At 51.9% G+C, this 115,343-nt stretch carries 116 protein-coding genes, 1 other RNA gene, 3 pseudogenes and 1 riboswitch (1 of these 121 only partly in view); of the genes and pseudogenes, 55 read left to right on the top strand and 65 right to left on the bottom strand.

Annotation, left to right across the window (positions count from 1 at the left end; genetic code table 11):
- From EC843_RS19835 to EC843_RS19800, 8 genes and pseudogenes are all read left to right on the top strand, one after another.
- On the top strand, positions 1-2,503 hold the 3' end of the coding sequence (locus EC843_RS19835; RefSeq protein ID WP_133522928.1) for a BapA/Bap/LapF family large adhesin. It extends 8,708 nt beyond the left edge of the window; 2,503 of the gene's 11,211 nt are visible here — the last part of the coding sequence; its start codon lies beyond the left edge, outside the window; the stop codon is at positions 2,501-2,503.
- Between the two features lie 150 nt (positions 2,504-2,653).
- Positions 2,654-4,060 carry a TolC family outer membrane protein gene (locus EC843_RS19830; RefSeq protein WP_121815071.1) on the top strand — a complete coding sequence of 469 codons (1,407 nt, stop codon included), beginning with the start codon at positions 2,654-2,656 and terminating at the stop codon, positions 4,058-4,060.
- Complete coding sequence (locus EC843_RS19825; protein ID WP_133522927.1) at positions 4,057-6,243, top strand: type I secretion system permease/ATPase; 2,187 nt, start codon at positions 4,057-4,059, stop codon at positions 6,241-6,243. The genes EC843_RS19830 and EC843_RS19825 overlap by 4 nt, the downstream gene beginning before the upstream one ends.
- Before the next feature lie 7 nt (positions 6,244-6,250).
- The gene (locus EC843_RS19820) at positions 6,251-7,414 is read left to right on the top strand and encodes an HlyD family type I secretion periplasmic adaptor subunit (RefSeq protein ID WP_133522939.1); all 1,164 of its coding nucleotides are present in this window, start codon (positions 6,251-6,253) and stop codon (positions 7,412-7,414) included.
- A gap of 57 nt (positions 7,415-7,471) precedes the next feature.
- Positions 7,472-7,835: a transfer-messenger RNA gene (gene ssrA, locus EC843_RS19815) on the top strand.
- Between the two features lie 412 nt (positions 7,836-8,247).
- Positions 8,248-8,319, top strand: coding sequence for an ash family protein (locus EC843_RS25020; protein WP_121815748.1), 72 nt, complete (start codon positions 8,248-8,250; stop codon positions 8,317-8,319).
- Positions 8,320-8,384: 65 nt separating this feature from the next.
- Positions 8,385-8,675 (top strand): helix-turn-helix transcriptional regulator, encoded by a 291-nt coding sequence (locus EC843_RS19805; protein WP_133522926.1) that lies wholly within the window; start codon positions 8,385-8,387, stop codon positions 8,673-8,675.
- Between the two features lie 55 nt (positions 8,676-8,730).
- Positions 8,731-9,024: pseudogene (locus tag EC843_RS19800) on the top strand (tyrosine-type recombinase/integrase); the annotation flags it as partial.
- Between the two features lie 58 nt (positions 9,025-9,082).
- Here EC843_RS19800 and EC843_RS19795 read toward each other — a convergent pair.
- Positions 9,083-11,425, bottom strand: a complete 2,343-nt coding sequence (locus EC843_RS19795) for an AAA family ATPase (RefSeq protein WP_133522925.1) — start codon at positions 11,423-11,425, stop codon at positions 9,083-9,085.
- A 489-nt stretch (positions 11,426-11,914) separates the two neighbouring features.
- Positions 11,915-12,136 (bottom strand): annotated as a pseudogene (locus EC843_RS19790) (phage polarity suppression protein); the annotation flags it as partial.
- 245 nt (positions 12,137-12,381) lie between these two features.
- On the opposite strand from EC843_RS19790, the gene EC843_RS19785 reads away from it, so the two are divergent.
- Entirely contained in the window at positions 12,382-12,783 is a 402-nt protein-coding gene (locus EC843_RS19785) for a hypothetical protein (protein ID WP_133522923.1), read from the top strand.
- A gap of 505 nt (positions 12,784-13,288) precedes the next feature.
- Here EC843_RS19785 and EC843_RS19780 read toward each other — a convergent pair.
- From EC843_RS19780 to EC843_RS19740, 9 genes and pseudogenes are all read right to left on the bottom strand, one after another.
- Positions 13,289-13,402 (bottom strand): annotated as a pseudogene (locus EC843_RS19780) (IS630 family transposase); the annotation flags it as partial.
- A gap of 195 nt (positions 13,403-13,597) precedes the next feature.
- Positions 13,598-14,296 (bottom strand): acylneuraminate cytidylyltransferase family protein, encoded by a 699-nt coding sequence (locus EC843_RS19775; protein ID WP_133522922.1) that lies wholly within the window; start codon positions 14,294-14,296, stop codon positions 13,598-13,600.
- Positions 14,297-15,352 carry a nucleotidyltransferase family protein gene (locus tag EC843_RS19770; protein ID WP_064544208.1) on the bottom strand — a complete coding sequence of 352 codons (1,056 nt, stop codon included), beginning with the start codon at positions 15,350-15,352 and terminating at the stop codon, positions 14,297-14,299. It abuts the gene before it with no gap.
- Between the two features lie 7 nt (positions 15,353-15,359).
- Positions 15,360-16,010 (bottom strand): acetyltransferase, encoded by a 651-nt coding sequence (locus EC843_RS19765; RefSeq protein WP_064544206.1) that lies wholly within the window; start codon positions 16,008-16,010, stop codon positions 15,360-15,362.
- Complete coding sequence (neuB, locus tag EC843_RS19760) at positions 16,003-17,076, bottom strand: N-acetylneuraminate synthase (RefSeq protein ID WP_133522921.1); 1,074 nt, start codon at positions 17,074-17,076, stop codon at positions 16,003-16,005. The genes EC843_RS19765 and neuB overlap by 8 nt, the downstream gene beginning before the upstream one ends.
- A complete protein-coding gene (gene neuC / locus EC843_RS19755; protein ID WP_133522920.1) occupies positions 17,073-18,230 on the bottom strand; it encodes a UDP-N-acetylglucosamine 2-epimerase in 1,158 nt (385 codons plus the stop codon). Before neuC ends, neuB begins: the two co-directional genes overlap by 4 nt.
- A 4-nt stretch (positions 18,231-18,234) precedes the next feature.
- Positions 18,235-19,380: a LegC family aminotransferase gene (locus EC843_RS19750; RefSeq protein ID WP_133522919.1), complete on the bottom strand. Its 1,146-nt coding sequence runs from the start codon at positions 19,378-19,380 to the stop codon at positions 18,235-18,237.
- Between the two features lie 10 nt (positions 19,381-19,390).
- Positions 19,391-20,587 (bottom strand): UDP-N-acetylglucosamine 4,6-dehydratase, encoded by a 1,197-nt coding sequence (locus tag EC843_RS19745; RefSeq protein WP_064544199.1) that lies wholly within the window; start codon positions 20,585-20,587, stop codon positions 19,391-19,393.
- Positions 20,588-20,600: 13 nt separating this feature from the next.
- A complete protein-coding gene (locus tag EC843_RS19740; protein ID WP_133522918.1) occupies positions 20,601-22,460 on the bottom strand; it encodes a hypothetical protein in 1,860 nt (619 codons plus the stop codon).
- An 85-nt stretch (positions 22,461-22,545) separates the two neighbouring features.
- Between EC843_RS19740 and EC843_RS19735 the strand changes: the two genes are divergently transcribed.
- The 9 genes from EC843_RS19735 to EC843_RS19695 all read left to right on the top strand — a co-directional run bounded on the left by EC843_RS19735 (position 22,546) and on the right by EC843_RS19695 (position 29,732).
- The gene (locus tag EC843_RS19735; RefSeq protein WP_064544194.1) at positions 22,546-23,382 is read left to right on the top strand and encodes a flagellin; all 837 of its coding nucleotides are present in this window, start codon (positions 22,546-22,548) and stop codon (positions 23,380-23,382) included.
- Positions 23,383-23,529: 147 nt separating this feature from the next.
- Positions 23,530-24,792 carry a flagellar filament capping protein FliD gene (gene fliD / locus EC843_RS19730; RefSeq protein ID WP_064544192.1) on the top strand — a complete coding sequence of 421 codons (1,263 nt, stop codon included), beginning with the start codon at positions 23,530-23,532 and terminating at the stop codon, positions 24,790-24,792.
- 16 nt (positions 24,793-24,808) lie between these two features.
- Complete coding sequence (gene fliS / locus EC843_RS19725) at positions 24,809-25,189, top strand: flagellar export chaperone FliS (protein ID WP_064544190.1); 381 nt, start codon at positions 24,809-24,811, stop codon at positions 25,187-25,189.
- On the top strand, positions 25,186-25,497 hold the full coding sequence (locus EC843_RS19720; RefSeq protein ID WP_064544188.1) for a hypothetical protein: 312 nt from the start codon (positions 25,186-25,188) through the stop codon (positions 25,495-25,497). Before fliS ends, EC843_RS19720 begins: the two co-directional genes overlap by 4 nt.
- The gene (locus EC843_RS19715; RefSeq protein ID WP_133522917.1) at positions 25,494-26,690 is read left to right on the top strand and encodes a flagellar hook-length control protein FliK; all 1,197 of its coding nucleotides are present in this window, start codon (positions 25,494-25,496) and stop codon (positions 26,688-26,690) included. Before EC843_RS19720 ends, EC843_RS19715 begins: the two co-directional genes overlap by 4 nt.
- A 28-nt stretch (positions 26,691-26,718) precedes the next feature.
- On the top strand, positions 26,719-27,174 hold the full coding sequence (locus EC843_RS19710) for a flagellar basal body-associated FliL family protein (RefSeq protein WP_064544185.1): 456 nt from the start codon (positions 26,719-26,721) through the stop codon (positions 27,172-27,174).
- Between the two features lie 13 nt (positions 27,175-27,187).
- Positions 27,188-27,919, top strand: coding sequence for an RNA polymerase sigma factor FliA (gene fliA / locus EC843_RS19705; protein ID WP_133522916.1), 732 nt, complete (start codon positions 27,188-27,190; stop codon positions 27,917-27,919).
- Entirely contained in the window at positions 27,919-28,776 is an 858-nt protein-coding gene (motA, locus tag EC843_RS19700; protein WP_064544183.1) for a flagellar motor stator protein MotA, read from the top strand. The genes fliA and motA overlap by 1 nt, the downstream gene beginning before the upstream one ends.
- Entirely contained in the window at positions 28,773-29,732 is a 960-nt protein-coding gene (locus EC843_RS19695; protein WP_064544181.1) for a flagellar motor protein MotB, read from the top strand. The genes motA and EC843_RS19695 overlap by 4 nt, the downstream gene beginning before the upstream one ends.
- Positions 29,733-29,843: 111 nt before the next feature.
- On the opposite strand, the gene EC843_RS19690 is transcribed toward EC843_RS19695, so the two are convergent.
- Genes EC843_RS19690 through flgB form a run of 12 tightly spaced genes read right to left on the bottom strand, consistent with a single transcriptional unit; the run spans position 29,844 to position 40,028 of the window.
- Positions 29,844-30,923: a hypothetical protein gene (locus EC843_RS19690; protein WP_133522915.1), complete on the bottom strand. Its 1,080-nt coding sequence runs from the start codon at positions 30,921-30,923 to the stop codon at positions 29,844-29,846.
- A gap of 4 nt (positions 30,924-30,927) precedes the next feature.
- Positions 30,928-31,851, bottom strand: a complete 924-nt coding sequence (gene flgL, locus EC843_RS19685) for a flagellar hook-associated protein FlgL (protein WP_064544177.1) — start codon at positions 31,849-31,851, stop codon at positions 30,928-30,930.
- Positions 31,852-31,911: 60 nt separating this feature from the next.
- Positions 31,912-33,273 (bottom strand): flagellar hook-associated protein FlgK, encoded by a 1,362-nt coding sequence (gene flgK / locus EC843_RS19680; RefSeq protein WP_064544175.1) that lies wholly within the window; start codon positions 33,271-33,273, stop codon positions 31,912-31,914.
- Between the two features lie 14 nt (positions 33,274-33,287).
- A complete protein-coding gene (locus tag EC843_RS19675) occupies positions 33,288-33,734 on the bottom strand; it encodes a rod-binding protein (RefSeq protein ID WP_133522914.1) in 447 nt (148 codons plus the stop codon).
- Between the two features lie 11 nt (positions 33,735-33,745).
- Positions 33,746-34,837: a flagellar basal body P-ring protein FlgI gene (locus EC843_RS19670; protein WP_337927075.1), complete on the bottom strand. Its 1,092-nt coding sequence runs from the start codon at positions 34,835-34,837 to the stop codon at positions 33,746-33,748.
- 14 nt (positions 34,838-34,851) lie between these two features.
- The gene (flgH, locus tag EC843_RS19665; RefSeq protein ID WP_133522913.1) at positions 34,852-35,535 is read right to left on the bottom strand and encodes a flagellar basal body L-ring protein FlgH; all 684 of its coding nucleotides are present in this window, start codon (positions 35,533-35,535) and stop codon (positions 34,852-34,854) included.
- A gap of 8 nt (positions 35,536-35,543) precedes the next feature.
- Positions 35,544-36,329 (bottom strand): flagellar basal-body rod protein FlgG, encoded by a 786-nt coding sequence (gene flgG, locus EC843_RS19660; RefSeq protein ID WP_064544168.1) that lies wholly within the window; start codon positions 36,327-36,329, stop codon positions 35,544-35,546.
- A 22-nt stretch (positions 36,330-36,351) separates the two neighbouring features.
- Positions 36,352-37,089: a flagellar basal-body rod protein FlgF gene (flgF, locus tag EC843_RS19655; RefSeq protein WP_064544166.1), complete on the bottom strand. Its 738-nt coding sequence runs from the start codon at positions 37,087-37,089 to the stop codon at positions 36,352-36,354.
- On the bottom strand, positions 37,089-38,312 hold the full coding sequence (flgE, locus tag EC843_RS19650) for a flagellar hook protein FlgE (RefSeq protein WP_064544163.1): 1,224 nt from the start codon (positions 38,310-38,312) through the stop codon (positions 37,089-37,091). The genes flgF and flgE overlap by 1 nt, the downstream gene beginning before the upstream one ends.
- A complete protein-coding gene (locus EC843_RS19645) occupies positions 38,309-39,169 on the bottom strand; it encodes a flagellar hook capping FlgD N-terminal domain-containing protein (RefSeq protein WP_064544161.1) in 861 nt (286 codons plus the stop codon). Before EC843_RS19645 ends, flgE begins: the two co-directional genes overlap by 4 nt.
- A complete protein-coding gene (flgC, locus tag EC843_RS19640; protein ID WP_133522912.1) occupies positions 39,169-39,600 on the bottom strand; it encodes a flagellar basal body rod protein FlgC in 432 nt (143 codons plus the stop codon). Before flgC ends, EC843_RS19645 begins: the two co-directional genes overlap by 1 nt.
- A gap of 41 nt (positions 39,601-39,641) precedes the next feature.
- Positions 39,642-40,028: a flagellar basal body rod protein FlgB gene (flgB, locus tag EC843_RS19635; RefSeq protein ID WP_064544156.1), complete on the bottom strand. Its 387-nt coding sequence runs from the start codon at positions 40,026-40,028 to the stop codon at positions 39,642-39,644.
- A gap of 103 nt (positions 40,029-40,131) precedes the next feature.
- Between flgB and flgA the strand changes: the two genes are divergently transcribed.
- The 15 genes from flgA to EC843_RS19560 all read left to right on the top strand — a co-directional run bounded on the left by flgA (position 40,132) and on the right by EC843_RS19560 (position 53,668).
- Positions 40,132-40,923 (top strand): flagellar basal body P-ring formation chaperone FlgA, encoded by a 792-nt coding sequence (gene flgA, locus EC843_RS19630; protein WP_166642081.1) that lies wholly within the window; start codon positions 40,132-40,134, stop codon positions 40,921-40,923.
- Positions 40,924-41,064: 141 nt separating this feature from the next.
- Positions 41,065-42,345 (top strand): 6-hydroxymethylpterin diphosphokinase MptE-like protein, encoded by a 1,281-nt coding sequence (locus EC843_RS19625; RefSeq protein ID WP_133522910.1) that lies wholly within the window; start codon positions 41,065-41,067, stop codon positions 42,343-42,345.
- Positions 42,342-42,593 (top strand): hypothetical protein, encoded by a 252-nt coding sequence (locus EC843_RS19620; protein ID WP_133522909.1) that lies wholly within the window; start codon positions 42,342-42,344, stop codon positions 42,591-42,593. Before EC843_RS19625 ends, EC843_RS19620 begins: the two co-directional genes overlap by 4 nt.
- 161 nt (positions 42,594-42,754) lie before the next feature.
- Positions 42,755-43,153 carry a flagellar biosynthesis anti-sigma factor FlgM gene (locus EC843_RS19615; protein ID WP_064544150.1) on the top strand — a complete coding sequence of 133 codons (399 nt, stop codon included), beginning with the start codon at positions 42,755-42,757 and terminating at the stop codon, positions 43,151-43,153.
- A gap of 6 nt (positions 43,154-43,159) precedes the next feature.
- Positions 43,160-43,591: a flagellar protein FlgN gene (locus EC843_RS19610; RefSeq protein WP_064544147.1), complete on the top strand. Its 432-nt coding sequence runs from the start codon at positions 43,160-43,162 to the stop codon at positions 43,589-43,591.
- 293 nt (positions 43,592-43,884) lie between these two features.
- Positions 43,885-44,559 carry a response regulator gene (locus EC843_RS19605; RefSeq protein ID WP_064544146.1) on the top strand — a complete coding sequence of 225 codons (675 nt, stop codon included), beginning with the start codon at positions 43,885-43,887 and terminating at the stop codon, positions 44,557-44,559.
- A 109-nt stretch (positions 44,560-44,668) separates the two neighbouring features.
- On the top strand, positions 44,669-45,967 hold the full coding sequence (locus tag EC843_RS19600) for an ATP-binding protein (protein ID WP_208111327.1): 1,299 nt from the start codon (positions 44,669-44,671) through the stop codon (positions 45,965-45,967).
- Positions 45,968-46,240: 273 nt separating this feature from the next.
- Positions 46,241-47,125, top strand: a complete 885-nt coding sequence (locus EC843_RS19595; protein ID WP_133522908.1) for a FliM/FliN family flagellar motor switch protein — start codon at positions 46,241-46,243, stop codon at positions 47,123-47,125.
- A 38-nt stretch (positions 47,126-47,163) separates the two neighbouring features.
- On the top strand, positions 47,164-47,526 hold the full coding sequence (locus EC843_RS19590) for a FliM/FliN family flagellar motor switch protein (RefSeq protein ID WP_208111326.1): 363 nt from the start codon (positions 47,164-47,166) through the stop codon (positions 47,524-47,526).
- A 4-nt stretch (positions 47,527-47,530) separates the two neighbouring features.
- Positions 47,531-48,268 (top strand): flagellar type III secretion system pore protein FliP, encoded by a 738-nt coding sequence (gene fliP / locus EC843_RS19585; protein WP_064544138.1) that lies wholly within the window; start codon positions 47,531-47,533, stop codon positions 48,266-48,268.
- The gene (locus tag EC843_RS19580) at positions 48,265-48,534 is read left to right on the top strand and encodes a flagellar biosynthetic protein FliQ (protein ID WP_064544136.1); all 270 of its coding nucleotides are present in this window, start codon (positions 48,265-48,267) and stop codon (positions 48,532-48,534) included. Before fliP ends, EC843_RS19580 begins: the two co-directional genes overlap by 4 nt.
- A 1-nt stretch (position 48,535) precedes the next feature.
- Positions 48,536-49,315 carry a flagellar biosynthetic protein FliR gene (fliR, locus tag EC843_RS19575; protein ID WP_064544134.1) on the top strand — a complete coding sequence of 260 codons (780 nt, stop codon included), beginning with the start codon at positions 48,536-48,538 and terminating at the stop codon, positions 49,313-49,315.
- Positions 49,312-50,427: a flagellar biosynthesis protein FlhB gene (gene flhB / locus EC843_RS19570; RefSeq protein WP_133522907.1), complete on the top strand. Its 1,116-nt coding sequence runs from the start codon at positions 49,312-49,314 to the stop codon at positions 50,425-50,427. Before fliR ends, flhB begins: the two co-directional genes overlap by 4 nt.
- A gap of 9 nt (positions 50,428-50,436) precedes the next feature.
- Entirely contained in the window at positions 50,437-52,527 is a 2,091-nt protein-coding gene (locus tag EC843_RS19565) for a flagellar biosynthesis protein FlhA (RefSeq protein ID WP_064544130.1), read from the top strand.
- Positions 52,490-53,668 carry a transglycosylase SLT domain-containing protein gene (locus EC843_RS19560; RefSeq protein WP_064544127.1) on the top strand — a complete coding sequence of 393 codons (1,179 nt, stop codon included), beginning with the start codon at positions 52,490-52,492 and terminating at the stop codon, positions 53,666-53,668. The genes EC843_RS19565 and EC843_RS19560 overlap by 38 nt, the downstream gene beginning before the upstream one ends.
- Positions 53,669-53,679: 11 nt before the next feature.
- Here the strand turns inward: EC843_RS19560 and EC843_RS19555 are convergent, their stop codons facing one another.
- The 10 genes from EC843_RS19555 to EC843_RS19510 all read right to left on the bottom strand — a co-directional run bounded on the left by EC843_RS19555 (position 53,680) and on the right by EC843_RS19510 (position 63,018).
- Positions 53,680-54,081: a flagellar biosynthetic protein FliO gene (locus EC843_RS19555; protein WP_064544125.1), complete on the bottom strand. Its 402-nt coding sequence runs from the start codon at positions 54,079-54,081 to the stop codon at positions 53,680-53,682.
- A 43-nt stretch (positions 54,082-54,124) separates the two neighbouring features.
- Positions 54,125-54,844, bottom strand: coding sequence for a hypothetical protein (locus tag EC843_RS19550; RefSeq protein WP_064544123.1), 720 nt, complete (start codon positions 54,842-54,844; stop codon positions 54,125-54,127).
- Positions 54,837-55,880, bottom strand: coding sequence for a plasmid segregation protein ParM domain-containing protein (gene parM, locus EC843_RS19545; protein WP_064544121.1), 1,044 nt, complete (start codon positions 55,878-55,880; stop codon positions 54,837-54,839). Before parM ends, EC843_RS19550 begins: the two co-directional genes overlap by 8 nt.
- Before the next feature lie 81 nt (positions 55,881-55,961).
- Complete coding sequence (locus EC843_RS19540; protein ID WP_064544120.1) at positions 55,962-56,390, bottom strand: flagellar export protein FliJ; 429 nt, start codon at positions 56,388-56,390, stop codon at positions 55,962-55,964.
- Entirely contained in the window at positions 56,387-57,718 is a 1,332-nt protein-coding gene (locus tag EC843_RS19535; RefSeq protein ID WP_064544117.1) for a FliI/YscN family ATPase, read from the bottom strand. The genes EC843_RS19540 and EC843_RS19535 overlap by 4 nt, the downstream gene beginning before the upstream one ends.
- 4 nt (positions 57,719-57,722) lie before the next feature.
- Positions 57,723-58,484, bottom strand: a complete 762-nt coding sequence (locus tag EC843_RS19530; RefSeq protein ID WP_166642080.1) for a FliH/SctL family protein — start codon at positions 58,482-58,484, stop codon at positions 57,723-57,725.
- A 102-nt stretch (positions 58,485-58,586) separates the two neighbouring features.
- Positions 58,587-59,621 carry a FliG C-terminal domain-containing protein gene (locus EC843_RS19525; RefSeq protein ID WP_064544113.1) on the bottom strand — a complete coding sequence of 345 codons (1,035 nt, stop codon included), beginning with the start codon at positions 59,619-59,621 and terminating at the stop codon, positions 58,587-58,589.
- A 9-nt stretch (positions 59,622-59,630) separates the two neighbouring features.
- Entirely contained in the window at positions 59,631-61,301 is a 1,671-nt protein-coding gene (gene fliF, locus EC843_RS19520) for a flagellar basal-body MS-ring/collar protein FliF (protein ID WP_074388531.1), read from the bottom strand.
- 22 nt (positions 61,302-61,323) lie between these two features.
- A complete protein-coding gene (gene fliE / locus EC843_RS24985) occupies positions 61,324-61,653 on the bottom strand; it encodes a flagellar hook-basal body complex protein FliE (protein ID WP_064544111.1) in 330 nt (109 codons plus the stop codon).
- A gap of 27 nt (positions 61,654-61,680) precedes the next feature.
- Complete coding sequence (locus tag EC843_RS19510) at positions 61,681-63,018, bottom strand: sigma-54 dependent transcriptional regulator (protein WP_064544109.1); 1,338 nt, start codon at positions 63,016-63,018, stop codon at positions 61,681-61,683.
- 273 nt (positions 63,019-63,291) lie between these two features.
- On the opposite strand from EC843_RS19510, the gene EC843_RS19505 reads away from it, so the two are divergent.
- Both EC843_RS19505 and EC843_RS19495 read left to right on the top strand, forming a co-directional pair.
- Positions 63,292-64,326: an IS110 family transposase gene (locus tag EC843_RS19505; protein WP_133522905.1), complete on the top strand. Its 1,035-nt coding sequence runs from the start codon at positions 63,292-63,294 to the stop codon at positions 64,324-64,326.
- Between the two features lie 498 nt (positions 64,327-64,824).
- Positions 64,825-65,043: a helix-turn-helix domain-containing protein gene (locus tag EC843_RS19495; protein ID WP_243739169.1), complete on the top strand. Its 219-nt coding sequence runs from the start codon at positions 64,825-64,827 to the stop codon at positions 65,041-65,043.
- A 113-nt stretch (positions 65,044-65,156) separates the two neighbouring features.
- Here the strand turns inward: EC843_RS19495 and EC843_RS19490 are convergent, their stop codons facing one another.
- Both EC843_RS19490 and EC843_RS19485 read right to left on the bottom strand, forming a co-directional pair.
- Entirely contained in the window at positions 65,157-65,966 is an 810-nt protein-coding gene (locus EC843_RS19490) for a nucleotidyl transferase AbiEii/AbiGii toxin family protein (RefSeq protein ID WP_133522904.1), read from the bottom strand.
- On the bottom strand, positions 65,920-66,915 hold the full coding sequence (locus tag EC843_RS19485) for a type IV toxin-antitoxin system AbiEi family antitoxin (protein ID WP_064544101.1): 996 nt from the start codon (positions 66,913-66,915) through the stop codon (positions 65,920-65,922). Before EC843_RS19485 ends, EC843_RS19490 begins: the two co-directional genes overlap by 47 nt.
- A gap of 202 nt (positions 66,916-67,117) precedes the next feature.
- Between EC843_RS19485 and EC843_RS19480 the strand changes: the two genes are divergently transcribed.
- Positions 67,118-67,522: a dTDP-glucose pyrophosphorylase gene (locus EC843_RS19480; protein WP_121815056.1), complete on the top strand. Its 405-nt coding sequence runs from the start codon at positions 67,118-67,120 to the stop codon at positions 67,520-67,522.
- 6 nt (positions 67,523-67,528) lie between these two features.
- On the opposite strand, the gene EC843_RS19475 is transcribed toward EC843_RS19480, so the two are convergent.
- Positions 67,529-69,139 (bottom strand): FAD-NAD(P)-binding protein, encoded by a 1,611-nt coding sequence (locus EC843_RS19475; protein ID WP_133522903.1) that lies wholly within the window; start codon positions 69,137-69,139, stop codon positions 67,529-67,531.
- Positions 69,140-69,339: 200 nt separating this feature from the next.
- On the opposite strand from EC843_RS19475, the gene EC843_RS19470 reads away from it, so the two are divergent.
- On the top strand, positions 69,340-69,984 hold the full coding sequence (locus tag EC843_RS19470; protein WP_064544096.1) for a Qnr family pentapeptide repeat protein: 645 nt from the start codon (positions 69,340-69,342) through the stop codon (positions 69,982-69,984).
- 49 nt (positions 69,985-70,033) lie between these two features.
- On the opposite strand, the gene cobT is transcribed toward EC843_RS19470, so the two are convergent.
- The 18 genes from cobT to EC843_RS19380 form a co-directional block, all read right to left on the bottom strand.
- On the bottom strand, positions 70,034-71,092 hold the full coding sequence (cobT, locus tag EC843_RS19465; protein ID WP_064544094.1) for a nicotinate-nucleotide--dimethylbenzimidazole phosphoribosyltransferase: 1,059 nt from the start codon (positions 71,090-71,092) through the stop codon (positions 70,034-70,036).
- Positions 71,093-71,123: 31 nt separating this feature from the next.
- Complete coding sequence (gene cobS, locus EC843_RS19460) at positions 71,124-71,882, bottom strand: adenosylcobinamide-GDP ribazoletransferase (protein ID WP_133522902.1); 759 nt, start codon at positions 71,880-71,882, stop codon at positions 71,124-71,126.
- Positions 71,873-72,424, bottom strand: a complete 552-nt coding sequence (gene cobU, locus EC843_RS19455; RefSeq protein ID WP_064544089.1) for a bifunctional adenosylcobinamide kinase/adenosylcobinamide-phosphate guanylyltransferase — start codon at positions 72,422-72,424, stop codon at positions 71,873-71,875. The genes cobS and cobU overlap by 10 nt, the downstream gene beginning before the upstream one ends.
- A complete protein-coding gene (locus EC843_RS19450; protein ID WP_133522901.1) occupies positions 72,421-73,944 on the bottom strand; it encodes a cobyric acid synthase in 1,524 nt (507 codons plus the stop codon). Before EC843_RS19450 ends, cobU begins: the two co-directional genes overlap by 4 nt.
- Positions 73,941-74,756, bottom strand: a complete 816-nt coding sequence (locus EC843_RS19445; protein ID WP_133522900.1) for an energy-coupling factor ABC transporter ATP-binding protein — start codon at positions 74,754-74,756, stop codon at positions 73,941-73,943. The genes EC843_RS19450 and EC843_RS19445 overlap by 4 nt, the downstream gene beginning before the upstream one ends.
- A gap of 8 nt (positions 74,757-74,764) precedes the next feature.
- On the bottom strand, positions 74,765-75,442 hold the full coding sequence (locus EC843_RS19440) for an energy-coupling factor ABC transporter transmembrane protein (RefSeq protein ID WP_133522936.1): 678 nt from the start codon (positions 75,440-75,442) through the stop codon (positions 74,765-74,767).
- On the bottom strand, positions 75,429-75,710 hold the full coding sequence (locus EC843_RS19435; RefSeq protein ID WP_064544084.1) for an energy-coupling factor ABC transporter substrate-binding protein: 282 nt from the start codon (positions 75,708-75,710) through the stop codon (positions 75,429-75,431). Before EC843_RS19435 ends, EC843_RS19440 begins: the two co-directional genes overlap by 14 nt.
- A gap of 2 nt (positions 75,711-75,712) precedes the next feature.
- Complete coding sequence (cbiM, locus tag EC843_RS19430; protein WP_064544082.1) at positions 75,713-76,444, bottom strand: cobalt ECF transporter S component CbiM; 732 nt, start codon at positions 76,442-76,444, stop codon at positions 75,713-75,715.
- A 113-nt stretch (positions 76,445-76,557) separates the two neighbouring features.
- The gene (locus EC843_RS19425; RefSeq protein WP_064544079.1) at positions 76,558-77,265 is read right to left on the bottom strand and encodes a cobalt-factor II C(20)-methyltransferase; all 708 of its coding nucleotides are present in this window, start codon (positions 77,263-77,265) and stop codon (positions 76,558-76,560) included.
- Positions 77,262-78,056, bottom strand: a complete 795-nt coding sequence (locus EC843_RS19420) for a sirohydrochlorin cobaltochelatase (protein WP_064544077.1) — start codon at positions 78,054-78,056, stop codon at positions 77,262-77,264. The genes EC843_RS19425 and EC843_RS19420 overlap by 4 nt, the downstream gene beginning before the upstream one ends.
- Positions 78,057-78,084: 28 nt before the next feature.
- The gene (locus EC843_RS19415) at positions 78,085-78,810 is read right to left on the bottom strand and encodes a precorrin-3B C(17)-methyltransferase (RefSeq protein WP_133522899.1); all 726 of its coding nucleotides are present in this window, start codon (positions 78,808-78,810) and stop codon (positions 78,085-78,087) included.
- 27 nt (positions 78,811-78,837) lie between these two features.
- Positions 78,838-79,611 (bottom strand): cobalt-precorrin-4 methyltransferase, encoded by a 774-nt coding sequence (locus EC843_RS19410; RefSeq protein WP_064544073.1) that lies wholly within the window; start codon positions 79,609-79,611, stop codon positions 78,838-78,840.
- Positions 79,604-80,173 (bottom strand): decarboxylating cobalt-precorrin-6B (C(15))-methyltransferase, encoded by a 570-nt coding sequence (locus EC843_RS19405; protein WP_064544071.1) that lies wholly within the window; start codon positions 80,171-80,173, stop codon positions 79,604-79,606. Before EC843_RS19405 ends, EC843_RS19410 begins: the two co-directional genes overlap by 8 nt.
- Positions 80,163-80,768, bottom strand: coding sequence for a precorrin-6y C5,15-methyltransferase (decarboxylating) subunit CbiE (gene cbiE / locus EC843_RS19400; protein WP_133522898.1), 606 nt, complete (start codon positions 80,766-80,768; stop codon positions 80,163-80,165). The genes EC843_RS19405 and cbiE overlap by 11 nt, the downstream gene beginning before the upstream one ends.
- A complete protein-coding gene (gene cbiD / locus EC843_RS19395) occupies positions 80,762-81,898 on the bottom strand; it encodes a cobalt-precorrin-5B (C(1))-methyltransferase CbiD (RefSeq protein WP_064544066.1) in 1,137 nt (378 codons plus the stop codon). Before cbiD ends, cbiE begins: the two co-directional genes overlap by 7 nt.
- Positions 81,898-82,527 carry a cobalt-precorrin-8 methylmutase gene (locus EC843_RS19390; RefSeq protein ID WP_064544105.1) on the bottom strand — a complete coding sequence of 210 codons (630 nt, stop codon included), beginning with the start codon at positions 82,525-82,527 and terminating at the stop codon, positions 81,898-81,900. Before EC843_RS19390 ends, cbiD begins: the two co-directional genes overlap by 1 nt.
- A 10-nt stretch (positions 82,528-82,537) precedes the next feature.
- Positions 82,538-83,497 carry an adenosylcobinamide-phosphate synthase CbiB gene (gene cbiB, locus EC843_RS19385; RefSeq protein ID WP_064544065.1) on the bottom strand — a complete coding sequence of 320 codons (960 nt, stop codon included), beginning with the start codon at positions 83,495-83,497 and terminating at the stop codon, positions 82,538-82,540.
- Positions 83,494-84,873 (bottom strand): cobyrinate a,c-diamide synthase, encoded by a 1,380-nt coding sequence (locus EC843_RS19380; RefSeq protein ID WP_133522897.1) that lies wholly within the window; start codon positions 84,871-84,873, stop codon positions 83,494-83,496. Before EC843_RS19380 ends, cbiB begins: the two co-directional genes overlap by 4 nt.
- A gap of 95 nt (positions 84,874-84,968) precedes the next feature.
- Positions 84,969-85,144, bottom strand: a riboswitch (cobalamin riboswitch).
- Positions 85,145-85,578: 434 nt separating this feature from the next.
- On the opposite strand from EC843_RS19380, the gene EC843_RS19375 reads away from it, so the two are divergent.
- A complete protein-coding gene (locus tag EC843_RS19375; protein ID WP_064544060.1) occupies positions 85,579-86,445 on the top strand; it encodes a GHMP kinase in 867 nt (288 codons plus the stop codon).
- An 847-nt stretch (positions 86,446-87,292) separates the two neighbouring features.
- Here the strand turns inward: EC843_RS19375 and cobD are convergent.
- Positions 87,293-88,369, bottom strand: coding sequence for a threonine-phosphate decarboxylase CobD (cobD, locus tag EC843_RS19370; RefSeq protein ID WP_133522896.1), 1,077 nt, complete (start codon positions 88,367-88,369; stop codon positions 87,293-87,295).
- A 14-nt stretch (positions 88,370-88,383) separates the two neighbouring features.
- Positions 88,384-89,154: a uroporphyrinogen-III C-methyltransferase gene (gene cobA / locus EC843_RS19365; RefSeq protein ID WP_133522895.1), complete on the bottom strand. Its 771-nt coding sequence runs from the start codon at positions 89,152-89,154 to the stop codon at positions 88,384-88,386.
- A 676-nt stretch (positions 89,155-89,830) separates the two neighbouring features.
- Between cobA and glmS the strand changes: the two genes are divergently transcribed.
- The 10 genes from glmS (at position 89,831) to cobO (ending at position 100,894) form a co-directional block, all read left to right on the top strand.
- A complete protein-coding gene (gene glmS, locus EC843_RS19360) occupies positions 89,831-90,262 on the top strand; it encodes a methylaspartate mutase subunit S (RefSeq protein ID WP_064544048.1) in 432 nt (143 codons plus the stop codon).
- The gene (gene glmL / locus EC843_RS19355) at positions 90,262-91,650 is read left to right on the top strand and encodes a methylaspartate mutase accessory protein GlmL (protein ID WP_064544046.1); all 1,389 of its coding nucleotides are present in this window, start codon (positions 90,262-90,264) and stop codon (positions 91,648-91,650) included. Before glmS ends, glmL begins: the two co-directional genes overlap by 1 nt.
- A 15-nt stretch (positions 91,651-91,665) precedes the next feature.
- Positions 91,666-93,111: a methylaspartate mutase subunit E gene (locus EC843_RS19350; RefSeq protein WP_064544044.1), complete on the top strand. Its 1,446-nt coding sequence runs from the start codon at positions 91,666-91,668 to the stop codon at positions 93,109-93,111.
- On the top strand, positions 93,111-94,352 hold the full coding sequence (locus tag EC843_RS19345) for a methylaspartate ammonia-lyase (RefSeq protein ID WP_064544043.1): 1,242 nt from the start codon (positions 93,111-93,113) through the stop codon (positions 94,350-94,352). The genes EC843_RS19350 and EC843_RS19345 overlap by 1 nt, the downstream gene beginning before the upstream one ends.
- A gap of 3 nt (positions 94,353-94,355) precedes the next feature.
- A complete protein-coding gene (locus tag EC843_RS19340) occupies positions 94,356-95,726 on the top strand; it encodes an acyclic terpene utilization AtuA family protein (protein WP_064544041.1) in 1,371 nt (456 codons plus the stop codon).
- Entirely contained in the window at positions 95,723-96,040 is a 318-nt protein-coding gene (locus tag EC843_RS19335) for a DUF4387 domain-containing protein (RefSeq protein WP_064544039.1), read from the top strand. The genes EC843_RS19340 and EC843_RS19335 overlap by 4 nt, the downstream gene beginning before the upstream one ends.
- A gap of 161 nt (positions 96,041-96,201) precedes the next feature.
- On the top strand, positions 96,202-97,509 hold the full coding sequence (locus tag EC843_RS19330; protein ID WP_064544037.1) for a dicarboxylate/amino acid:cation symporter: 1,308 nt from the start codon (positions 96,202-96,204) through the stop codon (positions 97,507-97,509).
- A 55-nt stretch (positions 97,510-97,564) separates the two neighbouring features.
- Positions 97,565-98,566: a glutaminase A gene (gene glsA, locus EC843_RS19325; RefSeq protein ID WP_064544035.1), complete on the top strand. Its 1,002-nt coding sequence runs from the start codon at positions 97,565-97,567 to the stop codon at positions 98,564-98,566.
- A 63-nt stretch (positions 98,567-98,629) separates the two neighbouring features.
- Positions 98,630-100,282, top strand: coding sequence for a class I fumarate hydratase (locus tag EC843_RS19320; RefSeq protein ID WP_064544033.1), 1,653 nt, complete (start codon positions 98,630-98,632; stop codon positions 100,280-100,282).
- A 9-nt stretch (positions 100,283-100,291) separates the two neighbouring features.
- Positions 100,292-100,894 carry a cob(I)yrinic acid a,c-diamide adenosyltransferase gene (gene cobO / locus EC843_RS19315; RefSeq protein WP_133522894.1) on the top strand — a complete coding sequence of 201 codons (603 nt, stop codon included), beginning with the start codon at positions 100,292-100,294 and terminating at the stop codon, positions 100,892-100,894.
- A 37-nt stretch (positions 100,895-100,931) separates the two neighbouring features.
- On the opposite strand, the gene EC843_RS19310 is transcribed toward cobO, so the two are convergent.
- Entirely contained in the window at positions 100,932-101,837 is a 906-nt protein-coding gene (locus EC843_RS19310) for a LysR family transcriptional regulator (protein ID WP_064544029.1), read from the bottom strand.
- Positions 101,838-102,388: 551 nt separating this feature from the next.
- Positions 102,389-102,835 (bottom strand): DUF3828 domain-containing protein, encoded by a 447-nt coding sequence (locus EC843_RS19305; RefSeq protein WP_064544027.1) that lies wholly within the window; start codon positions 102,833-102,835, stop codon positions 102,389-102,391.
- Between the two features lie 236 nt (positions 102,836-103,071).
- Here EC843_RS19305 and EC843_RS19300 point away from each other — a divergent pair, with 236 nt between their 5' ends.
- On the top strand, positions 103,072-103,932 hold the full coding sequence (locus EC843_RS19300; RefSeq protein ID WP_064544026.1) for a PA4780 family RIO1-like protein kinase: 861 nt from the start codon (positions 103,072-103,074) through the stop codon (positions 103,930-103,932).
- A 360-nt stretch (positions 103,933-104,292) separates the two neighbouring features.
- Here the strand turns inward: EC843_RS19300 and EC843_RS19295 are convergent, their stop codons facing one another.
- The 6 genes from EC843_RS19295 to EC843_RS19270 all read right to left on the bottom strand — a co-directional run bounded on the left by EC843_RS19295 (position 104,293) and on the right by EC843_RS19270 (position 110,887).
- Complete coding sequence (locus tag EC843_RS19295) at positions 104,293-104,541, bottom strand: DUF4282 domain-containing protein (RefSeq protein ID WP_064544024.1); 249 nt, start codon at positions 104,539-104,541, stop codon at positions 104,293-104,295.
- Positions 104,542-104,719: 178 nt separating this feature from the next.
- On the bottom strand, positions 104,720-106,450 hold the full coding sequence (locus tag EC843_RS19290; RefSeq protein ID WP_243739167.1) for a biotin carboxylase N-terminal domain-containing protein: 1,731 nt from the start codon (positions 106,448-106,450) through the stop codon (positions 104,720-104,722).
- Entirely contained in the window at positions 106,431-108,038 is a 1,608-nt protein-coding gene (locus EC843_RS19285) for a 5-oxoprolinase/urea amidolyase family protein (protein ID WP_133522892.1), read from the bottom strand. The genes EC843_RS19290 and EC843_RS19285 overlap by 20 nt, the downstream gene beginning before the upstream one ends.
- 1 nt (position 108,039) lies before the next feature.
- Complete coding sequence (locus EC843_RS19280; protein ID WP_232887281.1) at positions 108,040-108,852, bottom strand: putative hydro-lyase; 813 nt, start codon at positions 108,850-108,852, stop codon at positions 108,040-108,042.
- A 12-nt stretch (positions 108,853-108,864) separates the two neighbouring features.
- Positions 108,865-109,635, bottom strand: a complete 771-nt coding sequence (locus EC843_RS19275) for a 5-oxoprolinase subunit PxpA (protein WP_064544016.1) — start codon at positions 109,633-109,635, stop codon at positions 108,865-108,867.
- Positions 109,636-109,645: 10 nt separating this feature from the next.
- Positions 109,646-110,887 carry an NRAMP family divalent metal transporter gene (locus tag EC843_RS19270; RefSeq protein WP_064544015.1) on the bottom strand — a complete coding sequence of 414 codons (1,242 nt, stop codon included), beginning with the start codon at positions 110,885-110,887 and terminating at the stop codon, positions 109,646-109,648.
- A 356-nt stretch (positions 110,888-111,243) separates the two neighbouring features.
- Here EC843_RS19270 and EC843_RS19265 point away from each other — a divergent pair, with 356 nt between their 5' ends.
- The 5 genes from EC843_RS19265 (at position 111,244) to alaE (ending at position 114,045) form a co-directional block, all read left to right on the top strand.
- Positions 111,244-111,906, top strand: a complete 663-nt coding sequence (locus tag EC843_RS19265) for a GntR family transcriptional regulator (protein WP_064544012.1) — start codon at positions 111,244-111,246, stop codon at positions 111,904-111,906.
- Positions 111,907-111,985: 79 nt separating this feature from the next.
- Positions 111,986-112,288, top strand: coding sequence for a metalloregulator ArsR/SmtB family transcription factor (locus EC843_RS19260; protein ID WP_064544010.1), 303 nt, complete (start codon positions 111,986-111,988; stop codon positions 112,286-112,288).
- Positions 112,289-112,296: 8 nt separating this feature from the next.
- A complete protein-coding gene (locus EC843_RS19255) occupies positions 112,297-112,821 on the top strand; it encodes a rhodanese family protein (protein ID WP_133522891.1) in 525 nt (174 codons plus the stop codon).
- A gap of 209 nt (positions 112,822-113,030) precedes the next feature.
- Positions 113,031-113,210 (top strand): hypothetical protein, encoded by a 180-nt coding sequence (locus EC843_RS19250; RefSeq protein WP_064544059.1) that lies wholly within the window; start codon positions 113,031-113,033, stop codon positions 113,208-113,210.
- A gap of 379 nt (positions 113,211-113,589) precedes the next feature.
- The gene (gene alaE, locus EC843_RS19245; RefSeq protein ID WP_064544006.1) at positions 113,590-114,045 is read left to right on the top strand and encodes an L-alanine exporter AlaE; all 456 of its coding nucleotides are present in this window, start codon (positions 113,590-113,592) and stop codon (positions 114,043-114,045) included.
- A 41-nt stretch (positions 114,046-114,086) separates the two neighbouring features.
- Here alaE and EC843_RS19240 read toward each other — a convergent pair whose 3' ends face one another.
- Entirely contained in the window at positions 114,087-114,428 is a 342-nt protein-coding gene (locus EC843_RS19240; protein WP_064544004.1) for a DUF2002 family protein, read from the bottom strand.
- 160 nt (positions 114,429-114,588) lie between these two features.
- Between EC843_RS19240 and EC843_RS19235 the strand changes: the two genes are divergently transcribed.
- Positions 114,589-114,915 (top strand): DUF883 domain-containing protein, encoded by a 327-nt coding sequence (locus EC843_RS19235; protein ID WP_034457412.1) that lies wholly within the window; start codon positions 114,589-114,591, stop codon positions 114,913-114,915.
- The last annotated feature ends 428 nt before the right edge of the window (positions 114,916-115,343 follow it).

Genomic DNA, 115,343 nt, shown 5'->3' with positions numbered 1-115,343 from the left:
CACTGCCAATATCACGATTGATGCCGCCGCTACAGGCGTGGTACTGACACTGCTCAACACGATGGAAGTGGTGATTCAGCAATTTGTCGGCGGAGCCTGGACTACGGTAATCGATTCGCGACTGCCACAGTTTGCCAACCTGCTAACGCTGGGTGCCAACGGCGTAACACTGAATGTCACCGGGCTGGAAGAAGGCACTTATCGGGTGCTGAGCTACAACACCAGCCTGCTGGCGACCGGCTCTTTCACCAGCCTTGATGTCAGTATTGAACAAATCAGTGGCGGGACAGTCAGCGGGGAAACGACCCATCCGGGGAACGTGATCACCGATATTGATCCGAACAGCGGCCAGGACACCGCGCCGACAGGCACTGTTGTGACATCGGTGACCAACTCGCAGGGCGTCACCACCCAGATTGGCGCAGGCGGTGCGGATATCACAGGTGAATACGGCACGCTGCATATCAACCAGGACGGAAGTTACACCTACACCCTGACGGACACCTCAGCCTCGGTACTTGGCAGCACCGAAAACTTCACTTACACCATCACCCATAATGGCGTTAGTGATTCGGCGCAGTTGGTGGTGACACTCGGCAACCCAACACCTGCCAGCACCGTGACCGCCACCGATAACACGGCGGCGCTGACCTACAACACCGATGTGGAAGCGGTAGACCACGGGCCTTCACAGCAAAGTGGTTTCTCAGTGCTGAGCGTCGGTGTGGGAAATGTGCTGAGCCTCAGCGCGTTAGCCAATATGGCGAACCCGATACTCTTTGATGTCGATGAAGGTTCAACGCGCACCATGACGTTGCAGGCAAGCGTTGGCGGGGTCGCGTTACTCTCCACCTTCGATCTCTACGTCTACAAGTTCAACGATGTGACTCAGCAGTATGAGCAATATCGGGTGGTCAATACCTGGCTTACCGCGCCATTGCTGGGCGGCACCTCATCGCTATTAACCCTGACGCTGCCAGGTGGCGAGTATCTGTTCTTGCTCAAAAATGCCAGCGGTGTAGCGGCGCTCACCGGCTATACGCTGAATATTCTGCAAGACCATACTTATGCGGTGGAGAGCGTCACAGCCAGTACCAGCGGCAATGTGATGAATGATGATATTCATCCGGTAGGTAGCCACATTACTCAGGTGAATGGCGTCGCCATTGCGGGAACAGGCACCACCACCATTATTGGTGAATACGGCACGCTGACCATTGATGCGGCGGGTAACTACACCTACAAACTGAACAGCGGCCTGGGCGCGGACAGCATCAAAACGCCTGACAGCTTTGTTTACACCATCACCGCACCAAACGGTGATACCGACACCGCCTCGCTGAATGTCACTGCCACGCCGCATACCGTGGATGCGTTTGATGACAGCAGCACTGTGATGGCGGTGAACACCGCGCAAAATACGGCGGTTTATTCGGATACCAGCGTGGGGTCGGCGTCGTGGACAACCCTGGTAATCCCGTCATCAGGAAGCGGCAACGGGACTTTTGCGGTCGGCGCTAACGAAGTTCTGCATAACCCAGTGTTACATTTTACGGTGCAATCATTCCTTTCTTTGAGTGGCTTGAACGTTGACTGGAACATCACTAACAGCTCAGGAACCGTGGTAAGAAACGGCTCATTCAGCGGTGGCATATTGTTAGGCGGCATGGCGAATATTGATTTGGCAGGGCTGGATCTGCAGTCGGGTACCTACTCGTTAAATTACACTGGGCGAGTCGGTGTTCTTGGTGCCGGACAAATCACCATCACGCCAACTATCACCGGCACCACCATTGATCTGGACAGCTATTCAACGCTTGCCGGTAACACGGTTCACGGCAATATCTACGACGGTACGGAAGCCTCAGGCGCTGCCGATCAGCTCGGTACCGTTCACACCCTACTGAGTATTACCGGCTTCAACGGCACGACGACCACGCTTGATCCGCTAACCAGTAGCAATTCAACCGCCACGATTCAGGGGCATTACGGAACGCTGGTGATGGGGATTGATGGTGCGTACACCTACACCCTCAATAGCGGGCTTTCTCCGGCGTCGATGACCACCAAAGAGACCTTCACCTACACGCTAAATGACCAGAACGGCCATAGCGACAGCGCCACGTTAACCATCAATATGAGCCCGCAATTCGTCAGCACCGCGCAAAGCGATGTGATTACCGGCTCGGCTTATGGCGACACGCTGATTTATCACCTGTTGACCAGCGCAAGTGCGACCGGCGGCAACAGTGCCGATACCTGGCACAACTTCTCGGCGGCACAAGGCGACACGATCAACGTTCACGACCTGCTGACCGGCTGGAATGGGCAGGCCGCCACACTGGGCAATTACCTCAACGTCACCACCAGCGGCAATAACACCGTTATTTCCATTGATCGCGACGGCACAGGCGGCACCTACAACTCAACCACGCTCGTCACCCTGGAGAACACGCACGTCACGCTCGATGAACTGGTACAGCAGCACCACATTATTACCTAAAAAAGTGGTGGATGACGCTAGCGCTTACCCCCGACATGTAGGTCGGATAAGCGCAGCGTCATCCGACAAAAATCAGACAAAAATCAGACAAAACCAGGCAAGCAATAGCAACACTAATTAGAACGTAGTGACTTTTAAAAGGGACAAACTATGGGAAAATTACAGCCGTTTGCACTGTGGCTGGCATGCAGCCTATGTGTAGCCCAAACGCATGCCGAAGAGACGCCACAGTTCATCACCACTGAGGGGCTTGCTCAACAACACGAACTGCCAAACCTTGACGGCTCGTCATCCCTGCCGCTCAACGCGCCTGCGCCCGGAACGCTCACGCTCAACGACGCCGTTAACCGCGCGGTAAACTGGCACCCGAGCATTCACGAAGCCATCGGCAAACTTTACGGCCAGTCCGAACAGGTCAACGTCGCGAAATCCAAATACTATCCGCAAATCAGCGCGGGCATGAATAACGGCTACAGCAACGGCTACACCGACAGCGGTTTCAGCCCGTCGCTGGTGCTTTCCATCTCACAAATGCTCTACGACTTCGGCAAAGTCTCAAGCCAGGTACGCGCCGAAAGCGCAGGCGTGGCGCAAGAACAGGCCAACGTGCTGGTGAGTATTGATAACGTCGGCCACGACACCGCCGTTTCCCTGGTTCAGGCGCAGATGTGGCAACAAATGGTCGATATCGCCAAAGATCAGCTCGAAGCGCTGAGCGCGATTGGCCGTTTGACCGAACAGCGCAACAACGAAGGTGCCACGTCGATGTCCGATGTGGTGCAAACCAACGCCCGTATTGAATCCGCCCGCTCGCAACTGATTCAATACCAGGCCAACCTCGACAGCGCACAGGCCACGTTAATGAGCTGGCTGGGCTGGAATAGCCTCAACGGTATTAGCAACGACTTCCCGGACAAACTAGCCAAAAGCTGCGACGTTGCCAAACCGGATGACCGCTTAGTGCCTGCCGTTCTCGCCTCCTGGGCGCAGGCCAGCGTCGCGCAGGCGAATCTGGATTACGCCAACGCGCAGATGACGCCAACCATTTCACTGGAACCGCAGGTTCAGCACTATCTCAACGACAAATATGCCAGCCACGAAGTGCTGGATCGCACGCAATACTCGGCGTTTATCAAAGTTGAAATGCCGATTTATCAGGGGGGTGGATTAACCGCCCGCCGCAACGCCGCAAGCCATGCTGTTGAAGCCGCGCAATCCGGCGTTCAGCGCACACGCCTGGATATTCGCCAGAAGTTAATGGAATCGCGCAGCCAGGCGCTTGGCCTGATGGGTGCCATTCAAGTCCTGCAACGCCAGGAAGAGTTAAGCGCGCAAACGCGTGAACTGTATCAACAGCAATATCTCGGTTTGGGTTCGCGCCCGCTGCTGGATGTGCTTAACGCCGAACAGGAAGTTTTCCAGGCACGCTTCGCTCAACAACAAACCCTGAGCCAACTTCATCAATTGCAGCTCAACTGTCTGTATAACAGCGGTCGGTTGCGCAACGCATTTGGCCTGGAGCATCGCACCATCCAGTCACTGGAGATCCAGCCATGAGCAAAATCCCCCCTGCTGTTGATGAACAGCTGACTGAACAGTCACTGAGCCACTGGGCGCAAGCCATTAGCCACGTTGCCGCCCATTACCGCGTGGTCTGTTCGCCAGGCACCATTCAGGCCAACGCCCCATGGTTTAAAGACAAAGGCATGCTTGCGGCTCTCACACAGTTATCGCGCCAGGCGGGGCTTTCTTTTCACCTGCTGAACGTGCCGGAACTGGCGATTGCCCAATGGCGGCTGCCAATAGTAGTGGATTTAAAAAACGGCCAACTGGCGGTTATCGAGCATTTTGACGGCGCAGATACCGTGGATATTTGCCTTATCGATGGCCAACACCAGACCAACCGCGTGGCACTCAGCGAACTGCTGCCGGACATCCGTTTTGTTGCTGCGCTGCGCCCGCTTTCGGCCCTGAAAGACAGCCGTGTTGATGCGTATATTTCGCGCTTTAGCCCGGACTGGTTAAAAGAGCTGGTGATGCAGGATCTCCGGCCATACGGCCCGGTGATGCTGGCGGCGTTCCTCGTTAACGTGTTATCGCTTGCCGGGATTATTTTCTCGATGCAGGTCTACGATCGGGTGATTCCGGCGCAATCCTACCCGACGCTGTATGTGCTGGCGTCCGGCGTATTACTGGCGGTGGTGTTTGGCTTCCTGCTGCGCGTGGCGCGTGGCCATATTATGGATGTACTCGGCAAACGGGCCGATATGCGGGTTTCCGACCGCGTGTTTAGCCATGCGCTACGCCTGCGTAACAGTGCGGTTCCCCGCTCCACCGGCAGCTTTATTTCGCAGCTTCGCGAGCTGGAGCAAATCCGCGAGATGGTCACCTCATCAACCATCTCAACCCTCGTCGATTTACCGTTCTTCTTTATGTTTATCATCGTGCTGGCGATCATCGCGCCGCAACTGGCATGGATTGCACCCGTCGCCGCCATCCTGATGGTGCTGCCTGGTATTTTGCTACAAAAGAAACTGGCGATGCTAGCGAACCAGTCGGCGCACGAAGCCACTTTGCGCAATGCGGTGCTGGTTGAAAGTGTGCAAGGGCTGGAAGACATCAAACTGATGCAGGCAGAAAACCGCTTCCTGCAACAATGGAACAGCTACATCCGCATTACCGCGGAATCCGGCCTGCGGACTCGCCAGATTTCGCAAGGGTTGATCAGCTGGGGGATCACCATTCAAAGCCTGGTTTACGCGGCGGTAATCCTGTTTGGCGCGCCGCTGGTGATTGAAGGCGATATGACCACCGGCGCGATGGTGGCCGCGTCAATGCTGGCGTCACGCATGATTGCGCCGATGGCAAACCTGTGCGGCGTGCTGGCGCGCTGGCAACAAGTGAAAGCGGCGAAGCAAGGGCTGGACAGCATTATGCAGTTGCCGGTCGAAACCCAACGCGATGAAAGCCTGGTGCACCAGGACATTTTCCACGGCCACTATCTGTTTGAAAACGCACAGTTCCGCTACCACAGCGACGACCAACGCATTCCGCTACGCATCTCACATTTAGAGATCCTGCCTGGTGAAAGAATCGCGGTGCTGGGGCGCAACGGCGCGGGCAAATCCACGTTACTTCAGGCATTAGCGGGCGGCATCGATTTGATGAGTGGCGATGCGCGGCTCGACAACCTGAGCATGACGCAAATCGACATGGCTGATTTGCGGCGCAACATTGGCTTCCTGAGCCAGAACGCGCGGCTGTTTTACGGCACATTACGTGAAAACCTGACGCTGGGCGCACCGCACGCCAGCGATGAAGAAATCTTCGAAGTACTGGAAATCAGCGGCGCGGGCAATTTTGTCAAGCACCTGGCCAAAGGCCTCGACCACAGCATTATGGAAGGCGGCACCGGGCTTTCTGGCGGGCAACGTCAGTCCATCTTACTGGCGCGTATGCTGCTGCGCTCGCCGAACATCGTACTGCTCGACGAACCCACCGCCTCTCTTGATGACCACACCGAACGCGAATTTATTCAGCGCCTCGGGCTTTGGCTTGGCAACCGCACCTTGATTGTCGCTACCCATCGGGTGCCGATGCTGGAACTTGTGGAGCGGGTGCTGGTTCTGAAGGAAGGACAACTGGTGATGGACGCACCGAAAGCCCAGGCGCTGAGTAACAGCCGCGCCGCAGCACAGGCAAACGGACGGGAGTGGAAAAATGAAAACCAGTCAGCATGACGCCGCAATGGACGACCCGGATATCCAGCGTGAAAACGAGTTTTCCGGTGCGAGCCGCATTATCACTCTTAGCGTTTTACTGTTTATTTTGCTCGGCGTGTGGGCATGGTTTGGCACGCTTGATGAGGTTTCGACCGGCACCGGAAAAGTGGTTCCCAGCTCGCGCGAGCAAATCCTTCAGTCGCTCGACGGCGGCATCGTCACCCAGTTGCTGGTGCACGAAGGCGACAAAGTTGAAGCCGGGCAAATCGTCGCCCAACTCGACCCGACGCGTTCGCAATCGAACGTCGGCGAAAGTGCCGCACGCTACCGCGCATCACTGGCATCCAGCGTGCGGTTGAACGCAGAAGTGAACGACCTGCCGCTGGTCTTCCCCGACTCGCTAAAAGCCTGGCCGGAGCTAACCGCATCCGAAACCCGGCTATATAAAAGCCGCCGCGCACAACTTAACGACTCAGCTGCGGATATTAAAGACGCGCTGGTTTCGGTCAATCAAGAGCTGGGCATAACCCAACGCCTGGCAAAAAGCGGTGCCGCCAGTAACGTGGAAGTGCTGCGCTTGCAGCGGCAAAAAAGCGACCTGCAACTCAAAATCACCGACCTGCGTTCACAATATTACGTACAAGCCCGCGAGGAGCTTTCCAAAGCGAACGCCGAAGTGGATATGCTTTCAGCGGTTATCAAAGGCCGTGAAGATTCGGTATCGCGCATGACGGTACGTTCGCCGATGCGCGGCATCGTCAAAAATATCCAGGTAACGACCATTGGTGGCGTGATCCCGCCAAACGGCGAAATGATGGAAATCGTGCCGCTCGATGACCACTTGCTGATTGAGGCGCGCCTCTCACCGCGTGACATCGCGTTTATCCACCCAGGCCAGCGTGCGCTGGTGAAAGTCACTGCCTACGATTACGCCATTTACGGCGGGCTGGAGGGCATCGTTGAAACCATCTCGCCGGACACCATTCAGGACAAAGTGAAACCAGAAATCGTCTATTACCGGGTGTTTATCCGCACCCAACAGGACTACCTGGTGAACAAAGCCGGACACCATTTTTCAATTTCGCCAGGTATGGTCGCCACCGTCGACATTAAAACCGGGCAAAAAACCATTGTCGACTACCTGATTAAACCGTTTAACCGCGCCCGTGAAGCGCTACGTGAACGTTAACAAACTCAAGGGGTAGTAAGTGACGCTACAACTCTGTTATACTTACAAAACACTTGTGGGGCTGATTCTGGATTCGACGGGATTCGCGAAACCCAAGGTGCATGCCGAGGGGCGGTTTGCCTCGTAAAAAGCCGCAAAAAAATAGTCGCAAACGACGAAAACTACGCACTAGCAGCTTAATACCCTGCTTAGAGCCTTCTCTCCCTAGCTTCCGCTCTTAAGACGGGGATCAAGAGAAGTCAAACCCAAAAGAGATCGTGTGTAAACCTTGCCTGGGGTTGAAGCACTAAAACTAATCAGGATAGTTTGGTAATGGCGTGTCTATCCGCAGTTGCCCGGCGAATGTAAAGATATGACTAAGCATGTAGTACCGACGGCGTAGTAATTTCGGACGGGGGTTCAACTCCCCCCAGCTCCACCAAAATTCTTTGTTGATGGTCACCAGAACCTGATATGAAGTCCTGAAAGCCCGCACGGCGCAAGCCCTGCGGGCTTTTTTGTGTTTGTTGATTCAGCCGAACAGCCCCCTCTCCTGTGCAGAAGGCGATCGCCGGACAGTCCCCTCTCCTGTGGGAGAGGGTTAGGGTGAGGGCGTCCCCCTTCTGCAACACCTGCAACTAAAGAAAAATGTCTGGAAAGCCACTCGCATTCCGCCTAATAGCGGGTTGGTTAACACTGCCGATTTACGTTATAGTCAGCGCCGCTGCGGCAAAATCCGCAGCCGGGATTTGCACCCTGGATATCACAACGTCGATTTATAAATTCAGTTTATACGTCGAGGCATGCGCACACCTGTTGCCTGTTACAATTCAATGTAATAACGCAATTTTTCAATGGTGGCTCAGGCGGGGCAGCCTTCGGGCTGGCCGGCATCCGTTGTGACCGGTAGTGCAAACTCCGTCTGAGCTACCACCCAAGAGATTTGCACCTCCGGTGGTAGCAATCATCGCTTGCAACGGAGAATGCGAAAATGACACTTTCACACAGCCCCACTTTTCTGCCCTATCAAACAGACTGGCATCAAGCCGACATCATTGCGGCATTGCGTAAAAAAGGCACCTCACTGGCAGCCGAATCACGCGCCGCAGGCTTAAGTTCTTCCACTCTCGCCAACGCGCTGAGCCGCCCGTGGGCAAAAGGGGAACTGCTAATAAGCAAAGCCATTGGTGTACCCGCCGAAACCATCTGGCCAAGCCGCTATTTTGATCCTCAAACGCACAAGCCTGTCGTTCGGCTAATGCGCACCCGTCATCCGAAATAAACGATTAGCGTCATCAGCCAGAAACTCTGTACGGGTGACGCTGTAATTAGCTTGAATGATTCAAGTTGAAGGGATGAAGGTTAGCCGTGAACATGTTTTTCCAGGCAGAAATGATCCAAAGCAAGCAATGAATAGCCAGACGGCTAAGACTGCTTTAAAACGGATTGGCTATGGCGGAAAACTTGTTGCTCATGGATTACGGTCAATAGCAAGCACGGCTCTGAATGAAGCGGGATTTAACGCAGATGTTATTGAAGCGGCTTTTGCGCACAGTGATAAAAATGAAGTAAGGCGCGCATATAATCGTTCAACTTACTTAGCACAGGGAATAGATCTCATGCTTTGGTAGGCAGAACTTGTAAAAAAATAATTGATAAAAGTGAGGCAATGCCCCACTTTCAATTAAATTAAATACCGGTAATGAAAAGAAGAGTATTTTTTGCAACTTCATGCAACTCTTGTGTATTTAGTTCTTTAATCTTTGTATCAAAACCATCCGCATGATGATAGCTTTTTGAAAATTCATTTATCTGTTCAATTTTACTAAGACATTTTGTACTATCATACAGAGGACTATATGGATTGGTCTCATTACGAATGAGACTGATCATTTCTCCCAACCAATGCCCTTCCGTAAAATGGTTAGGTAAATGCATTCGCATATAAGCTTCAAGTATTGGGCGTATTAATCTAGCTGTAGCTACTTTCGAATCTTCTGTTGGAGATTTAACAAAGCTATGTAATGTCTTATACTCAAGTTCATAAGAATGCTTCACGTAAGCATCAAAATCATTTTTATAAATAATTTTGCTTTTGAAAACCTTAGAACTATTTAGATCGTATTCATTTAAGTCATTAATATTAACAAATAGTTCAAAGCATTTTGCAAGAGATGTGTTTCCTGAATATTTTCTCATGTCAGTTAAAAAAGATGCATCATGACTGAAAACAAAAACTTGTGCGCCTTTATTAAGAATATCTGACAACTCAACTATAGTCTTATTTCTTCGATGACTATCTAATGAAGACATAGGATCATCGAAGATAATAATATCATTTTCATGAATCTTATTTTTAAATTTAGAAAGGAAAAATGCTAATGCCAATGCTGATTTATCACCCATGCTTAAGACTTCAGTCAGTAAAAACTTACTATCCAATTCATTTTCTAATGCTAGCTCCTTACCAAGAAACGCGATTTTAAATTTAAATCTAGTATTTCCTCCACCTGCTTTATTATCTCTATTTATCTCAACTATTCTAATATTACTATTAAACCCAATTAGTAATTTATTAATCTCATCCTTATGATTAGAAATTAGGGACTCTTGCTCTATAATTACCTCCTCTCTTAATGCCTTTATTTTTGACTCATTAGCCTTTCTTTGTTTTTCATAATTTTCATAAACTGCCAAATCATCAAGGGTATCTTTTTGAAACTTCAATTTATAGTTATTTACAGTATCTATCTGGAGCTGAACAGCTGAGATCGTCGTCTGATCAAGAGTCAATAGGTAGTCATTAATTAATTTATTAGTTGCATCGATATATCCATTGTAAGCACCAAAATCCATCTCATTAAAAAGAGAATTAAATTCTTCTTGTAAAAATTTAAAACTCACTTCTTGGAAAACATCTTTCAGTTTCTGGTTAATGAACCTATCTAATTTAGAAAGTAGATCATAAAACCCCTCAACCAATTTGCTATTATCAAATACAAATTGTGTTAACTCTAACTTATCCAACCAAGCATTTATTGCTATCTCGTTATTTTTTATAATATTTCTAATGCCTTCAAATTCATTACATTTTGATGCTAACCTGAGATATTCCTTTGAACTCTCACCTTCAAATTTCGACATTGCATTATCATATTCATTCCCTAAGAAAGCATTGAACATCGAAAATATAGGGGATTCACTTAAAGGCTGAGCACAGAAAGGACAATTATCTTTATCAGTTACAAGAGCTAACCCACTCTCAAGCCATCCAACATCCCTTTCCTTTAGATGCAAGGCTATGTGTTCGTCAACTTTATTCTTAGCTTCTTTAGATATACTATCTAATGATACATCGAAAAAATTTAAATCGATTGATGGATTATCAAATGATATTTTTTTAGGTTTTACTCTTAACTTTATAACTGCCACATCCGATAAATCCGCAAGGTTTTTATTTAGCCTTACAAGTTCATTTTCTACATCAAAATCCTTTTTCTTCTTTATTTTTACAATATCTTTAAATTCTAATCTTGATTGAAATCTTGATTCAATGCTTGTCCTTAATATATTAGCTGGAATATTATTTATTTCGTTTTCAGATTTAAGATCATTTATTTCTTTTTGTTTATCAACTGAGGTATCACCTAAGCAAAAATCATGATAGTTTTTTAAATTAATACTGGCTACCTTAGAACCAGCATAAACATTATTATCAATAAACTCTTGATTAAACACCTTGAACTTCCAGATTAGTTCCGAAATATTTTTCTTTACTATGGATTTTGGCTTTCCATTTTCCATGAAAAGAAAGTTCAAATCAACAAAATCATCTTCATTACATTCTATAGATTTCAACTTCTCTATTAATGAAAAATCCTTCTCATTAAGCAAATTAAAGATCTTGCATATCGTAGATTTACCAGCACCATTATTTCCATAAATCAAATTAAGAGAATCAAAATTATGATCAGGGGGTGAGAGATGATTTAATTGTTTGATATTATTTAGCTTAACTATTTTATATAACATGCAGCGCTCCTTACTTACATTTCATAAATCTTAAAATATAGTAGCTAAACCATATACAAAACTCTATCGGATAACAAAGATCATCCTCAAAAATCAATCAACTATCTCAATAGTTCTTATGCTTCTCATGATTATGCAGCAACGCAGCAAAAGGTGATTTCTATCTTTTCCTGACCATTTTCGATTTAATGCCCAAGAGCGTCCCCATGTCTTTGTCAAATGCCGTCAGCTATGCCTTTGACCGTCCCCTTCAAGAACAACGTATTAATCATGCTTAGGATAATAATAAATATTAATAAACAGCGCGCAATGCTATCCCCGCCAAGCCTGCCAGCTTCATGGATGGGATTTAATGCAGATACATAAACACCCCACAACCACGCCTTTTCTGAGGTTTATGGTGTAAAAAAATACGGGGTTTTACATGCAAAACCATGCACCGTAATGCATGGTTTATTTTAATTAAATGACGGGATTTTCAGGTCGATTTTATGCGGGTGGTTGCTGGCTCAGTTCTGCCAGCCGGTGCGCGTAAAGACGGTTCTGTACCGGTATGTATTTTTGCTGATTATATACCCGTGAAGCCGCATCAGGCCTGAATCCGATGGCCGTTAAAATGTCGCTGTTTTCAGCCGAGTAATTGATTTCATGACTTGCAGCCAGATACTCCCGTAGAGCTTCACCGATGTAATGTGTCGCTCGTCGTATCGCCATTTTCGGGTTTGATTTTTTCGCCATTGAGCCAGTCATGCAGATGACGGCGAACCGTTGTTTCATCAATAAGCTGAGACTTGGCGATCATGGCGGTAGCCCAGTCCTCAGCGGCGAGAAGTACACATCGAATTCTGTCACGCATACGGCAATATACTTCTGACAAATAAAATTGATAGTGCATAATAAGCTAGCATCTGATGCCAAAACATATAGGTATTAATTAACTTTCAAAGGATATTACAATGAAAATATATTTATTGTTATTGTCACTTCTGGCAACTACAGGCGCGAATGCCGAATGCTGGATTGTTGACAACATGAAAGGCTACTCTGCTTTTAGCCAGGATGGATATAAATTTGAAGAGAATAGTATAGATGATGGGAAAATTTCTTTAGACATTAAGAACAAGAACATCACAGTTAAACAGATTGGGAATTCTAGCTTTGGCGAAGGAATAACGTATACGCCAGTTAACGATAATGCTTTTTCAGGACATAGCACTTCTCTTGGCATGACGATAATCGAAAACTGGGTGATAACAAAAGAAAATAAAGTATTATTTAATCGGTCGGTACTTGACACAGATAACCCTGACATGACATCTACAACCGCACTGGTTGGCGATATTATAGGGAAATGCTAAATCATATTTGACTTCCTCCCCGGCAAAAGGTCGGGGACTCCTTAACTCTTGAGGTACTAATCTGGCACTTTGTTATTAAAATTGTGGTATAAATCATGGATGTTGTTTCTTTAACTAGCAGATTATCAAATCGGTAGCAGTACATTTTCTATTTAGTAAACTCAAAATAAAAATGCGCAACACAAACGAGTGCAACCACTAACCTTAAACACCTGACACCCTCCCCGTTACTTATTTTATCAAATTAATGAAAACAATTTCGTCTGTAGTTTTTAGACTTTTATTTCCGATCTTAACCGGTAAATTCTACAACACATAAAGACATTTATCATTTCTACTATTTCATATGAATTTTACTTTTCCACCTTACGGTGGGAGACATAAAAATAAATCAATACCCACTTATACACGGCTACGCAGCGAGTGGGGTCTACCGACAGTTGCCTGCCGCAGGCTAAAAGCAAAACTAACAGATGTTCGCCACATGGGACTGAGAGTCATCACAATGTAACATCAGCATGGCGATAAGCCGCCGGGTATGGTTTTTATCGGGTGTTTTCTGGATGATTTTCTGCATGTTGCGTCGTTCATTTCGGGGGATGGGTACTATGATCGGCATGACTCAGTCCGGTTGGAGGGTTTGTGATGCTTGGCGATTGATCAGATCGCTCAAACCGGATTGAGTTCCCTTCAGTGATCGACTATTACGTGCAGTTATTTAGCCGTTTTTTACACCTGAACATGCCAGGATGGGCAATGGATTGTTCACCCTCTGCTCACCACCTAATTTATTGATGAGGTATGGAGAGAATAATTACCTATCTGTGGAAATTTGAGTCTGTGACATCATAAGCTCCGCGAATGTAAAATCCAGTTGGTTATCAATATCGACAGACTCCTCTTGCCTCATGAGATAAGCATAAGATTTATCTCCATAGATATCGGATAAAGCACCAACGAATTTCCGCTCAAAAATATAGATCGCGCCATTTATTCTGTAGTAAGGCTCCAGCTCCTGGCCTCTCAGATTATTTTTCTTGTGAAGAAATCCAGACATCGAGTGATCCGCAGGCAATTTATTGCATAGCTGAACAGGGTGTTCCATTTGGCAGACTGAAATGACACTGTTTGCCGCCATTTTTTCATATAACGTATGAGCTTCAACAATATTTACGGCTTTTCGTAAGGGAGAAGTTGGCTGTAACAGAGTAATATTACGGACCTTCCCCCATTTATTCTCGGCGATTTCCACCATATGTGAAATAACATCACAGGTCGTTGCCGTATCACTCGCCAGGACTGCAGGCCTTAAGCATGGGACAATTGCACCATATTGTTCTACTACGCAAGCAATCTCTTCGCAATCAGTACTCACTAACACCCGATCAAATAAATTACTGTCAATTGCCGCTTCAATAGACCAGGCAATCAAGGGTTTACCCGATAATATTTTTATATTCTTGCCAGGTAGCCGCTTGCTTCCCCCTCTGGCCGGTATAATGGCGATTCTCATTTACCACTCCAGTTGATATACATCGGCCTGGGCACGATGAAAATCATCCGGCCGGCCAATATCAAGCCAATATTCATGGATAGGGAACATTAAAACATCAGAGTCATCATTAATATTTGAATCAAGAAGTGTTGGCATATCAATTGATATACCCTTTGGCACACCTTTAAAAATCCTGGGACTTAATATATAAACGCCAGCATTTACGAAATAACGGTGAATGGGTTTTTCTGACATCCCAACTATTTTTTCGCCATCACAGTCAATAACCCCATATGGCACCTGGTATTCATATTGACGTACGCACATGGTTGCTGCTGGCGTATGTGTAGTATGGAAAAGCATGAGCCGCTCAAAATCAAGCGAGGTCAGTACATCACCGTTCATCATGATCAAGGGTAAATCAGGGATATTATCAGGTAACAAGCCCAATGCCCCTCCCGTTCCAAGAGGGACATCTTCGTGAACATATTCAATATTAACCCCCCAGCGCTGCCCATCCCCAAAGTAATCCATAATGACCTCTGGCAGATAATGGGTGGAAATATAGATATTTTTAAATCCTGTTTTTGCAAAACGCTCAACCAGAATTTCCAACATGGGTTTTCCGCCAATTTTTAACATCGGCTTAGGGCAATTGTCAGTCAGCGGTTTCAGACGGGTACCGAAACCGCCTGCCATAATAAAGACCGGATGCTCATAGCGGCGATGTGCTGAAGCCGATTCCCAGGTTTCCAGCCCGACCAGGCGGCCATTTTCGTCCACTACCGGAATAGAGAGAATACTGCGTCTCTTCATTTCTGCGAGAACTTCGCTCCGGCTACAATTAATAGGAGACGTCAGTGGATTGCAGTTCATGACGGCTTCAACGGCCGTATTCAGGCTGACATCAGCCAGAATTGCCCGTCGGATGTCCCCATCCGTCAACACTCCCAATAATCTCTCCTGCTCATCAACAACCAACGCCACGCGCAGCGCTTCCTCATTCACGATGGACAAAGCATCGCGCAGAGAATCCCTGGGGGATAACAAGATTTTTTTCCAGTCTTTGCTCATAGCAAACTTATCTCTGTTGATAACTCCGCTCAGCCAACCGAGCGCGAGCAGGAAAGACAATGTGATTTTTCGGCAAATGGCAGGTCAATGTCGCTCCGGCACCAACAACGGCCTCATCGCCAACCTGAATCCCCTGAACAACGACAGCCCCACAACCCACGAATACGTTTTTCCCCAGAGTCACGTTTCCACATAACACAGCACGTGGAGCGAGATGACCATTGTCGCCAACTGCGCTGTCGTGCTCGACAATGGCCCCTGAGTTGATCAGAGTGTTGTTACCGATGCGCGCACAGCTCTGCACAATGGCTCCCGGCATAATCTGTACCCCCTCGCCGAGAAATGCGTGGGGCGAGATAACGGCCTCTTGTGCTACTACGGATGCGAAGCGATAACCTTTTTCGGCATAGCGCGAGAATATCTTGGCCCTCAGATCGCTTCCGGCCACGAAACCGATGCCATTTACCAGCAAGCAGCTATCAGGGGAAGCATTCGTACTGAGTGTCTCTTCCTGCCACAGCGGTAATCCCGCCAATGCACCCTCGCCCAATGAATCAGGCGCAACCAGTGCCAAAATGGTCTGTCCCTGGCGGGTGAGAATGTCAGCCAGTACGGATGCATGCCCCCCCGCGCCTATCACTATCAGCGGTTTATTCATGAATCAGATCTCCCATCTGGTAAGCAACACTTGCGCGTTTCCCCTGAACATCCCACCAGGAATAAGGGCTCATGCCATTACCGGGCCGCTTGATTGTCACGTTATGCTCATCAAGCACAGCACCCAATGGAATGTCGCAGGCTGCAACCAGGCTCTTGCGGGCAACCGCTTTATTTTTCAGCTCACACGGGCGCGGGCTCTTAATGCCATTACCCAGCGCGGCCTCCACATTCCGAATACCCTGGACCATTGCGGCCAGCTCTTGCGGCTCCAGTGAGGCCTTGTGATCAGGCCCTTGCATGGTCTTGTCCAGTGTGAAGTGTTTTTCGATAAGACAGGCGCCACGGGCAACTGCCGCAACAGGCACGGTGACCCCCTCGCTATGGTCGGAATAACCGACCGGCAATCCGAAGGCATGAGCCAGGGTATCCATGGCTTTAAGGTTGATGTCAGGCATCGGTGCCGGATATTCGGTAGTGCAATGCAGCAACGTCACGTTGTTTCGCAGCGCCTCTTGCCCCTTCTCAGAGGCAAAGGCCGCCATAAAGGCCCCCATACTCGGCACGGCATCCAGCTCTTGGGTCATGCCAAAAGCGATCACGCCAAGGGCCGATTCCACCTCTGCCAGCGTCGCCATCCCCGTGGAAACGATCAGTTTGCAGCCGCTACGAGCATGCCTGAGGACAAAGGGGGCATTAGTCAATTCACCTGACGGGATCTTCAGGGTACGCAGTTTGAGCACTCGGACCAGAAACTCGAGACTTTCGTCATCAAAAGCCGTGGAAAGAAATGCGATTCCCAGCGCTTCACAGTGCCTGATAAGACTAAAGTGCGCCTCAAAAGGGAGCTCAAGCCTGGAGAGCATGGCAAGCTGGTTTTCTGCTTTACCAGTATTGACCGTCTGATAATCAGCTTGCTGGGCATGGCTCGTGACCAGGTTCGTAGCCTTGAAAGTTTGAAATTTCACAATATCGGCACCGGCCCGATGGGCGGCATCGACAAGCGCATGAGCAAGAGACTCATCACCGTTATGATTCACACCAGCCTCGGCGATAATGCTGATCATTGGGGCAAACTCCTGGTTAGATCATGAAAAATTTTGACCGATTCGAGCGGGCAGGTACGCAGTACATCCACAATGCGCTTGCTCACGTCTCCCATGCCATACGGGTTAGTAAAGGCATCGGTGGACAGCGGCAACAGCGCTTCTTTGATGGCTGAAGCGATAGATAAGCGATCCGGCTGGCAATTCACCACACTGGCAGCAGCCATGCGGCCTTTCTGCCGTTGCCCGATATTCACCGTTGGCACCTTAAGTGAAGGGACTTCAATGATGCCGCTGGAAGAATTGCCAATAACGGCAGAGCAATGTTTTACCGCACTGAGGTAGCGCTTATAGCCCAGAGAAGCGATCGCCATGACTCGTTCAGGCTGAGAAGCTGCATAGTGCTCAAGCTCTGGGATGATTTGGCGCCCACCGTCATCAGCATTGGGATAAGTCACTATCACCTGATAATCAGGATAATCATCCAGTGCTTTCAGCAATGACCGAAAGCTTTCAACTGCTGGTTCAGAGGAGAGTGTGACGGGGTGATAAGTCACCACGAAAAAGGGATTGTCGAGCTTGAACCCAATGGAGGCCTTAAGTTCTTCCAAAGACATCAACGGTGTCTTGCTGATGTGGTCAAGGCCAACTGCCCCCGGATTAAAAACGCGATCGGGATGTTCCCCAAGCTGGATCACGCGCTGACGATAGCGTTCATTGGCGGTGAAATGGAGATAACTCAGCTTGGTGATGGCATGGCGAATGGCATCATCGTAAGCACCTTCCGTGATTTCACCACCGTGAATGTGAGCAATGGGAATACGCATGAGCATCGCCGACTGCGCCATCGCAAGTGCCTCGTAACGATCTCCGAGGATAACCAGCAGGTCCGGTTGCAGTCGGGATAATGCATCGGCCATCCCAATCAGTGCGACGCCCATACTTTTGATCACGCCTACCGCGGTATCAGAAGAGAGCAGCATTTCGATACGTTCATCGATCTGAAAACCGTCCTGCTCAATCTGCCGCCAGGTCATCCCGAATTCGGGTGACAGGTGAGCACCAGAGACAATGACTTTCAGCTCCAGGTCAGTGGCAGCCGAGATATCTTTCATCAACCAATAGAGCAAACCATATTCCGCCCGGGTGCCAGTAAACACTGCGATCCGTCTCATTTCATCAAACCTCAACCGGCGAGCTAGGCAAGTTGATCACCCGGCTTTCAAGCCACTCGGAAACCGTCAAATCCCCTCTATGTGCATGAGAAAACATGGGTAACCGATGCATAAGTTTCCAGACAGGACGCGTCATGACGCCAGCCGCATTGGTTTCTGTCAGTAGCGCGTCACGCTGTACTTCGCTCTCGCAGATAATGGCGTTGAGCCAGTAATTGGAACGCGCGTAGCTGGGTTCCAGTACAAACTGGCAATCATGCTTACGGAAGAACTCAGCGTAATGCTGTGCTAACGCTCTTTTCTGTTTCAGAAAAGTCGGCAGAGCTTCCATCTGGGCGCACCCCAGCGCGGCATTGAGGTTCGGAAGGCGATAGTTAAAACCAGCCTCATCATGGTGGAATTCGTAAGGATGAGGCACCTTTGCCGTCGTGGTGACGTGTTTGATGTGATCCCCTTGTGTCGCGGTCTGGCACAACACCATGCCACCGCCACCGGTAGTAATGATTTTATTGCCGTTGAAACTCAAGGCGGCGAATTCGCCCACGGTCCCGGTATGTTTGCCCTTGTAGAAAGAGCCAAGGCTCTCAGCTGCATCCTCAACCAGCGTCAGTCCCCATTGCTTGCACAGCAATAGCAGCTCATCCAGCTCGGCTGGGTGACCGAATGTGTGCATCGGTAATACGGCTTTAATACGCTGTCCGGTACCCTTGTGATAGCACCCCTGCCCAGTCAGTTTCGCGTGTTCGTGTAAATACGCTTCAACCGCCTCTGGACACAGACTCAGGCTGGTTTTCGCAACATCGACCAATACTGGCTGAGCACCCATGTGGTAGAGCGTGTTGCAGGTGGCAACAAAAGTCAGGGCCTGGGTGATAACCAGGTCCCCTCGCTCAACGCCAGCCTGATGCAATGCGGCATGAAGTGCAGCTGTTCCATTGACGGTCGCGACAGCACGCGCACTCCCGGTATACGCCTCAATCTTGCGTTCAAACTCATCAACATATTTGCCCACGCTGGACACAAACGTACTCTCTAAGGTGTCGGCGACGTTTGCCTGCTCCTTTTCAGAAAAAGTCGGCGCATGTAGCGGGATGAACGCATTGGTTTTATAAATGTCACGAATAAACGCGACCAGCTGGGTTGATTGCATTTGATTCACCTTACATCTTTGCGTCGAGGTACTTGCCCGTCTCTTGATGGCCAAAATCGGGCAGCATTTCAAAGAAAAGGCTAACGATATCGTCCTTGCTCCATTTCCGGTCGCTTCTCAACGCATCGATTTTTTTCTCAAAGGCATCCAGTAATTCTGGCTGGTATAGGGGCGCATTTTTAATCACGCCAATACTATTGAAGCGCCCCATATCCAGCGTTTCTTCTTCGGTGAAAAACTCTTCGAAATCCTTTTCTCCGGTTGTATCACTGGTGGTGAACAGGCAAGGCCAGCTTCCCTGTGCCGGCAATATACTGGCGAGCTCACGCGCCTCATTTTCATCATGGCAAAGATACGGCTCGTAACCATGATGTCTGAGGTATCTGGTGGCGATATCAGCAAAAGAGATGAGATGCAGTGTTTCGCTCAATTTTGGGAAGAAGATGTCTCTATTTTCACCGAATATGCAGGACATCAAACAAAGCTCGCCCGACTCCTGCGGCGTAACGAAGTAGCGTTTAATATCATGAGGAGCAACCAGTGGCTGCCCCTTCTGCAAGCGCTGATTAAAACCATGCAACAGCGAACCATCGGAGAATGCGACATTGGCAAAACGCGCCGTCGACAGGGTAATTTGCTCACTTCTGCGCATCAGGAACATCTCCATGATCCGCTTAGAAGCGCCCATCATATTGACCGGATTAGCCGCCTTGTCGGTGGATACGCAAAAGTATTTTTTTACGCCTGCTGCAATAGACTGGCGAAGGGTCTTGTCGGTATTTAATACGTTGACATCGATCATTCTCATCAAAGTCCACGGGTCTTTTTCGCTGCGTACGTGCTTGAGTGCCGACAAATTCAGCACATAGTCATATTGGCCGTCAGCCTCAATAAAAGCATCATATTCGACCGAACCAATATCCAGCGCGAAGGTTTGAAAGTCCCCAGGGATATAACCAAACGAGCTGCGGATATCGCGCACCAGCTCGACCATGTTATTTTCACTAATATCAATAACATGCAACTTATTTGGCTGACGTTTGAAAATCTCTTTGGTGACCGCCTGCCCAATGGACCCCGCCCCTCCTAAAACCAAAAAGCGGGACTCAGACACGCGTTGATTCAGTTCTGAATCAACGCCAGCAAGGTCACAAGCAAACAAGGCGTCGCTGCGCCCAATAAGGGATAGCATCAAATGAGATTTCATCTATTACCTCTGCTCACACCAGGATCACATATTTCTTCTGGGCATTGATGATCCCGGTGATCAATTGGGGCTGAGAGCCCAGGCTACCGACGGGGCCATATTCCACCCAGTGATAACCATAGGCGCGCAGGTCATTCCGGCCTGCTGACGCCGCGAAGCAATCGAAACAAAACCCCGCCTCTTTGACTGCCGCCAAAGTGAAGGCTTGAAGATCATTGCGTGTCACAGTGCTCATGCGATCGCACACGGCGGCAAAATCCGGGCTTGTCTCATCAATGACCAGAGTGCACAGGAAGCCCATGCGGATCAGATCGTCGATGCTTTTTTCCAGCACATTGAACTCATCCGGGTGACCGATATGAAAACCGAGTACCATTTTCTTCTGTGGCAACGCCAGGCCTGCCCCCCTCGCAATATCATTCATCGTCCTCTTACCCGCTAAAGACTGACTGGTGTAAGCATCCCAATATGGATAGGGGATTTCGCCGCGCCGATAGAGTTCGCTGTAAAGTACGATCTGCCGTTCATCAACAATCTCAAGCAGTAGAGCCAGACGGAGTAAAGGCCACTTGTGCAGCGCCACCTCACGAGGGACATTCTGCTCTGGAGGCGCGAGGATGAAAGGGATCTGCTCTTTGCACAAACTGAGGTGACTACTGGACATAAAGCCACAGATCCCACGGATCGGTGTTTTGAGCATCAGTAGTAATTCCATCGGCATTGACGCAGGTAATGGGATCAGTTTGGGGTTTTTCTGTTCAATAACGTCATTCACGACGTGTCCCGCCGGATGACCTTTAAACAGCAGACTGGGTTTGCCAGCAATATGAAGAGGAGAACCTGATTTGCGAATATGTTTAAGCAAATCGTGATGCAGCCGGATGATCCCCCTGGCTGCTAAGCCGCGTGCATCCTCAACGTTTTGCGAAGTCCCCAACACAATGACGGCATCCGTATGCTGAGCAAACAACGCTTCGATGGAGGCCCGTTCAACACCGACTGCGCGGAATAACCAGTCCTGTTGATGAGGAGCCAGAGAAGAAAAATCGTTCCAGTCAGTCCGCTCCAGCCAGGGCAGAATTTCCTCGGCCAACGTTTGTAAGGCAGGCAAGCGGGTCATAATGTCTGGTCGTACCATGTGGTAACGAGTGGGATAAAAACGGTGCCACCCCTGCCCGACAATTATTTTGTCCTGCCCTGGGACCGTAAACCCTACGCTGCGCGGCGTTTCATAGAGATAGCTACGCAGACGGGCCAGAACCGCCTCTCTCTGCACCAGGCGTTCCGGTTGATCATTGAGCTTGAGCAACTCGCAATAATCAAAGGTGCCATCTTCATAGAGATGAACCATCCGCACCGGATACTTGAGAAAGTGCAGCGCGTTAAGCAAGGGGGCCAACGCATCAGAGCTATAGATAAGGTTGGAATGAACCTCAACCTCGACGCTGCCATGCTGAGCACACAGCGCCATCAATCGTTCGTAGACCTCTCGCACCGGGGCAATGCCCTGTCGAAAATGTTGATGACGCGGATGTAGTTGTTGACCATCCTGCAATGTCGAGCGACCCCAGGTGGTGAGGGAGGTGGTGTTTTCCTCTTCACTGTGACGGCAAAAATGCAACAACTGTTGCAACATCGGCATCGTAAAGGGATCGAGATAAATCCGCACAAGATGAGGTTGAGGCTGGGTCATCACACTAAATTCTCTGTCTTCGTTTATGACACCAGAGAAATAGCAAATATCGTGCCAACTCGTTTTTAAGCCGATGTGGTTGGGCTTATCTACCAAATACGCATCAGAAAGGTTAACGCCCCCCTTCTGCAAAAAATGACGCAATAAAAAAATCTTTCGAATGCGTTTAAGTTGCCGCATCAACCTGTCGTTATTTCTCAGGGATGATGGAGAAGCACGGCTACCGGGCCCTCCACTTAAACTTATATACGTAAGGAGTCTTACCGTGGCTATTTCAATCCAGACTAACTATGCATCCCTTGTTGCCCAGAACTCCCTGGCTAAGTCTACTGAATCTCTGAACACTTCTATGGAGCGTTTAGGTACTGGTTACCGTATCAACAGCGCAAAAGATGACGCTGCAGGCCTGACTATCGCTAACCGTATGAACACCGATATGGTCGGTATGAACGCCGGTATCGGTAACATTGAGAAGACTCAGGACATGCTGCAAACCGCCGACCAGGCCATGGCCGAGCTGACCAGCATCACCGACCGTATGACCGAACTTGCTACTCAGGCATCGAACGGAACCAACTCAACCGCCGACCTTGAAGCTATGGACTCCGAGTTCCAGAAACTGGCAGATGAAGCGAACCGTATCGTTACCGATACCCAGTACGCTGGTAACAACCTGTTCGATACTCTGGCAGCGGGTTCTATTAATGTGCAGATTGGCCGTAACGGCTCTGCTGACTCCATCAGTGTTGATGTTTCCAGTGGAATCACAACCATGCGCAGCTCAATCACCGGTCTGACTTCCATGTCTCTGACTGGCTCTGGTAGCGCCCAGGCGAGCCTGAGTGGCCTGACCACAACTTCTGATGATATTTCTGCAGCCCGCTCTGAAACGGGTGCCTACATCAACTCCCTGGAACACACCAAGAGCAACTTGATGAACGTCGAGATGAACACCGAGGTGGCGAAAGGCAGGATCATGGATGCCGACTTCGCGGAAGAAGGGGCCAACATGTCCAAGCAAATGATGCTGCAACAATCCGGCACCATGGTTATGGCCAACGCCAAGTCTATGACTGGTCTGGCACTGAACCTGATCGGCTAATTACTTGGCTTATCGCTGCAAAAATGGACTGCCTCGGCAGTCCATTTTTTTGTGACAAATACGGTTGTGCTACCCAAAAATGACAATTTATAAAAACAGGCACGATTATTGCTTTAGACAACCCTCACCACGAGGCATGAACAGACTATGATTAACCCCTCTTATCTGGCTAATTACTTTACCGCGCTTGAGCGTGCTCCTTACGATGAGCGCTATCAGGCCCAAATGGCCGATGTCGACGGTCAGATAGCCGCCTGGGGCGAAATTGAAACCGCCATTACCAGCGTACAGACAGCGGCCAAAGCACTTTATGCTGATAACGACGGCTTTAACACCACCAAGGCATCCGTATTACCGGAAAACTCCGGTGCCACCGTCTCAACCGGCTCAGGTGCTATCCCGGGTCACCATGAACTCTATGTAGAGCAGGTAGCCAAGGCACAGCAGGAGTCGCTCAACTTCGGTACCAGTGGCAACGTACCCGCAGGCACGCTGACTATCAGTGGCACCGATGCGGATGGCAATCCACTGACCCTGAGCATAGACACCAGCACTCTAAATCCACCTACCGTAGAGTCGCTGTCCAACGCTATTAACGCTCAGGGAGACGACCTGGGGGTATCAGCCTCAGTGCTCAAGGACGACACCGGCAGCTACAACCTGGTGGTGACCAGTGACGATACCGGAACAGATAATGCCTTTACCGTCAGCTTTAGCGATCCTTCTGTCACTCAGAAACAGCTAAGCCCACCGCAAAATGCCATTGTCTGGTACGGCGGCCAAAATACTGGCATCAAGTACGAATCAGCGAGCAATACCATCACTGATATGATCCCTGGCGTCACGATTAACGTCACCCAGCCGGGTCAAATTACGATTGATGTCGTACCGGACACCGAGGCGATCACTACCGACGTACAAGCTTTTGTCGACAGCTACAACGCCATGCTCGACGTATTCACCACCCATGTGAACACGCCTGATGGCGCGCTCTATGCCAACGGCTCGGCACGTGGCATCCAGAACAGCCTCAAACAAACCTTCTATACCGTGAGTCCGGACGGAATGATGATGGCCAACTACGGCATCACCTCGGACCCCTACACCGGCAAGCTGACGCTGGATACCGAAGAGCTGCAAACCGCGCTCACCGAAAACCCTGAAGATGTGGCGGCACTGTTCAAAGACGTGGCCACGCAGATCGACGACCTCGTTTACAACTACACGGCTACCAGCGGCACCATCTACAACGCTCAGCAAAGTCTGGACAAAGAAAAAGCCAGTATCCAGTCAGATATGGACGCGCTTGATCGCCGTATGGATAAGGTCTACCAGCAATACCTGAAAGAATTCACAGAGATGGTCGAGTACATGAACATCATGAATGCCACCTCGGCCATGTTCCAATAACCAGGCAGGAGTCGCCATGTTTAACAATGACAACCCGCTCATCGCTTATCGGCAGAATGCAGGTGCGGCGCGTATCGCCGCAGCCAGTCCACAACAACTGGTAGTCATATTACTCGAGCACCTGCTCGACGAGTTGGACTATATCGAAAACTACATCGCCACCATGCAGCTCAACCATAAAGGCGACAGTATCAGCAAATGTCTGGAGATCCTCCATGTGCTGGATGCCAGCCTGGATACCCAAAATGGAGGGGAGCTGGCGGAAAACCTGCACCAGCTCTACGACTTTTGCAGTCGCCGCCTTCTGACCGTCAACTTGCGCAATCAGCCAGAACCGCTGGCTGAAGTGCGCCGGGTCATTATCCCGCTCAAAGAAGGTTGGGAAGGTACTACGTGATTGACCTCATCAAACGGCATGGTGAGCAACTGCTTACCGCCATGGAAGATGCAGCATCCAAACGCCAATGGAAAACGTTGATTCGACTGGACGGCCAGCTTGCCGAGTTATTGCGCCGTCTAAATGAGCAACCCAAGCTCAAGGAGCAATTACCGATGGCCCTGTGGCAGGCTCGCCACCGGCAAATCATCAACCAGTTGGAAGCCCGCAAAGCCTGGCTGGGTGAACGGCTGCGTGGAGATAGCGAGTTGCGGGAAGGTAAACGAGCCTATCGCGAAGTTCAGTTGTACGGAGGAGAAAAACAGTGATTCAGCCTGCAGCAAGTCAATCCAGCGGAAGTCAGGCTTCCCCTGCATCCGGAAAAGTGACTTCCCCGACATTCGGAAACGTGACTTCCCCGGCTTCCGGAAGTTTCACTGCCCTGTCTCAGCCCGTACCGGAATCCTCCTCCAGTGCAAAGTCTCCTTCCGCCAACGAGTTGATAGCGAAGATTGAGCAATTGCGTCACATGCCAGGACAGCCATCTGACTGGCAAACCAGACTCGATAAGGTACTGGAGACGCTCCGTTCCCATGAACAGGGCGACAAAGCAGCCTCAGATACACTGATGGAAGCAGTCAGCCAGTTATGGCAACGACAGTCACAAGAGCCCGCGACGATGGAGCAAATGCAGCAGTTTTTAGCTGCACTACAAAAAACGTTGGCTGAACAGCCCAATAGCGAGCAGTTAATTTCGCAGCTTCGCGGTATGCAGGATATACGCCCTGTCCCCTTGGGGCAGCATGCCAGACTGACCGTTGGCGATCTCCAGAAGCAAGCCCCCCATCAGATTGGCAAAATCGCCAACGGTGCTCCGATGGCCCCTTTACAGGCACAGGCTCTTCTGACCCAACCCCAGATGGACGCCCAACTGCTCTCACAATTAACCACCGCAGCCCTCAATGGTGAACAGCTCAGCGAGCTGACTAATCTCGCTCAGTTGCGCCAGGCGCAGCCTCAACTGCCTGTAACAGCAGGAGCCATGAACCGCGCTATGCCGGGGACAGTCGGGCATGAATTTTCCCCTCTGACCCTCGACAAGCAAACGTCCATGTGGGCCGAGCAGATGCTGGCACCGCTTACGGAGCGCTTGCGGGTACAGAGCCAACTAGGAGTAAAGCAGGCGACCTTGCGGCTTGATCCGCCCAATCTGGGCAAGCTCGACCTTCAAGTGCGGACGGAAGATGACAGGGTATTTATCCAGATTTCCGCCACCAATCCGATGGTCAGAGACCAACTGCTGCAATTAAGCGATCGGCTGCGTCAGGATATCTTGCACGGCCAGGCCTACAGCCAGGTGAGTGTCGAAATCGGCCAACCCGGTGGTGAACAACCCGCAGGTCAGGGTCAGCACAACGGTGGCAACAATCAGAACATAACCCAGGCCATAGAAGGTCACGAGGAGCAGGAGTGGCGTTCACTCGCGACCACTTCTGACTATAACCTGGACACTTACGTCTAATTTCTCTTGTGGAATGAGATCTATACCCATGGCAAAAAATATCATCATTATCGTTCTCGTTGTCTTGCTGGCTGCCGTTGGGGGCTTTGTCGCCCTCGGCGGGAAGGAAGGAGTGCAAAAATTAATTGGCTCGTCTGAAACCAGCAAAAAAGAGCCAGCCCCCGAACTACAGATCTACAGCATTGAAAAGGTGCTGTTAACTCTGCCGGAACCAGGTCAAGCCAAGGTTCATCACGCTCAGGTTGATGTCGTGCTCACCAGTTTCGATCCTAAAGCCATCGAGACCTTCAAGAAACTGGACCCTTTGCTACGCAACATCATTATTGAAGTCTTCGCCGAAAAAACCTTCAGCCAGCTCAAGGACACGAAAAACTTTAGCGCGCTGCAAAGTGAAGTTCAGGCTGCTTTGACGGTGGCTCTGGTCAAGTACAAGATCGAAATCAAGCTGCTGGACGTGAAATTTAGCAAGATGGTTTTGCAATAAATAGGTTGCCACGATGCCGATGTTTGCCACCAGCAATACCGCGTTCTTTGAACAGCTCCAGGAACGCAAGAATATTGAGAGTAATCTGCTTCGGCAGTACCTCCCTCTCGTCCACAAGCTGGTCAATCAGCTACGCAGCCATGCGGGTCCCGTCATGGGGCGAGAGGATATGGTCCAGCTCGGTCTGATGGCGCTGCTGGATGCACTCCGTCGTTATCCAGGCCAGCTGGATGACGGTTTTATGATCTATTGCAAACAGAAAATACGAGGCTCCATCCTCGACGAGTTAAGGAGACTTGACTGGCGTTCACGTAGTGTCCGCCAGGAGGCTCATCGGCTTAATGACATCACCCGCCAACTCACCCAACGTCTTGGTCGTTCACCCAAACCGGATGAACTGGTCGAAGAAATGGGGATCACCGCTGATGAGTTGAGAACCCTGGAGCAGGATACTCACGCCAATACCCTGCAAAGCCTGGAAACCTTACTGGAACAAGAGCCGCATTACCATCCAGCGGGCCGCGACACCACAGAAGTGCTGGATAAGCAACGCTGGCTAGGGCAGGCCCTTGCACAGTTGCCGGAGCCTGATCGTCTGGTACTAAGCCTTTACTACCAGCACGAACTCAACATGAAAGAAATTGCGGCCGTCATGCAGAGAACCGAAGCCCGTGTTTGCCAGTTGCACAAGCAGGCCGTATCCCGCCTGCAAGCAATATTACAAAATGAAATGGAGTTGAATTAATGTTAAAAATCATCGGTATCCTGGTGGTGCTGGTCACGGTCATCTGCGGCTATCTATTTGCGGGTGGTTCACTGCGCATGCTCTGGCAGCCGAGCGAATACGTCATTATTTTGGGGGCAGCAGCGGGTTCTATACTGCTGGCCAACGACAAAGAAGTGTTGCGAGACATCGGCTCCCAATGCAGGCGGGCCTTCGTGAAACATGATGATAGAGACCTGTACCAGCAGTTCATCCTGCTCACCATGGAAGTGTTAGAAAACACCAAGCGCCAGGGTCTCAAGTACCTGGATGAACACATTGAGAATCCTCAAGAGAGTACTCTCTTTGCCAAATATCCCCTGATCTTGAATGAACTCCAGTTGGTCACCTTTCTTACCGATAACCTGCGCCTACTTTCGATGGGAAAAATAGAAGGGTACGAACTGGAAGCGATTCTCGACAAAGAGATTGCCGCGATGGTGGAGACACGCCTCGCCGCCTCTGTGGCTGTCGGTGGTGTCGCCGAAGCTATGCCCGGTTTTGGTATCATGGCAGCCGTTCTGGCCATCGTCATCACCATGGGCAAAATCGATGCCGGTATCGTGGTTGTTGGCCTTAATGTCGCAGGTGCACTGATAGGAACCTTCTTCGGTATTTTTATGTGCTACGGCCTGCTCAGCCCGCTGTCAGAAGCGATGAAAGCCACGGTAGAACGCGATATGACCCTGCTGTATGCCTGTCGTGAAGTATTGATCAACTTCGCTGCTGGTAAGTCACCACTGATGTCTGTTGACGCCGGTCGCCGCATGATCCCAGAAAAATATAAACCGACCTTCTCCGTAATGGAAACCTGGATCGAAGAGGGCAAGGCGCAATGAGTGACATTGGCGATTCCGATAAGAAACGCAATGCTAACAATGGCGATTCCGAGAAGAAGCGCAAGAATTCGATCATTATCAAACGGGTGACCAAAGTGAACGGCAGCGTTCACAAAGGGGCCTGGAAAGTTGCATTCGCCGATTTCGCCATCTCCATGATGGCGCTGTTCCTGGTACTCTGGATCATGGGGGCAACCACAGAAGAACAGCGCCAACAGATGGCAAGTGCCGTGGAATCTAATGAAATTGTTGAATTTGATGGTGCCTCTTCGATATTAGAAGGGGCAGGCGGTAACACGCTGCAGGAGAAAACTGAGAGCGCTTCCTCGACTAAGAAAGAAGAAGAGAGCTCAACGGATGCGTCAGACGAGGAAAAAAAGGAAGCCCTCTCAAGGTTAGCCTCCTATTACGAATCACAGGCACAACTCGGCCAACTGGCCACAGAGTTAACCCAGACCATTCAGGAGATGAAGGTCAGCGACAGTGTCGTTATCGAGGTGGTTGAACAAGGGGTCAGAGTCCGTTTCCAGGATCAGGCTAAAAAGCCGCTATTCGACAGCGGCAGCCGTCAACTCAGCAACTATTTCGTTAAGATATTACGCAACCTTGCCCCTGCCTTCTCGAAGATCAACAACAAGGTGATGATCAGTGGCCACTCCGATGCTACGCCACTTAACAATGCCTTCTACTCCAACTGGGAACTGTCGACAGAGCGCGCGATTTCAGCACGACACATACTGGTGCAAAACGGCATGTTGTCTGATCGCGTACTTCAATTGGCTGGTTATGCCGACACCATGCCGCTTCAAGGCAAGGATCCGCTGGACCCGGTCAACCGTCGAATAGAGATATTAATCCTGACCGAGAAGGGAGAAAAGGAGCTGAAAAATATGTTCAAACAGGGCCCAGCGTCTGAGCCGTCTGCTCCTGCACCATCAGCCCCACCAGCGAGCTAAGTGGTTCAGTGTTGTCGGATGACGCTGCGCTAATCCGACCTACGAAGGAAGTTTGTCATTCAGACTGAGACAAAAAAGGGAACCGGTTACGGTTCCCTTTTTATATCAACATCAATACTCTTCTTGCCGATCATCCGCTGTTGCCAGAATACTTTGTACTGTGCCGCGCGGCACATTGGCCTGAGTCGTGAACAGCATCAGAGGGTGAGATGATTCTTTGACAAAACAGGCTATAACTTTGTCCATCAGGCCATCAAGTTCCCTGGTGCCCAGATCGTTGGGTTGAACCTGAAGTTGCCCCATCCATTGTCTCTGCATTTGTTGCAGCATGAAGAAATGCGACTCAATCTCGCGATCAAGATTCACGATCCGGCTCTCCGCCAGTGCGATATCCTCTTCATTGCCCAACTTCCACAGACCCACTTCGCGCCAGGAGATATCAGGCTCCAGCTGTAGCTTGATGGGTTCACCGGTCGGGATGCGAACGCCACCACCTCGGATATAAAGCTGCCCGTTGACCTTCTTCCACTGCTCAATCGGCACGCTAAACGCCATCCCGCTCTTTTCACTGGCTCGAGATCGGATGCCAACTCGGGCAAAAGCACGCCCGACCTGACGAACTCGCGCATCCTGGAGCGAATCCCCTTTGATGCTTAGACCCGCCCGGACCGGGCGTCCTCCCAGTAATATCAATTCAAGGTGTTCATCCCGTCCAGCAGGAGCCAACAGGTTCAGACCCGCGATTGAAAACTCACGAATATCCTGATAACCGAGCAATGCCGGGCGGAACTCCTGGGTCAACAGACGCAGGTTACTGTAGTGGGTCTGAAAAGGGATCCTGGCCACTAACCGCTTCTGCTCTTGCAGTTGGGTTGTCCATCCCTTGAATGAGCCTGACTCTCTGATACCAACGAAGAGTCGCATCAAGTCGCGCAACCCTTGCCTGACTAACAACAGAGCGCGGAGCGTAATCTGCACAGCCGTTGCTTGCTGCTGCAAAGAACCTACCTGAGCCCAAAAACGATGTAAGTCATAGCGCCCTGGGAGAGGACGCAATAATGGAGGCGGTAGCTGCTCCAGTTCGAGCGTTTTTCCTGCTTCAACGGAGGAAGAGCTCGGAGGCGTCGCAAAACGCCTCCTCTGAAGCCCATCGAGAGTACCGAGGCGCTGGGAAGAATTAACAACCTTCATATCATTACATCATCTGGAATAAATTCATCTGAGACATGTCCAGATAAGTTTTCTGTATGGCCTGAAGAGCAACCGCTGACTCAGAGAGATCCATCGCCGCCTGAGCATAATCCAGATCACCAAACTGCCCTTGTAACTGCTGATTGAACATCAGGACATCAGTGTGAGAAAGCTGTACATCATCGACCATGTTCATGCGGCCACCCAGTTCAGCCAACTGCATGTTGACGGCATCCTGGAATTCGCCAACGGAGACCAGCAGTTCATCAGAAGCCTGAGCAATCTGTTCAGGTGTAGAGTTAGGATCACGCAGAATATCGACGGTATCATCAATGGTATTGAAGATGTCGTCGCCCGTACCAAACAGGTCAGCAAACGGGCTGAAGGCTGATTCGATAGTCGTGCCTTCACCGATCGGTACCGGGCGTGAGCCAGTGTCGCCCTGGTAGACCCAAGTGGTATCACCGGTGACCGGATCTGTTTCCTCGACGATTGGCGGCTTATCAGTGACATTGCCACCAAACATATAAAAACCGGTCGGTGAAGTGCCATTGCATTGCAGCGCCAGTGCTTCATTAAGTTCACTCAACTCGGCAGCATAGGCTTCCAGTTCTTCGGGCGAGGCTGTACCAGAACCAATGTTGATCGCAATCTCGGTAATACGATCGCAGATGGAGTTCATCTGGGTCAGATAGCTGTCGGCCGACATGAAAATAGACTCAAGGTTATTGAGATTATCCATGTAAGTATTGATCTGGTTTTCACTGTGACGCAGATCCTGAATGGCTCGTGCGGCCAGAGGATCATCGGATGGGCGCAACATGCGGTTACCCGTTGCCATCTTGGCTGCCGTCTCATAGTAACTGACGTTTGACTTGACCATTGCGGAGTACATGGTCGTGTTCATCATGTTGGAACTTACACGCATAGGAATTTCTCACAAGATTGTCAGACCCTCTCCCCCGCCAAAAGGCCGGAGAGACAGTCGTTAGAACATGTTCATGACGGTGGCAAACAGCTCATCGCTCGTCGCAATAACTTGAGCGTTGGCGACATAGTTCTGCTGGTAAGTCATCAGGCTCATCGCTTCCTCATCCATGTTAACCCCACTCACCGATGACCAGGAGTAATAGGCCTGCTCCATGGTGGACATTGCCATCTCGTAGGCCTCACGCGCACTAGATGCCGCACTTGCAACATGGCTATAAACAGCGTTATAGCTGTCGTTTAAGCTGAAAGAACCGCCGCCAAGTGAGTCGAACACGAAGGATTGATTCTGCACGTTAAGCATGTTTTGCAGATTACTGTTGTCACCCGCGCCACCAGTCGGCGAAGAGGCAAAAGCCAGATCGGCGTTGGTAAAGCCATCGGCCACCTCGATGGTGCCAGCCGGATCCGCTGGGTCGTAGGTGAACATCGGTTTACCTGGGTTGCCATTGAGATCATAGCCGACCACCTGCCAGCTGTTCATGGCATCCGCGAACTCTTGTGCAAACTCGTCGACGTAGGCCTGCGCTGGGATCAACTCTTCCTGATAGTATTCGTAGGTCGCGCCGAGTGCGCCACCGATATCCGGATTAAGATAGTAAACATCATCACCGAATTGTAATTCCAGCTTGCCATCTGAAGGCTGCGTACCTGAACTGAAACCGAGGGTAGCGGCCTCTCCCTGACTCACCAGCGGTTGCCCCTGTGGCAAAGTGACCTGAATAGTGCCGTCACCACAGTCGATCACGCTGACATCAAGCATTTCGGAAAGCTGGAGTACTGCCACATCACGCTGATCCTGTAAGGCACTGACATCCTGCCCTGAGGTCATCCCCTCCTGGATCTGCATGTTCAAATCTGCAATCTGCTTGGTCAGGGAGTTCACTTCCTGCACCATGGCCTGCATCGACTTGTTGACCTGATCAATCTGGTTTTCCAGGTTGCCGTCAATGTTAGTCATCTGGTTGCACAGCTCGCGAGCCGTGTTGAGTACGTCCTCGCGCAAGGCGGTGTTGCCCGGATCAGCCATGCAAGAACTGAGTGCGGCAAAATAACCGTCCAGCCCCATCCCCAGATTGCCACCATCGGTCGCAAAGGTGTTTTCCAGAGCCAGCATATAACCTGCATAGGCACCGGTGTAGCCCACTTCAGTACCCGCATCCCATGCCTGTGCCACCAGGTATTGGTCGGAAATTCGTTGTACGCCATCGATACTCACCGTGCCGTCGGCGTTGGTGGTTGTCATCAGCGAGTGCCGGCTGTAACCCGGCGTGTTGGCATTGGCGATGTTACTGGCAGTCACGTTCAGCCAGGCCTGCGATGCCTGCAAGCCAGACATCCCTATCTGCGACATATTACTCATGTATTTTACTCTCGCTACACACTCGATTGATGAGGGTTATTGTCCTGGCTGGCATAGGCTTTCAGGCCTTCTTCTAACTCAGCTCTACCAGACGTGTTCTCCTTCTCATTAAGAGCGACCTTATTCCCCTCAGGCTTAAATGTATTTTCCTGAGGTTGTGTCTGGCCGAATTGCTTGACCAGCATATGGGCCAGACCGAATGAGCCCTGGGCACTCAACCGCTGAGCGAGTTGTTCATCGCCCAGTTCACGATAGAAACGCTGAGTATCACTGGAAAACGGTGAATCTTCGGACGCCAGTGCATCGGTGGCATCGCGCATGTGCTTGAGTACTGTCTTGAGAAAGTGCGTCTCAAACAAGGAAGCCGCTTGCTCCAGCGCCTCCTGAGGATTCTCCAGCTTGATATTGTTGAGGGATTGCAAATCGTAATAGGCTCTCTCTGGCCGATCGACAGGCTTCATTTCATTCCCCTTTATATGACGATAAGGTCAGCATCCAGCGCACCCGCTTCATCTAACGCTTGCAAAATAGACATCAGATCGCTGGGTGTAGCGCCCAGTTCGTTCAATGACTTGACGATTTTATCCAGCGAGGTTCCTTCAGGCATGACGGTGATCCGCGGCTTTGCTTCAGACATGTTCACCGTGGAGCGTCGCACTTTCTCCGTGGTCCCTTCCGCCAGAGCATTCGGTTGGCTGATCTGGGTATTTTCAGTTATGGCTACCGTCAGGTTGCCGTGCGTTACTGCCGCTTTTCTCACATAGACAGTGTCGCTCATCACCACGGTGCCTGTGCGGCTGTTCAGTACGATACGCGGGCGCACACGGCCCTCCTGAATCTTTACCTCTTCGAGCATCGCGATGAAATTCACCCGTTGGCTGGGATCGGATGGTGCTCTGACCCGCACTGAACCCGCGCTATAGGCTGAGGCAACACCGGCGCCAAACCGGGCGGTGATAGCCTGTTCAATATTGCGTGACAAATTGAAGCTAGGTGTTTTGAGGTTCAGGTTGACATAGCCATTATTGGCGGGTTGAGAAGGGACGGCCTTCTCTACGACTGCACCACCTGGGATCCTGCCCACCGTCGGTACGTTCACGGTGACACTGGAACCGTCACTCCCTTCGGCTGAGGCACCTCCCACCACCAGGTTACCCTGGGCGAAAGCGTAGACTTCGCCATCCACCCCATACAGAGGTGCCAGCAATAGAGTTCCTCCTCGTAGGCTCTTGGCATCGCCCACTGAAGAGACAGTGATATCAATGATTTGACCTGGGGAGGTCACATTACTGATCTCGGCATGGATGGAGACTGCCGCGACGTTCTTGGTTTTGGCCTGATTCTCCTCCTGAATGCCGAACTGGCGCAGCATGTTGCTCATCGACTGCGCCGTGAAGGTCACTTGGTTACGATCGCCCGAACCATCCAGACCAACAACCAGTCCATAGCCGACTAATTGGTTCTTTCGCTCTCCGCCGATCTCCACCAGGTTAAGCAGTGGCGTCGCCTTAGACTGCACAAATGCAGGCCACAGAACCAGCCAACATATCAACATAATGCGCATGCTTTGCCTCATGGTTAGATTGGACTCCAGGGACTGTAGAAGAACTTGGTCAACCAACCTGGATTGTTACTATTGGCCATCGTGCCTCGCCCGGTATAACTGATGCGGGCATCCGCCAGACGCTGGGAAGAGACACGGTTTAGACCGTCAATGTCTTCAACGCGTACCAACCCACTCAAACGGATATACTCATCGCCCTGGTTAAGCTTGAGCCACTTCTCCCCCTTGACCTGTAAGTTGCCGTTAGGCAGCACACTGGCGACCACCACGGTGATGGCCCCTTGCAATGAGTTATTCTGAGAGCTCTGGGCACTGCCATCGAAGTTGCGATCCGCGCTGACGCTACCCGATCCCTGCTTCGTCGTCCCTGAGCTCCCTGTCGAATCCCCATTTGCAGAAGCATCACTGCTCTTGCCGTAACTGGTGTCAGCTTTCTTGCTGGAGGATGTTTTCTCATCCAGGGTGATCGTCAGCATGTCGCCAACCCGGTAAGCACGCCGATCCTGGAACAGGGTCATGACGTAACTACGGTTGTACAGGGTACCCTGGCTCGCATAGGTGACCGGCTGGGATTCCAGTTGCGGAGGGGCAAAACTCTCCTCTTCCGGCTGGCCTTGCGAGTCCGTGGAAGGCGATGAGCATCCCTGTATCAACAACCCCATTACCACCAGAGCGCACCATTTAGACCCTTTGTTCATGTTAATCCTTACAGCATCCGGTTGAGTGTCTGCAGCATCTCATCGGCCGCTGTCATCACCTTGGCATTCATCTCGTAGGCACGCTGAGTCGCAATCATGTCTACCATCTCTTGTGCCACGTTGACGTTAGCCCCTTCCAGCGTTCCTTGCTTGATGGTGCCGAAATAGTCTTCACCGGGGACACCCTCGTTAGGTGCTCCGGATCCCTGCGTTTCCAGGAAGAGGTTACCGCCGATAGGTTCCAGCCCCCCGGTGTTGATGAAACTGGCCAATGTAATGTTGCCCAGCTCTTCCGGTTCTGCTGAACCTGCAACCACGGCAGAAACCGTCCCGTCTGTGCCAATGCTGAGGCCCGTCGCATTTTCAGGGATAGTGATCTGGGGAATCAGTGGCAAACCAGCGGCATTCACCAGTGTACCGTCGCTGTTAACATGGAATTGGCCATCACGGGTATAGGCCGTGGTACCGTCTGGCATTTCTATCTGAAAGAAGCCCTTACCGACGATGGAGGCATCGGTCTCCGCACCTGTCGTGAGGGCACTGCCCTGCAGAAACATCTTCTGGGTGCCCACCACCTGGACACCAGTGCCGATTTGCAAACCGCTTGGACGCTGGTTCTGAGCATCCATCTGGGCACCAGCCTGAAACTGCTTCTGATAGAAGAGATCGTTGAATGCCACACGATCTTTTTTAAAGGCAATGGTGTTAACGTTGGCCAGGTTGTTGGAGATAACCGTCATCTTGGCGTCTTGAGCAGTCAGACCTGTCTGACTAACAAAAAGGGTACCTTGCATTACTTTCTCACTTCATTAATTATCAGGCTGGGCGGATCAAACGGGTGGAAGCCTGGCTAAGCTCTTCCGCGGTTTTCATCATCTTTACCTGGAGTTCAAACTGTCGGCTGGTGTTAAGGATGGCGACCATCTCTTCAACCGGATTCACGTTACTGGCCTCCAGGAAACCGCTCGCCACAGGTACGGAATCATCCGCCGGCAAGGGAGCATTGCCGATTCTGGCCTGGAAAAAACCATCCGCATCTTTGACCAGGTTTGTCAGCTCGGGCTTCACCCTCTTGAGTGTTGCCACCTCCAGCAGCACCTCACCCCCTGAGTCGGGAACCACGCTGACTCGCCCTTGTTCGGTGATGTTGAGCGATCGGTGATCGGGGATTTCAATCTGCTGACCATCCATGTCAAGCACCGGGTACTGGCCCATCATCAAGATGCCGTTTTCATCGATATGCATAGCGCCAGCGCGGGTGTAGCGCTCCTGGCCATTCACCTGCACAGCCAGCATGCCTTCTCCACGGATACCGATATCCAGTTCATTGCCGGTATTTTCCAGCGGACCTGGCGCAAACTTGCTGCCCGTCCCCTGAGGGACGGCCATATGTCGGGTAGCCAGGCCATCGCCACCAACCGCATAGCTGCGGGCACGCTCATAGTCGGCACGAAAACCGGTGGTATTCACATTCGCAAGGTTGTTGGCATGTACCTGTTGGGAAAGCATGCTGCGATTAGCGCCGCTCATGGCGGTGTAAATCAGCTTATCCATCAGATGGCCTGCATCAGTACTTGATCAAGCTGACTCTGCACTGCGATAGCTTTGGTGTTGGCCTGGTAGTTACGCTGCACTTCCATCATGTAAACCATTTCGCCCGTCACGTCGGTAGTCGAGTTTTGCAACGACTGGGACTCAATTCCGCCATAGACGCCAGTCCCCGGGGTACCATAGAGTGGCTGACCGGAGGTTGAGGTCTGGGTCCAACTGGTGTTGTCCGCCACTGCCAGAGCTTCCGGGTTCGGGAAGGTCGCTAACACAACTTGCCCTTGCAGCATCGTCTCGCCGTTGGAGTAAGTCGCATAGATATTGCCGTACTCATCCACCGTCACACCGGTCTGATCGCCCGCGGGGTAACCATTGGATGAGTTAAGTTGGTTACTGAACGGCACCGCATACTGAGTGGTTTGGGTCAGATCAACCTCAATGCTCATGGCGCCAGCGCCCTGAAGCAGAGGATCATTTAGCGGAATGTCCAGGGTAAAATTGCCGCCGGAAACTAAGTTGCCGTCAGTGTCAAACTGCAAAGTCTGCGGACCCGGAGGGGTGCAATAACCGTTTGCAGGCTGACCATCCATATAAACCTGTACTTCCCAGGAACCATCCGCCGTTTTGGTGTAGTACTGGGAAACGGTGTGCTGGTTGCCCATAGAGTCATAGACCACAGTCGAGTTAGTGCTGTGATAGCTGTTTGGGTCAGATGGATCAAAAGTCGTGGTTGTGCGGTCAATAATCTCTGCGTTCTGATCGAGGTTCATTCCCAGATCCACGTCGCTGGTCTCCATCGGCGGCATGGAACCGTTATCTAATTGCAGATCGTCCAGTTGCCCGCTCATGATGTTGCCGTTTTCATCGACCGGATAACCTTGTACGCGGTTACCGTTGCTATCGACGATATAGCCATCTTCATCCTGGTGGAAGTTGCCAGCACGAGTGTAATAGGTCTGGCCGTCGGCACCCTGGGTGATAAAGAAACCATCCCCGGTGATCGCCATGTCCAGGTCACGTCCGGTGAAGGTCGTGGTACCTAACGCAGAAAAGTTTTGCGTGGTATAGCCTGACGATACCCCTGCTGCCTGGCCGCCTGCATAGAGGGCCGAGAAGGTCGTCGTGGACTCCATATATCCAACCGTTGCCGAGTTGGCAATATCCATGCTGATGGTATTGAGGCTTTGGCTGGCGGCGTTCAGGCCACTTACCGAAATTGCGTAACTCATAGTTTCGTTTCCTCTGTGGTATCGTCCCCTCCTTGGGATGGAGGAGCGCTAATTTTCGAAATATCAAACAACGGCACCATGCCAACCCCTTCAACATCCAGCATCAAGCCCTCTTGCCCTTTAAGGGTCACGGAGTTCACAACCCCGCTGAAATAGGTTGGTGTTGTGCCTATTTCGTCGCCAATGACAGTCTCGGCCTCAATGCGATACTCACCTTCAGGCAAGCCAAGCGTCTTGCCATCCAATACAAAAGCAACCTCGCCGGCCGTCTGCGGCCCGAGCGTTACCGTGCCCACTTCAGCGTCAAATTCGTCATAGATCCGGATGCTGACGTTGTCGTAGTCCTTATCCAGCAGCAGTTCCCCTTCCAGAACGGTTTCGGGGCCCAGCGTGACCGAGTCATCAGGTGCGGTGACCGTATTGCCGATCAGCTGCTCGGTTGATACAACCAGGTTGTTTTCCGCTACGGCATAAAGCGCATTCATCGTCATGCGCATGTATTCCATACTCGTCACCTGGGCGAACATCGCCATCTGGGTGACGAATTCGGTACTATCGACGGGGTTGGTGGGGTCCTGATAGGTCAACTGCGCCAACATCAGATCGACAAAGACGTTGGCAACCTGGGGAGGGGCTTCCCCTGTTTCGGAACCATCGGTGGGCTCCTCTGGCTCCTCTGTGGACGTGCTTGTCGTCGTGGCAGTAGGGGTTCCCGCTGCCGACGGTGTTGCCTTTGCCTGAGTAGCCATGGCGCTCATTGGAGCCACCATGCCGTTAATCTGAGACAGCATGTTCTGTGATCCCGGCAGGCGATTACCCGGATAGGTGTTCACAGGGTTAAGAGCCGCCGTTTTCATCAGACCCGGTCTCCCATACGCAACAGGCTCTGCTGCATGCTCTTAGCCTGATTCAGGATCTCGACGTTGGCCTCGTAGTTACGAGAAGCTGACAGCATGTCGGCCATCTCTTCCACCACATTGACGTTGGAGTAGTAGACATAGCCTTCAGCGTCTGCCAGTGGGTTATCCGGCTCGTGACGCTTCTGCACAGGCTGATCCGTCTGGACAATTCCCTGAACGGCTACCCCAGCTGAAGCAGCACGATCGGTGGCGCTCAGGGTCGGATCATTGTAAATAGTGCTAAATACGGGCTTCAGAGCACGATAGGCTTCTGCTTCGCTACCGCTGATCGAATCGGCGTTGGCCAGATTACTCGAGATGGTGTTGAGTCTCAGGCTATTCGCGTTGATGGCGGTACCGGCGATGTCATAAATTTTTCCGAAGGACATGGCGTGTTTCTATCTCGTCTTGTCTGTCTAATGTTGAGTGATTACTTACCGTCAATCGCAGTGGCAAGCCCGTTGAACTTGCTGTTGAGAAATTTCAGGCTGGTTTGGAAATCCATCGTATTCTCGGCAACCCTTGCTTGTTCGATGCCCGCTTCTACCGTGTTACCGTCACGAGTCACCTGATGGGGGTTGCGATATTTCAGGTTCAATCCAGCCTGAGTCATGCTCATTGCCGGGATAGGAGCGACGATGTCGTCAGGAGAGGAAACACTTCCTTCGGGAACAGCGGATCGAAATTCCAGATCTCGTGCGGCATAGTTCGGTGTATCGGCATTGGCTAGATTACTGGCCAAGACCCTGCTACGCTCCACGCGAAAGTCGAGCGCTTCCGGGTGAATTCCAAGCGCCTTCTCGAAACTGATTCCCATCTACCCTCCTCCTTATAGTTCAGCAGAGATGAAACGACACACAGCCAAAGCAATTTCCATGCCAATAATTTCCACTCATCTAATTGAGGGGAGATCGGCGCGCTTGTCGAGTCTGTGCCTCGCCGCCACACTATTGCTGTTTTGCGCCAACAGTCTTGCTTCGAGCACACCTGCAACAGAGGCCCCAGCACCTGTTGGGGCGGCAGTATCCCCCCCGGGGGTCGATCCCGCTGCACTGAAGCAATTTGTCCACAACTACTGGCAACAGCGCTTCAAACAACACGCTGAACGCGTCAACTGGCGTGATTATCAATGGCAAATTGAAATAACTGTGCCTGAGGCGATCGGTAAACTTCCGCCCTGCCAGCAGCCCTATCAGGCGGAAGACTCTCAGAGTAAATTGCCGATTGGACGACAACCTCTGCGAGTGCGTTGCCCGGACTCTCCAGGATGGATGGTGACGACCCGCAGCCAAATCTCGGTATTGATGCCCGTGCTTGTTACAAGGACAGCTCTCTCGCCAGAACACTATTTGCAGGCAAGCGATCTCGCGGTCACCCAGACCCTGCTGACGGCTCATCAGGACGATGTACTAATCGATCCCGCACAGGCTATTGGCCGCCAGCCTCTGAGACCATTGCGGGCCGGTCAACCTGTGCGTAATAAGATGCTCGCCGCGGCTCTGCTGGTGCGCAAAGGCGATAATGTGCGCCTGACAATGAACGATGGGACGATGTCTATTTCCATGGAGGGGACAGCCCTGCAAAACGGGCAGAGGGGGGAAATCATCAGTGTCAAAAATGGAACTAGCGGAAAAATTATTTCCGCCTCGGTAACAGGCCCCGGCCAGTTGCTCATTCAGACTGAGTCAGTGGTTGAAGACCCTGACAAATAAAACGGCATGTATATTGCATACTTAATGATTCTCGAGCCAACGGCACATTAACGAGTGCCGCCTGCGCTGTATTCACCCCGAGTCGCCTTACCTGTGTCTGGAGCGAATCAGTGAACGCAGTTTCATTAAGAGCAATAAACGATGTCTGAAGCGCACCTGACCCAACACCTCGCTATCATTGCCCACCGCTGGCCTGCTTTGGCAGAATCCCTCAACCAGATATCCCCACTGTCAGCGGCGAATGTGATGGAAGGGCATTGCGGCACTCTGTTGATCGATGGGGTTCAACTGACCAGCCGCCACAACCGGCTGGCTGAGGCACAGGTTCAGGCCAATTGCCTACCAGAAGTGGCACAGCTCAATGTCTACGGTGTTGGACTGGGTGACTTGCCGCGCGTACTACTTCTGCGTTCCACTCTGGAATGCCTTCATGTTTTCATCATGAACCGCGCCCTGTTTCTGCTCTCCCTTTCTGTCATGGAGCAACAGGACTGGCTGCAAGACTCCAGGGTATGTCTGGCGCTGGCCGACAGCGAAGAGGAGATCCGTCTGCCCTTCTTTGCCTTACCCGCCGAGTTACATCTGGCTGAAGACAAGGCAAACCGGATACGGGATCGCCTCACCAGGGAAATAACGCTTCCGCATACCAACCGTCGTTACCAACAGCATTTCCCCATGCTACGACAACGGATCGCCGACAATAAACGGTTGCTGAAACGGGATGGTGATGTCGCTTCGCTCTTCAATAGCGCGGTAGGTTGCCAGGCGTTAGTCATTGGGGCCGGCCCAACCCTGGAGTCACATATCCCCCGCTTACAGGTGCTGCAACACCATGCGGATCGCCCGCTGCTGATTGCCGTCGATACCGCATGCCGGGCGCTGTTTGCTCACAATATCCGGCCTGATTGGGTTGTCTCTATCGACCATCTTATTGATGAAGAAAAACTTCCGCCCTCAGACTGTGGGCTAATCTATTTCCCCCTGGTCCCCACCCGAACACTGATGGCCTGGCGTGGAAAGCGCCTCGCGGCGTATTCCAGCAGCCCGCTCTACCAACCGCTGCGCAAGGTGCTACCAAAAGCACTGCTTAATTCAGGAGGAAGCGTTATCCATCCAGCCATTGATCTGGCCGTACGAATGGGTTGCGGTGAGATTACCTTGCTGGGTGCGGACTTTGCTTTCCCGGGAGGGAAAACCCATACCGGTTGGGACGTTGGCGCACTGAATACCACGCTTGAGCAAGCGAAGCATTGGGTGCTCAATGGACACGATCAACGCATCAGCACCAACGTGAGTTTCACAGGCTACCGTATTCAGCTTGAGCGTTATATCGCTACTCATCCCGAGGTCAGTTTCTGGAATGGTAGTCGCGAAGGTGCTGCCATTTCGGGTTGCCGCTATCATCCGGAGTTCACCTCATGACTATTTCGACCCGGCTCATTACGCTTGCAGGACAATTCCGTCTGGGATTGGCTCTGGATGCGGCATTGGAACTTCCGCCCCTGATGAAGTCGCTGCTTCCTCTACTGCCTGCTCTCCCACCAGCGACACAACAGCAGTTACCGCAAATAATGTCGGCGATACTCGCCTGTCAGGAACGGGAAGATTGGCTCGGTCTTGCCGATTGGTTGGAATATGAATTACTTCATCTTCTTTCAGATCAGGTGTAGTGCGATGAAAAGCAGCACTTTGAAGATTTTTATTAAAAAAATGCAATGATAGTTAAAGTCTGACCTTACAACGGTCGCTTATCTAATCTTAGAAAGTGCTGATTTGGCATCGCGGTGCCAGGCAGTATGTCATTTTGTCAGTTTGTTCGAGTGGTTTAATTATGAATATTACGTCACTAGGTAGCCTTGCCGAGAGTTCGCTACAAAGTACTTACGCTAAGCAAACTCAGACTGTCGCCTCTGAGATCGCAGCGAGTGAAAACAACAAACCCCTGCAGGTCAATGCGCCGGCAGAAGCCCCTATCGATCAAAAAACTAATTCGAAGGACGCTAATAAAGAACCGTATACGCTGCCGCCTTCAGAGTTTCCGGCCGAAGTACCGATTAATGTCCCCGTGTCCGCAGCGCTGACCCAAGCACTTGCCAGTGAAGTTAACCAATTTCCCGATATTGACCATTCTAAAGTGGCCAACGTCATGGAAATGATCCGTGATGGCAAAATGGCCATAGACAGTGACGACCTGGCGGGAGCCATGATGGACTTTTACCAAGGGAGATAAACCGTTTTGAGTAATGCGAACGCTCGAGTCCGCCAGCTGATTGTCGATATTCATCAGGATGTTGTTTCCTATCAACAGATGGAACTGTTGCTCAAGGAACAAAACAGCAATCTTATTCGGCGCAATAACCCGGCAATCAAGCACAACAATGAACAACAGGTTCAACTGTTACATACCTTGCGTATGAGGGCCAATCAGCGTGTTCAACTGCTGCACTCTTTTGGATTGCAGGCCAATAGTGACGATCTGAAACGGCTGGCCTGCAAACTGCCAACCGCTATATCAGACAAAATGATGGCCCAATGGCAGCAACTGGAAGCCAGTGTCATTCGCTGCAAAAAGCTCAATGACCACAATGGCCGGCTGCTGGCCAATCAACAGTTGTTGATACGAAAACTGCTTAACACCGAGGAAAATTTTTACCAACCAGCAACCTGATGTCCGGCCAGCTCTTTTATTTCCGGCGCTACAACAGTAGCCAACCAATAGCTTGCTAAATAAGCGATACTGGTCACAGACAGGAACATATTCTTTACAACATCACAACTGTAGCGAAGTTGAGTGGAACGATTAACTAGCGGCAGTCAATTCAGCCAAAAAGCCCACAGACAATAGTATATCCATGCTTTTTAAGTGGTATTGCTTGCTCCAGACTTAACTCAAATTCTGGATTGACACCTCCCATTTTAACCTTTTAAATTGTTAACAATATTCCTTATGTTTTGTGTCATATGAAAATTCTCCTGGTCGAAGACGACAAGTTGCTTAATCATCACCTCACCACCTTGTTGACCGAAACCAGCAACCAGGTCCACAGCACTGGCAGTGCTCAGGTTGCATTGCATTATGCGGCAGACTACCCAATCGATGTGGGCATCGTTGATCTCGGTTTGCCTGGAATGGACGGCTTGCAACTCATCAGAGAAGTGAGAGCGCTCAAGATTTCATTCCCCATCATTGTGTTGACTGCCCGTGGCACCTGGCAAGACAAAGTGGAAGGCCTGCAAGCCGGGGCTGACGACTATCTGGTCAAACCTTTCCAAAAAGAAGAACTATTGGCGCGGCTCAACGCCCTGGTTCGGCGCAGTGCCGGTTTCATCTCTCCTAAGGTCAAGGCTGGTGATTATGAGTTGGATCTCTCCCGCAAGGAACTGAGCATCGCCGGTCAACTGACGATACTGACAAGCTTCGAGTATCAGATTCTGGAGTATATGATGCGCAACGCCCGCCAGGTGGTTTCCAAGCAACTGTTGCTTGACCAACTGTACGGAGATGGTGAAGGGGATCCAAACATCGTAGAGGTGATGGTGAGCCGGGTACGCAAAAAGCTGGATCCAGAGGGAACCATCCAACCGATCTCCACTATCCGTCGTCAGGGTTATATCTTTAATCTCCCATGCAACTAAGCACAGCAGCCAGGCACCCTAACTCACCGCCAAGAACGCTATGAGGCTGAACCTCCGGTCCCTGCATATCAAGTTGATGCTAAGCACGATGCTTACCATTGCGATCATCATGTCCTTCTCGGTCTACATCCTCTATCAAGCTCACGTGGAAGAGCAGTCCCTGAAAGCCAGCACTCGTATGCAGGAGAACCTCGCCAGGATGCTCTCCTACGAACTACCGAACTCCCATGACAACACAGACTTCAACAACATCTCGCCAGAATCTATATCTCTGAATCTGGACACCTTAATCTGTCGCGCTGACGGCCAGTTAAGCTGGTCGAGCCTGAGTATTCCAGAGTTGATCAAGTCCAGCGGCACTCTCTGCCAGGATTTGAATAAGTATCTCAAGGACGTGGATCAAGACTACTTTTTTAAACGTCATACCACTAAAAGCGGCGAGAGCTACTTCATCTCCAGACTGCGTTTCATGCGCAACCATAACGCAATCCCCACCACTTATTATGTGGTCATGGTCGACTCCACCTCGTTCTACAAGGCAGAGGCTCTCACCTACCTCTACTGGTGCATTCGTCAGGCTCTGTTGTCCTATATAATACTGGGCCTGCTGCTGTTGCTCACCACTTTCTGGAGTCTCAGTTCGCTACGCACCATCGCACGCCAAATCAACGATATCCGGGAAGGAAAACGGGATGCGCTGTCCAGTGAGTTCGAACGGGAATTACAGCCGCTGACGCTGTCGGTTAACCAGTTGCTGGAGAACGAGCGGCAACAGACTCAGCGCTACCAGCACGCTTTGAACGATCTGGCCCATAGTCTGAAAACTCGATTGGCCCTAATCCAGATAACCGCTCAGGAATTCCAGGTCCACCACGAAATCGACGAACAAATCATCACCATGGATCAGATAATCCAGTATCAACTGCGCCGTGCTGTCGCCGGACGCAAGTGCCTCGCCAGCAAGGGAACGGAACCTGTGCCACTGATAGAAAAGCTGCTGGCGAGCCTCACCCGAATTTACCGCCACAAGAAACTACAGACTCGTTTCAAATTCGATGACGATGTGTTCTTTGCCGGTGAGCAAGATGATCTAATGGAGTTGATGGGCAACTTGCTGGACAACGCCTTCAAATTTGCCATTAGTGAGATTACTGTGACGATGAGCCATAACCATGACCGGTTGCATATTGTTATCGAGGACGATGGTCCCGGTGTCCCACCAGAAGAGTCACAGCAGATCTTCCAGCGCGGAAGACGAGCCGACAGCTCACCCGGCCAGGGGATTGGCCTCGCCGTGGTGACCGAGATAGCCCACAGCTACAACGGCCAGATAAGCGTTGATAATTCCCCAATGGGTGGCGCTCGTTTTACTCTGAACCTTCCCTGGTCGCCTTTTCTGGCCCGATAATTTTGCTGTGCTGTACAGCCCCTGTATAGCATTTGTACATTATAGTCACGGCAACTTAAATCCAGTCAATTACATTCAATGTAATGTGTGATTTTTAGGTGTTTTATTATTTATTGCTGTTCGGCTATATAGCATTTTTATATTCAGAATATTAAGCGTTAAAGATAATTTAAAAAAAACAAACAGTCTGCCGGATAAAACAGAAACGTCTTACCCGCTATATTCCTGCATTTCTATATTGAACTCTCATTGTTATTGAGTCATTTAAATTTCATGGTTAACCAGAAAAAATCATATAAAAGCCGCGTTATTGCTCCTGAGCAAGGCAAGCTTTATCCCACAATGGAATTGGGGCAAGAACAAGAGATCCGCTTGTTGCAAGTTTATGTCGACAGCGCGATGGAACGCATCTCAATTATGCTGGGGCAATTTCTGCGGTCAGTGGGCTGCATTCGCGTCGAGCCGCTGGAGCTGGAGTTTCGCGAATTGTCGCCCGTGGAACAGAAACAATGGATTTGGTGCGCTGCTTTGGCTCCACTCGGTGGCCGCGCCAGCAAAATGTTCCGATTTGGCATGCACCGGGCCACTTCCGCATTCCTGACGGAATCAGCCCTGGGACTCAAACCCGCTAACCCGGCGGATACAAACAACGATCAGCCTCCGAGTGAAACAGAGCTACGTTTTTTGAATTTGTTGGGAAATACCCTGACTCAAGGCGTCATTGCGGAAAACCCTTATTTGCAGGAATTGAGCTGGCAGCAACAGCCTTCAGACTCTCCGGAAAGAAAGGGGCTATGTATGACGATGCAACTGGTTTTCCACGAGCACACCTGGCCACTCACTCTCCACTGGCATACAGAGTTTGCTGAACTACTGGATAAGGGAAGTGACCAGACACCGGTTGCACCACCCATCACCAGGCACCAGCTCGAAGAGTCGTTAAGAAAAATTCCTGTCCAGCTTAAGACGACATTGTTCAGCCGCAAACTGACGATACTCGAGCTGGAACAACTGCTGCAAGGCGAGCTCCTTCCCATTGTGCTGCAAGAGCGGGTGACTTTGGGTTGCGGAGGCTTTTCTATGGGTGTAGGTCGGATTTATGACCGTAATGGACACCTGGCATTTCAACTGCACGATGTTTCTCAACAGACATCTTGAATACCATTTGGAGGTTTTAAATGGCCAAAGAAAAGAATATGGACCTGGATATGTCTGGCCTGGATGTCGAGGGGTTTGACGATCTATTTGCCAACGAGGAAGAAATTCTCGACGAGAGCGAACCGAAAGCGACAGTTGTTGAAAAACGTCCCTTATCCTTCTTCCACCGTCTGCCCGTCAACTTGTCTCTGGAAGTTGCCAGCACAGAAATTCCGCTAGAAGAGTTAATGACTCTGGCCGAAGGTGCTGTGGTCCAGATGAACAAACTGAGCCACCAGCCTTTGGATGTAAAGGTCAACGGCATTTTGATCGGTGCTGCCGAGGTGGTTATCGTTGATGGTCAGTATGGGTTGCGTATGACCGAGGTGTTTGACGACATCAACTGGTCAAAGCTGGCCTGATGTGATGAGTGCAGTATTCCTTTTTCTGCTGCTCGGCTTGATGCCGGCAGTAGCATTTGCCAGCGACGTCCCACTCTTGAGCATTACCAATGGAGAGGGGCAACAGGACTATTCAGTCAAGTTGCAGGTTCTGTTGCTAATGACCATGTTGGGGTTACTCCCCTCCATGCTATTGCTGATGACCTGTTTCACCAGGATCATCATCGTCCTGGGGATACTGCGTCAAGCGATAGGCTTACAGAGTTCTCCATCCAACCGTCTGCTGATCTCCATTGCACTCAGTATGACAATGCTGCTGATGAAACCCATCTGGCAGGATATTTATCAGAATGCCTTTGTCCCTTATGACGAAGACAAGATCACGCTGCTACAAGCGGTTTCCCGGGCAGAACAGCCGATTCGAAAATTTATGCTAGCGCAGACAAGAAAAACCGATCTGGATCTGATGATCAGGGTCGCGGGAGAGCCACGTACCACCTCCGCGCAGGAAGTGAGTTTTTCCATCCTGATGCCTGCATTTGTGCTGAGCGAGCTGAAAACGGCATTCCAGATAGGGTTCATGCTATTCATTCCGTTTGTGGTCATCGACATGGTGGTAGCGACCGTGTTGATGTCGATGGGGATGATGATGCTTTCTCCGGTGATCATTTCACTGCCGATAAAGCTGATGGTGTTTGTCCTTGCTGATGGCTGGAGCATGGTCGTCAACACCCTCGCCATGAGTTTTGGGGGCATTCAATGACCCCTGATAATCTGATGGCAATGATGGTGGAAGTGACCTACACCATCATCATGCTGGTCTGTATCCTCGTCCTGCCAGGTATGCTGGTGGGGCTACTGGTGAGTATTATTCAGGCGGTGACCCAAATTCAGGAACAGACTCTGAGTTTCCTGCCCCGCTTCGTCGTCACCATGCTGGTTATCATTTTCGCGGGACAGTGGATGGTCAAACAGATGCTGGAGCTTTTCAACAGCATCAATCAGTACATCCTCTCTTCAATGCACTGATATGTTAGAAATTACTGCCGCTGAATTATTGCAGGCCTATGGGCGCGTCTGGTGGCCCTTCCTGCGCATAGGGAGTGCCTTCGCCGTCCTGCCGTTGTTGGGATATCCGCTGATCCCGATACAGGTTCGGGTCATGCTGGCGCTGCTTATCGCCGTACTAGCAGCCCCTATGCTACCCGCGATGCCTGCGGTCGATCCCCTATCGCTGCACGCTGTCTTTCTGAGCATTGAGCAAATCGTCCTGGGTGCGATGATGGCGCTGTTTCCGGTTTGCTTAATCCAAGTGCTGGTGCTGGTCGGTGAACTGCTCTCCATGCAGATGGGCCTGAGCATGGCGCGGATGAATGACCCGGTTAATGGTCTTGCTATCCCTGTGTTAGGCAGCTTTTTTAGCAATATGGGACTACTGCTCTACGCCAGCATGAACGGTCATCTGGTAATGCTGGAGATTCTGGTGGAGAGTTTCAGGATCTGGACGGTGGGTGATGGCCTGTTCAATGTGAATTCATCCAACCTGATCCAGCTGTTTTCTTGGGTACTGGCAGCCTCTCTGATGTTGTCATTGCCTGCCATGGTCGCCATGTATTTGGTCAACCTCACCTTTGGGGTGCTTTCCAGGGTCGCTCCGTCACTCAATATTTTTGTATTGGGTTTTCCCATGGCTCTGGTGTGCGGATTGTTTTGTATTTTGCTCACTATCAGTGGATTACCTGATCGGTTCGCCGACCTGGCGCAGGATATTTTCCTGAGTGCTCGCGGTTACTATGGAGGCGCAAAATGAGTACGGAAAAGACCGAAAAACCCTCATCCCACCGACTTGATAAAGCGCGAGCAAAAGGGCAGATCCCCAGGGCTAAGGATTTGGCCATGGCCATCAGTCTGGTCGCTATCTCTTCTTTTGCATTGCCCCTTTTTACCCAGATTGGCGAGGCACTAAAGCAGATAATGGCCTTTAACTTGTCGTTGACCCGTGAGGAAATAACCGATCCCGCGCAGATGGCCAGGCACCTGGGGCATAGCCTCTTTGAGGCACTACTGGCCTTGCTACCGTTGGCGGGGTTCATCGTTATTCTTGGCATCGTGGCGCACATTATGATGGGGGGCTGGAATTTTTCACTGGACCCGCTGCTCCCCCGCTTCTCTAAGATAAGCCCCATGACCGGGTTTAAACGAATCTTTGGCGTGCAGTCTCTGGTCGAGTTTGCCAAGTCGGTAATGAAGATAGTGTTAATTACTGCCACGGTATTGATCTATACCAGCTCAGTCATGGCCGCAATTACCGCTCTCTATTACACCGGGCTGAAAGATGCTACCCAACTTGGCATTAAGATCCTGGTGGATGGCATGTTCTATATGGCTCTGGCGATGTTGGTTATCGGTATGTTCGATGCCCCCTATCAGTTATGGAACCATCTGCGCGGGCTTCGTATGAGCAAGCAAGAGCTGAAGGAAGAGCATAAGAATTTGCAGGGAAATCCGGAAATAAAGGGGCGCATTCGCCGTATTCAAATGTCGATGGCGATGCGTTCAATGCGCCGCGCCTTGCCCGAGGCCAATGTTGTACTAACTAACCCGACACACTATGCAGTAGCGATCAAATACGATCCTGAAAAATGTGATGCCCCCTTTGTCATTGCCAAAGGTGAAGACCATATGGCGCTACAGATGCGCTCTCTGGCTCAGTCGCTGGGAGTGGAAGTGCTGGAGATACCCGCGCTGGCCCGTTCAGTCTATTACACAACTCGTGTGAATCAGCAGGTCCCTCCCGGCCTTTACGTCATCATGGCGCAAATACTGCACCATGTGTTGCGTCTGAAGGCCTTTCGTCTCGGCAAGGGCGACCAGCCGGCTCCGCTCTCGTCAGTCGAGATCCCTGATTCATTAAGATATTGATGGTGACCCGTGAAATTTTTGAACACCCTTTTTGCAGGTACCTCGCGTAGCTTCATCGCGATTCCTCTGCTGATCTTGTCGCTATTGGCGATGATAGTGCTGCCATTGCCGGCATTTATGCTGGATGGCTTCTTCACTTTCAACATCGTGCTTTCCATGATAGTTCTGTTGGTCGCCCTCTCTATCCGGCGTCCACTGGACTTCTCTATCTTCCCGACCGTGCTGCTGATCGCCACGTTGCTGCGTTTGTGTATGAACGTCGCCTCCACCCGTGTGGTATTGCAGTTCGGTCACGAGTCACCCGATGCGGCCGGTAAGGTCGTTGAGTCCTTCGGTAAAGTCGTTATCGGGGGTAACTATGTGGTGGGGATGGTGGTGTTCCTCATCCTGATGATCATCAACTTCATCGTTATCACCAAGGGTAGTGAACGCATCTCGGAAGTCGCCGCGCGCTTTACCCTCGACGCCTTGCCCGGCAAACAGATGGCCATCGATGCCGATTTGAACGCTGGCATGATTGACCAGCGTCAGGCCAAGGAGCGCCGTGACGAGATAGCCCTGGAAGCCGATTTCTATGGCTCAATGGATGGTGCATCCAAGTTCGTTAAAGGGGATGCGATCGCCGGCCTGTTGATCCTGTTTATCAACCTCTTCGGTGGCGTGGCCATTGGTGTCTTCCAGCATGGACTCAGTTTCTCTGAAGCTATGTCGGTGTATAGCCTGCTCTCCATCGGTGACGGCCTGGTCGCCCAGATCCCTTCACTGATGCTTGCAGTGTCTGCAGCCATCGTCGTTACCCGAGTTTCAGACTCTGACGACGATATCACCATCCAGTTCCGCGACCAGTTGATGGCCTCTCCGCCGGTTATCTTTACCGCTGCTATCGTCATGTTGGTGATGGGGCTGGTACCGGGTATGCCAACCCTGGTCTTCCTGATTTTTGCCGGTATTCTTGCCTGGGCTGCCTGGAAAACCCGACAACATAAAGCTGAAAAGGTCGCGCCAGCTGATCAGGATCAGATGGAGCGCTTTACCCGCCCGCTGGAAAATGAACTGAAGTGGAGCGATATCCCCTACACCGATCTGCTCAGGCTGGAACTGGGTTATCAGTTGATTTACCTCGTCGATCGCGACAAGGGGGCTGAATTGCTCCAACGTCTGCGCGGTGTGCGTCAGACCCTTTCCGAACAGGCCGGATTTCTACTGCCAGAAGTACGGGTCAGAGACAATATGGGGCTCAAACCAAACCAGTACGCCATCTACCTTAACGGCGTCAAGGTGGCCGTAGCGGACGTCATGCTGGACAGGCTCATGGCAATTAACTCAGGTGAACTGTTGGGGGAGATCCCTGGATTCCTGACCAAGGAACCGGTTTATGGAATGGACGCCGTTTGGATTCAACCCGCAGACAAGGCTAAGGCACTCAACCTCGGTTACTCCGTCGTCGATGTGGCCACCATCATAGGGACACACATCAGCAAGGTCATCCGCAGCAATATTGGTGCGCTCCTGCAACTCGACGATGTGCACCAATTGCAACTGCGTCTGAGCCAGTTGGCTCCAAAACTGGCCGACGAGCTCACCGCAAAATTAACCGCTAACCAACAGTTGAAGGTCTACCGCAACTTGCTGACAGATCAGGTTTCCCTGATGGACGTACGGACGATGGCTCAGAGTCTGGTGGATGGTGCCGAGCTCACCAAAGATCCTTTGCTACTTGCAGCCGAAGCCCGCTGTGCCATGCGCCACACCATTCTGCATGGATTGATCGGCAATGCGACCACAGTACAAGTGTTCACCCTCTCCGATGAGCTGGAGAACATGCTACTCAACGCCGCCACCCAGGCACAACGCAACGGTGGTGTACCGGCCGACAGCTTCCCGATTGAGCCTCAGTTGCTGGCACAGTTACAAAACCGTATGCCAAGCGTTAAAGAGCAAATGTCCTTACAAGGCTGGTCACCGATCCTACTGGTGCTGCCGCAACTGCGTCCACTGCTCGCCCGCTATTCCCGTACCTTTGCCAAGGGTCTGCACGTTCTTTCATTCAATGAGGTTCCTGATGAGCTCCATATCGAAGTCAAAGGAATTCTGGGTTAAGGCGCTACTGGCGGGGTCTTTGCTGGCCATGCCAGCACCACTCTTGTCGCAGGATGCCCTCACTGGGGCAAAAAAAAGCGCCATGTCCTGGAAGGCTCGTCATCCGGATGTGGCGTTTCATGAGAGCTTCTACAACGAAAAACTCACTAAAATCCAGGGGATGATGAATCGTTCAGCCCCTTCTATTCGCTACATCGTCACCCAACTCCAGCGGCGCAAAATGCCGCTGGAACTGATGTTCGTCCCGCTGATCGAGAGCGGCTACAACCCCTACGCAATTTCACCGGTTGGGGCCACCGGCCCCTGGCAGTTGATGCCAAAAACTGCGCAACAATATGGTGTTATCAAGCAAGACTGGTACGACGGACGCAAAGATTTGATGGCCTCTACGCGCGGGGCACTCAATTATCTGAACTATCTGTACAATTTGTTTGAACGTGACTGGCTACTCGCTCTGGCCGCCTACAATGCTGGAGAAGGGACGGTTCGCTCAGCCATGGAGCAAAACAGTGCCAAAGGCCGACAGACCGACTTCTGGTCCCTGTCGCTACCGGAAGAAACCAAAAAGTATGTGCCAAAAATACTGGCACTGGTACGGCTTTACCGGGATGGAAAAATCAAGTTGCCGACGGTACCGGAGGAGTCTCGCCTGATAGCCCTGCATGTCAAAGATGGCGTCAGTCTGGCCTGGCTTGCCAGGCAACTGGGGCGCACCGCTGATGAGCTAAGTTTTTACAATGCGGGTCTGGAAAATGCGGTCGCCCCTCGTGGCAGTCGGGTCGTTTTGATGATGCCAGCAGGCTGGGGAAGACGGGCTCATCAAGTCCTCGGGACAGGCAACAGCATGCAGTTCATGGAGAAAGAACCCCCGGCACTTCCCCTCCTGATAGCCGAGCGACGAGCACTTTCTGACAATGAGCTGAAAAGCCTGGGATGGGGAGTCGGACTGGTGCAGAAGACGCCAGGATCAGCGGATCTTTATTCTGAGCGAACAACGACAAGCCAGAAAAGTGCTCCAGAAAAAAGTAAGGAGCAGGAGAAAGCATCGCAAGATATCAAACCGCAGTGGCGTGCAAAAATAGATCCTCTGAGCCAGTGGAATCAGCCTAAGACGGAGCAGCCACCCCGCTCAGGGTCTTGAGGCACTCTGTATTATTTTCGCTCCTCGCCTGATGGCTCAGGTGTCCTGGTTGTCTCAAACAGTGGCGTAAAAGCCGTAGGCGTTTCTTGCTGCTGATTTTGCCCGGTCAGGTTGCTGATTAGAGTGATCTGATGTTGAGTGACCCCCAACAGTAAGCGTTGATTTTCTACCTGAACCAGCACAAGTTTCTCCTTCAAGCCCATCGAAAGCACCGACTGAACTCGCATTTCCCCCCCGCTACGCCAGGAAGTACGCGATTTCTTCTTTGCCAGCAGAAATACCACTCCGCCGACCAGAAGCACAACCACGCAGGTAATAAGCCATGACTTGAAACTGGAGATGTCCTGACGCAAAGGACTGGCCAGGGTGGACAGTGGCAACATGAGCATGAACAAGCTGAGCAGATACTTCATTGGGATACTCCGGATCAGATTTGAGCGAACATGGGGCCAGGCGTCAGAAGACACCTTTTGCCCTGACCTTGCGTACCTTCGCCGCCGTTTCCGAAAGGTCATGCAGCTGACCCCCACCGAGTGCCTGGTTAGCTTGAGTACTTTGAGTTGTCTGGTTGGCCTGAGCTGCTGGGCTGGACTGAGTGACTGGAGTGGCCGGATGCATGCTTGCTGTAGACTCAGACAGGCTTGCCGCACCAGCTGATGCCAGTATGTCGAGTAGATTCGCCTGCTGCTGTAAAAGGCGGCTCTGCTCCTGCAACTGTTTCAGCATATTTGCCTGCGTCTGCAACTGTCCACTTGGCTCATTGAAGCCAGCCGCCTCATCTTTCCCGCTGAGTAGAGGATAAAGTTGATCGGCAATGCGCGTAGCCAAATCGTCGGGGGCTAATGAGTCAAGCGGATTGGCCGTCGGTTTCCCGGCCCCTGGTGTTAACTGATGTTCCTCAAGGGTTTTATAGAGGAACTCAGGGTCCAGGCGGTGCAGTTGCAGATTTTGGGAGAGGGATTTGACCAGGTTGGGATCCAGCAGACTCAGGAACAACCCCGACAGGTAAATGTCTTTGTGCATCTGCAACTGGAAGAAATCAAAGGCGTCATTATCACTATTGAGCATTTTACCACGCTGATACCAGCGCTGTAATGACGCCAGAGCCAGGCGATCACTCGCCTGGCTTGAATCCAGCTTGAGGGTAATCTGAACCTCACTGACTGGATTAGACATGGCCAACCTCTAGCATGACGGGGGCTTCGCTGAACACCTCATCCTCATCGCTGATATAGAGACAGATTTCGCGAGAGAGTGCAGACTGGGAGTCTTCAACTAAAATGACACGCTCACCCAGGGTCGAGTAACTGGCCTGAATAGTAGGGTAGATAAGAGCAGCACCACCGCCGACCAGATACACTCGGTTAGGATTACGGGCAAATTTCTTTGCTTCTTCCGCTACAAAATGACCCAGTTCTTCAATTTTACGTTCAAGTTTCTCAAGAATGCGCGCGATCTGGGACTCATCGTTGATCACCTCACGCACAAAGTTAGCATCATGTCGGCGTTTAATAAGTTCGTTAGCGACCAAATAGCTAGACTCGCTGTCGGCGGCAGCCAGTGCGGTGCGCGCAGCATCAGTCACTAAAGAAACGCCAAGCGCACGGTTGCCGTAAACCTCAGAGATCTCGTCAAATTCACCGACGATAAGCCCCATATCCAGCGTCGTGCCACCGCAGTCGATGACCAGCGTTTTGGTATAAGGGTTCACACCAGAGTTCATCAGACGGGTCAGTACGGCTGGCAGGCTTTCAGGCATCACATCGACGCTGACAATGTTAAACAACTCGCCTTTGTTCAGGCTGATAGGTCGCATCAAGTTTTGCTTTTTGCGTTCGATGTTCGCGTCATTACGCTGGCAGTCATCCTGCTGATAGTACTCGGTGATAGGCAGGGTCACGGTAATAGCCACATCGCAAGGAGGAAGACCGGTCTGCAACAAAGCGTGATGCACCGCCAGCAGATTCAGATCACCATATTGGTAGTCAATATGCGTGGTGGAAAGAGACTTCTCCGAGGTCGGGTCATAGGTGTACTTGTTAATCCCGATTTCATAGTTGTAGACCTGCTTACTCCGCAGCAAGGCAGCGCTCTTCCAGTCCTTACGAAAAGAGTTAGGAGAAATGATGCTCTTAAGGGTCTTATTGGCTATCCAGCTTGCCTTGACGTTGGTTGAACCGTCGTCGATAGCAATTTTAAGCGGCTTAGTCATGATGTTGTGCCTCACTCTAATTCAAAAAGGTTAGGTATTTAGAAGGTTGTGTATGCAAAAAGATGGTGATGAGGCCGAGTATTACCACCCGTCCAGGGTGACAAGCCGTGCCCGGTTGAGGGCCAGCTCATCGAGTATATTTTGCTCTCGCCTCTGCGCCTCAAGAGCCTGGCGAGCCTGTAGCCGCTCCAGCATGATTTCACTGCTTTTTCTGGCGACGAAGGCATTCAGCACTTCCTTCTTTTGCTGAACAATTGAGAGCTTGAGCGCAACCTGCTCGTCGTGCTGCTTATCGATCAGATCGCCCAGTTGACGATGCATGATGCTGCGGTTATGCAGAGAAAAGGCCGGGTTATAATCAGGCAGGCGCGACATTTCGCGGCGATATTGCCCCAACGCGTCCAGCGAGCGTTGTGCCTCGACTCTGCGAGTTTCAAGCGTGGCAAGCTCCCTGCTCTCTTTGTCCAGTTTGCGGCTCTGTATGCCGTGCAGTTGGTTGAGGGCTTTCATTTATTACCCGCTTCCATCAGTTCCTGTAACAAAGCCTGGGTCTGCTGCAAATTCGCCCCCTGCCGGGAAGACTGTTGCAAATATTCGAGCATCTGCGGGAATAGCGTGACAGCTTTGTCCATCTCCTCATCATGCCCCGCCTGATACCCCCCCAGCGGGATCAACTCGCGTACCTGTTGGTACAGGCTGTAGTAGCGACGAAACTGTTGAATCTGCCGGATCTGCGCGGCACTACAAATCAACGGTATGACACGACTGGCCGAGGCGGATACATCTATTGCTGGGTAAATGCCCTGCTCTGCGATATCACGCCGCAAAACAATGTGACCATCAAGGATGGCCCGCGCCGCATCAGCGATGGGGTCATTGTGGTCATCCCCTTCCACCAATACGGTGTAGATAGCACTGAGGCTACCTTCCGAGTTATAACCATTGCCTGCCCTCTCCACCAGTTGCGGTAGTTGGGTGAATACTGATGGCGGATATCCCTTGGTTGCAGGTGGTTCACCCAGTGACAGAGCAATTTCCCTCTGCGCGATGGCATAGCGGGTCAGGGAATCCATCAACAACAACACATGCTTACCCCGGTCCCGGAAACTCTCGGCAATACGGTGGCACACCTGGGAAGCCCGGAGCCTGAGCAGAGGTGAAACATCAGCTGGAGCAACCACAACGACTGCCTTGCGACGTCCTTCTTCACCCAACGTATGTTGTAAGAACTCAGCAACCTCACGTCCACGTTCCCCGATAAGGCCAACCACAACCACGTCAGCATCGGTAAATCGAGTCATCATGCTGAGCAGGACACTCTTACCCACCCCGCTGCCAGCAAACAGTCCGATACGCTGGCCACGACCGAGCGGCAATATGCCATTGATCGCCTTGACGCCAACATCAAGCGGGGTCTTGATCGGTTGCCGTTCAAGCGGATTCAAAGGCGGTTGATGCAAGGAAATACGCTCTCCTTCCAAAGGACCCAGACCGTCCAGAGGACGACCCAGACCATCCAGAATACGGCCCAGCAGTGCTGGCCCTACAACCAGCTCACTATCACCTTCTTGTGGGGAAACTCTGGCACCGGGGAACAAGCCAGTGACCTGTTCAAGGGGCATCAAAAAGGTGCGATCTTGATTGAACCCCACCACTTCAGTTTCAAGCCAGGACTCCTTACCCACTTCAACGAGTGCCCTTTGGCCAATAGATAGAGGGCATCCCGTCACCTCCAGCAGCAAACCAGTGACACGCACCAACTTCCCGTAGATCTGTGCAGGAGGAACCCGGTATTCATCAAGTTCTAGCCGATTGAGCAAGGAGTTCAGAGAGCGCATAGGATCAACCCCTGAAGTCATCGTCGCTAAGCTTGTCCACAGGCAACGAAAGATCGGACACCATGTCCTCCTTGCGCCATGGCGAGTTATGCGGCGAGATGGTACAAGGCTCCACGTTGGATGCCTCCAGCCCATTCAGTTCAGTGGTATCGGCCAGTTGGTTACGCAACTGATCGACGCAAAGGTCAAGGCGATCGTCTAACTTGCTCTCAGCTTCAGCCAACCCAGTCTGGATATGGAAGCTGCCAGGTGACAGCTGAGGATCCGGCTGCAACGCCCAACGCTCCAGCGATTCTGGTGCATATTCCTTAAGCAAATCGTGAGTAGCGGGATCCAATTGAATCGAGACCGAACCCTGTGGCTTAGGCAGCAACGCCAGTGTCTCTTCAATAAGCGGCAGGATCTGGGTTGGTTTCTGGGTAAGCTCGGTTCGCAATACCTGACGGCAGACCTGTGAAACCAGGCGGCAGAGGCTTTCTCTTTGCCAGTCCAGCGTTTCCTGCAACGCGGACTCGAGGGAATTGTAGATCTGTTCTACTTTATCCAGCGCGGCATCCAGATTGGGTTTGCATTCCTGGTAGGCTTGCTGAAGCCCGGCCTCACGCCCTTCCTTCATCCCAGCCTGTAAACCATGCTCCAGGCCCTGTAGCTTCCCTTGTTCAAGCCCACTACGTACCCCTTCGGCAAAACCCGCCTCATGCCCCTCTTCCATCAAAGCCTGATATTTCGCCGTGACCTGTTGTGGCGAGTCGTATAGCTGCTCCACAGGCGTAGAGACCGGCAGTGAGGACTGCTGGGATATGTTAGGAAAATGGTAGCGATGGACACTGCGCGGGGGCCCGTCTTTTTTGCTGTGCAGTGGCATGAGTTACTCCAAAACCTTCTCTTCGAAGAGGCGAAACTCGAACTTCTCGCCATCTTCTGCGTCTTCATTCTCTGCGATAAGCTCACGCACCCGGGTCATGATCTCAGCTTCAGCCGCTCTGACCACACTGGCAGGAAGCCCCCCCAGAACTCGCATTTGATCCTGGATTGCATTGGCCTGTCGTTTCGGCAGACAACGCAAAATGGCCTGACGCAGGGACGGAGTTGCTCCCTTTATTGCCTTAGCCCAGACATCAGGTTCAACTTCCTGGCACAGCCGCACTATCGTGGCCTCAGGCTGACGCTCCAAAATAGAGAACCGATACATGTTGTTTTCTATTTCCTCGGCCAATCCTTGATCATGCTCACGCACGTTCTCCAGCAATTGGGCGCTGTTGCCGTGATAGCGGGAAATCAGACCTGCAGCCTGTTCAATACCGCTCACTGATGTTTGAACACCCTGCTGAACCATGGTCAGGCACTTCTGAATGATCTTCTCCAGCTCAGCAACCATGTTCTGATTAATTTCACGCAGGTTAGCCATGTTCAAGATCAGCCGATTATGCTGTGCCTGTGGCAAGAATTTCATGACCTCAGCAGAGACTTCCTGCGGTAATAAAGCCAGGAAGGTCGCCTGCAACGGCAGCATCTCATGTTGCAAGTTGGAGGCGATCAGAGCCGGGGAAATCCACTGTAATTGATGCATGTTTTCCCTGATCTGCTCGCCATAGACGTCATTGATCACCCCTTTAGCCAACTCAGGGCCAAGGGCGACGTCCAGGGTGCGCTCAAGAAAACCACGGGAGGCACGGGAGATACCGCTAAGCTCGCGATAGTCAACAAACAGGCGAGACAGCACCTTTTCCAGGTGCTGATTCTTAACATGACCCACTTCGGTCATCGCCCGGACTATCTCCTGAACATGCTCGCGGCTCAGGCTACGCAAAATATTACCGGCCTGGTGCTCACTGAGCGTCAACAGTAACAGCCCGGCCTGCTCAGCATTTTTAAGCGGTTGTTGTTCGATCTCTTCACTCATGGCTAATCATCATCTGGTATTCATCCACTGTTCCAACACTTCCGCTACCCGTTTAGGATCATGGTCCGCCAATAGCTGCAAGTGGGCCAATTTATCCCGCAGAGGCGAGTTGGTGTCAGGAAGTTCAGTCAGGTTATCAAACTCAATGTTACGGTTATGTTTCCTGAAATATTCATCCTCTTCTTTCGCTTTCCCGCTGCCACCCGATTCGCCACTGTCGATAGACGCGGTTCCGGTCGCAGCAGTAGCGCTAACCGGGCTACGCTGTATCAGATGCTGCATTAGCTTGCGGATGACGAAGAAGATCAGACACAGGCCGAGGATGGTTCCTATCAGATAGCGGGCGTAGATCAGCAAGACTGGGTCCTGCCACCACTTACTATCCAATGACGGATTGATGCCATCTTCCGAGAAGGGGAATACATTGAGGCTGAACTGGTCACCACGCTCTTTATCAAAGCCCACGGCATCCAGAGACATTTGACGGATATTGGTCAATTGCTCGGCGCTCCAGCCTTTTTCCGGTGACACCGTCTGGTTGAGTACCACCGACACACTGAGGTTATTCAGACGGCCCTGCTGATACTTGGTGTGAGTGATGGTGCGACCAACGTCGTAGCGGCGCTGTTGCTCATCACGATCATTCGTCATACGCCCAGCCGACGCTGGCTGGTTTGGCTGCTGATTGCCCTGCTGTTGTGGATCGGTGACCGGAGGGCGGTTGCTCAGCGCACCAGGGATACCGTTCAGTTGCCCCCCCTGGGACGAGTCTTTCTGCACACGTTCTTCGCGTATGACAGGGCTCTCATCAAGGGCTTCTCGGGTTTCTTCTACCGCATCGAAGGTCAGCTGTGCCGTAACTTGTACCTTGTAGTTGTTGTTCCCCAGCACAGGACGTAGCATTTCGCTGACACGGCGCTCGTAGTTACGCTCAACCTGCTTCTGGTAATCCAACTGATGGACGGTTAACTTGGCACCAGAGAGTTCATCGTTCAGATCCTGCGTGAGCAAATTGCCATATTGGTCGATGACGGAGATGTCTTTGGTAGCAAGATTGGAGATGCTTCCCTTGATCAGGTTTACGATAGCCAGAACTTGCCCAGCCTCCATCCGAGTAGAGGGTTCCAGTTCGAGCATGACGGAAGCAGAAGGAAGCTCTTCGTTATTGCGCAGAAAGATTTGTTTCTCAGGAATAGCCAGATGCACCCTCGCATAGCTCACCCCTTCTAATCCCATAATGGTACGGGCCAACTCGCCTTCAAGCCCACGACGATAACGGGCATTTTCAACAAACTGGCTGGTCCCGAGAGTGGAATCCTTTTCCAGCATTTCCAGCCCTACTGGCAGTTTGGCTTGTACGCCTTTAGCCGCCAGTAGCATGCGCGCCTGCGACAGGCGATCTTCTTCCACCAGTACCTGCCCAGTCGTCTCCATCAGCCGATAGGGAATGTTTTCCTGATCCAGGACAGACATGATCTGGGCGCTGTCGAAGCGCTCCTGCTGACCATAAAGAGGGCGATAATTCCCCTGATAAGACCAGAGAACCAGGACAACGAGTACTGCCAACAGGCACGCCAGCATTCCCAGCAGGATAAACTGGGGGCCTTTTCCACGTAGCGTGGATATATTAGGCACCTGTTGACTAATGTTGCCCCAAACGGATTTGAATTTTTGCCTCATGGGTTGCTCATTACGTCCCATCTTACAGCGGCATCTTCATGATTTCGTCAACACCGGTCATCAGCTTGTTACGGACCTGGGTAAGGGCCGAGAAGCTGAGGCTGGCTTTCTGACTGGCAATCATGGCACCAGTAAGATCATCGCTGGCCCCTGTTTCAATTTGCGTCGCCAGGTTTGCCGCATCTTGCTGATGACGATCAACGCCATTAAGGGCGGCATGAAAAACACTCCCAAACGAGGTATTTTGCGTATTGTTCTGCGACGAAGGCGCTATTAGCGGTTGCTGAACTTCTGCCTGCATGGTAGCCATGCGCTGCATCATCGCCTGCTGCGTGTCGTTTATTGAGTTCATAATATGAGCCAGGTAATTAAACTAGTGTTATGCATCATCTGCGATGATGCCTCTTCGCCGCATCTCGGCAAGTTTGTAACGCAGAGCCCTGGGAGTAATGCCGAGAGCCTCGGCAGTCATACTCCGATGACCACGGCAACTGCGTAGGGTTTCTAAAACATGCTGGAATTCACCGTGTTTGCGACTCTCCTGCAAAGACTCAACAGGGCTGTGTTCAGAGCGAACCATCGGGGCAACAACACTGCTTCCCTGCCCGGAAGGGCAGGCAAATAAACCGAAGTCAGACGCGAGCAGCACAATGCCACGACACATGACCAGAGCACGTTGTACGCGGTTCTCCAGCTCCCGAATATTGCCCGGCCAATTGTGTGCCAATAATGCCTGCTGAGCGCATGGGCTTAATTTAACGGCGTGAGCAAAGGTATGGTCGCCATGCTTTTGCACGAAGTGAGCGATTAAGCTATCCAACTCTTCACGACGCTGACGCAATGGAGGGATGACGAGTGGCAAGATGTCCAACCGATAGAACAAGTCTTCACGGAAGTAGCCCTTGCTTACTGCCTCTTTAAGATTCTGGTTAGTGGCGGTGATAAGCCGAACATCGAGCGGAATCACTTTATTGCTGCCCAGACGCTCCACCTCCCATTCCTGCAGCACACGCAACAGCTTGGTCTGTAAAGACAGTGGCATCTCAGCGATTTCATCCAGGAACAAGGTTCCGTGGTTTGCGAGTTCAAATTTTCCGACCTGCCCGGTATAAGCTCCGGTAAACGCCCCTTTAACGTGGCCAAACAGAATAGCTTCCAGCATGCTCTCAGGAATCGCGGCACAGTTGACTGCCACAAAGGGGCCGGACTTCCGCATAGAGTTGGTGTGAATGAATTGCGCTAGCATCTCCTTCCCCGTCCCCGTTTCTCCTCGAATAAGTACAGGAGCGTCAGCGAGAGCCACTCGATGCGCCATGGTCTGCAAGCGACGAGAAGCAGGAGACCCCATGATCATTCCTTGGGTCTGCAACGAATTGGCATTGAGCAACCGGGTTATCTGCTGGCTAAGTTGCTGGAGGCTAAAGGGATAAAGTAAATAATCATTCACCCCAGCCCCGAGGGCAGTGCTCGCCCATTCCGCTTGCTCTACATGGCTAATCAACAGAATAGGAAGCGCATTAAACTGGCGAATATAGGCAAGAGCCTGCGATTGAGACAGACCTCGCCCCAGAATGACCAGGCTCGGAGAACTGGCATTATTATAAGCGTCTATGTCAGGCAAACTTGTCTGCCAGACAACGCGACAGGCATATTCTTCACTGAGATGAGTGAGAACGTCGTCTGCGCACGCTTTATCAGATTCAAGCAGCAAGATCATTGAACGAGTAGAACCCTGTTGTGAGCTAAAGAAACACCAGAGACGTAGCTGGATTTTGGTGAGGATTAAAGCAGAGTGGACTTAACTGAAGCTGAATGTGGGCTATAAATGAACCGCCTGAGCCTGTGGAATTTTGTAATAATCATACCCACCATGAGTGGACACGCATCTCAGTGAGTAAACTCACAATCAGAGGTGATGTGATGGACGCCCCTTCCCAGCCTAAGTTCTGCCACACTTATGCTGAATGTCTTTTCTCAGAGGAACAACATCATGAACTCGATAAAAGTTGTCGGGATCGATTTAGCTAAGTCTGTTTTTCAGGTATGTGTCTGGATGAGTGATGGAACTGTTGCATCCAATCGAAAAATTCCCAGAAATGAACTTTTGGATACCCTTCGCCAGTTTCCAGCTAATACGTTGATTGCAATGGAAGCTTGCGCTACTTCGCATTACTGGGGACGAACCTTCAAGTCAATCGGGCTTCTCGTTCGCCTTATCCCAACCCAACATGTTAAGGCTTTTACCCGTCATCAGAAAAATGATGCTAATGACGCACTGGCGATCTGTGAGGCTGCGCTACGCCCTGGTATCCATTTTGTGACGATAAAAACCGTCGGGCAACAGGATATTAAAGCACTTCGCAGCGCCCGCCAGCTAATGGTCGAACAACGCACGGCGGTGGCAAATCAAGCTCGGGCACTGGCTGCTGAACAGGGGATTGAACTCCCTGTGGGCATTCATATCCTGTCACAACGATTGCCTGAACTTATTGAAGATCCGGCGCTGGATATTTCCCCGGTATTACGCGGTTTACTTTTTTCGTTACTGGAAAACCTTCATTTTCTTGATGAGCGCATCCGTTCGACGGAACACAACATTTTGGCTTTATGTCAACAGCTCCCAAAATACAAAGTACTGATGACGATACCGGGAGTAGGACCTCTCATTGCCGCTGCATTTCTAAGTGAGGTCAATGCAGAACAGTTTACGAATGGCAGGCAACTCTCTTCCTGGTGTGGTCTTGTACCCAGGCAGCGTAGTTCGGGAGGAAAAAACAACCTGTCCTCAATGACTAAAAATGGAAACCGTGATCTCCGAACGCTGATTATCCATGGAGCACGGTCAGTCATGTTCTGGTCACAGAAGCGCGATGATGCACTGGGAAGCTGGATGAAACATCTTATTGAGCGAAGAGGCAAAATGAAAGCGACGGTGGCATTGGCTAATAAGCTCACACGCATTATCTGGCGATTATTAACAGGGTCAGAAAATTTCAATATTAACAAAGCTTTTGCAACAAACTAATTGCCCGTTTTTCTGGAATCACCATAGTTTAACTGAGTTTGCAGACACTGATGAGAAAACGGCAGACCGACCCTGTAAAATCCTGGCGTGAGTTCTGGTAGCAACATACCGGTGAGGTGATAAGGAAACAGGGTGCGGATGACATCATGGCGCAGGAAACCTCTTTCCATAAATGACGCCGGATATATGACAGCGAACCGTATCAAATCAGTATTTGCATAACACTGGGCGTCCATATATGACTCATGACAAAACCAGCATCAATCCAAAAACGGTGGGACCCATAGAGTTTTTTGTGAGCTGATTTCACCGAGCTACTCACCTCTTCTGCAACACCTGCAACTTAAGAAAAATGTCTGGAAAGCCACTCGCATTCCTACGAGTGTCAATGTCTCCGCACACCTGTTGGATATACAGTTCAAAAACTGTACTCCCAACTTTCAATGGTGGCTCAGGCAGGGCAGCCTTCGGACTGGCCGGTGTCCTTGTAGGCCGGCACTGCGTAAAAAAGGCACCTCTCTGGCAGCCGAATCCCGCGCCGCAGGTTTAAGTTCTTCCACTCTCGCCAACGCTCTGAGCCGCCCGTGGGCAAAAGGGGAACTGCTAATAAGCAAAGCCATTGGTGTACCCGCCGAAACCATCTGGCCGAGCCGCTACTTTGATCCTCAAACGCACAAGCCTGTCGTTCGGCTAATGCGCACCCGTCATCCGAAATAAACGATCAGCGTCATCAGCCAGAAACTCAGTGCGGGTGACGCTGTGATTAGCTTGAATAATTCCAGACGAAATCCTGAAAACCCGCATATTTTGTGCCGTGCGGAGTTTGTATCTCAACCACCACTCATCATACCGTTCCAGAAATCATTCATAATCTGCTCAACAGTCATATCGCCCACATCAGTTTGCCGCACTATAGCGTCGGTCAAACGTTCTCTATCAAGACGCATCAACTCGGCTAAAGAAGTGTGCTCGCTAATTGCAACGATATCGCCGCCCAACAGCACTGCGCCCATACGCACAGGATTCCAGTCTAGTTTTTCACCTTCGATGGGGGATTCATATATACGCTCATCTTCAATAGCGCCATATTCACGAATAATCTTGTAGAGATCGGTCGCATCCTTCGCATTGCCATGCCCGCGATCGCGCCAGGCAAAAAGTTTTAATAATGCTAATCCCGGTAAGGAACAAAACGGCAGATTTTCCCCATTGCCCAGTTGCACTGTTACGGTGTGATTAAATACCTCAGCAAATCCGTCCACGGACATGATTACCTCACGCTCCGGCGGCCAGGTAATTTGACTCCCTTCAGCAACTCCGCCAAAAGGAATAATATCCAGCTCGATCCCTTCGGAAATCATACGATGAGCATTATCACGGACAGCATGTGCACCTTCAGCAATAAAGGCATTTTTAAGCACATCAAACCTCGGCCAGCCATCTACAAACACAGCGATATCAATATCGCGAGTTCGACGACCAATACTCCTGCCGTGAACATGGTGGAGTAAAATTTCACGCGCCGTTGCACCTGCAATAAAAAACGGGATCTCCTGGGCGGTACAAATTCGGTTAATCAGGCTTAGCAATGTTTCAGTAACTGAAAAGATCGGATTCGTTAAGGTGAAGGTATTTGTCATTGATTATCCTTGCTGCTTCTCTGTTTCTGTCGTCGCCGCTCACCAACAATTCTGCCACGCACAGCATCGCTTCTGCTTTGCGACTCAGTGCAAAGTGCTTCCAAAAACGGGAAATCAGTTGCAGTTTTCCGCCAGAAACAGGTTTTAGCCCCAGTTCTTTCCGCCTTTGTAAAAGATGATGAGGGGTAAAGATCACGCCTGTTTCCGGAATCAGATATCCACCGCTCAGCTGGGCGGCAGCAATTTCGCCCCCCCAGTATTCCTCGGACGCCAACGCTATCTCACCCCATGAAACAGGTGCAGACAAAGAAAGAGAATCCAGTTTTGGGCGCAGAGCAGTGGCATAATCTTTAAGCCACAGAACCTGTAATTCTTCTTCATTCATCAAACGCCGCCCCTGCTGCGATTTTCGGTAATAGCGCTGTGCTTCAAGATAATCGAAAGCCTTGCTAACCATCCCCAGGGAAATCCCCGCTTTCTCCGCCAGGCTGCGGTACGTATCGTTCAGGGTTTCTGGGCTGGATAACAGCACAAAAAGAAGTTTCATTACTCCTTCCGCAAAACGACTACTGGCAACAACGGGTTTCTTTTCATAGCGCCCTTCTCTGAGCAGATATAATCCTGGAACCTGGATATGGGCGTTGCCCGCCGTATCGATGAAATTAATCTGGCTCTCGGCACAATATTCCGCCAACGTAGACGTCAGTCGGTTGCACACGAGTAATGCAGGGACATTTCCAGGAAAGCGAGCCATTTGTTCACGGGCAGCTATCAGCGATTCTTTACGATGGATCTGCTTTATTTCCAGGGCAAATGTCATCGTTTCACCGCTCGGCCCCGTTAACTTGCCCCAACCGTCATGTACGCCATTGTTGCTATGCTCATATTGCAACTCGAAGCCTTTTGGCAGGTTCTCTAAAACCCCGGACAAAAGCTGTTCTTCTTTCATTTGTTCACACCTTTCTACAGTTCATGATTCATGAACTGAATTAGTTTATGAACAAATCAAAAGGGAAGCAACGTAGATTCTCAAAAATGGCAAAAGCAACACCTCACCAAAACTATTCCTGCGGTATTGGCAAAGCTCTTCTCATTCAGGATGGTCTACTCTTATCGGGTCAATAAGGCGAAATCATAATGGAAAGGGATCAATGACTGATTCATCACTCCTGCCGCTGTCTTTCCCGATGCCGGAAATCCCAGGCGTTACCGTAACGCATGGTGGGTTAAATTACCTGCAACCAGAATTGCTGCTGGATTTTATTAGTGTCTGCGCACAACCGCTGGTTTCCGTCACGCCGATTGCCGTGCTCTACGCCAATATCGGCGTGCTGCAACGCATTGAGTTACGAAAAATCCCTGTCCCCATCAAAGGACGCGTTGTTTATCCTGTCAGTTCCCAGGCACTTCCCAGCCTGCGCGCAAGGCTCATCATTAATGGGCCGTTCAAGAAACTGAAATTCCAGGGCACCCTGATTGCGGCAACTGCGGAACCCTCAGTGCAAAATATGACGCTCATCGGTCTGGCGCTCGAGTTTTCCGCCCTGCAATCCTAATGTCGGTCACTCATCCCAAAACGGTAGCTTTCTGCGCGGCCTGAGCGCGGGTTTTGAAAGGGCTTTTGCTATCGCGGCACCGATTTGCGCACAAACGGTTAGCCCCTGAACGAAAGGCTGGTCGTGCATCAAATACGGCAATGCGCCAAACCCGATACGCCCACGGGCGCAGGCCGGTTCCAGCAAGGTGTAATCGTCGCCAACATCCGGAATATCATCACCATTAGCGGCAAGTTGCTGGCGTAAAGTGGGGAACGGCAGGTCTTTTGTCTTCAGCGCTTTTTGCCCGCGAGCATCAATAAACACATTGAACTCATATCTGTCGCCTTGTGCGGCAATCACGGTCTGGTGCTCTTTGACATCGAGTTGATAATCTTGCCCAAGCGCCAGAATGCTGATGATCCCCGCTTCACGTAAGGCCAGTAATCGGCGAATCGATTGCGAAGGAATGGCGGCATAATTATCGATAAACACGCGAGCAAGCCCGGCGTCGAACCGCTTGCTGTCCTGTTCGTTGAGATGCGGCACAATCTCCTGCACCGCTTCATGTAAACGCAGAATGGCGTAACGCCAGAGCACAGTTCGTTTGTCGCGTTTGTTGCGTTCGACTTCCTGCAGATTGGCTTCGGCCCAACTAAACGGGTTATTTTCTTTCCGGTCGGAAAACCAGGTGTTGGCGAAGCTGTCGGCATCCAGAGTATTGAGGGATATGCGCTCGCTCCAGGTCGAGTCAGCCCGTTCGATTTCCTCCATCATCAGGCCGAAAACCCTGTCGAGCAGGCCGTCTGAACCGGCCGCAATTTCGTCTTTGATAGCCTGTTCGGTGGCAACCAATAAAGGTTCATACGGGATCGGGCAGTAGAAATCCGCTTCTGGCAGGATGCCTGAGCGCGACATCAGCACAATGTTAAGCGCGGTACTTTGTTCATCAAGAATGAACCGGCAGTGCTCGTCATCATCTTCAATAAATTCGCCATGCTGGATAACCACCGCCATTGCGGCGTCCAGGCCACTTAAAGAAGTCCCCATAATGCCAACCTTGCCCGCCGGAATATGCGCCTCCATCAGCCCCGACCACGGGCTAGGAAAGTAGCTGTGTGTCGCGGCATCTTCGTCTGGCCAGACATGCCCCGTTGCGATAACGGCAAGATCAAACAAATGGGGCACCGCCTCCCCTTGCGCCCATAACCTGACGCCGTCTGCTGTGGCTTGCAGGTCAGTGACCTGGCAAGACTCATGCACTTCAACGTTAAAACCTTGTTTTTTTGCCTGCGCCACCAGTTCCAAAAACTGGTCACGAAAGTACTCGCCAAGAAGAATGCGCGGTAGAAATTGACGGACATGAAGCGAAGCATGTTCGACACCATAGCGCGCCAGATGCGCTTCACTTTGGCGGCGCAGCCAGTCGATATAGGTCGAAAAAATGGGCGGAATTTCGATGCTGGCAATATTCGCCAACATCATGCGCGAGTTTTCTTCATCGCTGTAAGGCATACCGACACCCGCTTCAGGGGCTTGCTCATAGACAGAAACGGCTACAGGTGTCTTATTCTTCAGCAGGGAGAAAAAAGTATAAATCCCCGTTGGCCCCGCGCCGATAATCGCCACTGTTCTCATTAATGCTCACACTTTTGCTCACCCAATCCATCGTTTAAGATTAGGTTCACGCAACGGTTTCTGGCAACTTATCGGCTATGATTCCCTACGCTTATCTGCCCTGTTACACCCACACACAAAAACGTGCGCTGAGCGATTTTCTACTGCTCCGTCTTTGGGTTACAATAAATTTCACTGTACAAATAAACAGGTTAATTATTATGACTCTGGCTTTGAATGGTACAAAGATTGGCCGCAATCAGTTCACTGGCGCGAAAATTGAGAACAGCACTTTTTTTAACTGCGACTTTTCAGGCACTGACCTGACCGGTACCGAGTTTGTCGGCTGCCAGTTTTATGACCGTGAAAGCCAGCAAGGCGGTAATTTTAACCGGGCAATACTGAAAGACGCAGCCTTCAAAAGCTGTGATTTATCGATGGCAGATTTCAGAAATGCCAGCGCCCTGGGTATCGAAATCCGCGACTGTCGGGCGCAAGGCGCAGACTTTCGTGGCGCAAGCTTCATGAATATGATCACCACCCGCAGCTGGTTTTGCAGTGCTTACATCACCAAAACCAACCTGAGCTACGCCAACTTTAGCAAGGTGGTGCTCGAGAAGTGCGAGCTGTGGGAAAACCGCTGGAATGGTGCTCAAATTCTGGGGGCGACCTTTAGTGGCTCTGACCTTTCCGGCGGTGAATTCTCTTCCTTCGACTGGCGATCAGCCAACTTTACCCATTGTGACCTGACCAATTCAGAACTGGGTAACCTGGACGTTCGCGGCACCGATTTACAAGGGGTCAAACTGGATAATTATCAGGTGATCCAAATAATGGAGCGCCTGGGGATCACGATTATCGGTTAGCCTGGTGAGGGTGAAAGGGGCTGGATACACCATCCCCTCACATCCCCAATTACGTCGGTGAACCCGGCAGGCTAAAACCGCTGTTCGCTTGTAATCCCATATGGCAATACATCGCGCAGGCCGCACTTAATATCGACATCGCAATGGCTGCGCCACTGCCTTCGCCGAGGCGCAAATCCAGATACAGATAAGGCTTCAGGTTAAGGTGTTCTAATGCGCGCTGCGCGCCCTTCTCTGCCGAGAAATGTGAAGGGATACAATAGCTTTTGACTTCCGGTGCTAGCTGGCACGCCGCAATCGCCGCCGCATACGAGAGAAAACCATCCAGCACCACCGGCAGGCCACACGCCCCCGCCCCGAGAATGACTCCCGCCATCCCCACCAGGTCATATCCACCCACTTTTGCCAGCACATCCAGCGCATCGTTGCCGTTGGGTTGGTTAACGTGGATAGCTTTTCTGACAATCGACTCTTTATGCTGCAACTGATCGAGTGGCAGATTGGCACCAATCCCCACCACATCGTGCGGGTCACAATCGCTAAATACACTGATCATCGCCGAAGCGGGCGTGGTGTTGGCAATCCCCAGTTCACCGACGCCAAAAATAGACACCCCTTCCTCCGCACGTTTTTTTACCAGCTGAGCGCTTGCCAGCAGCAGTTGTTCCGCGTCCTGGCGCGACATGGCTGGCCCCTGCGCAATATTGCCGCATCCGCGTGCCAGCTTAAGGCTCACCATATTGGCGATCGGTTCGCAATCAATGCCGATGTCCACGGGCAAAACAGAGGTTTGGCTGTTTTTTGCCAGTACGCACACGCCGGTCAGCCCTTTCTGCATATTCAACGCCTGAATATAAGTGACCTCTTTCGGGGTTACAGCGACTCCTTCATCAAACACACCATGGTCGGCGCACATCACAATAATTTCTTTTTGCAGGTTATCCAGATGGCTTATCCCACGCATACCCGCCAGTTGGGTTGCCATCACTTCCAGCCGCCCGAGGCTTTTTGCTGGCTTGGCTAAACTTTCAATATAGTCAGCCGCTTGCGCCATTTTTTGTTGATCAAGCGGCCTGATGCTTGCCACTAATTCCGTTAATGTTTGCACCGTTATTATCCTCAATTGTTTAACGCATCATTCAGGCCCACAGCAATGCCAGCAGAAATACCATTTCCCCCACTTCTTCCGAGGCTCCCAGCGTGTCGCCGGTTTGCCCGTCTAACTGGCGGCGGAAATAGGATGCGACGCCATAAACCACAACATAAGTCACCAGAATGGCGATAAGCCCGCGCGTTCCGGTGAATAGCCCGACAATCAGCGCCCCAATCAACAAGGTGATGGCGGCCTGATAACCGCTAATCTGGCCGATATAAATATTGCCCATCCCTTCACCGGCACGGGCGTAGCGCTGCTTATACATCGCCAGCACCATGGCTGCGCGGCCAGCCACTGGTGCACAGAGCAACAACGTGAAAAGTTCTTTAGCGGGAAATTGCGATAACGAAATAACGGCAAATGTTTTGATGAGAATACAGAAAATCAGCGCCAGGCCACCGTGTGTCCCCAGGCGGCTGTCGCGCATAATTTCCAGCATACGCTCGCGCTTACGGGCAGAAAAAATGCCGTCACAGGTGTCCGCCAGCCCGTCGAGGTGAAAACCGCCAGTCAGAAAAGCGAGTGCCAAAACGTAGACCAGCGCACCGACATAAATGCCGCCACCGCTCTGGCTGGCAACCACCGCGACGAATGCGGCAAGCCCGCCAACAACGCAGCCAACGACGGGAAAATAGCGCACGCCCTGGCCGTAGTGCCGGAACTCTACCCCGTCAGCCCACTTCTCTGGTACCGGGATGCGGGTAATAAATCGCATGGTCGCAGCCAACATATTTAGCGACATTTGATTTTTACCCCAATCCCCGCCACCACCAGCCACACCTCATCTGCCGCCTGCGCCAGCTTCTGATTAACCCTGCCAGAGATGTCGACAAAATGGCGAGCCAGGCGGTTTTGCGGCGTGATGCTCATCCCCAGTTCGTTAGTCACAATGTAGATTGGCGCGGGCGACTGCTGGCATGCGGCGATCAAGTCGTCAATCTGGCGCAGCAGAATCACCTCCAGAGCCGCAAAATCCAAGCTCTCCGGTTCAGCGCCTGCACTCTCTTCATAAAGCAGGTTTGCCAGCATAGTAGTGATGCACTCCAGCATCACGCCTTCGCCTGGTTGCAGATGGTGGCGAATCACCTCGCCCAAATCGCGGAACCCTTCCCAGGTCCGCCAGTGTTGTGGGCGCTGCGCCTGGTGCTGAGCCACGCGTGATGCCATCTCGTCATCGGTGACCAGCGAAGTGGCGATATACAAAACATGGTCACAATCCTCAGCGGCCAGCCGTTCCGTATGCGAGCTTTTGCCGCTGCGGGCACCTCCAGTGACCAGAATCATGCCGTTGCCTCCTGGTGCTCACGCATCACTTGATAGACTTTTTCGATATCAATGTTTTGCCGCATGGCCGCTGCCAGAATGTCAAACTGTTGGGATTTATAACTCGCGTAATCGACTGTGCTGGTCAGCGCCGCTAAGCCTTTACGCGCCCGTAGCCCATTCACCACCGCGCGCGTGAAAGCATTACTGTCAAACAGCCCATGCAGATAAGTGCCAAACACCAGCCCGTCATCGCTGACTGCACCGTCGGCAATCGATTCGCCGTTTTTTTGCAGTAACAATGCCGGACGGCAGTCCGATGTTAATTGCGTTTCCCCCATGTGGATCTCATAGCCGCGTAGCGCAATCCCCGAAGCCTGCGCCAGCCAGCCAGGCAACGACGCGGCAGTTTCTGCCGCCACCAGAGTGGTGGTTTTACTACTGGCAAATTGGGTCATGGTATTGAGCAAGCCCAGCCCTGGTAAGGTGCCAAGCCCGGATTCCACCTCGTCAATAATGGTGTCGCCGAGCATCTGGTAACCGCCGCAAATGCCGATGATCGGCACGCGGCAGCGATGTAGCTCCAGCACCTTCTGCGCCAGGGCGTGTTCGCGCATCCAGCTCAAATCGCCGAGGGTATTTTTGCTGCCCGGCAAGATAACCAGATCCACCCCGTCCAGTTCTTCTGGATGGCGGACATAGCGCACGCGGACATCCGGTTGCGCCGCCAGCGCATTGAAATCAGTAAAGTTGGAAATGTGTGGTAAGTGCAGCACCGCAATCTCGATATCGCGCTTTTCGGTGTGCAAATATTTACCGCGCTGCAGCGCCACACCGTCTTCATCTTCCAGGTCGACATCCAGCCACGGCATCACGCCCAACACCGGGACGCCGGTTAACGACTCAATCTGTTCAATCCCGGAATGGAGCAACGCCACGTCACCGCGGAATTTATTAATGATGACGCCTTTTACTCGCCAGCGTTCATGCTCCTGCAATAACGCCAGCGTGCCATAAATAGAGGCGAAAACGCCGCCACGGTCGATGTCTGCCACCAGGATAACCGGGCATCCGGCCATTTCGGCCATTCCCATATTGACGATGTCGCGGTCGCGCAGATTGATTTCCGCCGGGCTTCCCGCCCCCTCCAGCACCAGCACGTCATACTCTTGCGCCAGGCTGTTATACGCCGCCGTCACCTGTTCCCGCAGGCGCGGTTTGTACTCGTGGTAACTGACGGCGTCCATATTGCAAGCCACCTGCCCCATCAGCACCACCTGCGCTTTGCTATCGCTGGTGGGCTTGAGCAATACCGGGTTCATGCGCACGTCCGGCACCACGCCCGCCGCTTCGGCCTGGAAAATTTGCGCCCGCCCCATCTCTTTACCTTCCGGCGTGATGCCGGAATTCAGCGCCATGTTCTGCGATTTAAACGGCGCGGTTCGCCAACCATCCTGATGGAAAATACGGCAAAGCCCCGCAGCCAGAACACTTTTCCCGACATCCGATGCCGTTCCCTGCAACATGATTGCCTGCTTCATGACGCCTCCTGAAGATATGTCGCCCGCATGCGGGCAAAGAAATCCGCTTCATTTTTACAAAGCGGTAAACCCAGCTCGAGGTGCATTTTGACCAGCCAGGGCTTCGTCAATCCCGCTTGCTCAATGCAGGCCTGACGAGAAAAGACGTCTTCCGGCGTCCCTTGCGCCAAAACTTCGCCGTGGTTGAGCACATACACCGCGTCGCTCACTTCGTAAATCAAGTCGATGTCGTGGCTGGAGATCACCACATGGTTGCCCTGAGCGACGATGCGGCGAATAATTTCAATCATCTGCGTGCGCCCCGAAGGGTCCAGCCCTGCCGTCGGTTCGTCGAGTAACAGATATTTCGCCTGGAGCACTAATGCGCCCGCAATGGCAACGCGCTTTTTCTGCCCGTGACTCAGGCACTGAATCGGCTGGTGACGAAAAGCGTGCGCGTCGACCAGCGTCAATGCTTCTTCGACCCGCCGCGCAATCTCTGCTTCTTCCACCCCGATATTGCGCAGCGCAAACGCAATGTCGCTGTCGATATCGGTATAGAAAATCTGCTGTTCCGGGTCCTGAAAAACCGTGGTGACTTGCTGACGCAGCGCCAGCAGCCCTCGTTTGCTGTAATCCAGCGGCTTGCCCTGCCACAGCACCGCCCCTTTTTGCGGCTTCAGAATGCCACTGAGGTTCATAAACAATGTCGATTTTCCGCAACCATTTGCCCCCACCAGCCCGGTAACCGAATGGCGAGAGAAATCCAGCGAAACACCTTTAAGTACCGGTTCGTCCTGGTAACGAAACCAGAGAGATTCTGTGGCTAGCATGGCTGTCCTTAGAGGTGAAAATCACCCTGATACAATTTGATATCCAGCACCGTCACCATTTGCTGATAGCGCATCATCACGCGGGTAAACAGCATTCCGACCAGCATCGCAAACGATCGATACCCCAGCGGCAAACTGCGATAACCAAAGCGCAGCGTCTGCGCACGGTGGATAGCCAGCGCCTCCTCCAGCAAGATAAAAATAAAGCGCCAGGTCAGCAGGATCTGTTCGGTCATTAACCTCGGCACCCGCGCACGCTGCAGCAGCACAATCAGCTGCGGGAAAGGCAGATTGAGGACCAGCCAGAAGGTCGATGCCAGCGCCGCCAGGCTGCGCCAGACAGTCGCATTCGCCATCAGCAATCCGTCATGGCTGATGCCAATCCAGACGCTGCCAACCGGCACACTCCACAACAGCTCCGTCGATTCGCGGCTGATGCTAAACAGGATTGTCACCACCCCCACCAGCAAAAAACCAAACGGCAGTGCCATCCACCGGCACCAGCGCCACAGCGAAATACGCAGTAACCAGCAGGTGAACGCCGCGACCAGCACCAGCAAACAAACCTGGCCGAGCGGTGGCAAGGCAAACGCCAGCACCATCATCGCCAGCCACAACCAGAATTTGCGCACCGGTGAAACGTGGTACCAGCGACTTTGGTAGCTGAGTCTGTCAAGCCCGGTCAGTTGCACGTTGTCTGCCTTTCCAGTAACCGAAGATGTAGAAAATCACCGCCGCACCAAAAGAACCCTGCAAGGTAAACAGCAAGCTTTCTATTTCACCGCTTGCCGGTTCATACAGCGGCTGGAACCACGGTTGGTAATCCGGAGCAATAATCTGGATCTGGCTTTCCGCTTCACCGTCGGAACCGCCATATTCACCGTTGTGGTCAATGAAGAACGGCAATATCACCAGTGCAATCACCATCGCGAGCAAAACTATCGTCTTTTTCATCGTTAATGCTCCTGTGCCGTGATCAAATTACGTTTCGTGATTTGGTCATAGATCAATACCGTCAGCAGCCCTTCCGCTATGGCGATCGGGATCTGCGTCAGGCAGAAGATACTCATGAACTTAAGCGTCGATCCGCCCATGCCCGCCTGCGAGTCGGGAAACGCAACGCCCAACTGCACCGAGGTCACAAAGTAAGTGGTGAGATCCGCCAGCATAGCGCATAAAAACACCCCGACATCTCGACGTAACCCTGCGCGGCAAGCCAGCTTCCACACCAGATAACCGACAATCGGCCCCGCCACCGCCATCGATATGCCGTTAGCGCCAAGCGTGGTCAAACCGCCGTGAGCCAGCAGCAGTGACTGGAACAGCAACACCACCGCGCCGAGGATTGCCACCACACCGGGCCCGAACAAAATCACCGCTAGCCCAACGCCGGTAGGATGCGAGCAGCTTCCGGTTACCGACGGAATTTTCAGCGCCGAGAGCACGAAAACAAATGCGCCGCACAGCGCCAACAACACTTTCTGGTTGCTGTCTTCCGCAACAATCTGGCGCAGGCGCACCAGGCCATACCACAGGCACGGTAGAAACAGCAGCCACCAGGCCAGCGCCCACATCGGCGGTAAAAAACCTTCCATAATGTGCATGGCAAACGCATCTTGCGGCACGATGAGCAACAGCATTCCCATGCCGAAGCCGCTTAGTGAGAGTTTTTTCAGTAACGATTCCATGATTTCCCCTTCAGCATTGTTGTCGGATGACGCAGCGCTTATCCGACCTACGTCTACGTCATTGGTTTGATTTTGTCGGGGGGATAAGCCGCAGGCGTCATCCACCGATTCAGCTAATTACGCCACTGCTTGTTCACCAAAATGGTCGAAAAATACGGCAACTCCTGGTCATCCGGCACCTCTCGCAGGTTTCGCCAGCATTGCTCGTTCGGCAGTGTCGCTTCGGCCATCATCAACGCGTTATCCAGCAAATTCGCTTCCTGCAACAGGCACTTAATTCGCGCAAAACGGCCATACACCTTCATTAAGACCAGGCTGTCATGCCGCTCCAGCGCCTGGCGAATCTCGTCCTCCGGCGAGGTACAAGAAATCACCGCCAGTGATTGCGACTCCATCGCCAGCGGCGTTCCAGAGCGTGAAGCAATCGCCGCAAAAGAGGTCACGCCTGGGATAATTTCCAGCCAGTCAGGATGCGGCAACCGCTTGAGTAAAAAGACCCAGGTGCTGAACAACATGGCATCGCCGAGGGTAATAAAGCCGACGCGTTTTCCCGCCTCAACTTCGCGGTACAGTTCGGCGGCAACCGCATCCCATACCGCTTCTTTTTCGGCACTGTCCGCGCTCATCGGGAAATGGCGGCAACAGACTTGCGTGTGCTCACCGAGATATTCGCGCACGATAGAAAGCGCCAGGCTATCGCCGCCTTTACGTCCGGCGGGGGTGTACAGCACGTCCAGCGTGGCAAGTACCCGCGACGCGCGCACCGTAATTAAGTCGCTCGCCCCAGGGCCGGTGCTAATTGCGTAGAGTTTTCCGCTCATGCTGCCTCCTCCATTGAACCTTTAATCGCCTGCTGTAAATGTGCGACGAACATCGCGCGCACCGCCGGGTTTTCACCCAGTCCCTGCAACCACGGTGTCGCGGGAATCCCCGCAGCGCAGAACTGTGATTTCCACGAATCGTCTTCATCAGACGCCATATCGTTGATGGCGTGGTCACCTGCCACCAGCATGAGCGGCATCAGATGAACGGCGCGCACGCCTTCGGCCAGCATGTTGTCAATCAGTTGCCCGACTTCCGGGTAACTTTCCACCGCACCAACTCGTGCGAGCATCTGCTGTGCCTTCATCATGTGATCGAGACATGCGTAAGCGGCGAAAGCGTGATGGCTGGCACCGTGACCCATAAACACCACTTCTTCCCGTTCGCCCAGCGCAGGCATTTGCAGGCGTAAAGCCGCCATCAGTTGCGAATAATCAGCGAAGCTATTGAGTAACGGTGCGCCAATCACCAGGCGCGCAAACAATGGCCGCATCACCTGCACTTCATGGACGATCTTTTCGTACTCATCGCCGTTGATGATGTGCAACGACTGAATAGCCACATCCTGATAACCCAGCTCTGCCAGCTTGCGCAGCGCCTGCAGTGGCGTATCGATATGAATGCCATCACGCTGTTTTAACTTGCGGATGATCATCCCTGAGGTGTAGGCACGGAACAGGCAGCGATCAGGGCAACTGGCAGCCAGGTCGCGTTCACACGCCACAATATTTTTCTCACCGGTGTCGTGATGGCTGGTGCCAAAACTCACCACCAGAAGCGCTTTTTTCATGGTTTAATCCTTTTGTTTCAGCCAGGCGTCACAACGTGTAACCACGCGGGGTGATCATCAGCCCTTGCTCGATATAGGTTGCGTGGTTGCCGACAATCACCAGGCTGGTCATGTCCACTGGTTCAAAATCCATCTCGCCGAGTGTGGTGAGCCATTTCTGTTGTTTTTTGCGCCCGGCTGACTTCACCACGCCTACTGGCGTCTGGGCGCTTTTGCTACCGGAAAGCAGTTCAAAAGCCCGAGCCAGATGCCCTTCGCGGCCACGGCTGCGCGGGTTATAGAAGCAGATGACAAAATCGGCTTCGCCCGCGGCGATGATGCGTTTTTCAATCACCGCCCACGGTGTCAGCAGATCACTGAGGCTGATGTGGCAAAAATCGTGCATCAACGGCGCGCCAAGCAAAGATGCGGCGGCGATGCTCGCTGTCATGCCGGGAATCAACCGCACTTCCACATCCAGTTTCTGTTTGCTGACCAGCTCAAGCACCAGCCCAGCCATGCCGTAAATACCGGCATCGCCGCTGCTAATCAGCGCCACGTTGCGCCCGCTTTGCGCCAGCTCAATCGCCGCCTGACAGCGTTCAATTTCCTTGCACATCCCTGTTTTGATCACTTGCTTGTCGCCGGTGAACGCCTTCACCAGATAGGTGTAAGTTTTATAACCCACCACGATTTCAGCAGCCTGCAACGCCTCTACGGCTTCGAGGGTCATCATGGCCTGCGAGCCAGGGCCAATCCCAATTACGGTTAACATCAGTGTGAAACTCCCAGTGTGATTAACTCAGGCTTTGCGGTATTCATGGCTGAAATCCGCGGCATACAGGCGTGAATAGTGAAACTCTTCGCCGAGGAATGCGCCGACCAGAATCAGCGCGGTTTTGCGGATCCCCGCGTCACGGACTTTGTCGCCAATATCCGCGAGGGTGCCGCGTACGGTCATGCTTTCCGGCCAGGTCGCTTTATAGATAACCGCCACTGGCGTCGAAGCCGGATAGCCGCCTTCAATCAGCCGTTCGGCGACGCGGTGGATGCGTTGCACGGAGAGGTAAATCGCCATTGATGTCTGGTGGCTGGCGAACAGTTCAATCTGCTCGAGCGGCGGCACAGGCGTGCGCCCTTCCAGGCGCGTGATAATCAGGCTTTGCGAAACCTCAGGCACCGTGTATTCAACACCCAGCTCCGCCGCAGCCCCCAGGAAAGCACTGACGCCCGGCACCACTTGCCACGGGATACCGCGACGGGCGAGGACTTCGCCTTGTTCGCGCACTGAGCCATAGAGCGACACATCGCCGGTTTGCAGGCGCACCACCGTTTTACCGGCCTTAATCCCTTCTTCCATCAGGTCGATAATTTGCGTCAGATGCAGTTGCGCACTGTCGTGGCACTGCGCCTCTTTCGGGCAATAGTCCAGCAGCTCAGTGTTGATAAGCGAACCGGCGTAAATCACCACCTGCGCCTCTTGCAGCAAGCGGTAGCCTTTGAGCGTAATCAGTTCGCGGTCACCTGGCCCCGCACCCACAAACCAAACGCTGCGGGGATCAAAAGTCTTAGCCATGATTCTTTTCCTTCTGGCAGGAAATCATAAAAGTGGGGTTATTGGGTTTGAAGTAATGCCCGCATCCCAGTGCGGTTAACTCGGAAATCTGTAGTTGCAGGCAATCAAAATCGTGCATGCCGCGGGAGGAAAGATGATCCAGTGCGGTGGTGAGGTTTTCCTGAAGGATAAACGTCAGCACCAGCCGCCCTTGCGGGTTGAGCTGCTCCAGCGCCCAGTCAATTAACTCCGTCAAGTTGCCGCCACTGCCGCCGATGAAAATCGCCTCGGCTTTTTCCCCCAACATCACCGGAGCTTCACCGGCGATAATCTCGATATTGCAGCAATCAAAATGGCGACGGTTTTCCGCCAGCAGCGTCAGTGCATCGGGGTTTCGTTCAATGGCCGTCACCCGCAGTTCAGGGTGGCTGAGCGCTGCTTCAATCGAGACACTGCCCGTGCCTGCACCAACATCAATAAAATGGCGGGCCTGATGCAACGCAAGCCTGGAGAGCGCCACGGTGCGCACCACTTCCTTGGTCATCGGGACTTTTGCCCCGCGTAAAAACAGTTCATCTTTCATTGAGGATCACCAGGACATTCATGTCGTACTGTGCAGTGACATCACAGGCGCGTAGCCAGTGGATGCGTTCGTTTTCCATTGCCAGGTTTTCACCGATAACCAGCCTGCGTTGCCCGGCGCCTCTGGCGACCAGCTCAGCGGCGATTTCTCGCGGGCCACACAATTTATCGGTCACCATCGCCACTTTGGGCTGGCGGACCAGGACTTCGAAATCGACCGTTCTGCCGTGGCTGCTGGTTAACCAGATGTCATTCATATCGATGCCGGTTTTCGCGCAAAGATATTGCGCCGCGCTGATCCCCGGGATCACCTTCAGGCGATCGACTCCAAAGTGCGCAACCATTCGCGTACCAATGCCATAAAACAGCGGATCGCCAGATGCCAGCACCACCACGCGGCGCGCGGTCTGGCATTCAATCCAGCTCAGTAAAGCGGCGATGTCGGCATCAAGTTGGCGCGTTTCACCGCAAAAATCGGGGAACTGCGCCAGATGGCGTTTCCCGCCAATCAGAATTTCAGCTTCGGCAACCGCCTGGCGGGCAGCGGGCGTCATCAGTTGCACGCCCGCAGGCCCCATTCCAACCACCGTCAGCATTGCAAATCCTCCGCTATCTCCTGCAACGGGCGGTTACTACCCAACAGTTGGTTATCAAAAGAAAACATCACGGCATCGCAAACGGGAGGCTGGCTGGTAAAACGCAGCGTCTGGGCAACCCGCAGACAAATACGTTCGGCAAGATGGTGATAGATGCGCTGGAAACCCCAGGCGTCAATGTGCTCTTGCGCCGCTTCGGTGGTGTCGCATTCGCTGACGGCAGCCAGCAATTCGTAAGGCGCGTGGAGCAATGCCAGATGGGCGACCAGTATTTCCATGCGCGCGTCGGCAATATGGCTGTGGGTATGGAATATTCCGGCGGCGACCTTAATCAGCTTCCCCGGATGCCCGACCAGCACGATCTGACGGAAGCCCAGGCGCACCGCTTCCGAAATCATGTAACCAACAAAGTTGCTCATGGTGACGATGGACTGGCTGTCCACGCCAAGCTGTTCGCGTACGAAACGTTCGCCATGATTGCCAGGCACCATCACGATGCGCTCCAGACCCGCTGCGCGTTTCAGCTCCAGTTCCAGCGCCAGAGAACGCTTCCAGCTCTCTTCCGACATCGGCGTCACAATGCCTGTGGTGCCAATAATCGAGATACCGCCGATGACGCCAAGGCGCGAGTTATAGGTTTTTTGCGCCCGTAGCTCCCCTTCAGGGGCGAAGATTTCCACCTGCGCACCACGCGACGGGCCAATCACTTCACGTACCGCAGATTCAATGGTCTGGCGTGGCGTACGGTTGATCGCGGCACTGCCGACGGGCAAGCCAATGCCTTTGCGGGTGACTTTGCCTACCCCTTCGCCGCCATGAAGGGTTATCTCGCCGGAATCGTTCAGCGCGACTCTGGCAAAAATCAACATGCCGTGGGTGGCGTCAATATCATCACCGCCGTCTTTACGGATAGCGGCGATCGCTTGCTGCCCTTCGATTTGTGGCGATTCAACATTCAGGCACAGCGTCACGCCGGAAGGCGTGGTAATAGAAACCTGATGAATCAGGTGCTGGCGTAATACCATCAGCGCCGCGACTTTTGCCGCCGCCGTTGCGCAGGAGCCGGTGGTATAGCCTTTGCGTAACGCTTTTCCGTTATGCCACACCGGTGCCTCGAAGGATTCGCTCATCACGCCTCCCGCAGGTGATACAGCACGGCGTTGACGATGGCGGCGGCGACATTACTACCGCCCTTACGCCCGCGTGCAGCAATGGCCGGAAGGTCGCTGGCAATCAGCGCATCTTTCGACTCTTCGGCGCCGACGAACCCGACAGGAACGCCAACCACAGCACGCACCGGAGTCGCCTTTTCCAGCAAGCGGAACAGTGCGGTTGGCGCGTTACCAAAGACAAAGATCTTTTCGCCTTCTTCTTGCATCGCCAGATCAACCGCCGCCATAGAGCGCGTGATCGCCAGTTCTTTCGCCTGGTGGACAACGTGGGGATGGCTGATATAGCAACGGCACTCGCCACCGAAACTGGCTAACAGCGTTTTATTGATCCCGGAAAGCGCCATCGTGGTGTCAGTGTAAATCGTGCAGCCGCTGCGCAACGCGGCGCACAAGTTGTCCAGCGCATGTTCGGAAAACCATAAAATATCCAGCCAGTCGAAATCGGCGGTGGTATGGATAACCCGTTTAATCACCGCCTCGTGCAGCTCGCTGGCAAAACGGTATTCTGGCCGGGTTTCCCGGACAATCTCGTCGATAATGACGAAGCTTTTGGCTTCAATCGCTTGTGGTTGTTGTATGTAATTCATCATATTGCCCTCAGACCGCTCCAGACCAGATAACCCGCGCCAGCGCAAACAGCAGCAGCGCCAGCGTGGAAGCCACCCACATCAATTGAATCGTTGCTGAAATATCGCCAACGGCTATCTCGCGGGAAGCCTCTCCGAGCCAGGGTTTGTCCATCCGTTGCCCGAAGTATTCATTTGGCCCGCCGAGACGAATACCTAACGCCCCTGCCACCGTGGCCTCCGACCAACCGCAGTTGGGGCTGCTGTGGTTGTAGCGATCGCGCCAGCCAATACGCAGCGCGTCGATGGCATTGTTGCGGCACATCCACGCGGCAGCGCTCAGCAATAACCAACTGATACGCGCCGGAATGAAGTTGGCGAGGTCGTCCATTCGCGCACTAACCATGCCGATTGCACGGTATTTTGGGTGTTTGTAGCCGACCATCGAATCCAGCGTGTTGACGGCTTTGTAGGCCATAGCCAGTGGCGCGCCGCCGAGCAGTAAAAAGAACAGTGGTGCTATCACGCCGTCCACGGTGTTCTCCGCAACGGTTTCCACTACCGCGCGATTGATTTGCGGCATTTGCAATTGGGAAGTGTCGCGCCCGACAATCCAGGCGAGTTTTTTGCGGCTTTCCTCGAGATTGCCCTCACTTAACGGCAGCTCCACGTCACGCGCGGCGTCATCGAGGCTGCGGGCAGCAAGCACCGTGAAAATCATCCACACTTCGACAATCCAGCCCAACCAGGGGTGAATGGCATTGGCAAAATGCAGCAGCCCCCACGCCACGCCGAAGGTGGTGCCAACCACGCAGAGCCACATCAAACCACCGCCGATGGACAAGGCCGCTTCGCTACGGCAGTAACGCCGGACGATACGTTGTGCCAACGCTGTCAGTGCGCCAATCCAGCGCACCGGATGCGGCCAGTGGTGAGGGTCGCCCAGCAGACGATCCAGAATCCACGCCACCGCCCAGGCCAGGAGTGTCATTTCGCTCTCCAGGCTGCACTTATCCAGCGATTAAGCAGCGTGGGACGCTGGGCAAAATGAATATGCAGATAGCTGGCGAAGGTATTTCCCACCTGCCAGCCACCCGACCACGCCTGTAAAACTGCGCCGTCGCGGGTTTTGCTGCACGCCATCACCGCAGGGATTTGCGGCGTAAATTCAGAATAATGAAACTCGTGACCACGCAGCGTTTCGCCTGTGTCAGCCAGCAAGGTGGGCGCCAGCGCCCGGCTTTCGCAGTAGCCAAAGCGGGTTAATTTTTTGCCCATCGCGCTATGGCCGGGAATAGCGCCGACCATCGGATAAGTCGCGCCGTGGCTGTCTTGTAGCGAACTGCCGAGGTACATCAAGCCACCGCATTCGCCATAAATCGCCACGCCTCGTTGGTGGGCTGCGAGGATTTGAGCGCACATGGTGTGGTTCGCAGACAGCTTTTCGGCGTAGAGTTCCGGATAGCCACCGCCGAGCCAAATCATCTGACATTCCGGTAACTGGCTGTCATGCAGCGGGCTGAAGCGCACGATGCGCACGCCAGCACGCTCAAGAAGAGAAATGTTATCGGGGTAATAGAAGTTGAACGCCTCGTCATCAGCCAGCGCCAGCGTTAACCCTGCTCCGCTGCCGGCGGCTGGCAGTTCAGGCCACGCCCCTGAAGGGAGCGCATCACAGACGCTGAGTGCCAGCAACTGGTCGATATCCAGCGTTTTTTCAAGCTGGCTGGCGAAGTCTGCCCAGGGTTGTGAATTGACGACCGACTCGCGTGCGGTGACCAGCCCCAAATGCCTTTCCGGTAACGAAACCCCTTCAACACGGGGAACGTAGCCCAACACCGGCACGCCGCAGTAGCGTTCAATAGCGCTTTTCAACAACTGATAATGGCTTTCGCTATTCACGCGGTTGACGATCACGCCCGCCAGCTTTAATGCGGGGTCAAAATGTTGAAACCCCATGACCGTCGCGGCAATCGACGTCGAAACAGCTTTCCCATCGACCAGCAGAATCACCGGGCAGTTCAGTTGCTTCGCCATCCCTGCGGTGCTGCAATAATCAGGACTGATGCCGTAGCCATCAAACAGCCCCATCACGCCTTCAATCACCGCCACATCCGCATGCTGCATACGTTCGGCAAACAGCGCATTTAACGTGGCAACCGGCAGCATAAAACGGTCAAGGTTCAGGGAGGCAGTCCCGGTCACGGCGCTATGCCAGCCAGTATCAAGATAGTCAGGGCCAACTTTGCAGGGTTGTACGCGCAATCCGCGCTGTGTGAGGAGGCTAAGCAAACCCAGCGTAACCGTGGTTTTGCCACATCCGCTGGAAGTGCCTGCAACAATGAATGTCCTTTTCCTGGCTGCCATACCCCAATCCTGTTCTGGGCGGTACGGGTGCCAGGATGTGCGTTGACCCAGTCTTGCGACTCGACGCTTCTGAGCAACCCACTTCCCACCGAAGTTGTTGTTTTTAGCTAACAGACTGGTCTTCTGGCTTAGCGTCACTCTCACCCGTCCTTCCCAATCTTACGATCAGTGGTATCACGGGTTCGTCAGCATCACAGCAGCGGGGGCTGCGGGGGATTTAAACCCCCTTCCCAACCACACAATGTGGTGTATCTATTAGCATTGCAGTTAACCGCGTATGCCGTAAATTCACTGTTGCGCATACGTGGAAACATAATTTAAGAATTCTGTTGAATATCGCCAAATAAAAACTCGACACAGGTTATAGCGCCTAAGAAATTAAATTATTGCGCTACGACAATTTATCAGACCAATTAAATTTGCTTACTTTGACACGCCCCACAATTAATTACCTTTTCGTAAAGCAATAACAAAACCTCACTTTTAAATGAAATAACCCCTTACACCAAATAGACAAATAAGTTCATGAAAATAAATCATATTAATATGAAAATAAATCAAAGCCATATTATTAGCGCGCAGATATAACATCTTTATTCTTTTTACCGCCATGGCTGATTAAGCTATATTGTGGAAAATCAATAAATCCTATAAAGCGCCATGTCACTATCGCGCAGATATAATTGAGTGAAAAAGGTGGTCAATGTGGCAGTAGCTCAGTGTCCTGCATCCTGTGGCGAGCTTATCCAGGGGTGGATTGTTGGCGGCGAAAAGCTGGTGTCGTGTCCGGTGGACTGGTACAGCACCGTTGAAGTCACCACTGGCGCTCCGCTAGCAAGCGAACTTCCTCTGTCGCGCGCAATGGTGAAACAGCTGCTGGCGCACTGGCAATATCCCGCAGAGTTGAGCCGTGAAATACGCATTGAGCGCCACTCGACGATTCCGCTCGCCAAGGGAATGGCCAGTAGCACCGCAGATATCGCCGCCACGGCGCTCGCTACCGCGAGTTATTTAGGCCGTGAACTCAGTGAACAAGCACTGGCGGCGCAGTGTGTTGCACTCGAACCCACCGACAGCACTATTTTTCGCAGCCTGACGTTGTTTGACCATAACAAAGGTGCTACGCGCATCGCCTGTGACTCGCAACCGGCGCTGGATCTGCTGGTGCTTGAAAGCCCACTGACTTTGCGGACCGCAGATTATCACCGCATGGAAAGAAACACGTTGCTGCAACGGCATGCCCCTGAACTGGAAACAGCCTGGGGGAAAATTCAGCAAGCGTGCGCGCAGAACAACCCACGTTTGATGGGTGAAGCCGCCACGCTTAGCGCCGTGGCGAGCCAGAATATTTTGCCTAAACCGGAATTTAACGTCTTGTTATCACTGGTTGAAGAGTGCGATCTCTACGGTATTAATGTCGCGCACAGCGGCAGCGTGGTGGGGTTGTTGTTAGACCGCAACAAGCATGATGTAGAGCGGGTGATAGGGCTATTGACGGAAAAACGCTTAACTCCACACTGGCCGATGCATCACTTGTTGAAGATGGTCGAAGGCGGCGTGGCCTTGCTGTGATCACCGTTAATGGTGTCGGATGACGCTGCGCTTATCCGACCTACGGGATAGCCGTTGTATGGGGACAAGCGTCAGCGTCATCCACCAGTTACGCCGAGGGTGACGGAGGTCGCTGCGCTTATCCGGCCTACGGGATAGTCGTTGTAGGGGGGATAAGCGTCAGCGTTATCCACCAGTTACGCCGAGGGTGACGGAGGTCGCTGCGCTTATCCGGCCTACGGGATAGCCGTTGTAGGGGGGATAAGCGTCAGCGTCATCCACCAGTTACGCCGAGGGTGACGGAGGTCGCTGCGCTTATCCGACCTACGGGATAGCCGTTGTAGGGGGATAAGCGTCAGCGTCATCCACCAGTTACGCCGAGGGTGACGGAGGTCGCTGCGCTTATCCGGCCTACGGGATAGTCGTTGTATGGGGGATAAGCGTCAGCGTCATCCACCAGTTACGCCGAGGGTGACGGAGGTCGCTGCGCTTATCCGGCCTACGGGATAGCCGTTGTAGCGGGGATAAGCGTCAGCGTCATCCACCAGTTACGCCAAGGGTGACGGAGGTCGCTGCGCTTATCCGGCCTACGGGATAGTCGTTGTAGGGGGGATAAGCGTCAGCGTCATCCACCAGTTACGCCGAGGGTGACGGAGGTTGCTGCGCTTATCCGACCTACGGGATAGCCGTTGTAGGGGGGATAAGCGTCAGCGTCATCCACCAGTTACGCCGAGAGTGACGGAGGTCGCTGCGCTTATCCGGCCTACGGGATAGCCGTTGTAGGGGGGATAAGCGCCAGCGTCATCCACCAGTTACGCCGAGGGTGACGGAGGTCGCTGCGCTTATCCGACCTCTGGAGAGGTTTCACTTATGAATCAGGCGTTAATATCTGGCTCAGCGCCTGAATCAACTGCCGGTTTTCATCTTCGCGACGAACGGCCACCCGATAGAAATGGCTATCAAGCCCCGGATAATTTTCACAGTGGCGAATAAGAATACGCTGCGCTAACAGCGCCGATTTCAGGTTAATGTGTTGATGGGTACATTTGAAAAACAAGTAGTTGGCGGTAGGTTGCCAGACCACCAGTGACGTAAATTGCTTCAGGGCGTGCCATAAATATTCCCGCTGGCGGGCAATATATTGGTGGCTCAAATTGATGTAATCGTCATCAGTCAATAAGTGCTGACCCACGAGTGCAGCAAGCCCATTTATCGACCAGGGCTCGCGGTTATCTTTCAGATGACGAATAGTCGCCCGGTTACCACTTAGCAAATAGCCAAGCCGCAGACCCGGAATGGCAAAAAATTTGGTCAGCGAACGTAACAGGTAGAGATAATTCGAATGCACCAAACGCGCAGCCAGGCTTGATCCTTGAGGAAGAAAATCAATAAAAGCTTCATCAACAATCAGCGCTATCTGGCTCGTTTCACACAGTTCTGCCAGTTCATTTAACAGCTGCGCGTCGGGCATCAACCCTGTTGGATTATTCGGCGTGGCAATAAACAGGCAGTCAGGCCGTTGTTGACGAACAGCTTCTAGCAGCTGTTGATCGGGCTGAAAACCCTGTGACTCTTCTAAGCGATATTCAATTACCCGACAACCCTGCTGCGCCAGCGCCCGGCGGTATTCCGCAAAACCGGGCACCAGAAGCATGGCGCTGCGTGGCGATAACGCGCGCACCAGGCCGTAAATCAGTTCCGTGGCACCATTACCGGCAATAACCTGTTCAACATCGCAGTGATTGGCCGACGCCAGCGCCTGATGAAGGTGACGATATTCAACATCCGGATAGCGCTCAATAAGTTCCAGATGAGTAGTGATGAGCGACTTAACTCGCGCAGATAAACCCAGCGGATTGATATTGGCACTGAAATCCAGCAGAGCTTCTGGCGCAATACCGAGCTGTTGGGCGATTTCGACACTATTCCCACCATGTTCACTCATTGGCCGCTCCCGCATTAGCAGACCATTTCCTGGATCTCTATCTGGGTGGCCGTAAACGCTAACACGTCATGCAGATTCACCACCTCACCGATAACAATCAGTGCCGGGGCGTGAAGTTGCTGACGCTCAACTTCCAGATGAAGGGTGGCAAGTGTTCCCCGCGCCACTTGCTGGCGTGCCTGGCTGGCGTACATCACCACCGCAGCTGGCGTGTCTGCTGACTTTCCACCGGCGATGAGTTGCTGGCAAATTTCGCTCAGGCGGGTCATTCCCATCAGGATAACCAGCGTGCCGTCGAGCTGCGCAAAGGCATGCCAGTTTTGCGGGTCATTCCCCTGGCACATATGGCCGGTAATGATATGGAAACTGGAGGCGTAATCACGATGCGTCACCGGGATCCCCGCGTACACTAAGCCGCCAATCGCGGAACTGATGCCAGGTACCACCTCGAATTTCAACCCTTCTTTGGCCAGTTCTTCCACTTCTTCCGCACCACGGCCAAAAACATACGGGTCCCCGCCTTTTAGACGGACAACCTGTTTGTTCATGCGGGCATATTCCACGAGGATGGCATTAATTTCTGACTGAGGAATCGGGTGGTGATTGGGGTTTTTACCAACGTTAATAATGAGACAGTTTTTTGGCGCCTGTTTTAATAGTTCAGGGTTAACTAACCGGTCGTGAACAATCACTTCTGCGTGACGGATCGCATGTAATCCTTTTACGGTAATTAAAGAAACATCACCGGGGCCAGCACCAACAAGCCAGACTTTCCCTTCATTCATAGAATCATCCTAAATGGTCAGTATTAAAATTAACGGCAACATCGTAATTTGGCGCTTAAATTCACGCACATTATTCAGGAGTCTTCTTTAAAAATACTTGATGGGCTTCTCATTATTTATTGAGTTTAAAGAAAGATCTCATACGCAAATATCAAAAATCGGCAAATAGAGACTGATGATTAATTTAATTAAGTCTGTTTGCTGCCGACACAGCAAATTAACACATCAATATTAACATCTTATTAACTAAAAAACCCATAATCACCTGACACCTATTTATATAGCACCTGCAGTACACACTTAATAAATAAAAAACCGTTAAGCAATTCACACTTTTATTTATAGAGCCTTCTTAATTAATTATTATTCATGAATGCATTTAGATTAAACACAAAATAAGATTCAGATCACAAACATGAAAACACACCTGTTCACCATTATAATTAAAATAATAAAAACCCCAGAAAAAATAATCATAACACACTGATATTAAACATTATTTATAAAACACACTTCACAACAATCATTTTTAGAAAGATATTCTGAAAATAGATCAATTGCTTCAATTACATCAGACAAAGAAACTCCAGCTCAGTTAAAAGGCGCAATCAGCCTGCGCAATAAATAATAGCAATAGCTCTTACTTTCTGATTATCAGCCCTACAGAGGATTATTAATGAAAAAATCAACACTTGTTATTGGCGTCATTGGTGCTGACTGCCATGCGGTAGGCAATAAAGTTTTGGATCGCGTTTTTACTGCCCATGATTTTCGCGTAATCAATCTTGGGGTGATGGTGAGCCAGGATGAATATATCGATGCTGCTATCGAAACGGGTGCCGATGCGATTGTGGTGTCGTCAATTTATGGCCACGGTGACATCGACTGCCTCGGTCTGCGCGAGCGTTGTATTGAACGCGGTATCGGCGACATTCTGCTGTACGTTGGCGGCAACCTGGTGGTCGGCAAGCATGACTTTGGGGATATCGAGACCAAGTTCAAAGAGATGGGCTTTAACCGCGTCTTTGCCCCAAGCCACGATCTTGAAAGTGTTTGTTCTCTGATAACAAACGACATTGACCAACGCTGCCTTGAAGAGGCCATCTGATGCAAATTGTCTCTGTCGACATCGGCTCGACGTGGACCAAAGCAGCCCTCTTCGCTCGGGAGGGGGATGCGTTAACGTTGGTGAACCACGTCCTGACCCCAACCACAACGCACCACCTGGCTGACGGTTTCTTTGCCAGCCTGAATCAGGTGCTCAATGTTGCCGATGCTCGCCCACTGCTCAACAGCGGTGAAGTGACGCTGAAATACTCCTCATCTGCGAAAGGCGGTCTTGCCGTTGCCGCAATGGGGCTGGTGCCGTCAATCACCCTGGAATCCGCGAAAGTCACCGCCCACTCAGCAGGGGCGAAAATCGCGCAGTATTACTCGTACAAGCTGAATCGCCACGACATCAAGGCGCTGGAAACCACACCTCCCGACATTCTGCTCTTTGCCGGTGGCACCGACGGTGGGGAAGAAAGTTACGGCCTGGCCAACGCCCATGCGCTGGCAGAGTCAAACCTGGATTGCGCCATTATCTACGCCGGTAACCGCGACATTCAGGACGATGTGCAGACGATCCTCGGGCATAAAGATCTGACCACGGTAGACAACATTCTACCGGATCTCGATCACCCGAATCCGTATGCCGCGCGGCAGGCGATTTGCGATCTCTTTTTATCACGGATCGTCAAAGGAAAAGGCCTGGACGTCATCGTCGGGGAAACGGGTGAGGAGCCGATGCCGACTCCGTGGACCGTTTATGAACTGGTGAAAGCGATCAGCGATTCCGACAGCTCGTGGAAGGAGTTCATGCTGATCGATATGGGTGGCGCGACCACCGATATTTACTCCACCAGCAACAATACCCTTTCTCCTGACACCGTGTTGCACGGCGTGCCTGAACCCTTCGTCAAACGCACCGTAGAAGGTGATTTGGGGATGCGTGTCTCGGCCATGGTGGTCGGCGAAAGCACCAGGGAACTGGTGAACGTGCTCTTCGCGCATCAGCCGCAACGCCAGGAAGCTTTTTATCGCTATCTGCAACATCTGGTGGCGCATCCCGATTATCTGCCGTGTAACGAGGAAGAAAAATATTTCGACACCGTACTGGCAGGGTTGTGTGTCGGCTACGCCAGCGAACGTCATGCGGGCACCAAAAAACAGGTGTGCACCTGCGTGGGTAGTGTCGATTTGCAGATGGGACGTGACCTGACCACCGTTCGTCGTGTTGTCGGGTCCGGCGGATGGCTTTCACGCGCCAACCGGTTCGACATCCACAACTGGATGAAATACCGCGAACTTGACGATGACGGCAGACGCATTCTGCTCCCCACCCAATTTGAATATTACCGCGATTCAAAAGGCTTGTTACCGCTGCTGGCAAACGTCGCCAGGCTTTATCCGCAGCTCGCCGCTCGCACCAGCATTCAATGTTTAACCCTATAGATAAGGCAGCAACGAATGGAACTCCGTAATAAAAAGTTAACCCATGATGAATTCATGACCGAACGGCACCAGGTTCTTCAGACCTGGCATACCGGTAAGGACGTTGAAAACTTTGAAGATGGCGTGAAGTACCAACAAACAATTCCTGAGAAAAAACGCTTCTCTCACGCTCTGCTGAAAGCCGATCAGGAAGGCAAAACCCTGAGCCAGCCACGTGCAGGCGTGGCATTAATGGATGAGCACATCGAACTGCTCAAAACGTTGCAGGAAGAGTGTGACCTGCTGCCTTCCACCATTGATGCCTATACCCGTCTGAACCGCTACGAAGAAGCCGCCGTCGGGATTCAGAAATCCATTGAAGCCGGGACGTCTAAGCTGAACGGCCTGCCGGTCGTCAACCACGGTGTGGCTGCCTGCCGTCGTTTGACCGAAACGCTGGAAAAACCGCTGCAAATTCGCCACGGTACGCCGGATGCACGCCTGCTGGCAGAGATCTCCATGGCCAGTGGCTTTACCAGCTACGAAGGCGGCGGCATCTCCTACAACATTCCTTACGCTAAGCGCGTCACGCTAGAAAAATCGATCCGTGACTGGCAGTACTGCGACCGTCTGATGGGCCTGTATGAAGAACATGGTATTCGCATTAACCGCGAACCGTTCGGCCCGCTGACCGGCACGCTTATCCCGCCATTCATGTCGCATTCCGTGGCGATCATTGAAGGTTTGCTGGCGCTGGAACAGGGCGTGAAATCTATTACCGTCGGCTACGGCCAGGTGGGAAGCCTGACTCAGGACATCGCCGCGATTCAGTCGCTGCGCGAGTTGTCTCATGAGTATTTCCATAACTACGGCTTCGACGATTACGAGCTGAGCACCGTATTCCACCAGTGGATGGGTGGCTTCCCGGAAGACGAAGCTAAAGCCTTCGGCATTATCTCCTGGGGTGCGGCGGTAGCGGGTATGTCCGGTGCCACTAAGGTGATCACCAAGAGCCCACACGAAGCCTTCGGTATCCCTACCGCGGCGGCTAACGCCCAGGGTCTGAAAGCTTCACGCCAGATGCTCAACATGGTCAGCGACCAGAAATTCCCACCATGCCCTGCCGTCGATCAGGAAGTGTCTCTGATTAAGAGCGAAGTGCGTGCCGTGCTGAAGAAAGTCTTCGAGCTGGGCAATGGCGATATTGCTCGCGGTACGGTGCTGGCCTTTGAAGCAGGCGTACTGGATGTGCCATTCGCTCCGGCTTCCTGTAACGCAGGCAAAATTTTACCGGTGCGCGATAACTATGGCGCCATTCGTATTCTTGATGCCGGAGCGGTTCCGCTGCCGGAAGACATTCTGGCCCTGCACCACGATTACGTCGCAGAGCGCGCGCAATTCGAAGGCCGCAAACCTTCATTCCAGATGGTTATTGATGACATCAACGCTGTATCCCACAGTAAATTAATAGGAAGACCATGATGAAAATTAAACAAGCGCTTTTCACCGCAGGCTACTCCTCATTTTATTTTGACGATCAACAAGCTATTAAAGACGGTGCCGGACATGACGGCTTCATCTATACCGGCGAACCGGTCACGCCAGGTTTCACAGCGGTGCGTCAGGCGGGGGAATGCGTTTCGGTACAACTGATTCTTGAAAATGGTGCGGTTGCCGTCGGCGACTGTGCGGCAGTGCAATATTCAGGGGCGGGTGGCCGTGACCCGCTGTTCCTGGCGGCAAACTTTATTCCTTTCCTCAACGACCATATCAAACCGTTGCTGGAAGGCCGCGATGTCGATGCGTTCCTGCCGAATGCGCGCTTCTTCGACACGTTAATGATCGACGGGCATCTGCTGCATACCGCTGTGCGTTATGGTCTTTCTCAGGCGCTGCTCGATGCCACCGCGCTGGCAACCGGCTGCCTGAAAGCGGAAGTGGTCTGTAATGAATGGCAGTTGCCATGCGTTCCGGAAGCGATTCCATTATTCGGCCAGAGCGGCGATGACCGCTATATCGCGGTCGATAAAATGATCCTTAAAGGTGTGGATGTCCTGCCGCATGCGCTGATCAACAACGTGGAGCAGAAGCTCGGTTTTCACGGTGAGAAACTGCGTGAATATGTGCGCTGGTTGTCTGACCGCATTCTGAAACTGCGCACCAGCGAGAAATACCAACCGACCCTGCATATCGACGTCTACGGCACCATTGGCCTGATTTTCGATATGGACACGGTGCGCTGCGCCGAGTACATCGCCAGCCTGGAAAAAGAAGCACAGGGCCTGCCGCTGTACATTGAAGGTCCGGTGGATGCCGGTAATAAACCGGATCAGATCCGCATGCTGACCGAGATTACCCATGAGCTGACTCGTCTGGGTTCCGGTGTGAAGATCGTCGCCGACGAATGGTGTAACACCTATCAGGATATCGTTGATTTCACCGATGCGGGCAGTTGCCACATGGTGCAGATCAAAACCCCGGACCTGGGTGGCATTCACAACATCGTTGACGCCGTGCTCTATTGCAACAAACACGGTATGGAAGCCTACCAGGGCGGTACCTGTAACGAAACCGAGATCAGTGCTCGCACTTGCGTACACGTGGCGCTAGCCGCTCGTCCAATGCGTATGTTGATAAAGCCTGGTATGGGCTTCGATGAAGGGCTCAATATTGTGTTCAACGAAATGAACCGCACTATTGCGCTGTTGCAGACAAAGGATTGAGAAATGGCACGCACATTTAAGATCTTGTCACCGACGGCTATCCTGGGTTATGGCTTCCCGGAAGAGAGCTTTCGCAAAGCCATGCTGGAATCACCGGATCTGATTGCGGTTGACGCGGGATCCTCCGATCCTGGCCCTCATTATTTAGGGGCAGGCAAACCGTTCACCGATCGGGCAGGCGTTAAACGCGATCTGCGCTATATGATCACCGCGGGTGTTAACCACAACATTCCGGTGGTGATTGGCACCGCCGGAGGCTCCGGCGCCGCACCGCATCTGGAATGGTGCCGCCAGATAATCCTCGAGATCGCGCAAGAAGAGAATTTAAGCTTCTCGATGGCGTTGATCCCGTCGGATGTCGACAAAGCCACGGTTCATCAGGCGCTGGATAACGGTGCGATTACCGCGCTGGATTTTGTCCCTGAACTGACCCACGAGGCGATTGAAGAGAGCACTTACATCGTCGCGCAAATGGGTATCGAACCTTTCCAGCGTGCGCTGGAAGCGGGTGCGCAGGTGGTGTTGGGCGGACGTGCTTACGATCCGGCCTGCTTCGCCGCGCTGCCCATCATGAAAGGGTTTGATGAAGGGCTGGCGCTGCACTGCGGGAAGATCCTCGAATGTGCGGCCATTGCCGCAACGCCAGGTTCCGGTTCGGATTGCGCGATGGGCATCATTGATGAACACGGCTTTACGCTCAAAACATTCAATCCGAAGCGCAAATTTACCGAGACTTCAGCGGCAGCACACACGTTGTATGAGAAGTCGGATCCGTACTTCCTGCCAGGCCCTGGCGGCGTGCTGAATCTGAAAGGCTGTAGCTTCAAGGCCGTTAACGACGGTGAAGTGTACGTTAGCGGTTCACGTCACGAAGAAACGCCTTATGCGCTGAAACTCGAAGGTGCGCGCCAGGTAGGTTTCCGTTGCCTGACCATCGCCGGGACACGCGACCCGATTATGATTGCCGGCATCGACACCATTCTTGAAGAGGTGAAAGCCAGCGTGGCGAGCAACCTCTCGCTCAATGACGACAGCATCCGCATCACGTTCCATCTGTATGGCAAAAACGGTGTCATGGGTATCCATGAACCGATGCAAACAGCCGGACATGAGCTGGGGATTTTGTTGGACGTGGTCGCGCCGACTCAGGAGATCGCCAACAGCGTTTGTTCGCTGGTGCGCTCTACCCTGCTGCACTACGGCTATGAAAACCGCATGGCGACCGCAGGCAACCTCGCCTTCCCGTTCTCGCCATCCGACATTCAAAGCGGGCCAGTGTATGAGTTCTCGATCTATCACCTGATTGAAGCGAACGACGACCTACGTTTTGATTTCACCCTTGAACAGGTGACGCCAGAAGGAGTTCAGGCATGAAACAGTCAATCTGCTCATTGGCGCAGGTCATTCGTTCTAAAAACGCCGGACCGTACGAACTGGTATTAGATATTTTATTTAAAACCCGTGAAGACTATCAGCGCGTAAAAGCATCTGAGCAATTAACACCACAGCTTATTGCCGATTTGTATCACGTCGAGCCTGAATTTGTTCACCGCATTATCTGGTTTGACCCAGCCAACGCGGTAAAGATTGTCATGCCTCGCGATATTATTTCAGGAAGCGTCGGTGACAATGATGTTTATGGTGCCCAGCAACATGCACCATTATTAAGCATTCAGTTCGACCTGTAGTAAAAATAATACAACAACATTAAATGGTGTGCGGAATATTGCTGTATCCCAGCACACCAAATTATTCATGCGGTTGGTCATAAACAGGTGTGTGCCTTGGTAGCTGCGGGGTACACGCCGCCCTACACCTTAATACCCAACCATTATCCGATGGAGTAAACATGAAGAAAATTAGTTTAACGAAGATGATCATACTAGGCCTTATATTAGGTATGATCGCAGGCGTGGCCATTAATAATATGGCATCGGCTGATGCGGCAAAATCGTATGCAGGCGATATTTCCATTTTTACCACCATATTCTTACGTATGGTAAAAATGATTATTGCACCATTAGTTATTTCTACTCTGGTGGTCGGCATTGCCAAAATGGGCGATGCTAAAACGCTGGGGCGTATATTCTCGAAAACGTTCTTCCTCTTTATTTGTGCCTCACTGCTCTCCATCGCACTGGGTCTGGTGATTGTTAATATCTTCCAGCCAGGTGCTGGCATTAACTTTGTACCGCACGATGTCGGAGCGTTATCAGCGGTTAAATCTGAACCGTTCACTCTGAAAGTGTTTATCTCGCACGCCGTACCAACCAGTATCGTCGATGCGATGGCTCGTAATGAAATCCTGCAAATTGTGGTGTTCTCGATTTTCCTCGGTTGCAGCCTGGCAGCAATCGGCGAGAAAGGCGAGGCAATCGTGAAAGTGCTCGATTCTCTGGTGCACGTCATGCTGAAGCTGACTGGCTATGTGATGCTGTTTGCGCCACTGACCGTTTTCGCAGCGATCTCGGGTTTGATTGCCGAACGTGGGCTGGGTGTGATGGTCAGCGCCGGTATCTTCATGGGTGAGTTCTACCTGACCCTTGGGATGCTGTGGGCGATTCTGATTGGCCTTTCCACTATGCTCATCGGGCCGTGTATTGGCCGTCTGACCAAATCAATCCTCGAACCTGCCCTTCTGGCTTTCACCACTTCCAGCTCCGAAGCCGCTTTCCCTGGTACGCTCGATAAACTGGAGAAGTTTGGCGTTTCCTCGAAGATTGCCAGCTTCGTACTGCCAATCGGTTACTCCTTTAACCTCGTCGGCTCAATGGCTTACTGCTCTTTTGCCACTGTGTTTATCGCACAGGCCTGCAACATTGAACTGAGTATGGGCGAGCAGATCACCATGCTGTTGATCCTGATGCTGACCTCTAAAGGCATGGCCGGTGTACCACGTGCATCGATGGTGGTTATCGCCGCAACACTCAACCAGTTCAATATTCCAGAAGCCGGTTTGATTCTGCTGATGGGTGTCGATCCGTTCCTCGATATGGGCCGTTCAGCGACTAACGTGATGAGTAACGCCATGGGTGCTGCGATTGTTGGCCGCTGGGAAGGTGAACACTTCGGTGAAGGTTGCCGTGGTGACGCTCCAGCCAAAACGCCTGGCTTAGAACACCCGGCGACTAAAGCATCTGAAGTGACCATGTACTGATATTCAAGGCCGACTTTCGTCGGCCTTTTTTAACACAACAACACAGGGCTACAACGTGAAAATAAAACTCTTAGCAGCAAGTGTGTTATCGCTCAGTTTCTTAGTCAGCACCACGACGCTGGCGCAAACTGCACCAGACTACGACGCACTCATCAAGCAAGCGCATCAAAAATATAAAAATAATAACGACGGAAAAGTCGCTGACTATATTCCGGCGCTTGCCACTTACAGCCCACAGAATTTTGCCATCACCATCGCCACGGTGGACGGCAAAATTTACCAGACAGGTGATGTCAAAAAAGCCTTCCCGATGGAGTCCCTGAGCAAGGTCTTCACCATGGCGCTCGCGATGGAACAGCACGGGCCAAAAGAGGTGCTGGATAAACTCGGTGCCAATGCCACCGGGCTGCCATTCAACTCCGGTTTAGCCGTGGAGTTGACCAAAGGCGCTCCAGAAAATCCATTGGTCAATGCGGGAGCGATGAGCACCGTTAGCCTGGTTGAAGCCAAAGATAAAACCGACCGCTGGAACAAAATTCTCAACAACCTGAATGCGTGGGCGGATGCCTCGTTGACCGTCAACGAGCCGGTATTCAAATCTGAAATGGACACCAACCAGCACAATCAGGCGCTGGCGCAGTTAATGGAGTCCTATAACAGTTTCTATGGCGATACCCGTGAAGCCGTAGAGATTTATACCCGTCAGTGTTCAGTGGATGTCACCACCGAGCAGCTCGCCAAAATGGGCGCGGTGCTCGCCAATAATGGCAAATCGCCTTACACCGGCAAGCAACTGTTAAACGAGAAATATGTCCCGCAGGTGTTAGCGGAAATGGCTATTGCCGGGCTTTATGACGGCAGCGGCAAGTGGCTTTACACCGTAGGCCTTCCGGCGAAAAGCGGTGTCGGCGGCGGCATGGTCGCCGTGGTGCCGGGGAAATATGCCATCGCCGTGTACTCTCCGCCGCTTGATTCCGCGGGCAACAGCGTTCGCGCCCAGCAAACCATTGAGTATGTTGCGCAAGCGACACAATCCAATCTCTTTTTAGCGAAGTAAGCCCGAAGAAAAGGGCATCGCACCAGATGCCCTTCATTAATGACTGATAAGTGAGAAGTCGACATGTCTAAACCATTTGCCTGGCAGGAACCGTTTTTACAAAGCAAAGATAATACGGAATATACATTGCTCAGCGGCCAACACATTACGGTGACGGAGCTGGACGGTGAAGAGGTCATCAAAGTTGCCCCTGAGGCCTTAACGCTACTGGCGCAGCATGCTTTTTACGAAGCGTCGTTTTTCCTGCGTGCTGCCCATCTCAAGCAGATTGCCAGCATCCTGCACGACCCACAGGCCAGTGATAATGATAAATACGTTGCGCTGCAACTGTTACGCAACGCGGAAGTGTCGGCAAAAGGTGTGCTGCCAAATTGCCAGGATACCGGGACAGCTACCATTGTGGCGAGTAAAGGTCAGTCTATCTGGACCGGCGGCGACGATGCTGAAGCCTTAAGTAAAGGCATCTACACCACCTTCCAGGAGAATAATCTGCGCTACTCGCAGAATGCGCCGCTGGACATGTACACCGAGGTCAACACTCAGACCAACCTGCCTGCGCAGATTGATATTAGCGCCACACCTGGCAATGAATATCGTTTCCTGTTCGTCAACAAAGGCGGTGGCTCTGCCAACAAAGCGGCGCTATTCCAGGAAACAAAATCTATTCTCCAGCCTGAAAAGCTGACCGCCTTCCTGATTGAAAAAATGAAGTCGCTGGGTACCGCCGCCTGCCCTCCTTACCATATCGCGTTTGTGGTGGGCGGGTTGTCGGCCGACCAGTCACTGAAAGTCGCCAAACTGGCTTCGACCAAGTATTACGACAATCTGCCAACCGAGGGGAATGAACTCGGCCAGGCATTCCGCGACACGGCACTGGAAACCGCGTTACTCAATGCCAGCCGTGAATTTGGCATCGGCGCGCAGTTTGGCGGCAAATACTTCGCCCATGATATCCGGGTTATCCGTCTGCCACGCCACGGCGGTTCCTGCCCAATCGCGATGGCGCTGTCCTGTTCTGCCGACCGTAATATTAAAGGCAAGATCAATAAGCAGGGAATCTGGCTGGAAAAACTCGAGCACAATCCAGGCAAATTTATTCCGGATTCTCAGCGTACAGAGAATAGCGCCCAGACGGTGCAACTCGACCTGAACCGCCCACTGAAAGAGATTATGGCCGACTTGTCTAAGCTGCCGATTGGCACACGTGTGTCGTTAAGCGGCTCCATCGTGGTCGCCCGCGACATTGCCCATGCTGAAATCAAAGCGCGGCTGGACAAGGGCGAAGCGATGCCCGACTACATGAAAAACCATATCGTCTATTACGCGGGCCCTGCCAAAACGCCGGACAACCAGCCGTGTGGTTCGCTCGGGCCGACCACTGGCGGGCGCATGGATGGTTATGTTGACCAGTTCCAGGCAGCAGGTGGCAGCCTGGTCATGCTTTCGAAAGGTAACCGCAGCCAGCAAGTGACCGATGCCTGCCTCAAACATGGTGGTTTTAACCTCGGGAGTATCGGTGGCGCGGCGGCATTACTGGCGCAGCAATATGTGAAAAGCCTGCGCTGCCTTGAGTACCCTGAACTGGGCATGGAAGCGGTGTGGATGATGGAAGTGAAAAACCTGCCGGCTTTTGTTCTGGTCGACGATAAAGGCAATAACTTCTTTGAACAGTTTGAGCAAAAGCAAAGTTGCGCATCTTGCCCTGCAAAGCATTAAGGAGCGTTTATGGAAACGCGAACCAATACTGAACGCCATCGTCAGCGCCAGCAAAAGATCAAAGAGCGGGTAGATAGCCGTGTGGCGGCGGCAACCGAAAGGAAAGGTATCCTGATTGTTTTTACCGGCAACGGAAAAGGAAAATCGACCGCAGCCTTTGGGACAGTGACGCGCGCTATCGGCCATGGCAAAACCGTCGGGGTCGCGCAATTCATTAAAGGCCAGTGGGATAATGGTGAATACAACACGCTGCATCAGCACAATGTTGAATTCCACATTATGGGCACCGGTTTTACCTGGGAAACCCAGAATAGAGAAGAAGATATCCAGGCTGCTCTCGCGGTCTGGCAGGAAAGTAAGCGCATGCTCGCCGATGCGCGTTACGACCTGGTGGTACTCGATGAACTCACCTATATGCTGGCTTATCACTACCTGGATATTCAGGAGGTTATTTCATCGATAGCGAATCGCCCCGCCCATCAAAGTGTGGTGGTGACCGGGCGCGGTTGTCACAGCCAGTTGCTGGATATTGCTGATACCGTCAGTGAAATCCGACCGGTAAAACATGCCTTTGATAGCGGGATTCAGGCTCAATCTGGTATTGACTGGTAAGGTATGCCGCCTGGTGAAAACCGGGCGGCATCATCAATCAGGCTGGCTCAGATATCAGTGATTTTTCCAGTAACCAGGCGCGAAGAATCTGCAAATGTCGGGACTCAGCTTTTTCTGCCCGCCATGTCAAAATGAAGCGGTTCCCGGTACGAATAGGAACATCACAAGGAATGACCATTTCACCGCTGTCCAGATCGCGCTGAATAGCAAAACGAGGTAATAATGCGGTTCCCAGATTTGAGCGTACCGCCGCAATCAACATCGAGAGCAAGTCAAAGCGCGGGCCTTTGTTCACCAGCGGGCTGTTAACATCCGACAGCGCAAACCACTCTTGCCAACCGGTGGTGCGGGTACTTTGATGCAACAAAGGAAATTCATTCAGCAAGTCATCGACAGCGAATTTTTGATCAGGTCGGGATAACAGGCTTCTGCTACAAACGGGCAAAATCTCCTCTTCAAATAAATATTCCATTCCAGACCATGGTGTACAAAAATCTTCGCGCATAATAGCGGCGTCATAATCATTGTTTAGAAAATCGCCGATATTAGCCAGTGAATGAATATTGACCGTAATATCGGGATTTAATTTATTGAACTCGCGTAAATTGGGAATCAACCAATGAGTGCTTAATGTCGGATTGACGGCTAACTCAATAGCCTGAACCGCAGGTTGCCAGGCCATTATCGAATGAGTATCACGCTCAAGTTTATTTAGCGTTTCTTTAACAATGTTCAGATAGTGCTTACCTGCCGCATTTAAATGAATACGTTTTTTTGCATGGTCAAATAATGCAGTATGCAGAAAATCCTCCAACGCGTTTACTTGTCTGAACACAGCGCTCTGTGTCAAAGCCAACTCTTCTGCTGCCCGAGTATAACTTTCGTGACGTGCCACCACTTCAAACGTCACCAGCAATTCGGTCTTCGGTATTTTTCCTCTCATCGTGCCTTCCATTTGCAGTGAACTAAAATAGTTTAGGGATGAAATTATCTTTCTCAACCCCATAAGGACTGACGCAAGATAATTCTCATCTCATTGCTGTTTTTTTCATCTTTTGCTTCAGCCTGGCCGTATAACCTTTATATCCGGTTAATATGTTAATAGCATGTTTATTATTCTTGAGAATAAAGGTGAAGTGAGTCATTATTTTACCAGACCCATATCGGTGACTCTGTGTTCATTTGTTTTATTTCTAAACGAAATAAAAACGCGCCACAGAGCTTCTATAAAGCTTTCCATTTTTAATAAAACCTTTTTCCAAAAAAATATCTGAGGATTATTGATAAACACAGGTGTATTAGTATAAAGGTTCTTTTGCTGGATTAATGAGCGCCATGTTAAAGAAGGCAAAAATCACGTTGAAAAGTGTGGAAAAAAAGACAAACCTATTCCCTGGTCGGATAAGCGCAGCACCGTCCGAAAAACAGGCTAAAATGGTGGATGACGCTATCGCTTATCCACCCTACAACACCACTTTAGTGACCTTTTTCCCGCTACTTCACGTTTTCATTTCTCAGTATGGTCTGGCCTGCAACAGACTGGATTTTCCAGGTTCCGGCTTCCTTTACCATGCAGTCAATAACGGTGTGTTGCTGTTTTTTGCCGTAGGAAACATAAATGTTGAAGCAAACGGGGTCATAGTCACTGGATACTACGGTGACGTTCGTCGGCCAGTCTTCGCCAAAATCCTGGGCGCGAATAAAAAAGTCGGCGTCGTAAAATTCAGCTTCGTTACCGATGGCTGAACGTAGTTTTTCCAGCGTGCTTTTAGTCACATATTTATCAATATCATGGCCATCGGTAAGAGGATTTTTATTCTGACTGATTTGTTGCAGGTACCATTGGTTGAATTCCTGTGCCAGTTTAATAGGCTGGTCGTAATCGCTGGCGGCGAGCGTTGAAGTGGAGACCAACAGCATGAAAGCGGTTAAAATTTTCATTCTGAGTACCTTTAATCAAACTTTGGTGTCGTTCGGGAAAGCATAGCTTCACCCGACATCGCTGGGGTAAACGGTGGATGTCGCTCGCGCTTATCCGCCCTACAATTGCAGACAAGCAAATGAATACAGACAGTTACGTTAACTTTCCGTTTCCGTGGCAAATATTGTCCACTTTTTCTGCTATCGCCGTCTGTGTTATTGATACGAAAAATGGCTGAAATAAGGTATAAAGCCGCATGAAAATCCCAAACAGACTCCAACCGCTGGTTGATGATGGCCTGATCGACGATGTACTTCAGCGCCTGAAAAGTGGCAAAGAAGCCGACGTCTACACCGTTTTATGCGGTGACAAGATCCAATGCGCCAAAGTGTACAAAGAAGCTATGCAGCGTAGCTTTAAGCAAGCTGTGCAGTATCAGGAAGGGCGCAAAGTCCGCAATTCTCGCAACACCCGTGCCATGCAGAAAGGCTCAAAGTTCGGACGCAAGCAACAAGAAGAAACCTGGCAAATGGCTGAGGTGGAAGCGTTGTTCCGCCTGGCAAACGCCGGGGTGCGCGTGCCGCAGCCATATATGTGTATTGATGGCGTGTTATTGATGGAACTGGTCACCGATGCTGAAGGTTTGGTGGCTCCACGTCTGAGCGATGTGGCGATGAGCGAAGAAAGTGCGCTGGCTGATTTCGAAACCATGATCCGCAATATCGTACGCATGTTGTGTGCGGGCCTGGTGCATGGCGATTTATCGGAGTTTAACGTACTGCAAGACGCGCAAGGGCCGGTGATTATCGACTTGCCACAAGCGGTGGACGCCGCAGCAAACAACCATGCTGAATCCATGTTTGAACGTGATGTGAATAACATCACCGAATATTACGGCCAGTTCGCCCCGCAATTACTGCAAACACGCTATGCGAAAGAGATCTGGGCGTTATATGAAGACGGAAAATTAACCCCAGAAACACCGCTAACGGGGCTATTCGTCGAAGAAGCTCATGATGTGGATATGGGTTCACTGATTGATGAAATTATTGCTGCGGAGGATGAGTTTTACGACCGTCAACGCGCAGCCAAAGAGCGCGACCAGCAATACGAATAATCACCTTATACCCTAAATAATTCGAGTTGCAGGTAGGCGGCAAGGGAGCTACAAATCTGTCTGGAACAGATTTGAACAGCGCTTGCGCTGGCCCGAAGGGTGAGCCTCATGGACTAGGCTCATAATCCCCAGGAGCTTACTTGAGTAAGTGACTGGGGTTTGTGAGTGCAGCCAACAACGCTGCAACTTGAAGTATGACGGGTATAGAAAATTAAAGGCCCGCATAGCGAAAGTTATGTGGGCTTTTTTTTCGCCAAAAGTAAAATGCCTGTAACCCAATATTTTATTGATTCCAATTTCAAAAAATTGAATATCACAGGCAGTAGTAAGCTCATTAATTAATAAGTCTACACAAGGGCATTACTTTGTTTCAGGCAAGTTTTCAGCAATGCGCTTCAGGTATTCGTTATTTTTGAAGGCGATCATGATCAATTCGAAACCGACGCGTACAGCTAAAATACCAAACACCAGTCCAAAGATACCAGCCAGTGCCTGCCCTAGAAAAATCGTTGTAGCAGCAGAGATAACGATTGAAATGATGCTTAACCAGTACAGTACAACCAGAAGTTTTGGAGTGATCAAAGTGTCAAAAAAGAAGATGTTTTTCATGTTATTCCATTATGTGTTCTAAAAACTGTGGGTATATTTCAGTCCATCTGAAACGTGTCCAGTATATTCTTACGCTGGACTACCACCAACACATATCAATAACAAATACTCTGAAAAGCATGATACCTATAAATATTAGTAGGGTAATTCAGGCGGGCTGTTCACCCGCCGTAAGATTCTAACTAATATCACCGAGTGAACGCCCAGCTTCGACTAAATCCCCCGTTGTCGCCTGCTGTTTCAGGGTTCCACTGCGATGTGCGACGACCTGAACTTCCATTTTCATCGCTTCCATTACCGCAATCACTTCCCCTTGCTGCACCGTTTTGCCTTCTTCTGCCAGCCAACTATGGAGCACACCGGAGATCGGTGCTTCAACTGCCGCGTCGTTTACCGGCTCGTTCACTGGCGGGTGCGCTTTACCTGGCTGAGACAACGCCGCACCGCTAAACAGGCTCGCAGGTAAGCCCAGTTGCACGCGACGGCCATCAAGTTCAATCCAGGTGCGGGTTAAAGTTTCATTGGCCTTGGGCGTCTGACGCGGTGCAAATTCAATGCGCCCGGCAAAATCAGTTTCAATCCAGCGAGTATGCACCTTGAAGCCTTCGGTGAAATCAGCGTCATCCATCACCGCACGGTGGAATGGCAACACTGAGGCTACGCCGTCGATTTCAAACTCACGCAGGGCGCGACGTGCACGGGCAATGGCCTGTTCACGGCTGCTGCCCGTGACAATGAGTTTTGCCATCAGCGAGTCATAATTGCCTGGGACGGTTGAACCCGCATTAACGCCAGTGTCGAGGCGAATACCAGGCCCGCCTGGTGCGCGGAATACCGTGATATTGCCAGGTGTCGGTAAATAGCCTTTGCCAGCATCTTCAGCGTTAATTCGGAATTCGAACGAGTGCCCACGCGGGACTGGGGTTTCCAGAATACTGAGCGGTAAACCTTCCGCAATGCGCAGTTGTTCCACGACAATATCAAGGCCGGTAGTTTCTTCGGTGACCGGATGTTCTACCTGCAAACGGGTGTTCACTTCGAGGAACGAAAGCGTACCGTCGCGGCTTAATAAAAACTCCACGGTACCAGCGCCAACGTAGCCCGCATGGGCGCAAATATCGTGGGCGGCACTGTGGATTTGCAGGCGCTGGGCATCGCTAATAAACGGTGCGGGCGCTTCTTCCACCAGTTTCTGGTTACGGCGCTGGAGCGAGCAATCACGCGTGCCAAGCACCACCACATTGCCATGTTTATCAGCGATAACTTGAGCTTCAATATGGCGTGGACGGTCGAGATATTGTTCGACATAACATTCTGCACGGCCAAATGCCGTCAACGCTTCGCGTGTTGCGGAATGATAAAGTTCAGCCACTTCTTCCAGTTTCCAGGCCACTTTCAGGCCGCGCCCACCACCGCCAAAGGCAGCTTTAATCGCCACCGGCAAACCGTGCGTGGCAGCAAAATCGAGCACTTCTCCCGCGCCATTCACCGGATCTGTAGTGCCTTTGACCAGCGGAGCTCCCACTTCCATGGCGATTTTACGCGCCTGCACTTTATCGCCGAGTTTCTCGATAGTGTCCGGCTGCGGACCAATCCAGATAAGCCCCGCCTCCTGTACGGCGCGAGCAAACTCGGCACGTTCAGACAAAAAACCGTAGCCAGGATGCACCATTGTTGCACCGCTGCGCTTTGCAACCTCCACCAGCGCTGCAATGTTTAAGTAGGTGTCTGCTGAACTAGTGCCGGGGAGCGCCCAGGCTTCATCAGCCATTTGCACGTGTAGCGCGTTGGCATCCGGGTCAGCGTACACCGCTACCGCCTGCGCACCGTAATCACGGCAGGCACGAATGATGCGAACGGCAATCTCGCCACGGTTGGCGATCAGAACTTTATGCGGCGAGGTGGTCACGGGCATTACTCCCTGTTATTTCGATAAACGGTTGGATAATGTTAAAGCGAATGGCAGCGCCGGGCGGAATTTGCCCTGCCAAATCAAGATGATATTCTGCCACCGCAGCAATCACCGGATAGCCACCGGTCAAGGGGTGGTCGTGCAAAAACAGCACCGGTTGCCCGCTGGCAGGAACCTGAATCGAGCCGCTACAAGTGCCTTCACTCGGCAGCTCCTGGTGCTGACGGCGCTCCAGTTGTTGCTCACCTGCGAGGCGCAAACCGATGCGGTTAGACTGTGGCGTGACCAGCCAGTCCTGCGCGGTTAAACGAGCGAGTGCATCGGCGGTGAACCAGTCGGTGCGCGGGCCTGCGACAATATCCAGCGTCACTGTTTCACCCACCGCAGGAAGGGCAGATTGTGGAAGTTCATCCAGCAAAACGGCGTTGCAGTGCCGATGTGCGCCAGTCTGTAAAATGTCACCAACAGCAATCGCGGCTGGCCCTAACTGCGCCAGGCTGTCACGTGCGGCACTGCCAAGAATTTGTTCGACCACAAACCCGCTGCGCACCGCCAGATAACTGCGTAACCCGCGAACTGGTGTACCGACGTGAATTTCATCTCCGGCGGCTAAATTGAGTGGGCAATAACTTTCCACGCGATAACGCTCGCCGTCCGCCGTTTTCAGGGTCAACGGGCATGGCGCACCGGTCAGGGTAATCACCACATCGCCATTTGCCCGGGCGCGGAAACCACCGTGCGTGATTTCGAGGCAAGGTGAATCACTCGGGTTGCCAACAATACGATTTGCGGTGTGCAGTGCTGTTTTATCCATCGCGCCGGATTCCGATAAACCCAGCGCCGCTTTGCCGCTGCGGCCATTGTCCTGCCACAAGGTTTGCAGGCCTGTCGCCAGCACGGTCAGCGTTGGTGCGTCACTCGCGGGGGCAATTTGTGGCGCAACAACGGCAGGCAGAGAAACCATTTTCTTACCTGCGGCGCCATCCACAAACTGCACCTGGCTACCCGGCAACAGCAGTGCGGGCTGCGCGCGCGTTAAGTCCCACATTTGCAGGTCAGTCTGGCCGATAAGCTGCCAACCGCCGGGGCTAGCTTGTGGATAGATACCGCTAAATTCCCCAGCCAGCGCCACGGAACCTGCGGGAATGCGGGTGCGAGGTGTGCTGCGACGCGGTGTTTGCCAACCGCCAGTGTCAGACACCATATAGGCAAAACCTGGCGCAAAGCCGGTAAACGCCACGTTCCACAGTGATTCCTGATGGCGGCGGATGACTTCCTGCACCGCGATGCCCATCAGTTCCGCTACTGCGGGAAGATCTTCGCCGTTGTAGTGCACAGGGATAGTCACCTGTTGACCGTAGCTGGCTTCCTTGTGCTGCAAAGAACACTTCGAGATTTTGCCAGCAAGTTGCGCCATGCTGGTTTGCATCGGCTGATAGCGGATCAACAAGGTTCGAGCTGCCGGAATGATCTCCTCGATCCCCTTTTCCGGCGCGGCGCTGAGCGCATCGAACAACGCCAGTGTTTCATCAAGCGTATCCAGTTCGACCAGGAAGCTACTTAAGTTAACGGCTAAAAATCTCACTTCACGCTCCCTGCCAGGCGGCATCCGGTACATCAGTAATAAACATGTGTCCTGGCGCGTGACTGAGGGCAAATGGCACTCCCGATTTCATCACCGCAGCTTGCGGAGTCACGCCGCATGCCCAGAACACCGGGATTTCACCTGCTTCGATACGCACAGCATCACCAAAATCTGGACGTGAAATATCGCTAATACCCAACAGATGCGGCTCGCCGATGTGAACCGGCGCACCGTGCACTGCGGGAAAACGGCCGCTGATCATCACGGCGTCTGCCACCCTGTCTGCCGGGATCGGGCGCATGGAAACCACCAGTTCGCCCTGTAAACGCCCTGCGGGGCGGCAAAGGCGGTTAGTTTTGTACATCGGCACGTTGCAGTTATCGGTAATGTGGCGTACTTCAATACCCGCTTCACGCAATGGCGTTTCAAAGGTAAAGCTGCAACCAATTAAGAAGGTGACCAGGTCAGGGTGCTTTTCCCAGACAGCGCGCGCGTCGGTGATTTCATCCGCCAGCTTACCCTGCTCCCAGACACGGTAACGCGGAATGTCGGTGCGCAAATCGGCACCTTCCGCCAGCACGGTCTGATGCCCGCCCGCTTCTATCACATCCAGCACCGGGCAGCTTTGTGGGTTGCGCTGGGCATAGAGCAGGAAATCAAACGCCCAGTCACGCGGCAGGCAAATCATGTTCGCCTGGGTCATGCCTGGCGCCATTCCGGCGGTAGGTTTATCAAAACCGTGACGAATCGCCTGGCGCGCTTCTCGTGCGGCGGCAATCGCCTGTTGGCTGGCTTTCATTAACTTATTCTGCATAGCTGCCGCTCCTTACGCCTGAGGAATAAACGAGCGGATAGCAATGCCCTGCGCTTCCAGCAAGGTGCGGATCTGGCTCGCCATAGCAATCGCGCCTGGGCTGTCGCCATGCACACATATAGAGTCGGCCTGAATCGGCGTGAATTTCCCTTCAATGGATTCAACACCACCTTCGGTAATCAGTTGCAGCATTCGTTGCGCCACAAGCTGTGCATCGTGCAATACCGATCCCGCTTCGCGGCGCGAAACCAGCGTACCGTCGGCGTGGTAAGCACGGTCTGCAAACGCTTCGGCGATGGTTTTCAGCCCTTTTTGCTGCGCCAGTTGCAGCACCGGAGAACCCGCCAGCCCAACCAGCGGCAACTGCGGGTCAACCGCCAGAATGCCGTCGATCACCGCCAGCGCCTGGCGTTCGTGATAAGCAATGGTGTTGTACAGCGCACCGTGCGGTTTGACGTAGCGCACTTGAGTGCCCGCAGCGCGTGCCAGCCCTTGCAGTGCGCCAATCTGGTAAATCACGTCGGCGGTGAGTTCGTCGCTGGCGATGTCCATGTTACGGCGGCCAAAGCCGACTAAATCCGGATAGGCAACATGCGCGCCGACCGTTACGCCCTGAGTTTTTGCCGCTTTCAGCGTTTCAAGAATGCCTGCCGGGGAACCGGCGTGGAAACCACAGGCGACGTTAGCGCTACTCACCACCTTGAGGATGGCGGCGTCGTCACCCATGCTCCACTGCCCGAAGCTTTCGCCTAAATCGCTATTGAGATCAATGGTCTTTAACATCTGCTTTTCCTCAAACAACTTTCAGGAAATCGAAAATAGCGCCAACGGAGAGTGCGCCCATGTACCAGGTCAGCACGCAGGTCACCAGACCCGTCCACAGCAACCAGCGCGGGTAGACATAACCCGACATTAAATCAGCACGTTTCCAGCCGACGTAGACAAAAATCGTTAGGCCGATTGGCAAGATAAGCCCGTTGAAACCGCCCGCAAACACCAGCAATGCAGCCGGAGCTGTCCCCAGCAACACGTACACCACTAATGAGACAGCAATAAATATAATGGTCGCGATATTGCGCTGGCGCTCAGTCATTTTCTTATTAAAAACAGTCATAAAGCTGACTGAAGTGTAAGCCGCGCCAATCACGCTGGTGAGTGCCGCTGCCCAGAAGATAAAACCAAAGATGCGCACACCAAAGCTACCCACAGCGTGCTGGAAGGCTTGAGAAGCCGGGTTCGCCACCTGGCTGGAAATGTCTAACGTTACGCCGCTGGCGACTACGCCCAATACGGCGAGGAACAACACGTAACGCATCAACCCGACCACCAGAATCCCTTTGGTCGCCGCCGAAGAAACCGCTTCAATATTTTCGACACCGGTCATGCCTTTATCTAACAGGCGATGCGCACCCGCATACGAGATATATCCGCCCACGGTGCCGCCGACGATGGTGGTGATCATGGCGAAGTTCATGGTGTCCGGAAACACGCTCTGGCGCAGCGCTTCGCCGACCGGCGGGGAAGAGACAAACGCGACATACAGCGTCAGGCCAATCATCACCAGGCCGAGGACAATAATCAGGCGGTCAATTGCGCTGCTGGCGCGCTGCGAGGAGAAGATGTAGATCGCCAGCAGTGCGCTGAGCAGCCCACCCCATTTTGGTGATATACCAAACATGGCATTCAGGCCCAGACCCGCACCGGCAATGTTACCGACGTTAAAGACCAGCCCACCGAAAATCACCAGCACCGCCAGTAAGTAACCACTGCCAGGTAGCGCTTCATTGGCAACGTCAGAGGCGCGCATCCGCGTAACAGTCACCACGCGCCAGATATTCTGTTGCACCACAAAATCGATGACGATCGAGGCCAGAATACCAAAGGCAAATGCCGCACCCATGGTGGCGGTAAAGGTGGCCGTTTGCGTGATAAAACCAGGGCCAATCGCCGAGGTCGCCATCAGGAATATTGCCGCCAGCAGCGAGGAACGACGCTTCTGGACAAAAGATTTATTTTCGAGTTCTTGCGCTGCCATCTGACTCTCTCCGTTATTAGAATTATGACCCTGTCTGTTAAGCAATAAACAGACCATCGTTGAGGTAAAAGCAGAGATTGTTAATCAACTATTAAATTATTGTTGAACAATAAGCTAGTTAGTGTTGATTAATTAGACAAACAGAATCGAAAACCGGATGATAAAAAACCGACGCCGATCACTTTTTCCCGATCGGCGGCGTGAAGAAAGTGAGGTATTGCACCAGTGGAGTGCATAGAAATGCAGTTATGCGCTTTTATAGTGCATGGAATTGAAATAATCCCGCAGTCTCAATGCCTTGCCGCTACCAGGCTAATATGTGAAGATTGCCGCTCACCAGGTTACCGCAGAACAACATGAAGAAAGATGCCGCCACTCAAATGCTGAGCGAGAAAATCGCCGAGACTATCCGCCAGAAGATTATCGTTGGCGAACTCGCGTCCGGCGCGCGCCTTTCGGAAGCTGCCCTCAGCGAACAACTGGATATTTCGCGCAATACGCTGCGTGAAGTGTTCCGCATGCTGACCCAGGAAGGGTTGCTGCGTTACGAGCCTAATCGCGGGGTTTGTGTGGCAGTGCCGGATATGGCGGCAATTCTCGATATTTACCGTATTCGTCGGCTGATTGAGTGCGACGCCCTCACCCATGCCTATCCGCTGCATCCAGCCGTTGCCAAAATGGAAGCCGCTGTGCAAGAAGCGCGGGAGTACCGCCAGACCAGCGAATGGCGGCAGGTGGGGACGGCAAATATGAAATTCCACACGGCGATTGTCGAATTGGCCGACAGCGAGCGCCTGACGCGCCTGTACCGCAATATCTCCGCAGAACTCCGGCTAGTATTCGGGCATCTTAACGATCCCGAAATTCTCTATGCCCCTTATATTGAGAAGAATGCCCACATCCTTGCGCTGCTGGTTGATGACCAAAATGAAAAAGCCGCCCGTACGCTCGCGGAGTACCTTGAGCTATCCGAGCGCACGGTACTGGCGGCCTGGGCCAGGCATCAACAATCATCCTGATCAATGGCTAACAATCACGTGCATTTTCCCATCCTTTCGTTTAGCATTTGCTTAATTAAGTAAGTGCTAAACTAAAACTATGAATCCCGAACTGCTAAAACTCCAGGCCAGCGCAAGCGATGCCGCAAAGCTACTCAAAGCAATGAGTAACGCCAATCGGCTGCTGATCCTCTGCATGTTGCTCGATTCCCCCGGCACCGGAGCAGGCGAGCTGGCTACGGCGACTGGGCTAAGTCCATCTGCCACTTCTCAGCATCTTGCCCGTATGCGCAATGAAGGGCTTATCGACAGTACCCGCGAGGCGCAGCGCATTCTTTATTTCATTAAAAGTGATGCCATTCGGGAGATCATTGGCACGCTTAAAGCCATTTATTGTCCGTGAGGAACAGCATGACTATCCAGACTATTTCCCCAAGCGATGCCAAAGCGCTGCTCACCAAAGGTGCGGCGTTGATTGATATCCGCGAGCATGATGAATATGCGCGTGAGAATATTGCCGAGGCACATTTACTGTCGCTTTCTGCCATCGAAAATGGCGATAGACTTGGCCCGTTTGACCCTTTCGATACGGTAATTTTTTATTGCCAGTCCGGCATGCGCACCACGCAAAATGCTCAGAAACTGGTTGATGCCGTGGCCCCCGCAAAAGTGTTGCTGCTGGAAGGGGGATTAACGGCCTGGAAGAAAGATGGCCAGCAAATTCTCGAAGATAAATCACAGCCGTTGCCGTTAATGCGCCAGGTGCAAATTGCCGCCGGAAGCCTGGTTCTTGCGGGTGTGATTCTGGGGTTTGTTGTTCACCCAGGATTCTATTTACTGTCGGGTTTTGTCGGTGCGGGTTTGCTGTTTGCGGGTATCAGCGGTTTTTGCGGCATGGCACGCTTGCTGGCAGTAATGCCCTGGAATAAGCACTGAGTGAGTTCGGCTTTTTGTCCCGTTATTTTGGGCTATGGTTAACGGTATATACCCGTTAGCATTCGAGTTGCAGCCAGGCGGCCAGGGAGCTTATCCCGATGAGCTTACTTAAGTAAGTGATTTGGGTAAGTGAGTGCAGCCAACACCCCTGCAGCTTGAAGGATGACGGGTATACGTAATTCATTTCTCTCAATTGAATGAGGTTAATTATGTTCAAGGCAGGCGATTTGGTGCAACCCAAGAAAGGTGGCCCGAAGTATGAAGTGCTGGATGTTCAGGGCGATACTTTGTTCTGTACCCCGAGGAATATTTTGAGCGGCGAAAAGGTCACGCTAAAAGCAGAAGACGTGGTTTTGTATAAAGAAGACGACGATTTTGGCGTTTGCTAATGCCGCTATGATCAGGCGGGCTACAGTTCACCCGCCTGAAACCACATAATTACCCCGCCCCACTCATCGTTATATAAACAACCCCACAACAAAAATTCAGGCTCTGAATAGCCCGAAAAACCGCTGCGACTGACGAAAAATTAACCCAATGATTTTTAAATGAAAATTAATAACGAAGCGACAAAATAATGAAACCCTGCCTTTTATGTGCCATTTAGCGGATTTTATTGACAAAACGCGATTAAATAAAAATTAATCACTAATTGTACGATTTCAACCAGCGATATAATCTAGTCAAATCAAAATAAGCCACGCATTAGCACTGCCATCATGTCGACCTGGTAGTGTATATATCTAATTTTCATTAGGAGCTGGAAGAATGTTTTCTCCTGAGTCACGCCTGCGTCATGCAGTCGCAGATACTTTTGCGATGGTAGTGTATTGCTCGGTTGTGAACATGATGATAGAGATTTTTCTCTCCGGCATGAGCTTTGAGCAGTCGCTCTCATCAAGGCTGGTCGCCATCCCGGTGAATATCCTGATTGCCTGGCCCTACGGTTTATATCGCGATGCTTTCATGCGTTTGACTAAACGTTATAGCAAAGCTAACTGGGCGAAAAATCTTGCTGATGTGCTGGCTTATGTGACTTTCCAGTCACCGGTTTACGTCGCCATTTTGTGGTCGGTCGGTGCTGACTGGACCCAGATAGCTGCAGCAGTCAGTTCTAACATTGTGGTGTCGATGTTTATGGGTGCCGCGTATGGCTACTTTTTGGATTATTGCCGTCGCTTATTCCGCATCAGCGGTTACCGGAATGCAAAAGCTGGGGCTTGAGGTTAGCGTTGCGCCGTGACGCGCAACAACACCGGTTTCGATTAATGCTCGCCAAACAAACCAGACAAATAACGTTCCAGCGCAATGCGTGAACTAAAACCGTGCGGAATGCCGTAATGCTGATGAGTTTCGCCAGCAAGGTAGAGTGGAAAATGCTGGTAGTGATCGCAAGTTTTAACATCCGTGGCAGGGTCTGCCAGTGTCTGGCTTCGTTCTTTTAAGGTTGGGTGAATAATCAACGCAGTTCGCCCCATACGCGCTTCGCGATTCACATAAACGTAATTTTCACCACGGCGATATCCGTATGTTTTTGGTGTGACAACATCCATGGTAAAACCGGCTTTTTCAAGAACGCGGGCCACCTCATCGGGTCGTAAATACATAATTTTTCCTCATCATCTTCTATTGCAGCGCAACCTTACAATATCCAGCATTACTAGCGCTTTCAGATTAGTCCATAAAGACCGCGAAAGCGCGTGACCTGTCTCATGACTAAAAATTATGGTCTACACTGAGAAGTACATCGCAACAAGGGAGAAACTAATGTTTAACCGTGTAAATCGAAATGATGTAGACGAAGGTGTTGATGATATTAACCGTGACGTGAACCAGCTGGCCGACACGCTGGAAGAGGTTCTTAAATCGTTCGGTAGCGATGTTAAAGAAGAAGGGGAAGCCGCCCGCAAAAAAGCGGAATCTCTGCTCAAAGAGACACGAGCTCGCCTTCATGGTCGCACCCGTGTGAAACAAGCCGCCTGTGATGCGGTAGGTTGTGCCGATACTTATGTGCGCGACAAACCATGGCAAAGCGTGGGTATTAGCGCCGCCGTAGGTATTTTCATCGGGGCTTTATTAGCGTCCCGTCGTTAGCCACAAAAGTGTAGTGATAACAAATATGCGTCTGACCCCGGTTCTGCCGGGGTCTTTACTTTCTTGTGGGGTGGTAAGCCAGTTATGTCGGATGACGCTAACGCTTATCCGACCTACGGTTCGATTTTGACTTTGTAGGGTGGACAAGCGTTAGCGTCATCCACCATTTACGCCAGTTGTATCGGATGACGCTGCGCTTATCCGACCTATGGTTCGATTTTGACTTTGTAGGGTGGATAAGCGTTAGCGTCATCCACCATTTACGCCAGTTGTATCGGATGACGCTGCTCTTATCCGACCTATGGTTCGATTTTGACTTTGTAGGGTGGATAAGCGTTAGCGTCATCCACCATTTACGCCAGTTGTATCGGATGACGCTGCGCTTATCCGACCTATGGTTCGATTTTGACTTTGTAGGGTGGATAAGC

This window comes from Buttiauxella sp. JUb87 (genome assembly GCF_004361975.1).
Lineage (GTDB): Bacteria > Pseudomonadota > Gammaproteobacteria > Enterobacterales > Enterobacteriaceae > Buttiauxella > Buttiauxella ferragutiae.
Note: the sequence above shows the minus strand (reverse complement) of the source record. Positions and strands in the feature narration are given on the sequence as shown.

Bases quoted from the DNA above. Each gene is read 5' to 3' on its own strand.
- EC843_RS19830 (WP_121815071.1), top strand. From the start codon at position 2,654: ATGGGAAAATTACAGCCGTTTGCACTGTGGCTGGCATGCAGCCTATGT.
- EC843_RS19825 (WP_133522927.1), top strand. From the start codon at position 4,057: ATGAGCAAAATCCCCCCTGCTGTTGATGAACAGCTGACTGAACAGTCA.
- EC843_RS19820 (WP_133522939.1), top strand. From the start codon at position 6,251: ATGGACGACCCGGATATCCAGCGTGAAAACGAGTTTTCCGGTGCGAGC.
- EC843_RS19805 (WP_133522926.1), top strand. From the start codon at position 8,385: ATGACACTTTCACACAGCCCCACTTTTCTGCCCTATCAAACAGACTGG.
- EC843_RS19795 (WP_133522925.1), bottom strand. From the start codon at position 11,425: ATGTTATATAAAATAGTTAAGCTAAATAATATCAAACAATTAAATCAT.
- EC843_RS19785 (WP_133522923.1), top strand. From the start codon at position 12,382: ATGAAAATATATTTATTGTTATTGTCACTTCTGGCAACTACAGGCGCG.
- EC843_RS19775 (WP_133522922.1), bottom strand. From the start codon at position 14,296: ATGAGAATCGCCATTATACCGGCCAGAGGGGGAAGCAAGCGGCTACCT.
- EC843_RS19770 (WP_064544208.1), bottom strand. From the start codon at position 15,352: ATGAGCAAAGACTGGAAAAAAATCTTGTTATCCCCCAGGGATTCTCTG.
- EC843_RS19765 (WP_064544206.1), bottom strand. From the start codon at position 16,010: ATGAATAAACCGCTGATAGTGATAGGCGCGGGGGGGCATGCATCCGTA.
- neuB (WP_133522921.1), bottom strand. From the start codon at position 17,076: ATGATCAGCATTATCGCCGAGGCTGGTGTGAATCATAACGGTGATGAG.
- neuC (WP_133522920.1), bottom strand. From the start codon at position 18,230: ATGAGACGGATCGCAGTGTTTACTGGCACCCGGGCGGAATATGGTTTG.
- EC843_RS19750 (WP_133522919.1), bottom strand. From the start codon at position 19,380: ATGCAATCAACCCAGCTGGTCGCGTTTATTCGTGACATTTATAAAACC.
- EC843_RS19745 (WP_064544199.1), bottom strand. From the start codon at position 20,587: ATGAAATCTCATTTGATGCTATCCCTTATTGGGCGCAGCGACGCCTTG.
- EC843_RS19740 (WP_133522918.1), bottom strand. From the start codon at position 22,460: ATGCGGCAACTTAAACGCATTCGAAAGATTTTTTTATTGCGTCATTTT.
- fliD (WP_064544192.1), top strand. From the start codon at position 23,530: ATGATTAACCCCTCTTATCTGGCTAATTACTTTACCGCGCTTGAGCGT.
- fliS (WP_064544190.1), top strand. From the start codon at position 24,809: ATGTTTAACAATGACAACCCGCTCATCGCTTATCGGCAGAATGCAGGT.
- EC843_RS19710 (WP_064544185.1), top strand. From the start codon at position 26,719: ATGGCAAAAAATATCATCATTATCGTTCTCGTTGTCTTGCTGGCTGCC.
- fliA (WP_133522916.1), top strand. From the start codon at position 27,188: ATGCCGATGTTTGCCACCAGCAATACCGCGTTCTTTGAACAGCTCCAG.
- motA (WP_064544183.1), top strand. From the start codon at position 27,919: ATGTTAAAAATCATCGGTATCCTGGTGGTGCTGGTCACGGTCATCTGC.
- EC843_RS19695 (WP_064544181.1), top strand. From the start codon at position 28,773: ATGAGTGACATTGGCGATTCCGATAAGAAACGCAATGCTAACAATGGC.
- EC843_RS19690 (WP_133522915.1), bottom strand. From the start codon at position 30,923: ATGAAGGTTGTTAATTCTTCCCAGCGCCTCGGTACTCTCGATGGGCTT.
- flgL (WP_064544177.1), bottom strand. From the start codon at position 31,851: ATGCGTGTAAGTTCCAACATGATGAACACGACCATGTACTCCGCAATG.
- flgK (WP_064544175.1), bottom strand. From the start codon at position 33,273: ATGAGTAATATGTCGCAGATAGGGATGTCTGGCTTGCAGGCATCGCAG.
- EC843_RS19675 (WP_133522914.1), bottom strand. From the start codon at position 33,734: ATGAAGCCTGTCGATCGGCCAGAGAGAGCCTATTACGATTTGCAATCC.
- EC843_RS19670 (WP_337927075.1), bottom strand. From the start codon at position 34,837: ATGCGCATTATGTTGATATGTTGGCTGGTTCTGTGGCCTGCATTTGTG.
- flgH (WP_133522913.1), bottom strand. From the start codon at position 35,535: ATGAACAAAGGGTCTAAATGGTGCGCTCTGGTGGTAATGGGGTTGTTG.
- flgG (WP_064544168.1), bottom strand. From the start codon at position 36,329: ATGCAAGGTACCCTTTTTGTTAGTCAGACAGGTCTGACTGCTCAAGAC.
- flgF (WP_064544166.1), bottom strand. From the start codon at position 37,089: ATGGATAAGCTGATTTACACCGCCATGAGCGGCGCTAATCGCAGCATG.
- flgE (WP_064544163.1), bottom strand. From the start codon at position 38,312: ATGAGTTACGCAATTTCGGTAAGTGGCCTGAACGCCGCCAGCCAAAGC.
- EC843_RS19645 (WP_064544161.1), bottom strand. From the start codon at position 39,169: ATGAAAACGGCGGCTCTTAACCCTGTGAACACCTATCCGGGTAATCGC.
- flgC (WP_133522912.1), bottom strand. From the start codon at position 39,600: ATGTCCTTCGGAAAAATTTATGACATCGCCGGTACCGCCATCAACGCG.
- flgB (WP_064544156.1), bottom strand. From the start codon at position 40,028: ATGGGAATCAGTTTCGAGAAGGCGCTTGGAATTCACCCGGAAGCGCTC.
- EC843_RS19625 (WP_133522910.1), top strand. From the start codon at position 41,065: ATGTCTGAAGCGCACCTGACCCAACACCTCGCTATCATTGCCCACCGC.
- EC843_RS19620 (WP_133522909.1), top strand. From the start codon at position 42,342: ATGACTATTTCGACCCGGCTCATTACGCTTGCAGGACAATTCCGTCTG.
- EC843_RS19615 (WP_064544150.1), top strand. From the start codon at position 42,755: ATGAATATTACGTCACTAGGTAGCCTTGCCGAGAGTTCGCTACAAAGT.
- EC843_RS19605 (WP_064544146.1), top strand. From the start codon at position 43,885: ATGAAAATTCTCCTGGTCGAAGACGACAAGTTGCTTAATCATCACCTC.
- EC843_RS19600 (WP_208111327.1), top strand. From the start codon at position 44,669: ATGTCCTTCTCGGTCTACATCCTCTATCAAGCTCACGTGGAAGAGCAG.
- EC843_RS19595 (WP_133522908.1), top strand. From the start codon at position 46,241: ATGGTTAACCAGAAAAAATCATATAAAAGCCGCGTTATTGCTCCTGAG.
- EC843_RS19590 (WP_208111326.1), top strand. From the start codon at position 47,164: ATGGACCTGGATATGTCTGGCCTGGATGTCGAGGGGTTTGACGATCTA.
- fliP (WP_064544138.1), top strand. From the start codon at position 47,531: ATGAGTGCAGTATTCCTTTTTCTGCTGCTCGGCTTGATGCCGGCAGTA.
- EC843_RS19580 (WP_064544136.1), top strand. From the start codon at position 48,265: ATGACCCCTGATAATCTGATGGCAATGATGGTGGAAGTGACCTACACC.
- fliR (WP_064544134.1), top strand. From the start codon at position 48,536: ATGTTAGAAATTACTGCCGCTGAATTATTGCAGGCCTATGGGCGCGTC.
- flhB (WP_133522907.1), top strand. From the start codon at position 49,312: ATGAGTACGGAAAAGACCGAAAAACCCTCATCCCACCGACTTGATAAA.
- EC843_RS19560 (WP_064544127.1), top strand. From the start codon at position 52,490: ATGAGCTCCATATCGAAGTCAAAGGAATTCTGGGTTAAGGCGCTACTG.
- EC843_RS19555 (WP_064544125.1), bottom strand. From the start codon at position 54,081: ATGAAGTATCTGCTCAGCTTGTTCATGCTCATGTTGCCACTGTCCACC.
- EC843_RS19550 (WP_064544123.1), bottom strand. From the start codon at position 54,844: ATGTCTAATCCAGTCAGTGAGGTTCAGATTACCCTCAAGCTGGATTCA.
- parM (WP_064544121.1), bottom strand. From the start codon at position 55,880: ATGACTAAGCCGCTTAAAATTGCTATCGACGACGGTTCAACCAACGTC.
- EC843_RS19540 (WP_064544120.1), bottom strand. From the start codon at position 56,390: ATGAAAGCCCTCAACCAACTGCACGGCATACAGAGCCGCAAACTGGAC.
- EC843_RS19535 (WP_064544117.1), bottom strand. From the start codon at position 57,718: ATGCGCTCTCTGAACTCCTTGCTCAATCGGCTAGAACTTGATGAATAC.
- EC843_RS19525 (WP_064544113.1), bottom strand. From the start codon at position 59,621: ATGAGTGAAGAGATCGAACAACAACCGCTTAAAAATGCTGAGCAGGCC.
- fliF (WP_074388531.1), bottom strand. From the start codon at position 61,301: ATGAGGCAAAAATTCAAATCCGTTTGGGGCAACATTAGTCAACAGGTG.
- fliE (WP_064544111.1), bottom strand. From the start codon at position 61,653: ATGAACTCAATAAACGACACGCAGCAGGCGATGATGCAGCGCATGGCT.
- EC843_RS19510 (WP_064544109.1), bottom strand. From the start codon at position 63,018: ATGATCTTGCTGCTTGAATCTGATAAAGCGTGCGCAGACGACGTTCTC.
- EC843_RS19505 (WP_133522905.1), top strand. From the start codon at position 63,292: ATGAACTCGATAAAAGTTGTCGGGATCGATTTAGCTAAGTCTGTTTTT.
- EC843_RS19490 (WP_133522904.1), bottom strand. From the start codon at position 65,966: ATGACAAATACCTTCACCTTAACGAATCCGATCTTTTCAGTTACTGAA.
- EC843_RS19485 (WP_064544101.1), bottom strand. From the start codon at position 66,915: ATGAAAGAAGAACAGCTTTTGTCCGGGGTTTTAGAGAACCTGCCAAAA.
- EC843_RS19480 (WP_121815056.1), top strand. From the start codon at position 67,118: ATGACTGATTCATCACTCCTGCCGCTGTCTTTCCCGATGCCGGAAATC.
- EC843_RS19475 (WP_133522903.1), bottom strand. From the start codon at position 69,139: ATGAGAACAGTGGCGATTATCGGCGCGGGGCCAACGGGGATTTATACT.
- EC843_RS19470 (WP_064544096.1), top strand. From the start codon at position 69,340: ATGACTCTGGCTTTGAATGGTACAAAGATTGGCCGCAATCAGTTCACT.
- cobS (WP_133522902.1), bottom strand. From the start codon at position 71,882: ATGTCGCTAAATATGTTGGCTGCGACCATGCGATTTATTACCCGCATC.
- cobU (WP_064544089.1), bottom strand. From the start codon at position 72,424: ATGATTCTGGTCACTGGAGGTGCCCGCAGCGGCAAAAGCTCGCATACG.
- EC843_RS19450 (WP_133522901.1), bottom strand. From the start codon at position 73,944: ATGAAGCAGGCAATCATGTTGCAGGGAACGGCATCGGATGTCGGGAAA.
- EC843_RS19445 (WP_133522900.1), bottom strand. From the start codon at position 74,756: ATGCTAGCCACAGAATCTCTCTGGTTTCGTTACCAGGACGAACCGGTA.
- EC843_RS19435 (WP_064544084.1), bottom strand. From the start codon at position 75,710: ATGAAAAAGACGATAGTTTTGCTCGCGATGGTGATTGCACTGGTGATA.
- cbiM (WP_064544082.1), bottom strand. From the start codon at position 76,444: ATGGAATCGTTACTGAAAAAACTCTCACTAAGCGGCTTCGGCATGGGA.
- EC843_RS19425 (WP_064544079.1), bottom strand. From the start codon at position 77,265: ATGAGCGGAAAACTCTACGCAATTAGCACCGGCCCTGGGGCGAGCGAC.
- EC843_RS19420 (WP_064544077.1), bottom strand. From the start codon at position 78,056: ATGAAAAAAGCGCTTCTGGTGGTGAGTTTTGGCACCAGCCATCACGAC.
- EC843_RS19415 (WP_133522899.1), bottom strand. From the start codon at position 78,810: ATGTTAACCGTAATTGGGATTGGCCCTGGCTCGCAGGCCATGATGACC.
- EC843_RS19410 (WP_064544073.1), bottom strand. From the start codon at position 79,611: ATGGCTAAGACTTTTGATCCCCGCAGCGTTTGGTTTGTGGGTGCGGGG.
- EC843_RS19405 (WP_064544071.1), bottom strand. From the start codon at position 80,173: ATGAAAGATGAACTGTTTTTACGCGGGGCAAAAGTCCCGATGACCAAG.
- cbiE (WP_133522898.1), bottom strand. From the start codon at position 80,768: ATGCTGACGGTGGTTGGAATGGGGCCTGCGGGCGTGCAACTGATGACG.
- cbiD (WP_064544066.1), bottom strand. From the start codon at position 81,898: ATGAGCGAATCCTTCGAGGCACCGGTGTGGCATAACGGAAAAGCGTTA.
- EC843_RS19390 (WP_064544105.1), bottom strand. From the start codon at position 82,527: ATGAATTACATACAACAACCACAAGCGATTGAAGCCAAAAGCTTCGTC.
- cbiB (WP_064544065.1), bottom strand. From the start codon at position 83,497: ATGACACTCCTGGCCTGGGCGGTGGCGTGGATTCTGGATCGTCTGCTG.
- EC843_RS19380 (WP_133522897.1), bottom strand. From the start codon at position 84,873: ATGGCAGCCAGGAAAAGGACATTCATTGTTGCAGGCACTTCCAGCGGA.
- cobD (WP_133522896.1), bottom strand. From the start codon at position 88,369: ATGAGTGAACATGGTGGGAATAGTGTCGAAATCGCCCAACAGCTCGGT.
- cobA (WP_133522895.1), bottom strand. From the start codon at position 89,154: ATGAATGAAGGGAAAGTCTGGCTTGTTGGTGCTGGCCCCGGTGATGTT.
- glmS (WP_064544048.1), top strand. From the start codon at position 89,831: ATGAAAAAATCAACACTTGTTATTGGCGTCATTGGTGCTGACTGCCAT.
- glmL (WP_064544046.1), top strand. From the start codon at position 90,262: ATGCAAATTGTCTCTGTCGACATCGGCTCGACGTGGACCAAAGCAGCC.
- EC843_RS19350 (WP_064544044.1), top strand. From the start codon at position 91,666: ATGGAACTCCGTAATAAAAAGTTAACCCATGATGAATTCATGACCGAA.
- EC843_RS19345 (WP_064544043.1), top strand. From the start codon at position 93,111: ATGAAAATTAAACAAGCGCTTTTCACCGCAGGCTACTCCTCATTTTAT.
- EC843_RS19340 (WP_064544041.1), top strand. From the start codon at position 94,356: ATGGCACGCACATTTAAGATCTTGTCACCGACGGCTATCCTGGGTTAT.
- EC843_RS19335 (WP_064544039.1), top strand. From the start codon at position 95,723: ATGAAACAGTCAATCTGCTCATTGGCGCAGGTCATTCGTTCTAAAAAC.
- EC843_RS19330 (WP_064544037.1), top strand. From the start codon at position 96,202: ATGAAGAAAATTAGTTTAACGAAGATGATCATACTAGGCCTTATATTA.
- EC843_RS19320 (WP_064544033.1), top strand. From the start codon at position 98,630: ATGTCTAAACCATTTGCCTGGCAGGAACCGTTTTTACAAAGCAAAGAT.
- cobO (WP_133522894.1), top strand. From the start codon at position 100,292: ATGGAAACGCGAACCAATACTGAACGCCATCGTCAGCGCCAGCAAAAG.
- EC843_RS19310 (WP_064544029.1), bottom strand. From the start codon at position 101,837: ATGAGAGGAAAAATACCGAAGACCGAATTGCTGGTGACGTTTGAAGTG.
- EC843_RS19305 (WP_064544027.1), bottom strand. From the start codon at position 102,835: ATGAAAATTTTAACCGCTTTCATGCTGTTGGTCTCCACTTCAACGCTC.
- EC843_RS19300 (WP_064544026.1), top strand. From the start codon at position 103,072: ATGAAAATCCCAAACAGACTCCAACCGCTGGTTGATGATGGCCTGATC.
- EC843_RS19295 (WP_064544024.1), bottom strand. From the start codon at position 104,541: ATGAAAAACATCTTCTTTTTTGACACTTTGATCACTCCAAAACTTCTG.
- EC843_RS19280 (WP_232887281.1), bottom strand. From the start codon at position 108,852: ATGCAGAATAAGTTAATGAAAGCCAGCCAACAGGCGATTGCCGCCGCA.
- EC843_RS19275 (WP_064544016.1), bottom strand. From the start codon at position 109,635: ATGTTAAAGACCATTGATCTCAATAGCGATTTAGGCGAAAGCTTCGGG.
- EC843_RS19270 (WP_064544015.1), bottom strand. From the start codon at position 110,887: ATGGCAGCGCAAGAACTCGAAAATAAATCTTTTGTCCAGAAGCGTCGT.
- EC843_RS19265 (WP_064544012.1), top strand. From the start codon at position 111,244: ATGAAGAAAGATGCCGCCACTCAAATGCTGAGCGAGAAAATCGCCGAG.
- EC843_RS19260 (WP_064544010.1), top strand. From the start codon at position 111,986: ATGAATCCCGAACTGCTAAAACTCCAGGCCAGCGCAAGCGATGCCGCA.
- EC843_RS19255 (WP_133522891.1), top strand. From the start codon at position 112,297: ATGACTATCCAGACTATTTCCCCAAGCGATGCCAAAGCGCTGCTCACC.
- EC843_RS19250 (WP_064544059.1), top strand. From the start codon at position 113,031: ATGTTCAAGGCAGGCGATTTGGTGCAACCCAAGAAAGGTGGCCCGAAG.
- alaE (WP_064544006.1), top strand. From the start codon at position 113,590: ATGTTTTCTCCTGAGTCACGCCTGCGTCATGCAGTCGCAGATACTTTT.
- EC843_RS19240 (WP_064544004.1), bottom strand. From the start codon at position 114,428: ATGTATTTACGACCCGATGAGGTGGCCCGCGTTCTTGAAAAAGCCGGT.
- EC843_RS19235 (WP_034457412.1), top strand. From the start codon at position 114,589: ATGTTTAACCGTGTAAATCGAAATGATGTAGACGAAGGTGTTGATGAT.